The sequence below is a fragment of the Streptomyces sp. NPDC002577 genome (assembly GCF_053594815.1).
On the sequence record NZ_JBSFWK010000014.1, the window covers coordinates 1 to 114137 of the forward strand.

Genomic DNA, 114137 nt, shown 5'->3' on the forward strand with positions numbered 1-114137 from the left:
CCGGTGGAGCGCATGATGCGCGACGCGAAGATCACCCAGATCTACGAGGGCACCAACCAGGTCCAGCGCATCGTCATGGCACGCAACCTGCCGTAACGCAAGTGACCGTCCTGCCTGACCGGGTGGCCCGGTCAGGCAGGACGGCGTCGCAGCTCGCGCCTCAGCCCAGGCGCACAACCACCTCGCCCGCACCCTCCGCCGAGGCACCGCCCGGCACCTCCACGCGGAACGCCCGGTCCGTGCCCTGCGCGGTGACCCGCAGCACCTCGCCCTCGCGCACGACGCGGTACGTCGCCGCCGCGGCGCCGGAGTGGTCGGGGACCGTGACCTCGGCCTCGTACGAGGGGGAGTCGGCGGGGTGGACGTGCAGGGTCAGGCCGTCCAGCCAGTCGCCGTCCGGGCGCTGGTCGTCCGCGCCGAGCGCGAGTACAGCGCCCTCGCGTACGTAGAGCGGCAGGCTGTCGAAGCCGTGCTTCTCGGTGCGCCACACCGGGCCGGTGACGGTCTCGCCGGTCAGCAGATGCGTCCAGGTGCCCTCGGGCAGGTAGTACTCGACATCGCCCTCGGCCGTGAAGACGGGTGCCACGAGCAGGTCGGGGCCGAGCATGTACTGGCGGTCGAGGGTGCGGCAGGTGGGGTCCTGCGGGAAGTCCAGGAGCATCGGCCGCATCATCGGGATGCCGGTCTGGTGCGCCTCGACGGCGGCACCGTACAGATACGGCATCAGGCGGTGCTTGAGCAGCGTGAACTGCCGGGCCACGTCGACCGCTTCGGCACCGAACTCCCACGGCACCCGGTACGACGTCGAGCCGTGCAGCCGGCTGTGCGAGGAGAGCAGGCCGAAGGCCAGCCAGCGCTTGAACACCTCCGGGTCGGGTGTGCCCTCGAACCCGCCGATGTCGTGGCTCCAGAACCCGAAGCCGGACAGACCGAGCGACAGGCCGCCGCGCAGCGACTCGGCCATGGCCTCGAAGGAGGCCCAGCAGTCGCCGCCCCAGTGCACCGGGAACTGCTGTCCGCCGACCGTGGCGGAACGGGCGAAGAGGACGGCCTCGCCGTGGCCGCGCTCCTTCTCCAGGAATTCGAAGACGGTGCGGTTGTACAGCTGGGTGTAGTAGTTGTGCATGCGCTCCGGGTCGGAGCCGTCGTGCCACACCACGTCGGTGGGGATGCGCTCGCCGAAGTCCGTCTTGAAGCCGTCGACGCCCTGGTCGAGGAGGACCTTGAGCTTCGACTGGTACCAGGCGCAGGCCTCCGGGTTGGTGAAGTCCACCAGGCCCATGCCGGCCTGCCACAGGTCCCACTGCCAGACGTCGCCGTCGGCCGTGCGCACGAGGTAGCCCTTCTCGGCGGCCTCGTCGAAGAGCGCGGACTTCTGCGCGATGTACGGGTTGATCCACATGCAGATCCGCAGGCCGCGCTCCTTGAGGCGGGCGAGCATCCCGACCGGGTCGGGGAAGACCTCCGGGTCCCACTCGAAGTCGCACCACTGGTACTCGCGCATCCAGAAGCAGTCGAAGTGGAACACGGTCAGCGGAATGCCGCGGTCGGCCATGCCGTCCACGAAGGACGTGACCGTCTTCTCGTCGTACGACGTGGTGAACGACGTCGTCAGCCACAGGCCGAACGACCAGGCCGGCGGCAGCGCGGCACGCCCGGTCAGCGCCGTGTACCGGGTGAGCACGTCCTTCGGGGACGGCCCGGCGACGATGTAGTACTCCAGCGACTGGTCCTCGACGCTGAACTGCACCTGGCCGACGGACTCCGAGCCGACCTCGAAGGAGACCTTGCCGGGGTGGTTGACGAAGACGCCGTAGCCGCGCGAGGAGAGGTAGAAGGGGATGTTCTTGTACGCCTGCTCGCTGCTGGTGCCGCCGTCGGCCTGCCACATGTCGACGATCTGGCCGTTCTTCACGTACGGCGTGAAGCGTTCGCCGAGGCCGTACACGTTCTCGCCGACACCGAGGGCCAGCTGGGCCAGCATGTGGTGGGAGCCGTCTTTGGTGGTGACGAAGCCGGAGCCCCGGTGCCCGGAGGACGTCAGCTCGCGGCCGTCCTCGCCGAGGAAGGTGAGGCCCCAGGGCGCCGCCGTGTCCAGCCGCAGCGTGAGGGGGCCGCTGACGAGTTCGGTCACCGATCCGTCGCGGCGCACCTGACCCGCGCCCGCGTCCAGGTCCGCTCCCGGCAGCTCGAAGTCCGGTCCGCGGTGCCGTCTCCCGGCGTGGTGCGTGAGGCGCACGCCGATCACGCCTTCGGCCGGTGAGAAGCAGTCGACGCTGAGCAGGGCCGAATTGAGTGTGTCGCCCCGGCGCTGCACCCGCTTGATGGAGGCATACGCGGTGAAACGGTCGGCGCCGGCGCGCAGGTCGCGTACCTCGGTGGCGTACGAGGCGCGGACGCCGTCACGCATGAGCCAGAAGCCGTCGGTGAACTTCATGATCGTCCTCGGTTGGGCGTGGCAGGTGCAGACGAGGAGGCGTACGGCGCTCGCTTTTCGGGTGGCCTGACCCCGGCTTCCTGCCAAACAGGTTTGGTCGTACACAGAACAAATCGCAGGGCAGTTGGCAGCCTCTGGCCCTGGTCTCGTATCACAAGGCGGCGTGCCCTGGCTGGGGCGACGCTATCAGCGTCGGAGCCCTCTGTCGAAGCGCTTCGATTCTCGCTCTGCTCCTCTATCACAAGGCAGCGTGTCTGACTGTGACGACGGTATCAGCGCTGAGGTCTGGTGTCGAAGCGCTTCGATGATTTATTAGTAATCGATGTAAACAAACGAAGATGGGGCTGGATCGGTCGCCCACTCGATCTTCGTCGACCTCCGTCCGCCGACCCAGCGCCGTGCAGAACTGCCGGACCCGCACGTGCGCAGCCACCCACCCGCCGGGACACGGGCGTCCCCGCAGGCCGGCACTCCTCCCACGCAAGGGCACCACGTGACAGCACAATCCCACCCCGCCGCGCGCCCACCGCGGCGGCGCTCCAGGCGGGCACTCGTCCCGCTCGCAGTCGTCTCGGCGCTCGTCGCCACCGCCGGCCTCACCGGCTGCGGCCAGCAGCGGGAAGGCGACGTCTACACGCTTCTGAACTCGTCGACCGACGAGTCGTACCACCGCTGGGACGGCGACACGCTCGCCCGCTGCAGCAAGCAGCTCGGCGTGACCATCGAGCAGCAGAGCGTTCCGGCGGCTCAGCTCATGACGAAGGCGCTGCGCATGGCGTCCTCGAAGTCGCTGCCGGACATCGTCCAGTTCGACGGCTCCGAGATGCCCACGTTCGCCGAGACCGGCGGGCTGATGGACCTCGAGAAGCTCGGCGTGTCCACCGAGGACATCCCGAAGGGCATCGTCGACTACGGCTCCTACAAGGGCACGTACTACGGGGCCGCCCGCACGGTGAACACCCTTGCGTTGTTCTACAACAAGGACATCCTCGACAAGGCGGGCCTGAAAGTGCCCACCACCTGGGCCGAGATGCGCGAGACCGCCAAGAAGCTCACCGAGGGCAGCCGGTACGGCGTCGCTCTGAGCGCGGGCGGCGCGGAGGACGGCGTCTACCAGTTCACGCCGTTCATGTGGTCCAACGGCGGCGACGAGACCGACCTGGACAGCCCCGAGGTGGCCCAGGCACTGGACTACTGGAAGGCCCTGATCGGGGACGGCTCGCTGTCGAAGTCCACGGTCAACTGGACCCAGGCGGACGTCAACGACCAGTTCATGGCCGGCAACGCCGCCATGATGATCAACGGCCCGTGGCAGGTCGAGACCCTCAACACCAAGAAGAACCTCCACTGGGGCATCGCCCAGATCCCCGTCCCCGAGCAGGGCGACGACTCCGTGGGCCCGCTGGGCGGCGGCATGCTGACCGTCCCGAACATCGGGGACACGAAGCGGGAGAAGATGTCCGCCCGGATCATCACTTGCATGACCAGCGAGCAGGAGGAGATCACCTACGCGCTGAACAGCTGGATGATCCCGGCGAACCAGAAGGCCGCCGACACCTGGCGCGAGAAGGTCCCCGAGCTGAGCTCCCTGGCCGACCAGGTGGCCACCGCGCGGTCGCGCACCGCCAAGCTCGGCGCCGGCTGGTCCTCCGTCTCGCTGGCGCTGCAGAGCGCCTTCCAGGCAGCCCTCACCGGCCAGGACAGCGAAGCCGTCCTGAAGAAGGCCCAGCAGCGTGTCGAGAGCGGGAACTGAGGTACGTACAGATGTCGACCACCACTGCTGCTTCCCGCCCCGCCACGTCCGCACCCGAGACCACCCGGTCCGCCGGCAAGAAGGCCGGCCCCGCGAGCGTCAAGCGCCGCCGGTCGATCGCCCAGTGGGGGTTCGTCGCCCCCGCGGTGATCTTCATGCTGCTGTTCTTCGGGTACCCGCTCGTCCGCAACATCGTGATGAGCTTCCAGGACTACTCGCCGTCCACGTTCTTCACCGGCAAGGCCCCCCTCAACGGGCTCGACAACTGGAAGAAGGTCTTCCAGGACGACCTGTTCGGCAAGGCCCTGTGGCAGACCATCGTCTTCACGATCGGCTCGCTGCTCGGCCAGTTCTGCATCGGCCTCGGCCTCGCGGTCTTCTTCAACCGCCACTTCCCGCTGGGCGGCCTGCTCCGCTCGCTGATCCTGCTGCCGTGGCTGGTTCCCATGGTCGTCTCCGGCATCGTCTGGCGGCGCATCCTCGACCAGGACACCGGCGTGCTCAACTCGTTCCTCGGCCTGTTCGGCATCGGCCACACACCCTGGCTGACCAGCACGCACATGGCGCTGCTCGCCGTCGTCCTGGTCAACATCTGGATCGGCATCCCCTTCAACATGGTGATCCTCTACGGTGGTCTCCAGGAGGTCCCGAAGGAGATCTACGAGGCGGCCTCGCTGGACGGCGCATCCGCCTGGCGGACGTTCCGCTCCATCACCCTGCCGCTGCTCAAGCCCGTCATCACCGTGGTCCTCGTGCTCGGCTTCATGTCGACCGTCAAGATCCTCGACCTGATCCTCGCCCTCACCGACGGCGGCCCCGCCGACTCCACCCAGACCCTGGGCACCCTCACGTACCAGAACTCCTTCGTCCAGCTGGACTTCGGAGCCGGTGCCGTGGTCGGCAACGTCCTGATCCTGATCTCCGCCGTCTTCGCGGTGTTCTACCTGCGGGCCAACCGCAACGAGGGGAAGTGACCGGCATGGCGACCACCACCCGCACCGCCGCCGTCCCGCCCACGGCCGTGGGCAAGCCCAGGCGCCGCTGGGGCGCCACCGCGTTCGGCGTCGTCGTCCTGTGCGTGATGCTGTTCCCGCTGTACTGGATGGTCAACACCGCGCTGCAGCCCGAGTCCGGGCTGCTGGAGGTGGACCCGGTCCCGTCGAGCCTGGACTTGTCCGGCTTCAGCTCCGCCATCACCGAGCAGGGCACCAACCTGCTGACCTCGCTCGCCGTCGCACTCGGCGCCGTGGTCATCTGCCTGGCGATCTCCGCGCCCGCCGCCTACGGGCTCGCCCAGTTCCGGCTGCCCGGCACCAAGGCGATCGTCTTCGGCACGCTCATCACCCAGATGGTGCCGGGCATCGTCATCGCCAACGCCCTCTACAGCGCCTACGTCGACCTCGGTCTTGTCAACTCCTACTTCGGCCTGATGCTCGCCGACGCCTCGCTCGGCATCCCGTTCGCGATCGTGCTGATGCGCTCCTTCATGGTGGCCATCCCCAGGGAGGTCATCGAGGCCGCCGAGGTCGACGGCGCGGGCCGGGTACGCACCTTCGTCCAGGTGGTCCTGCCGATGAGCCGCAACTCCCTCATCACCGCGGGCCTGTTCTCCTTCCTGTACGCGTGGAGCGACTTCATGTTCGCCCTCACGCTGAACACCACAGACGACGTGAAGCCGATCACGCTGGGCATCTACCAGTACATCGGCGCCCACGTCGGCGACTGGGGCTCGGTCATGGCGGCATCCGTGCTGTCGGCGATCCCGGCCGCGATCCTGCTCGTCCTCGCCCAGAAGTACATCGCAGCCGGTATCACCGGCGGATCCGTCAAGTAAAGGCAGAAATGAGCGACTTCACCGGCTTCCCCGACTCTCCCGCCTTCCCTGGCTTCCCGCCCGGTTTCGTGTTCGGCGCCGCCACCGCCTCGTACCAGATCGAGGGCGCGGCGGACGAGGACGGCCGTGGGCCCTCCATCTGGGACACCTACAGCCACACCCCGGACCGCACCGACGGCGGCGACACGGGAGACGTGGCCTGCGACCACTACCACCGCTACCGGGAGGACGTGGCGCTGCTGCGCGAGCTGGGCGTGGACTCCTACCGGTTCTCCATCGCCTGGCCGCGCATCCAGCCCGACGGCTCGGGCCCGGCCAACCCCAAGGGCCTGGACTTCTACTCCCGGCTCGTGGACGAGCTCCTGGAGGCGGGCATCGAGCCCGCCGCAACGCTCTACCACTGGGACCTGCCCCAGGCCCTGGAAGACCGGGGCGGCTGGCGGGTGCGTGAGACGGCCGAGCGGTTCGCCGAGTACACCGCGATCGTCGCCGAGCACCTCGGCGACCGCGTACCGCGCTGGATCACCCTGAACGAGCCGTGGTGCAGCGCCTTCCTCGGCTACTCGGTCGGGCGCCACGCGCCCGGCGCCCAGGAGGGCACCGGCGCGCTGGCCGCCGCCCACCATCTGCTGGTCGGTCACGGCCTGGCGGTCAAGGCGCTGCGCGCCGCGGGCGTGCGCGAGGTGGGGATCACCCTCAACCCGGACTGGAACGTTCCCGCCACCGAATCGGCCGCTGACCTCGCCGCGGTCGTCCGCGCCGACACCCAGCACAACCTGGTGTGGACGGAGCCGTTGTTCGCCGGCCGTTACCCGGTCACCGAGGAGGAGACCTGGGGCGAGCTGATCACCGGCCAGGACTTCCGGCGCGAGGGCGACCTGGAGCTGATCGGCCAGCCGCTCGACTTCCTGGGCGTGAACTACTACCGGCCCATCGTCGTCGCGGCAGCGTCCCACCGGGAGGCCGATCCGGCCAAGCGCGTCGCCACCGACAACCGGTACACCGAGGCCGGCTACCCCGGCGTCCGGCACACCGCGATGAACTGGCCGGTCGTCCCCGAGACCTTCACCGACCTGCTGGTCGCGATGAAGCAGCGCTACGGCGACGCCCTGCCGCCCATCCACATCACCGAGAACGGCTCCGCCGAGCACGACACGGTCGACGCGGACGGCGCGGTGCACGACACGGACCGCGTCGAGTACCTCAGCAGCCACCTCAGCGCGCTGCGGGCGGCCATGGAGGCCGGGGTCGACGTGCGCGGCTACTACGTCTGGTCGCTGCTCGACAACTTCGAGTGGGCCCTCGGCTACGCCAAGCGGTTCGGGATCATCCGGGTCGACTACGACACCCTCGAGCGCACCCCGAAGGACAGCTACCGCTGGTACCAGCAGCTGATCGCCGCCCACCGGGGCTGATCACGCCAATGCGGTGCGTGGGGCGGCCGGCACGTCCGCCCCGCGCACCCCCCGGCTCGGTCACGCCATGGCCTTCCCACGCTTCGCATAGGCCGCCGGATCGGCCAGCACCTCACGTACCACGATCGCCGCAGCGCCCCGTGCGGCGTCCCCGGACGAGGAGGAGGACCGCAGCCGCCCTCCCCCAGCTACCGCTGGGAGGTGCCCCCAGCCCGGCTCCCACAGGCCCGACACGACGCGCGCGGTCAGCTCGCGGTCGACGGAAGGCGCCAGCCACGGCATCAGCTCGCGATAGATGCCACCGAGGACGACAGCGTCGGGATCGAACAGATTCACCGCGCCGGACAGCACGAGCCCCAGCTTCTGCCCGGCCTGCTCGAGCGCCGACACGGCCCGCTCATCGCCGCGCCGCGCCCGGCGCTCCAGCTCGGCCACCCCCGGCCCCCCGGCCACGTCGTCCAGGCCCGCCGCGTTCAGCAGCGCCGCCTGACCCGCGTACTGCTCCAGGCAGCCGTGCGCACCGCACCGGCACAAAGGGCCGCTCTCGTCCACCGCCACGTGCCCGATCTCACCGGCGAAACCATGCGCGCCGCGCAGCAGTTCACCGCCCAGCACCAGTGCCCCGCCGATACCGATCTCGCCGCTCACGTACACGAACGTGCGGGAGCCTTCCGGCGCGCCGCCGAACCACAGCTCGGCCAGGGCCGCCACGTTCGCCTCGTTGTCGGCGCTGACCGGCAGGGCACGCTCGGTGGGCCGCAGCGTGGACAGCGCCTGCGCGAACAGCCCCTCGACGGCGACACGCTTCCATCCCAGGTTCGGTGCCTGACGGACCGTGCCACCGGAGACCAGCCCCGGCAGTGCCAGTTCCACGCCCACCGGACGCAGGCCCTGCTCGGCGGCCGACTCCAGCGCACGCGAGGCGATCCGGGCCGCGTGGGCCAGCACCTCGGCGGCCGGTACGCCCCGGTTGTCCACCCGCTCGACGAGCCGTACACGGTCGGTTCCGGCGAGATCCACGACGCACACCGCGACATAGTCGATGTTGATCTCGACGCCCAGCCCGGCGGACCCGGTCCTGGCCACCTGCAACACGGTCCCGGGCCGCCCCGCCTGTCCGCTGAACGTCTTGCCCGACTCCGTGAGGAACCCGGACTCCAGCAGCTGCTCGACCAGCGAGGAGACGGCCGCCCTGGTCAGCCCGACGTGCGCGGCGACCCCGGCCCGGGTCGCCTCGCCCGCGTCGCGGACGGCCCGCAGCACGAGGCTCAGATTGTGCCGCCGCACTGTGGCCTTGTCGGCCTTGGGCTCCAGGGGAGTGAGGTGGTTGTTCATGGTGGGCCGAGCGTCTCTGATCAGCTGAGCGTTGTCCACCTGGGTGGGGAAGTGTGGGCGTGGAGATGGAATCCGGCGCCCAGTGCCGCGCTGAGCAGTGTGTTCAGGCCACCGTGCCGCCACCCTCCTCGGCCGCAGTCCACGCCGAGCGCAGTCGTGTGCCCGGCGCGCCGGGCGTTGGGAACGGCGTGCGTGTAGGCGAGGTCGGCGCGTACCCGGCCCCGGTGGATGCGCAGGGTGGGCAGGTGCAGCACCGCGCCGGGCGGGATGGTAGGCGGCAGCGTGATCGGGCAGGCCACCCACATCCAGTCCCGGTAGGAGCGCGGGTCGGGGCGGCTGGGCAGCTGCAGCCGCAGCAGCGCCCGGCGAGGATCATCGACGCGGGCGTGCAGCCCAGCCCACCCGCTCCGCCAGCACAGCGGCCGACAGCACCTCACCCGTCTTCTCCACCACACCCGCACGCAGCAGACCACGGGCACAGGCCGTACGGGCCGTCTCACCCTCACCGAGCGACAATCTCCCGCTCACCGGCCCCCCTTCTCACCTGTGGTGCTGTCATCCGATCAACGACACGCCTGCGGAAGGGTCACGCATTCGGTCTACGCACTCACATACGACACCGGCAGACGACACATCACTACAGATCCCAAAGGAAAAGCGTGAGCCTATTCAACGGCGTTCGCACCGCGGCCGGGTACGTCCCCGCTGATCATGAACCTTTCGGCTGCCCTGCACGTATCCCCTGTAGTCATGGCTGGACCGCCCCGGGACCAACCCGATCGTCCTCGATCATCGCGCCAGCCGGCACGGCCCTCACCACGGGACCACCCGGCCCTCACCACCGGCCCACCCGCAGGCGCAGGCGTGCGATCCATCTTGGTTCGCTGTCGCAGCCCTGGTCAGGAGGCCTGATGTCTTCCCGTTCCGCTGAGCTTTCGCTTCGAGGAGTTGCTGCACTGTGCGCGCTCCTCAGTGCTGTGACCCATCTCCTGATCGCTCCCGAACACCTCGAGGAGATGCCCTATATCGGAATCCTGTTTGTCGTCGGAAGCGTCGCGCTCCTCGCCGTCGCCGCAGGTCTCGGGCTCCGCAACCCGCTGCCCGCATGGCTCGTCGGCGCGGCGGTCAGCGGCGGCATGATCCTCGGCTTCACCCTGTCCCGCACCGTCGGGCTGCCGGATTACCACGAAGAAGACTGGGACACTCCCTACGGACAGCTCTCCATGATCGCTGAAGTCCTTTTCCTCGCGGCCTTCGCCGCCTGGTACGGCACCCAGAGAGCCCGCGGTCCGGTCACCCCCGCCCGAGTCAAGGTGCCCGCAGACAGGTGACAGGGCCGGGCGCGCCGGGCGCCGTTGGAGGGGGCGTCAGCGGTGCTGTCCCGCATGCCGCCATAGGACATGCACGACACGGATCGCACCAAGAACTCCAGCGACCGAAGCTCCCGTGACCAGCAAGAACTTGTCGACGGCGGGAGGTAGGTGCCAGACGGCAGCAGGGCCGGCAATCGTCGCGAACACCACGGCGCCGAGAAAGCAGGCGCTGACCAGCGCATAACCGATCTCAACTGTGATCTCGTCTCGCTCGGCCTGGCTCCGCCGCCGTGTCCTCATGACGTAAGAATCCCCAAGACCTCGCTTCACCGCTACCTCGCGGACGCAGTCTCCGTCGCCGCGCCGTCCGGAGACGCACAATCACCCTGGCTCCTGACCGGCAGCAGGTCGAGGTCATCGGACGGAGCGGAAGCTCTGCGCGAGCGGCAGTCGACGGCCCCGTTCCGCAACCGGGAACGCGCCGGAGATGGAAAGCTGATCCCGATCAGGGCGGCCGTCGTGGCGAACACCCCGCCGTTCAGCGGGTTTCTGGATAACGGGTGTGTCGCCCTCGCGGTCGCGTCATGATCCCCATCGCGCCGGTTCGTCGGCAGGAGGAACAGGAATGTTCGAAACGGGGGAGGCACAGCAGTGCGAGACCAGCTCCTCGGGGGCCGTTACCGGTTGGTGCGACAACTCGGCGAAGGCGGAATGGGGCAAGTATGGGAGGCGCAGGACGAGACGCTGGGCCGGTCCGTCGCAGTCAAGGTGATCTCCCTGCTCGCCGGTGGCGGAAGCCGCGGCGACGAGGCACGGGCCAGGTTCCTGCGCGAGGCGCGGATCACCGCCCGACTGCAGCACCCCAACATCGTGACCATCCACGACCTCGGCGAGACCGGTACCGGGAACGACAGGGTGCCGTTCCTGGTGATGGAGCTGGTCCGAGGCGAGGGCCTGGACGCGATGCTGCGCCGAGGTGTCGTCACCTTGCCGGACGCGGCCCGATGGGGCGCGCAGATAGGTGACGCCCTTGCAGACGCGCACAACGCCGGAATCATGCACCGGGACATCAAGCCCTCCAACATCCTCATCACGCCTTCCGGTATCGTGAAGGTCCTCGATTTCGGAGTCGCGAGGGCGGCCGACCCCTACGCGACCGCGGACCGACTCACCCAGACCGGCTTCATCGTGGGCACACCCCCGTACATGGCACCCGAACAGGCACGTGGTTTCCCGGAACCGCGCAGCGACCTGTACGCGCTCGGCTGCCTTCTCTTCGAGCTGATCACAGGCCGGCTGCCGTTCCAGGCCCCCGACACCGTGGGCTACCTCTCGGCGCACCTCACCCAGGAACCCCCCGTCCCCAGCTCGGTGTCCGCGGACATCCCACCCGCCTGGGACGACCTCGTGTTGACCCTGCTGCACAAGGACCCCGATCAGCGGTACGCGAACGCCGCCGACCTCTCCCAGGCGCTACGACAACTCGACCGCGCACCCGAGCCCGAATCCCCAGCAGGCCACGAAGCCCGCACCATCCTTCTGGCCAGGATGGCCCGCGCTATGAGTACGTCACTCGCGCGCCGGGCGGTCCTCTCTCAGGACGCACGCGGGAATGGCGCCGTCCAGAAGGCACAAGCGCAGGTGAAGACGACGGTTCAGATGCCGCCCACCGCGCCACTCGCTTCCTTTGATGTGTCCTGGACCGGACAGGAGCCGCTGTCCGTCTATGCGGCCAGACCACGTACGACAGCTCTCTGGTTCACAGCACTGCTTTCGTCCGCGATCGCGGTGGCCAGCTTTTACTTCCCGCTACATCTGGGGCTCGTCACGCCTGGAGCTACTGAGGGTCAGGATGGATGGGTAGCCCTCATGTCGGTCGGAGGTGCACTCGGCGGCTTGGTTGCGCTCGTGTCCACTGGCGGTGCGATCTCGGAGGCGTTCGTGATCAGCAGGCATGCGGGTGCGCGGAAAGCGAGGTCCCAATGGGCGCTTCAGGTCGATCCACGGGGGATTGCAACCGGTAGTGCCGCTGGACGGCGAGAGATCCCATGGGACCAGATCCAGCGCGTCAGTATTGAGGAAATTCAGGGTTCACCGCCATACCGGTACACCGGAATTCACATCGACTTAGCGCACGGCGCCAGCAGGCCGACCATGCTCCGACCGGCAGGGTGGCCCTATCCCCAGCCGGACACGGTCAAAACTCGCTCGCGCGTCCCGGTGTGCGTCCTTGGCCCCATGACGGAAAGACAGCGGACAGAACTCATAGAGGCCCTCGCTGGATACGGCGGCCAACGGTGGGTCCCATCAGTTCACTTCACGACACTCCCGGTTGACCTTTGAAGAGATGTCCCTTGGGGATGCAGACGACTTCGGCAATCTGCCCCGAGCATTACCCAGCACTACATGTCCGTTCGCCGTGGCTGTACGAGAACAGGGCCGAACACGATGTCGGTCTTGTAGTCCAGCTCCGTCGATGAGCCCCCGCCCCTGTGATCACAGTTGGGCAGTGGTGCTGGCGCCGTCCAGTGCTTCCCGGATGATGTCCGCGTGTCCGGCGTGCTGTGCCGTCTCCCTGATCAGGTGCAGCAGGATCCGACGCGCGGACCAGTAGACGGTCTCTGGTGGCGACCAGGGAGTCTTGGGCAGCGGGACGCTTCTGTCCAGGTCTGGAAGGGCCGCCACGGCTTCATCGGTCCTGTGCGCCGCAGTCGCATACTGCTCCATCAGACCGCCGAGCGTCTCGCCGTCTGCCATGCGGTACTGCCCCATGTCGAGCATGCCCTGTGGCATCTCGCCGTCCCCCTTGACCATGACCTGTGTCCACGCTCGCTCGCCACTGGCGATGTGTTTGACGATCCCGCCCAGGGTGAGCTCGCTCACTGTCGTGCGCTGCGCGGCTTGGGCATCGGTGATCCCGCGGACCGTGATCAGCAGCAGCTTCCGCTGCTCCGCCAGTGCATGCAGCAGTTCGCCGCGCTCGCCTGGAAGGGACGGGACTGAGATCTCCAGCGAAGTTGTCATGGGCTGACCGTAGGAGCCATTTAGGTCAGTTGCTGTCCTGGACGGCTGTTGCACGTACGTTCGCGCACGGACCTGACGCGGCTGCTGACGGCGGCGGATCTGGTGGACCGAGGGTCGCCGGTGAGCTGATGCTCTGGTGGATTGAGTACGGGTACTCATGTTGGAGGTGGTCAGCAACCTGCACGGTACGGACATGCGATTGATTTCCCTCCCGAAGTCCTTGCCGGCGGCCGCGCTCGGCGGCGTCGTCGTCCTGGCCGGCTTCGGCGCGCAGAACGCCACCGCCGATCAAGCCTCTACGGTCAGCGTCGCCGCGGCGAGCGACAGCGATGCAGAGATGAGGTTCCTTGAGTTGGCGAGCCTCATCTCGCAGAGCTGCGCTCCGGACGTCTCCAGCAGCATCGATGATGTGGCATCGGCTTCCACGGCTGACACCACGGCAGCGGAGCCGACCCCCGACTCCACCATGCCCGTCCTGATCGATGAGGTGCCGCTGACCGCGGAAGAGGAGTGCGCCGCCGCGAGGCACGCCCTGCGCATCAGCAGGGCGTTCTCGGGCACGGACACGGCCACGTACGAGGAGATGCAGGAGAAGCTGACGAGCCTGCGCTATCCGGCGGCGCGGATCTACCGCATGCCGGACTTCTCGGGCGAGCCCGTGGCAAGGCTCGACCTGCGCGTGGGGGCCGAGCATTTGGCTCTGGAGGTCACCGGTACCTACCTGGGCGTGATGGTCCAGGCGTTCGGCGCTCCGGAGGGTGTGAGCGTGACCGAGGTGCGGCTGGAGCCGCAGCTGGACGCGCCCACATCCTGAGGCCCCTGCCGACGCCCTTGGGTTCTGGTGGTCATCACGGCGGCCCCGGCTTCCACGGCGCTTGCCAGGGCCCCGCCGGGTGCCCTCACGAACCACCCTTGCCGGCGGACCAGCAGCGCATCGACGGGTATCTGGCGGACCGCCCGGCGAGGCGCTGCTCGTCAACGTGCACTGTCATGTGTGAGCACGTGCAGTGTCACGTGTGATCCTCCGTGACCCGGACGAGCAGGCAAGCCGGCTCCTGTGCCAGGTCCACGGTGAGTTCGGATCGGTCGGCCTGCCAGGTGGCGGTGGCCACGGGCGATGACGTGTGCAGGATCTCGATGCGCACCGCGCGGTCCGCCAGGTGCGGCACGGGAAGCGCCCGGCCTGTCGCACCCCCCCTGCGCCACACCGACACATACGTCGCCTCGTCCGCTCGCAGCCCCAGCGCCACCCACTCGTCGTCCCAGCCCGGCAGCCCGAGCGGCCAGAACGGAACAGCACGCGGCAGATCGTGGCGCAGCGACTTGTAGGTGTCCAACGCGCCTCGTACCAGCGCGAGTTGGGATGGCGACATACGGTTCAGATAGCCCGACAGATGGATCCGCCCCAGCAGCGCACTCCCGAGCGTGAAGGCGATCTCTTCGTCCGTGAACTCCGGCTGCGGATAGGCCCACACCGCACCCTGCTCGGGCGGCACCGCGGTGGGCGCGGCGGCCGCGATCGGCGGGTAACGGAGGGGATCCTGCTGGTCGCTGGTGGACTGGAGCTGGGTGACGGCGAGCGACGCGCCGTCCATGCGCATGCCGCCGGAGGCGCAGTTCTCGATCACGAGTCCGGGGTGGCGGTCGAGGACGGACGACAGCCAGTCCAGCCAGGCGCGGGAGTGGCCGAGGAGCGGGCCGCCGGGGGAGACGGTGATGTTGTAGTCGAGCTTCAGGTACCCCACGCCCCATTCACCGACGATCCGGTCGACCGTCGCGTCGAGGTGGGCGCGGGCGGCGGGGTGGCGCAGGTCCAGCTGGTGGCGGCCGTGCTCGGTGACGCGGATGCCGTCCTGGCGTACGAAGGCCGCGTCGGGCAGGGACCGGGCGATCGGGCTGCGCACGCCCACCACCTCCGGCTCCAGCCACAGTCCCGGCACCATGCCGCGGCTGCGGATGTGGTCCAGTACGGCCGTGATGCCGCCGTCAGGGAAGCGCCGCTCGGAGGGCAGCCACTCGCCGACGCTGTCCCACCAGCCCTGCGCGTCGTCGTACCAGCCCGAGTCGATGCAGAAGTACTCGGCGCCGACCGAGGCGGCCGCGTCGATCAGCGGGAGCAGCTTCTCCGTCGTCGGGTCGCCCATCAGCGTGTTCATGTAGTCGTTGAAGACGACGGGCAGGGTGGTGTGGTCGGGGTGCGGCCGGCGGGCGGAGCGGCGGTACGCCGTGAGCGCGGCCGAGGCGTCATCGAAGCCGGAGCCGAGAGCGAGCGCCACCGGTTCGGTCGTGAACTCGGCTCCGGGGGCGAGGTGTTCGCGCCACTGGTGCTCGGCGTCCGTGGGGCCGCCCAGCGCCAGATATGTACCGCCCGCACACTCGCCCGCGTCCCAGCGCCAGGCCACCGCCGACTCGATCTGCCACAGCCAGGTCCGGCCGTCCGTGCGGTCGGTGAGTGCCCCCATCGCCAGATGGCCGTCGGTGGGCCAGCTGCCCCGGCTGCTCACGGCAAGGCAGGCGCGGCTGTCGTGCTCGTGGAACTCCCGGCCGATGTCGGCCACATGGGCGCGCAGCGGCTCGGTGAACCAGCGGCACTCGGCCAGCCAGTCGTTGCGCGCGCGGTGCGCGTCCAGGACGTCCGGCGAGGGCAACCCGCCGAGCAGCAGGCTGGAGACGGACCGCAGTACGAGCGGTTCGGTTCCCTCGTTGCGCAGCCGGACCTCGGAACGTACGACCGGGATGCCGTCCGGGGACGAGAACACCACCTCGGCCGCCAATCCGCTCGTCTCGTCGAAGAGTTCGACGTGGAGCCGGTGCCAGATGCCGTCCCGCTCGGAGCGGTGGGCGCGGTGGCGCAGCCGTCCGCCGAGTGCCGAGTCGATGAAGCGCGGCCCCGACCAGCCGTTGCCGTGTCCCAGCGCGGTGATCTCCACCAGCGGCAGGGCCGACTCGGAGTCGACGGGCGAGCAGGCGGCCGCATCCGGCCTCGAGAGCCGGGTGATCCTCAGCGACCCGTCGGAGCCGGTGGCGAACTCGGCCTCGAGTCCCGCGTGACCCCAGGTGAACTTCTCCTGGGCGCTGTTGGCTGGGCTGGTGGGTGTCTCACCGGTCAACGTGGACCCTCCTGAATTCCTGTGTCCGCCGCTGCCGACGGCTTTCGTCGTCCTGGGTGTGAATCCGTCGTTACGGTCTCTTGACGGGGTCAGTGTGACCGGTCACAATCCTCGCATGAATGTGACCGGTCACACAACCAGGACGGCGAGCATCAGGGACGTCGCAGCCGCGGCGAACGTCTCGTACCAGACCGTCTCCCGCGTGATCAACGGCCACCCCAGCGTGAAGCCGTCGACCCGGGAGCGCGTGCTCGCCGCCATCGAGGAGCTGGGGTTCCGGCGCAGCGCCACCGCGCACGCGCTGGCCAGCGGTCGCTCCCAGTCGGTCACCGTCCTCACCGCGAACATCACCCACCACGGCTACGCCAGCATCCTGCAGGGCATCGAGGAGGCGGCCCGTGCGGCTTCGTACACCATGGCCATCGGTGTGCTGGAGTCGGCCGACGAGACCGCGGTGCGGGCCGAGGTGCAGCGCGCCGCCGACGCCGGCGGCGGCCTGATCGTCATCGCATACGATCCGGCCGGCGTGCGGGCCCTGGAGGAAGTGCCCGCAGGATTCCCCGTCGTGGGCGTGGTCGAGACCCCCGCGCGCACACCCGGCGGCGACCGCCCCTGGGTGTGGACCGACGACCGCGAGGCGGCCTACGAGGCCACCCGCCATCTGCTGTCGCTCGGCCACGAGACCGTGCACTATGTCGCCATCCCCTCCAGCACCCGGCGCACCGCGGCGCGTACGGCGGGCTGGCGCACCGCGCTGCGCGAGGCGGGAGCCGCCGAGCCCCGGCCCGTGCAGGGCACCTGGGGACCGGCGGGCGGCTACACCGCGGGCCGCAAGCTGGCCGCCGACCCGGCCGTCACCGCGATCCTGTGCGGCAACGACGACCTCGCGCTCGGGGTGATGCGGGCGCTGCATGAGGCGGGCCGGCCCATCCCCGGCGAGGTGAGCGTGGTCGGTTTCGACGACGCCCCGCACGCCGCGTACCTCACCCCGTCCCTCACCTCCGTACGACAGGACTTCACCGGTCTCGGGCGCGCGGCCTTCGCGCTGCTGCACGGGGTCGTCGAACAGTCTGCTCCCGTGGCCCCGCACCCCGTCTCCGTACCGGAACTGGTGGTCAGGGAGAGCTCAGGTCCGCCGCCGACCGCCACCTGATCACTCGTCAGAGGAACTCCCGGCGACCCCGATCCACCGCCGGAGACATATCGCCCCCGGCCCCATCTCGCCCCAAGCCCCCGTTCCCGCCCGTCCACGCAAAGGCAGAACCCCGATGAAGCGAGTTCTCCCAGCCCTCGTGCTGATATGTGCCACCGCCCTGACCGCCACCGCCTGCAGCGACCCGACAGCGGGCAACGGCAACGACGACGCCGACTCCACGCCCCAGACGAAGGTCGACCCCACGGCGAAGCTCGACGGCGTGAAGCTGACCATGTGGACGGCGCAGAACACCGTCAACGCCCCGAAGCAGGTCATCGACGCCTTCGAGAAGGCCACGGGCGCCAAGGTCGACACCCAGGCGATCCCCGACCTGTACGAGCAGAACGTGCCGACGAAGCTCGCGTCGGGCGACAAGCCGGACCTGATGTTCTGGCAGCCGTCCATCTCCACGCTGCCGTTCATCCAGCCCAAGCAGAACCTGCTCACCCTCGACAACGAGCCCTGGGTGAACAAGCTCGGCGACACCGAGAAGTCCCTCGGCGTCATCGACGGCAAGCGCTACGCCGCGATCGTCACCGTCCCCGCCATGCTCGGCGTCTACTACAACAAGGACGTCTTCAAGAAGGCAGGCATCACCGAGGACCAGTTCCCCAAGAGCTACGACGAGTTGCTCGCCCTCGGCCACAAGATCAAGGACAAGACGGACGCGGCCGCCTTCTACGAGTCCGGCGGTGACAAGTGGCCCCTGCAGTGGCAGATGCAGGTGCAGCTCACCGACCTCGACAAGCAGTGGTGGGCGGACCTCAACCAGAACAAGAAGAAGTGGACCGACCCGGTCGTCGTCAACGCCATCACCAAGTACAAGGACAAGCTGCTCGACGCCGGGCTCGCGCAGAAGAACTACAAGACCGGCACCTTCACCGGCTCCGCCGACGCGCTGTGGAACGGCGACGCGGGCATGGTCCTCAACGTCACCTCCTTCCAGTCGCAGATCCAGGCCAAGCACAGCACCGAGGAGATCAACAAGAAGCTGGGCTGGTTCCCGATCTCCAACTCCGACGCCACCGGCATGTACTCGCCGGACCAGACCAACGGCGTCGTCGCCTTCAAGACCGGTGACACGAAGCGGGAGAACGCCGCGCGCCAGTTCCTGGACTTCTGGCTCGACACGGACTACGCCTCGTACATCAAGGCGATGAAGATCCCCTCGGTGCAGCCCGGAGTGCCCAGCCCCGACGGGCTCCCGGACACCTCGACGGCCCAGATGAAGGCGCTGCCCACGGCGAACGGCGTCTTCCAGGCCAAGGCCATCGTCGCCCCGGACACGCACCTGTATCTCGCCGACATGCTCTACGGCAAGAAGACCCCGAAGCAGGTCGCCCAGGCGATCCAGGACCAGTTCGCGCAGGTGGCCAAGGCCCAGGGCGCGCCCGGCTTCTGACCGCCGGTCTCCATCTTTCGAGCCGTTCACTGCCCAGAACGAGGGAATCCAGCCGTGGCGGACACAGCCATACGTATGGACAAGGCGGCGCCGTCCGCCCGGAGGAAGCAGCAGAAGAACGTGGGACGGCTGCCGCGCGCGGCCGTCCACCACCCCTGGTGGTTCGCGCTGCCCGCGGTCGTGGTCTTCGTGGCCTTCTTCCTGGTGCCCAATCTGCTCAACTTCTACTACCCGTTCACCAACTGGTCCTCGTACCACACGGACGTCGCCTTCACCGGCCTCGACAACTTCAAGACGGCTCTGAACGACGGCTCGCTGCTGAGGGCCATCAGGACGACGCTGCTGTACGCGGCCATGGCCGCCCTCTTCCAGAACGGCTTCGGGCTCGGCCTGGCGCTGCTCCTGGAGGAGGACACCCGCTTCAACCGCTTCTTCCGCGCCGTCTTCTTCCTGCCCGTCCTCATCTCGGCGCTCGCCGTCGGATACGTGTTCCAAGCCCTCCTCGACCAGGACGGCGCGGTCAACTCGGTACTGGGCACGGACGTGCCCTGGCTGGGCTCGACCACCTGGACGCTCGTCCTGGTCTCCGTCATCCACGGCTGGAAGTGGATGGGCCTGTCGATGCTGATCTATCTCGCCGGCCTCAAGGGCATTCCGGGCGACATGCTCGAGGCCGCGAAGATGGACGGCGCGGGGCCGTGGCGGACCTTCCGGTCCGTGCGCTGGCCGATGCTCGCACCCGCGGTCACCTTCAACGTGACCACCGCACTGATCGGTTCGATGAACACCTTCGACATCGTGCAGGCCACGACGGGCGGCGGCCCGGCCGCATCCACCGAGGTCTTCAACATCTACATGTTCCGGGTCTTCGGACAGGGCCTGTACGCACAGGCGTCCACGATGAGCCTCGTCCTCTTCCTGATCGTGGTCGCGATCGCGATCCCGCTGGTCATCGGGTTGCGCCGAAGGGAGCAGATGCTGTGAGCGCGGTCTCGGCGTTGTCTGGAACCGGGTCTTCGGGAGCCCGCCTCTGGCGCTTCGGGCGCCCCGCTCTCGTCCTGCTGCTGGCCGGCCTGGCGGTCGGCGTGCCGCTGTGGCTGGTCCTGGTCACCTCGGCCAAGCCGCAGGGCGAGGCGGTCAAACCCAACCTCGACCTGCCGCACCACTGGCAGCCCGCCCAGAACTACGCGGACGCCGTGAGCCAGGGCGAGATGCTGCGGGGCCTGTTCAACTCCCTCGCCGTCGTGGTGCCTTCGGTGGTGCTCGTGCTGATCCTCGGCGCGGGCGCGGCCTGGGTCTTCGCCCGCCGCACGTCGAAGCTGGTCTCCGCGGCGTACGCCCTCACCATCAGCGGGCTGCTGCTGCCGCCCGCCGTGATCACCATCGTCATGGAGCTGCGCCAGTTCGGCCTGGCGAACACCAGGCCGGGCATGATCGCCGTCTACACCGGGATGTACCTGTCCACGTCGATCTTCTTCATGACGGGATTCATCCGCTCCATCCCGGCCGAACTGGAGGAGGCCGCCCGGATGGACGGGGCCGGGCCGCTGCGGATCTTCCTGCGTATCATCCTGCCGCTGCTGCGGCCGGTCATCGCCACCGCGACGATCATGGTCATGCTCTACGCCTGGAGCGACGTCTTCTACGCCTTCTTCGTCCTCGGCGGCGGAGATGCGGCGACCCTGCCGATCAACCTCTACCAGGTCGCCAGCGCCCAGCTCTACCTCAACAACTGGCACCTCATCTTCGCCTACGTCGTGGTGATGAGCCTGCCGATGGTCGCCGTGTTCCTGGTGGCCCAGCGAAAGATCGTTTCCGGAATCACCAGCGGAGCCGTCAAGTAAGCCGAACAACCAGGAGGTCCCTGTGAGCAGCACGAGCCGCACGCCACGCACACCTGGCAAGAGAAGACAACGGACATCGACCGCCTTACTGACCGCAGTGCTCGGCGCGGCAGCGATGGCCGCCACCTTGCCCGCCGCCCAGCCGGCCAGGGCGGCAGCCGCCCAGAGCATCACCGTCGATCTGGGCGCCCCCGAGGGCAAGGTCAAACACGGCGCCAACGGCGCTCTGTACGGACTGGGCGACGACGGCGTCCCGAGCGACGCCGCCCTCGCCCCGCTGAAGCTGACGTCCATCTCGCAGAAGCCGGACGGCGGACTGCAGCACCCGAACGGCGACGCGGTCGCCGTCTCGAAGTCCTTCTTCCGCAACGGCGGCGGCGACGTCAACGTGATGATGCAGGACATCTACCAGCACTGGCCGTACGAGGACCTGGGTATCGACGACTACCTCACCAAGGTCGACTCGATCGTCCAGAAGGTCAACGCGGCCGACCACAGCGATCGCTTCGTCTACGTCCCCTTCAACGAGCCCGACTGGATCTGGTACGGCCTCAACACGAAGGACACCGCGCAGTACGAGAAGAACCGCGACCGCTTCCTCGCCGACTGGAAGACCGTCTACCAGCGCATCCGCTCCCAGGACCCGGACGCCCGGATCGCAGGCCCCAACGAGGCGTACTACGACAAGCGGCTGCTGCCCGACTTCCTCGCCTACGCCAAGGCCAACGACGTCCTGCCCGACGTGATGACGTGGCACGAGCTGTCCCCGGACTCGCTCAAGTACTTCCAGTCCAACTACGACAACTACCGCGCCCTGGAGAAGTCCCTCGGCATCTCCCCACGCCCCGTCAGCATCGACGAGTACGCCAACCGCCGCGACCTGTCCGTGCCGGGCCAGCTGGTGCAGTGGGTCTCGATGTTCGAACGGAACAAGGTCCTCGCCAACCAGGCCTACTGGGACGCCGCGGGCAACCTCAGCGGCAACGTCGTACGCTCCAACGTCCCCAACGGCGGCTGGTGGTTCTTCCGCTGGTACGCGGGGATGACCGGCCAGACGGTGCAGGTCACCCCGCCGTCACCGAACACCATCGACACACTCCAGGGACTGGCCTCGCTCGACACCTCACGCAGGCAGGCGCAGGTGCTGGTCGGTGGCGCCTCGGGTGACGCCGACGTCGCCGTGCAGCACGTCGACCCGAAGGTCTTCGGCACGTCGGTGACGGCGACCGTCGCCGAGGCCGACTGGTCCGGGTACGAGGGTCAGCACGCCGCACCCCGCGTCCTGTCGCGCGTGAAGCTGAGCGTGGGTCAGGACGGCAGCGTCACCGTCCCGCTCAAGGGCATGAAGCAGATGTCCGCGTACCGCATCGTGCTCACCCCGGCCGGCTCCGGCACCCCGGCCGCCGCCACCGTCCCCTGGTCCGCCTCCTACGAGGCGGAGGACGCGACGATCACGGGCGGCCAGGTCTACACCCAGGGCACGGTGTCCAACGCCAACGGCTACGCCACCTCCGGCACCAAGGACGTCGGCTCGCTGAACACCGCCGACAGCAAGGTCGACTTCACCGTGTCCGTGCCCAGCACCGGCACCTACGACCTGTCGGTCCTCTACGGCAACCAGTCCGGCGCGCCGGCCACCCAGAAGCTGTCCGTCGACGGAGGAACGGCGACCACGGTCACCTATCCGTCCACCGAGAACTGGACCTACCGGGGGAAGACAGACTCGACCGTCGACCTCACGGCCGGGACGCACACGCTCACCCTGGCCCATGACAGCAACGAGGTCACCCTCGACCGCATCGACCTCACCGCCCACACGGTGCCGTCCGCCTCCTACGAGGCCACGCTCGCGGACGTCTCCGGCAACGTGTCGTACGACTATGGCGACTCCTCCGGCACCGGAACGGGCGCCCTGGTCCTCGGCTCCGGAGGCAACGCGGTGTTCGACGTCTACGCACCGCGCGACGGCTACTTCACCGTCACCTCGCGCGCGTCGGCGGCCGTGCAACTGTCACTGCACGGCGAGACGGTGGCGGCAGCCCCGAACAAGGCCCTGAGGCTGTACCTCGTCGCGGGCAACAACCGCATCACCGCCACCGGGCACGCGGCGCTGCGCTCCCTCGATGTGGCGGGCTCGGGCTCTTCGCGTGGGGCGCTCACGTATGAGGGTGCGCAGGCGACACTGGCGGGTGGCGCGAAGCTCGTCGACAGCGCGTACGCCTCGTCGGGTACGTACATCGGCTGGCTCGGCAACAGCGCTTCCAGCACCGCGACCTTCAACGTCGACGTGCCGCGCTCGGGCAGGTACGTCCTGGTGGTCCAGTACAGCCACAACGACCGGCGCGACAACGGCCATGCGTACAACACCGACATCCTGTCCCGCACGGCGGACGTCACGGTCGGCGGCCACACGCAGACGGTGACCTTCAAGAACACCTGGAGCTGGGACGACTACTGGACCCTGGGGGTCCCGGTCGAGCTGAAGGAGGGCTCGAACACCGTCACCTTCGGCAACGCGTCCGCGTGGGCGCCGAACATCGACCGGATACAGGTGGCAGCGGTGCGCGGCTGACGTATTCGCGTCACTCATCGGCGTCACTCATCGGCGTCACACATAGCAACGAGGCCCACGCCGGGCGACTGGGGAATTCTCCGGTCGCCCGGCGTGGGCCGTGCCCGTGGTGGGGGGGGGAAGGCCGGTCCGTCCGTCAGCTCGTCTCGACACCGACGGTAAGCGTTCCTGCGTAGCCCGCGGACGCGGAACTGCCCAGCGCTGTCAGCGTGAGCAGGCCGGAGGCGGCGCCGCCGTCGTCGTAGATCGAGTCCTGCGCGAGGGTGGTGCGGGCGACGGTGTTGGTCGAGTACGGCGAGACCTTGGCGACCTGAGTGGTCACCGCCTCGTCGAAGAAGAGCTGACCGGTGTGGAGCTCCTGGCCGCCCGTGAACGAGCCGTTGCTGGTGAGTGTGACGCCGGTGTGCACCTTGATGTGGATGTGGATGCACCGGCCGCGGTACCAGCCCGGGTAGATCGTGGTGATCTTGGCGACGCCGTCGGAGCCCGTGAGGACTCCGCCGCGCAGGAAGGTGCCGTCGTCGGCTTCCTGGTAGCCGTTGGAGCCGACGAACCCGGAGTACTCACCGAGAGCGTCGGCGTGCCAGATCTCGACGAGCGCGTTGCCGAGCGGGGCGCAGGTGTCGTCGTCGACGACGGTGAGCGTGAGTGCGAGGGGGATCCCCGCCTTGCCCTCGGTGATGTCGGCGCGGACTAGCTGTCCGTCGAGGTAGTAGGGGCCTTCGGTCATCTCCTTGGTGAGGGTGCAGACGGCCGCGGCGGCGACGGGTGCGGCGTCGGCCGCGGCGGCTGTGGGGGCTTCTGTACCGGGACCCGCTACGGCGGTTCCCGCGGCGCTCACGGCCAGCGTGGCGGCGGTGGCGCTTCCGGCGATCAGTACGGTGCGGCGCCCGATCGGGGCAGAAGAGTCTGTCATGGACACGGCACCGTAGGGACGGCTGCTGTGCGTGTGCTGTCAGTTCGGCAAAGTGATGGACCGTCAAGTCATTAGTGAGACAGGAGAGTTGTCGAATCACATTCGATGCTGGAGTGACTGGTGGGGCTGCGCAAACCGTTGACGCGAACGTGGTTCGACTCTACGGTCCCGTTCGAAGTGAGGACCAATGTGCGAAATATCGAACATTTAGAGGGTCGGTCACTTCCTGAGATTCCTTCTGCCCCCACCAAGGAGGGTCCGCGTGAGCCGCATCTCCCGTAAAACCGCCCTGCTCGCCGTTCCGGCGGCGATCCTGCTCGCCCTCGTACCGTCCACCGCGTCCGCGTATCCGAACCCGGGCACCGTCACGGGTTCGACCACCGTCCACGACCCGACGATGATTCGCTCCTCGTCCGGCCAGTACCTGCTGTACGCCACCGGCGGCGGGCTCGCCTTCAAGTCCTCCTCCGACCGGATCGCCTTCAGCGCGGGAGCCGACGCCTTCTCCTCGCGCCCGAGCTGGTGGTCGAACTACTCCTCCGTCCCGGAGGCATGGGCGCCCGACATCTCGTACCACGGCGGCAAGTACCTGATGTACTACGCCGTCTCGTCGTTCGGCTCGAACACCTCCGCCATCGGCCTCGCCGGCTCGACAACCGGCCAGCCCGGCAGCTGGAGCGACTACGGCATCGTCTACACGTCGAGCTCGTCCAGCGACTACAACGCCATCGACCCGAACCTCTTCGTCGACGACGACGGGAAGTGGTGGCTGTCCTTCGGCTCCTGGTGGACCGGGATCAAGATGATCCAGATCGACCCGTCGACCGGGAAGCAGCTCTCCTCCAACACCACCCGGTACTCGCTCGCGTCCCGCCCGACCGGCACCAAGGCCGTCGAGGCGCCGTACATCGTCAAGCGGAACGGCTACTACTACCTCTTCGCCTCGTACGACGTGTGCTGCTCGGGCACCAGCTCGACGTACAAGGTCAAGGTGGGCCGCGCCACCAGCGTCACCGGCCCGTACTACGACAAGAGCGGCGTCGCCATGATGAACAACGGCGGCACGCCCGTGCTGGAGTCGCACGGCAGCATCATCGGCCCCGGCGGCCAGTCGATCATGAACGACGTGGACGGCGACCTGATCGTCTACCACTACTACGACGGCAACGACAACGGCACCCCGAAGCTCGGGATCAACCTTCTGAACTGGAGCAGCGGATGGCCCGTCGCCTACTGACCTTGCTGGCCTCGCTGCTGCTCGCGCTGTCCCTCGGGCAGTCGTCGGCGAGCGCCGCCTCGTTCACGAACCCGGTCAAGACCCAGAAGGGCGCCGACCCCTGGATCTCGTACTACGACGGCAACTACTACCTGGTGACGACCAGTTGGACCGACGTCATCACCGTGCGCAAGTCGCCGACGCTGGCCGGGCTCGCGACCGCACCCAGCGTGCAGGTGTGGCAGGGCGACGCCGCGTCGCGCTGCTGCAACATCTGGGCGCCGGAACTGCACTACTCGGGGGGCCACTGGTACCTCTACTACGTCGCGGGACAGAACGTCTCCGACTACAACCCCACGCAGCGCACGCACGTCCTGGAGAGCGAGGGCAGCGACCCGCTCGGCCCCTACACGTACAAGAACCAGCTGAACAGCTCCTGGATGCTCGACCCGAGCGTGCTCACCGTGAACGGCAGCATGTACCTGCTGGGCAGCGCGAGCAACGGCACCCAGAACCTCGTCATCGCGCCGATGTCCAATCCGTACACGGTCAGCGGCTCGTTCTCGACGATCTCGGCGCCGACGTACGACTGGGAGAAGTCGGGTGGGTCGGTGAACGAGGGCCCGGAGGCGCTGCAGCGGGGCGGCAGAACGTTCGTGATCTACTCGGCGAGCGGCTGCTGGACTCCCGACTACAAGCTCGGCCAGCTGGAGCTGACCGGCTCCGACCCGCTCTCGGCGTCCTCCTGGACGAAGAAGTCCACGCCCGTCTTCCAGCGGAACGACGCGGCCGGCGTCTACGGTCCCGGGCACAACGGGTTCTTCACCTCTCCCGACGGCACCGAGAGCTGGATCGTCTACCACGCCAACGACAGCGCGAGCGACGGCTGCGACAACGGGCGGACGACCCGGGCCCAGAAGTTCACCTGGAACTCGGACGGCACCCCGAACCTCGGATCGCCTGTCGCGCTGGGCACGTCGCTCACCGGGCCGTCGGGAGAGCCGTCGACCGTGTCGACGACGTACACCATCGTCAACCGCAACAGCGGCAAGTGCCTTGATGTCGACGGAAGTTCGACCGCCGACGGAGCCAATGTCCAGCAGTGGACGTGCAACGGCGGCAACAACCAGAAGTGGCGCATCGAGGACCAGGGCGACGACACCAGCCGCCTCGTCAACGTCGCGTCCGGCAAGGTCCTCGACACCGCCGACTGCTCGAGCGCCGACGGCGCGGACCTGCGCCAGTGGTCCTGGCTGAACAACACCTGCCAGCGGTTCCGGTTCGTCACCACCGCATCGGGCGGCTGGGTGCGGATCGTCAACCAGGCCACCGGCAAGGTCGCGGACGTCGCGGACTGCTCGACAGCGGACGGCGCCGACGTACGGCAGTGGTCGTGGCTTAGCAACAACTGCCAGCAGTGGCAGCTCAAGCCGGCGTGAGCGGGGTGACGACTGTGTGAGGTTGTGCAGGGACCTGCAGGGACGGATCCACGCCACCGCGTTCTCCGGGTGGCGTGGATGTCTCCTTTCCGGCGTCGTCTCTTCCGTCGTCTCCTCGGCAGGCAGGTGGAGGAGACGACGGGGAGTGGGAAGCGCGGTGGGGCTGCCTACATCGTGGTGAGGAACCCCCGGACCGCGGCGGCGAACGCCTCGGGGGCGGTGGTGTAGATGAGATGGTCGGCGTCCAGCTCGGCCGACAAGGTGCCCGCGCGGCGCTCGACCATGGCGCGGATCTGCTCGGGTGGAATGATTCCCTTGGTGCCGTGGACCAGCAGGGCCGGACAGGTCGTGGCCGTCCAGTCGTCCCAGTGGTCACCGTGGACCTGGTCCTCGGACTCGTACATGTCCTGGGGATGGAAGGGCAGTCGCCAGGTGCCGTCCGCGTTTTCCCGCAGCCGGTCCGAGAAGTAGGGTGCGGCCGGGCCCAGGCCTGCGACAAGCGCCTCGCGGGTGGGCGCCTGGTAAGGCTGGTTCAGCAGGAAGCCGAAGGGGTTCGCCCCGTCCAGGCCAAGGGCGGCGGGACCTTCGGCGTTGACGAGCGCGCTGACGCGTTCGGGGTGGCGGGCGGCGAACTGGTAGGCGTTGATGGCGCCGAGGGAGTGGCCGAGCAGCACGACACGGTCCAACTCCAGTTGGTCCAGGAGGGCCTCGAGGTCGGCGAGATATCCCTCCCGCGAGTAGTCGGAGGCGCGGTCGGACTCCCCATGGCCGCGCTGGTCCGGGGCGATCAGCCGCCACTCGGGCTTCAGTGCCTGGGCGAGGTGGGCGAACGTGGCGCTCTCGGACAGGTGCCCGTGCAGTGCGACCAGCGGGCGGCCGGTCCCGCCGAAGTCGAGGTAGGACAGCCGGCGGCCGTCGATGACGAGTTCGGCGCGGGTGGCGGTGTCGTTCGCGGTTGTGTCGTTCATGGCGGATCCCCCATCTCGGTTGCGATGAAGGAACCGTAGCGAGGATTTGGGCGCTCGCACAAGACGCTTGTATAAGTCGCTTGCGCAAGACGACTGTCTTGCGCACGCGCTATCACCGTTGGATAGCCTCCGACCATGGGAAATCGCGAAGACCTGCTCGCCGGGGCCCGTCGCTGCCTGGAGGAGAAGGGGTGGGCGCGCACCACCGTCCGCGACATCGCGGCCGCGTCCGGTGGCGTGAGCATGGCCGCCATCGGCTACCACTTCGGCTCCCGCGAGGCGTTGCTCAACGCCGCACTCATCGACGCGATCGACGAATGGGGCACCCACACCGGCCGCACCCTGGCCGCCTTCGGAGCGGAGGGAGCCACACCCGCTGAGAGGTACGAGGCGATGTGGGATGGGATCATCGAGTCCTTCGCCACGCGCCGCACTCTGTGGCTGGCTTCGATCGAGGCACTCGCCCAGGCCGAGCACTCCGAGGACCTGCGCCGCTACCTCGCCGGAGGACAGGCTCAGGGGCGGCGGGGTCTGGCGGCCATCCTCGGCGGCGTCGAGGAGGACGCGGTCGACGACGAAGCGGCGCGCACGCTGGGCGCGGTCCAAATGGCCCTGCTCAGCGGTCTGATGACGCAGTGGCTCACCGACCCGGATCGAGCTCCCACCGGCGCCGACATCGTTACTGGTCTGCGCGCGTTGGCTCGTATCGTCGGCTCCGATCACCCCTGATGCGCCATCAGGCATACGTGAATTGAGCTCGGTAGAGTCGGGAAGCGATGGCGGGCTCAAGCGGCCGACGCATCGCGACGCCCAGCCCCCCGGCGATTCGGGGAGCTGGGCGTCGCGATGCGTCGGCGAGCCCTGAGGTCAGGCCGCCACCGTCTCCCGGCCGGGCGCCCCCTCCTGCTCCCGCAGGCCGAGCTGCTCCGTCGGCACCTTGTGCGTCTCGCGTGCGGTGAGCGCGGCCAGCACCGGCGGGACGCAGAGCGCGGCCGTGAACAGGGCGACGCCCGACCAGTCGTCGCCGTTCGGGCCGGCGATCTGCGCCGCGAACGTCACGGCGAACCCGGCGACGGCGAAACCGATCTGCGTACCGATGGCCATGCCCGACAGCCGTACGCGCGTGGAGAACATCTCGCCGTAGAAGGACGGCCAGATGCCGTTGGCGGCGCTGTAGACGATGCCGAAGGTGGCGACGCCGAGGATCAGCACCAGCGGGTACGACCCGGTGGAGATGGCCCAGAGGTAGGCGAACATCATGATGGCGCTGCCGGCCGCGCCGGCCAGGAACACGGGCCTGCGGCCGATGCGGTCGGAGAGCTTGGCCCACAGGGGGATGGCGGCGAGGGCGACCACGTTGGCGAGCGCGCCCACCCACAGCATGTTCGTGCGGTCCAGGCCGACCGAGTCGCTGGTCGCGTACGCGAGTGCCCAGACGGTGAAGATCGTGCTGACCGACGCGACCAGGGCACCCGCGATCACCCGCAGCACGTCAGCCCAGTGCTCGCGGAACAGGACCAGCAGCGGAAGCTTGGCCACGCCCTCGGTCGCGGCCTGCTGGGTGAAGGCCGGGGTCTCCTCGAGCGTGCGGCGGATGACGTACCCGACGACGGCGACGACGACGCTGAGCCAGAACGGGATGCGCCAGCCCCAGGACAGCAGCTGGTCCTCGGGCAGGGCGGCGACCGGGATGAAGGCGAGGGTGGCGAGGAGCTGGCCCGCCTGGGTGCCGTTGAGTGTGAAGCTCGTGAAGTAGCCGCGGCGGTGCGCAGGTGCGTGTTCGAGCGTCATGGAGTTGGCACTCGCCTGCTCCCCCGCGGCGGAGATGCCCTGCAGGACGCGGCACAGCACGAGGAGGACCGGGGCGAGCGATCCGACCTGCGCCCGCGTCGGCAGACAGCCGATGAGGAACGTGGACAGGCCCATCAGGATCAGCGTGAAGACCATGATCTTCTTGCGGCCCAGACGGTCTCCGACATGGCCCAGGAAGAGCGCACCGATCGGACGGGCCGCGTACGCGACGCCGAAGGTGGCCAGTGACAGCAGGGTCGCGTTGGCCGGGTCCGACTCGTCGAAGAAGACCTTCGGGAAGATCAGCGCGGCGGCGCTGCCGTAGATGAAGAAGTCGTAGTACTCCAGGGCGCTGCCTATCCAGGCGGCGAGCGCAGCCTTTCGCGGCTGGCCCTGGTGGGCGTCGGGGACGGTCACGGCGGCTCCTTGGGGGCTTACGGGGGAAGGGTAGAGCGGGTGAGCGGAGAGGTGCCGGGTCCTGCGGGTCCGGGATCGGCCGTTGCCGGCTCCGATCGGCCGGCTGTCACCCGCTCCGGTCGGGCGGCGGGCGGTGAACTCACTGGATAGTTAATAGCGAGTGGCTACGGATGTTGCGCCCGTGTGTCCCGCGTGTCAAGAGGCCCCGCAGAAGCCGGTCCGGCGGAGGCGCGGTGCTCAGTCCGCCGAGCGGTCCGCCGTGAGATAGGCGATGACCATGTCGCCGAGCATGTTCCGGTAGTGCTCCCGCTGGTCAGCGGCTATCAGATCGCGGCCGAAGAGGGCGCCGAACGTATGCCGGTTGGCGACCCGGAAGAAGCAGAACGAGCTGATCATCGCGTGCAGGTCCACCGCGTCGACATCGGCGGTGAACAGGCCCGACCTGCGGCCCTCGTCAAGGATCCGCCCGATCACCTCGATCGCGGGCGAGCTGAGTTTGCTGAGTACCTCGGATGCGGCGATGTGCTCGGCCTCGTGGGTGTTCTCGATGCTGACCAGCCGGATGAAGTCGGGGTGCGCCTCGTGGTGGTCGAAGGTGAGCTCGGCCAGCCGGCGGATGGCCGCGACCGGGTCGAGGTGCTCGACGTCGAGCCCCTGCTCGGCCTGCCGGATCACCAGGTAGGCGCGCTCCAGTACGGCCGTGAACAGCTGCTCCTTGCCGCCGAAGTAGTAGTAGATCATCCGCTTCGTGGTGCGGGTGCGGGCCGCGATCTCGTCGACGCGGGCACCCGTGTACCCGGCGCGGGCGAACTCCTGGGTCGCCACGTCGAGGATCTCGGCCTTGGTGCGGGCGGCGTCGCGGATGCGTCCGCCGCGTCGGGCCGGTTCTTCGACAGTGGTCATCCGCTGGGTTCCTTCGGGGTGCGGCGCCCGTGTGGGGGCGGGGGTTGTGACTGTCCGATGCTGGCGATTGTAGAAGCCGGTCGCGCTCCCGGGTCCGGGGAGATCTTCGGTCCGCGGAGCCTCCGGAGTTTGAGGAGAGGTCTTCCCGTCGGGACAGCCGCCTGATATGACTAACGAACCAGTTCGTACATTACGGCGGAACGCGAGAGGCAGCAGCGATGGCACCCAGGACCCAGGACTCCTTCCTCATCGGCCTGATCGGTGCCGGCATCGGGCCCTCGCTCAGCCCGGCGCTCCATGAACGCGAGGCCGACCGCCAGGGGCTGCGCTACCTGTACCGGCTGGTCGACATCGACGACCTCGGTGTCACACCCGACAAGGTCGGCGACCTGCTCCGGGCCGCCCGCGACCTCGGCTACGACGGGCTGAACATCACCCACCCCTGCAAGCAGCTCGTCATCGAGCACCTCGACGCGCTCTCCCCGGCCGCCGAGGCCCTCGGCGCGGTCAACACCGTCGTCTTCGAGGACGGCCGTGCCGTCGGACACAACACCGACGTCACCGGCTTCGCCGCCTCGTTCGCCCGCGGGCTGCCGGACGCCTCGCTCGACCAGGTCGTACAGCTGGGCGCGGGAGGTGCCGGGGCCGCGGTGGCGCACGCCCTGCTCACCCTCGGCGCCGGACAGCTCACCGTCGTCGACGCGCTTCCGGACCGCGCGGCCGATCTGGCGTCCTCCCTGAACCGCCACTTCGGCGACGGGCGCGCGACGGCCGCCGCCCCGGACCGGCTCCCGGCGCTCGTCGCAGGCAGCGACGGCCTTGTGCACGCCACCCCCACCGGCATGGCCGCGCACCCCGGACTGCCGTTCGCGTCCGCGCTGCTCCACCCCGGCCTGTGGATCGCCGAGGTGGTCTACCGGCCGCTGGAGACCGAGCTCCTGCGCACCGCCCGAGCCCTCGGCTGCGCCACGCTCGACGGCGGCGGCATGGCCGTCTTCCAGGCCGTCGACGCGTTCCGGCTGTTCACCGGCAGGGAGCCCGACAGCGCCGCGATGCTCGCCGACATCGCGGAGCTGGCGGGCGCCGCCGAAGCCCGCGCCTGACACGGCCTCCGCGGCAGACCGACACAGCACCGACCCCGAAGGAGCCCCGCCGTGCGCACGTCCATCGCCACCGTCTCGCTCAGCGGCCCCCTCACCGAGAAGCTCACGGCCGCGGCACGCGCCGGCTTCGACGGCGTGGAGATCTTCGAGAACGATCTCCTCGCCAGCCCCCTCACCCCGGAGGAGATCCGCGCCCGCACCGCCGACCTCGGCCTCACCATCGACCTCTACCAGCCGATGCGCGACATCGAGGCCGTCCCGGAGGAGGAGTTCGCCCGCAACCTGCGCCGGGCCGAGCACAAGTTCCGGCTGATGCGGCGGCTGGGCGCCGACACGGTGCTCGTGTGCTCCAGCGTCTCGCCCCTCGCCGTGGACGACGACGCGCTCGCCGCCGCACAACTGCGCCGACTCGCCGAGCTGGCAGACGAGTACGGCATCCGCGTCGCCTACGAGGCACTCGCATGGGGCCGCCACGTCAACACGTACGACCACGCGTGGCGCATCGTCGAGGCCGCCGACCACCCGGCGCTCGGCACCTGCCTGGACAGCTTCCACATCCTCGCCCGCGGCTCTGAACCCAAGGACCTCGAAGGTATTGCGGACATCCCCGGCGACAAGATCTTCTTCCTGCAGCTGGCCGACGCCCCGCTGATGGCCATGGACGTGCTGCAGTGGAGCCGCCACCACCGCTGCTTCCCGGGGCAGGGCGGCTTCGACGTCGCCGGGTTCCTCGGCCATGTGGTGGGCGCCGGCTATCAGGGGCCGCTCTCGCTCGAGGTGTTCAACGACGTCTTCCGGCAGGCGGACGCGCGCCCGACCGCCGTCGACGCCCAGCGCTCACTGATCGTCCTGCAGGAGGCCATCGGACTGGCCACCCCGCCGGCCCCGGTCGTGCCCACTTCGGTCGCCTTCGCCGAACTCGTCACGCCCGACGCCGAACCGGCCTCCGCGCTGCTCGGCGCGCTCGGCTTCGCCCGTACCGCCAGGCACCGCAGCAAGCCGGTGGAGCTGTGGCAGCAGGGCGACGCCCGCGTCCTGCTCAACACCGGTCCCGTCGGCAGCCGCGCCGCGCTCTCCCTCGCCGCCATCGGCCTGGAGTCCCCGGACCCGGCCGCAGCCGCCCGGCGTGCCGAGGCCCTCCTCGCCCCCGTGCTGCCGCGCCGCCGCGCCCCCGAGGACGCGCCGCTCGACGCGGTGGCCGCACCCGACGGCACACAGCTGTTCTTCTGCGCCTCCCCCAAGCTCTCGGCTTCGCTCGAGCAGGGAGGTACCCCCATCCGGCCCGAACTCCCCAGCTGGACCGGTGACTTCACGCCCGTCGACCACACCCCCGAGGCGGGCACCGGGATCCGCGCCATCGACCATCTGGCGCTCACCCAGCCCTGGCACCAGTTCGACGAGGCCGCCCTCTTCCACCGCAGCGTGCTCGGGCTCCAGGCGCAGGAGAGCGTCGACGTCGCCGACCCGTACGGACTGCTGCGCAGCCGCGCCGTCACCAACGCCGACGGCAGCGTGCGGATCGCCCTCGGCGTCGGAGCCGCCCCGACCGACGAGGGCGGCCGCGCCCAGCACATCGCCTTCGCCGTCGACGATCTCATCACGGCCGTGCGCCGGATCAGGGAGGCCGGCGGCCGTCTCCTGCCGGTGCCCGCCAACTACTACGACGACCTGGCGGCCCGCCACGAGTTCGCCCCCGGCGAGCTGGAGACCTACCGCGAACTCGGCATCCTCTACGACCGCGACGACCACGGCGAGTTCCGCCACTGCTACACCGAGACCGTCGGACGTGTCTTCTTCGAGCTCGTCCAGCGCGACGGCGGCTACCGCGGCTACGGCGCCCAGAACGCCCCCGTACGCCTGGCCGCGCAGCACGCCCTGCGGCCGGGGCGCTGAGGCGTCGACTCAGGCGATCGGCAGACCCGCGTCCGCCGGGGCGACGGCGGCAGCCTGTCCCACCGAGGCAGCCGGTGCGGTCTCGCCGACCGGTCCCGAGGGCGCCGGAACCAGCGGCAGCGAGTCCGTGCGCTGCTGGGGGATCGCCACGGGGCGTACCGGCCGGGGCCCGGCGACCACCGCGTAGTCCGGGCCGAGGAAGTCCGGCGTCAGATCGCCGGGGTCCTCGCCCAGCGCCAGGCGGACGGCGGACCAGGGCACGTTCAGCCCGCACTGGGACAGCTGGTGCAGGCCGCCCGCCGGGCGGGTGTTGACGTCCATGAGGACCGGTTCGCCGTCATAAAGGCGGTACTGGATGTTGGTGAGCCAGTGCAGGCCGAAGGTCTCGGCGAGGCGGCGGGACGGCTCGATCCAGGACGGGTGGAGCGTGAAGCCGCGGCGGCGGCCGTGCTTGGTGCGGCCCACCGCCATACGGACCCGGCCGTCAGGACCGGTGAGGCAGTCGACGGACACCTCGGGCTCGTCCAGGCGCGGCATCACCAGCCAGTCCACGGGCTCGTCCGCGTGCCGCAGGGCGTCGACGACCAGGTCCAGCGGGACGTACGGGCTGGGGAATCCGGTCAGGTGCATCATCGAGAACGGGGAGCGCGTGACGACGCGGAAGCCGACACCGCCCGCCCCGGCCGCGGGCTTGAAGCACGCCTTGTGGCCCGTGGCCTCGATCGCCTCGACGGCCGCCACCAGCTCGTCCCCGGTGCGCACCCGCCACCACGGCGGCACCGGAACCCCCGCGGCCGACGCCGCTTCGTAGGCCGCGGCCTTGTCCTGGAAGGTGGCGATCGCCTCGGCCGGCGGGGCCAGCAGTGCGGTGCCGACGGCGGCGAACTCCTCGCGGTGCGCCGCGATGACCCCCTGGTGGAGCACCGGCACGAAGACGTCGATCGCGTGCTGGGCGCACTGCGCCAGCGCGTACTCGACGTAGGCGGCGGGGGACAGGCCCTCGGGCTCCAGCGCCGCCGTGTCCGCGGCGGCCAGGACCGGTGAGTCGGGATCGGCGTGCGTGGCATGGATCTCGACGCGGGCGCCATGGGGATTGGACCGTAGCTGATCCATGAAGAAGACGTTCTCCGCGTACGTGCGGTTGAGCCAGACGCGTACGCGAGAGACCATTCAGGCCGCCTTCCAGGGGTCGGGCAGGGCACGGCAGAGCGAAGGCCGCGCCCGGGCAGGGGAGAAGAAGGACACGGAACCGCCGTCCGCTACGAGATGTCGCTGCGGCCCGTGTTGGGGCGATCATAGGGCTCAGAAGCCCGTCGTGCTGCTACGCGCATGTTAAGAAATCCCTGGCCACGGCCCTCGCTGCGGGGAGCAGGGCGGAGTCACCGGTTCCGGGCGTACAGGGCGTCGATCTCCCGCTTGAACGCGGTCACGATCGCGCTGCGCCGGAGCTTCAGAGACGGCGTCATGAAGCCGTTCGAGGCACTGAACTCCTGCGGCAGGATGCGGAACGCCCGGATGGACTCCGCCCGCGAAACCCCGGTGTTGACGCGTGTGACGGTCCGCTGTATCAGCGCCCGCAGCTCGTCGTCGTCCGTCATCGCCGCACCGCTCGCATGCGGTTTGCCTGCCATTTTGCGCCAGCTGGCCAAGGCATGCGGGTCGAGCGTGATGAGCGCCGCGACGTACGGCTGGTTGTCGCCGACCACCAGGCACTGCGAGACCATGGGGTCCTCCCGCAGCTGCTCCTCCAGGACCAGGGGGGCCACGCTCTTGCCGCCGCTGGTGATGATGATGTCCTTCTTGCGGCCGGTGATGACGAGATAGCCGTCCTCGTCGAGGTACCCCACATCACCGGTCGCGAGCCAGCCGTCTTGGAGCGCCTGCTCGGTGGCGTCGCGGTTGTTGAGGTAGCCGATGAAGACGACATCGCCGCGCACCCACACCTCGCCGTCCGGCGCGATGTGCACCGTGTTGCCCGGCATCGGTTTGCCGACGGTGCCGAATCTGACCCGGTGCACCGGCTGTGCGGTCACGGCTGCGGACGTCTCCGTGAGGCCGTAGCCTTCGTAGACCGTGATGCCGGCACCGGCGAAGAACAGGCCCAGGTGGCGGCGCAGCGTCGAACCGCCGGACACGGCATACCGCACGCGGCCGCCGAGCACGGCCCGTATCCGCGCGTAGACCGCGTGCTCGTACAGCGCGTGCTGCATTCTCAGCGCCGGGCCGGGACCGTGTCCCTTGCCGTGGGCCTGCCGCTCCAGCGCCTCCGCGTAGCGCGCGGCGACGTCCGCGGCCTTGTCGAACGCGGCGAGCCTGCCCGTCTCCTCGGCGGTGAGCCGGGCGCGCTGGAAGATCTTCTCGAAGATGTACGGCACGGCGAACAGGAACGTCGGGCGGAACGACTCCAGCGCGGACAGCAGCGCCTCTGGTGCCATGTCGGGCTGATGGCCGAGCCGGATACCGCCGCGCAGACAGCAGGCCACCACCATGAGCCCGTAGCAGTGCGCGACCGGCAGGAAGGTGAGGATGGACGGCTCCTCGCCCGGCTCGGCGACGAGCTCGCGCCAGCCCGCGATGAGCGTGTCGCATTCGGCGGCCAGGTTCGCGTGGGTGAGCAGACAGCCCCGGGGGCGTCCCGTGGTGCCGGAGGTGTAGAGGATCGCGGCGATCTGCTGCGGCTGGACCGACGCACGCTGCCGGGTGACCGCGTCGTCCGGCACGTCCCGGCCGGCCTCGACCAGCCGGCGCACGCCTTCTGCGTCCAGCTGCCACATGTGGGCCAGCCGGGGCACGGAGGCGCAGATCGCACCGACCGTCATCGCGTGGTCCTCGTGCTCGACCACGATCGCCGCCGCCTGCGTGTCGTTGAGGATCCAGCGCACCTGTTCCGACGACGAGGTCGGGTAGACGGGTACGACGCGGGCGCCGATGGTCCACAGGGCGTACGCCAGCAGCGTCCACTCGTAGCGTGTGCGGGACATCAGCGCGACCCGGTCGCCGGAGTGGATGCCGCTGGCCAGGAACCCCTTCGCGACGGCCAGCACCTCGTCGCGGAACTCGGCCGCCGTCACCGGGTACCAGTCGTGCGGGTGTTTCTCCGAGCGGCGCGAGAACTGCACGAACTCCGGTGTGTGGAAGGCGACCTGGAAGACGGAGTCCGCGAGCCCGCCCGAGCGCAGCGGCTCCACCAGACGCGGGAGGCTGACCTCCTGCACTCGCCTGCCTCCTTCCCGCGCACGGCGGCGCCATGTGTCGGACGACACGCAGCGCCGAACACCCGCTACGCGTATGGGGGATGCCTACACGAAGAATACGGTCCGCACCTGTGTGGTCACTCAACTCGCATCCGAATCGATAGGAAGGACACAAAGAACGCCCAGGACGTGCGAGTTGGACGTCAGAGCAGCTTGTCGAGGGTGATGGGCAGTGACCGGATACGGCGTCCCGTCGCGTGGTACACGGCGTTGGCCACGGCGGCTGCGACACCGACCAGGCCGACCTCGCCGACCCCCTTGGTGCCGATGGCGTTGCCGCGGTCGGGGTCGCCCACGAACACGACGTCCATGTCGGGGATGTCGGCGTTGACGGGGATGAGGTAGTCGCCGAACGTGCCGTTGGCGATCCGTCCGCTGGGCGTGTCGGTGACGGTGTCCTCGAAGAGCGCCATGCCGATACCGCCGACGGTCCCGCCGACGATCTGGCTCCTGGCGGTCTTCTCGTTGAGGATGCGACCGCCGTCGATCACGGACACGACGCGGGCGATGCGCACGAGCCCCAGGTCCGCGTCGACGCGTACCTCCACGAACTTGGCGCCGAAGGCACCCGCGAGGGCCATCCCCAGCTCGTCCTGGGACCGGGGTGCGCTGGAGCCGTTCGCCGTCAGCTCCGCCAGCCCGTTCCGGCCGAGGATGTCGGTGTACGCCTCGCCGCGTTCTGGCTGTCCGATCGGATGGATACGGCCTTCCGTGACCTCGACGGCATGCGGGTCGGCGCCGTACAGCGGGGATTCGCGGTCACCGACGGCCAGGTCCGTGAACTGCCTGACGAGTTGTCTGCAGGCGTCGAAGACCGCGTTGCCGAGCGCTGCCGTCAGTCCCGACCCGCCGGCCTGAGGGGCGACGGGCATGTCCGAGTCGCCGAGATCGAAGCGCACTCGCTCGAGCGGCAGGCCGAGGCACTCGGCGGAGAGCTGGGTCATCACGGTGTACGTGCCCGTGCCGATGTCGGTGGCGGCGCTGCGGACCAGTGCGCTTCCGTCCCTGTTGACGGTGGCCTGCGCACGGCAGCCCACCGCGTACCAGGGATAGGCGGCCCCCGCCATGCCGTAACCGACCAGCCAGTTCCCCTCGCGCATGGAGCGGGGGACGGGGGTGCGGGCGGACCATCCGAACCGCTCCGCACCGACCTCGTAGCACTCACGCAGAGCCTTGCTCGTCCAGGGCAGCCCGAGGATCGGGTGCACCTCGGCGTAGTTGCGCATGCGCAGTTCGAGCGGGTCCATCCCCAGTTCGTAGGACAGTTCGTCCAGGGCCGACTCCAGCGCGAAGCTGCCCTGCGCCTCGGCCGGGGCCCGCATGGAGGTGGGGTTCGGGATGTTCAGGCGGGCCTGCCGGTCCTGGGTGGAGACGTTGTTGCACTTGTACGCCCACCCGGTGCCCGCGGCGATCGGCTCGTAGTCGTCGTCCGCCATCCCCACCGGCGAGACACTGCGGTGGTCGATGCCCACCAGATCGCCGGTGCGGGTGGCGCCGACCCTGATCAACTGCACGCTGCTGGGCCGGTGCCCGAGTGAGGTGAACATCTGGGGGCGGGTGAGGACCAGCTTGACCGGCCGTCGTAGCAGACGGGCGGCGGCGACTGTGAGGATCACATGGGGCCACGCGCGCAGGCCGCTCCCGAAGCCTCCGCCCACATACGGCGCCAGCACACGCACCGAGCTCTCGGGGATTCCGAAGACCGCCGCCAAGGTGTTCCGCACCATGGACGGCCACTGGGTGGTGTCGTGGACCGTGAGCTGGTCGCCGTCCCAGACGGCCAAGGTCGCGAACAGACCGAGCGGGTTGTTGGTGTTGTCCGGCGTCGTGTACGTCGCCTCGACCGTGACCTCGGCCGTCGCCAGGGCCCCGGCGGCGTCGCCCCGGCTGTGGTCCAGGCCCCACGGGTTGCCGACCTGCGGGGCCCGGGGGTCCATCGGGTCCAGCAGGGGATCGGTGCGCTCGTACTCCGCCGACACGAGGTGCGCGGCCGCGGTCGCCTGCTCCTGTGTCTCGGCGACGACGCAGGCGATGTGCTGTCCGTGGTGCAGGACGCGGTCGTCCTGCAGGGGAGGGGGAGGGGACGCGCCGATGGCGGTCATCGGCCCGCGCTCCAGTTTCGGCGCGTTGGCGTGCGTGAGCACGGTGAGGACACCGGGTGCCGCCTCGGCCGCCTCGGTGTCGATCCGCGTGATTCGGCCGGCGGCGATCGTGCTCTGTACGAGCGCCGCGTAGGCCTGCCCGGGGACGTTGACATCCATCGGGTAGGGCGCGGCGCCGGTGACCTTGCGAGGGCCGTCGACCCGGTCGACCCCGGCGCCGATGACCGGCCTGCTCCTGACTGTGCTCATGCCGCTGCTCCTGCCACTGTCTGCAGCTCGCGCACCAGGGTGCGCTGTGCGAGCTCCACCTTGAAGGCCGTCCCGGGAACGGTCCACGCGCCCTGAACCGCCGCGGCCGCCGCCCGGCGGAAGTTCTCGGTGGAAGCGGAGGCGCCGGCCAGTTCCCTCTCCGCTTCCCACGCCCGCCAGGGTTTGGAGCCGACCCCGCCCAGGCCGATCCTGGCCTCCTCGATCGTGTCCCCGGACATCACCAGGCTCACCGCGGCGGAGGCCAGGGCGAACTCGTACGACATCCGGTCCCGCACCTTGAGGTAGCCCGACCTGGCGCGGTGCGGCAGCAGGGGAATGTCCACCGCGGTGATCAGCTCCCCGAGCATGAGGACGTTCTCGGCATCGGGGCTGTCGGAGGCCGCCAGGTAGAACTCCGTCAGGGGCACCTGCCGCTGTCCGGTGAGTCCCTGGATGTGCACGACGGCGTCCAGGGCCACGAGAGGGACCGCGAGGTCGGAGGCGTGGAGGGCGATGCACCGTTCGCTCGCCCCCAGGACGGCGTGCATGCGGGCGGCTCCGTGGACGGCCGCGCAGCCTGATCCGGGTGCCCGCTTGTTGCACTCGGCGACGGCAGGGTCCCGGAAGTACCGGCAGCGTGTGCGCTGCAGCAGATTTCCGCCGATCGTCGCCATGTTCCGCAGCTGCGTGGACGCGCCGGCCAGCAGCGCATCCCGTACGAAGGGGATCCGCTCCCCGACCGTGGGATCCGCGGCCAGTTCCTCCATGGTGACCAGGGCGCCCACGTGCAGGAGGTCGCCGCTTCTCTCGATGGTGTGCAGCGGCAGGCGGGTGATGTCGACCAGCAGCCTGGGGCTGAGCACGCCGTCCTTCATGAGGTCGAGCTGTGTGGTGCCACCTGCGAGGAACGCCGCCGCCGGATCGCCCGCGACCAGCTCCACGGCGTGAGCGGCGTCTGCGGCGCGGACGTACTCAAGCGTCTGCACGGTGACCACCCGTCGACGCCACCTCACGGATCGCCGCGACCATGTGCGGATAGGCACCGCAGCGGCACAGGTTCCCGCTCATGTACTCGCGGATCTCCTCGTCGGATCCGGCTCGCCCTTCTTCGAGCAGCGCCACGGCGGACATGATCTGACCGGGCGTACAGAAGCCGCACTGGAATCCGTCGTGCTCGAGGAACGCGGTCTGGACCGGGTGCGGGCCGTCGGGTCCCGCGATTCCCTCGATCGTCGTGATCGCGCGACCCTCGCACTGGGCGGCCAGGGTCAGGCAGGACAGCACTCGCCTGCCGTCCACGTGCACCGTGCAGGCACCGCAGGCGCCCTGGTCACAGCCTTTTTTGGTGCCCACCAGACCGAGGTGGTCGCGCAAGGCGTCCAGAAGGGTGACGCGCGGGTCGAGCGCCACCTTGTGAGTTCTCCCATTGACTTCCAGTGTCACGACGCGCATTAAATCTCCCGACATCAGACGAATGGTCGATAAGTACCCATTCGCCTGTTCCGTGAAGCCCGGCGAGACCCTATGCGGGCCGGTTTGCGTGTGTCGGGCCACATCCCCTATGCAGCACGCCGGTGGGTCACCTAAAGTAGACGTACGTCCACTGAAATGGTCGGATCTGCCGCACCGGAGGCCGCACATGCTTGACCACACCACCACCGCGCAGCTCGCCGAACGCCCCATGGAGGGCGAACCGGACCAGCAGACAGCCGTGGACAAGGCCCTCACCCTGCTGACATCGATGGCCGAGTACGACGACGGAATCGGCGTCAGCGAGCTGGCCCGGCGCACGCAGCTGACCAAGTCCACGGCGTTCCGGCTGCTCGGCATCCTCCAGCGCAATGACGTGGTCGAGCGCGTGGGCAGCAACTACCGGCTGGGCTCCCGGCTCTTCGACATCGGCACGCGCGTCTACGGCCCCACGACCCTCGAACTGCGCGAACGACTGCTGCCCTACCTCGCGGACCTGTACGAGCTGACGCACGAAACCGTGCATCTGGCGGTCCTCCACGACACCGACATCGTGTACGTCAACAAAATCCAGGGACACCGCCCGACACAGAGCCCCTCGAGGATCGGCGCGCGGATGCCGGCCTCCTGCACGGGCGTCGGCAAGGCGCTGCTCGCGTTCGACCACGACGCGGCGGAGCTGACCATCGCGCAGGGGCTGACGGCCCACACGGACCACACCATCACCGACCCCGAGCTGCTGCGCGCGGAGCTCGCCCGTGTCAGGCGGGACGGGATCGCCTACGACCGCGAGGAGGCGGTACGCGGTCTGGCCTGCGTCGCGGTGCCCGTCATGGGACCCGCCGGGCGTCCGGTGGCCGCGCTGTCGGTCGCGGGCGCCGCGAAGCGCTTCGATGCGCACCGCCTGGCACCGGCGCTCCGCCGGGTCGCCTACGAAGCGTCCCGGGCCCTGGCCGCTGCGCAGGGGCCGAGCAGGGCCCGGAACGCGCAGGCGGTGAACCAGGGCCGGCAGGACAAGGCCCGCTGGTCCGAGCGGCCGCTGGCCCACTGACCCTCGGCAGGGCGAACCGGGGGCGGTCCGTCCTCAGCGCCCCGCCCTCAGTGCTCCGCGCGCTCCTCGGCGTGCCGCTCACTGCCGTGGGTGCCCGGGACGCCGTTCCCTCCGGTGCCGGGCTGCACGCGCGGCACACTGACCACGATGTGCATGAGGCTCTCCCCGCCCAGGGACTCGTAGAGGTGCGGCCGGTCGCCGGGGTAGCGGACGAAGTCACCGGCGGAGAGTTCGACCGGGCTGTCCACCGGACCCACCCGTACGCGACCGCTGATCACGTAGAGATGCTCCAGCGTGCCCACGGGATGCGGCTCGGACCGGCCGCCCGCCTCGCCGCGGGGGCCGGAACCGATGCGCAGCAGGTAGTTCTCGATCACACCGGAGCCGTAGATGTGGTCCAGGGAGCGGCTCTCGTATCCGGCGTGCTCGTGCCAGGCCACGGTGTCGCCGCGCTGCACCGTCATGACCTGCTCGCGATCGGCGACCAGCCGCGTCACCGGAACGCCGAGGGCGCCGGCGATGGAGTACAGCGTGTCGACAGTGGGGTTTCCGGTGCCCAGCTCCAGCTTCGACAGCGTCTGCTTGGCCAGGCCGGCCTGACGGGCCAGCTCGGCCAGCGACAGGCCCCGCTGCTCTCTGAGGATGCGCACGTTGCGTGCGACCACGGCGTTTCCGGATGACACGGCACCACTCTAGGCCAGCGCACTGTGCGACGAAGATCGAGTTCCGCTCCGCGGCACGCGAGGGGCCACCGGAGCGGAAGCGCGGACCGCACCGGCTCAGTCACCCAACTCGCGCCCGAATCCCGAGGACAGAGCCAGAGCGCTCTCGGGCAGCGTCAGCTCGCCTGCCGCCCTGCGGTCCTTCAGGTAGCCGTATATCTGGAGGACTTGGGACCACAGGTGCTCCCCGGCCACCAGCCCCGTACGGGCCGGGCGGTCCGGCGTGACGAAGCGCGGCAGCGGCTCGACACGCGTGTGGTAGTCGACGTTGAAGAAGAGCGGGAAGGAGTAGCGCTCCTCGCTGACCCGCCGCACCCGGTGGGTGGTGGAGACGAACTCACCGTTGGTCCACAGCTCCAGCATGTCCCCGATGTTGACGATGAACGCGTCCCCGAGGGGTGGCACGTCGATCCAGTCGCCCGCACCGTTGAACACCTCGAGACCCGGTCCGGTCGGCCGCAGCAGCGTGAAGCACTCGTAGTCCGTGTGCGCGCCGATGCCCGGCCGGTCCACGGCCGTCTCGTCGTACGGATAGTGGATCAGCCGCAGCCCGCTCGGCGCCTTCGTCGCGTACCGGCTGAAGGTGTCCGGCTCCTCGCCCAGCGCCACCGCGAAGGCCCGGAACAGCAGCTGCCCGAAGGCCAGGGCCGCTTCGTAGTACGCCGTCGTGGCCTCGCGGAAGCCGTCGAGGTCCGGCCACACGTTGGGGCCGAGAAGCGGAGTGCCCGCCCGGACGTCCGGATCGTCGAGCGGCAGGTCCAAGGCAAGCCCGAAGACCTCCTTGCGGTCGGCGGTGCCCTGCGCGAACACCTCCTCGCCTTCCGGGACATAGCCGCGGTGGTTGCGGGAGCGGCCGATCCAGCTGCGCATCTTCTCCTCGTGGGGGAGGACGAAGAAGCGGCGGGCGGCGTCGAGGAGACCGTCGAAGAGTTCCGGTGCGACGCCGTGCCCCGTGAGGTACATGAACCCGACCTCGCGAGCGGCGCGGCCGAGCTGTTCGGCGACCTCGCGCTGTGCCTCGGGTCCGCCGTGCAGCAACCCGGACGCGTCGACGACGGGCAGTCCGGTGAAGTCCTTGAACGGTGTCATGGGTCAGTCAGTCCTTGTAGTCCGGCGCGACACGGTCGAGCAGGCGCAGCAGAGCTGCCCAGGCCAGGTCGTACGCGTCGTCGTCGGCGAAGTCGGCGACGTCGTCCCCGGCCAGCTGCCGCGCGGTGTACTCGCACACGTCCGGCGGCGGCATGACCAGCGGCCCGCCCGACTGCGCGGTCGTCTGGATCTCGCACGCCTTGTCCAGGTAATACATGCGCAGGAACGCCTGGGCGGCGGTGGTGCCGACGGTCAGCAGGCCGTGGTTGCGCAGGATCATCACCGGCCGGTCGCCCAGGTCGTCCGCCAGACGCTTCTGTTCGGCGAGGTTGAGAGCCACGCCCTCGTAGTCGTGGTAGGCGACCCGGTCGTAGAACTCCATCGCCGTCTGGCTGACCGGCAGCAGCCCGCCGGCCTGCGCGGCCACCGCGCATCCCGCCTTGGTGTGGGTGTGCAGGACGCACCGGGCGTCGGGGCGCGCGGCATGGATCGCGCTGTGGATGACGAACCCCGCCGGGTTCACCCGGTACGGGGTCTCCTCGACGGGCCGGCCGTCGAGGCCGATCTTCACCAGGGACGAGGCGGTGATCTCCTCGAAGAGCAGGCCGTACGGGTTGATCAGGAAGTGGTGCTCCGGACCCGGCAGCCGCAGCGAGATGTGCGTGAAGATCAGGTCGGTCATACGGAAGTGGGCCACCAGGCGGTAGACGGCGGCCAGTTGGCGGCGCAGCCCACGCTCCTCGGCTTCCCGCTCGGCGTCCATGTCAGTGCTCCTCTTTCGTCATGGCGTCCGCGATCAGATGCTGGAAGCGGGCGGTGATCTGGTCCCAGTGCGGGACGAGGTGGTTGCGGTCAGCTGCGGGGGAGTGGCGGCCGTGCTGGAGCGAGCGCAGCACGGGCATGTCCTGGTCGTTGACCTCGAAGAGCACGTCGCAGAGGTTCTTGCGCGCCGTGTCGTACGCCGCGTCGGCGGCAGCCGCGGCCACGAACACCGCCATGTGCTCCACGGTCCGGTCGGGTGCCACCGGCTCCAGGGCGATGACCTGGTAGAAGTCCGGCTCGATGAACAGCATGGCGTTCGGGAAGACGCAGAAGATGTCCTGCCGGTCCCGCAAGTCGTCCGGGATGTCGCCGAGCAGCGGCAGCGGCGACTCGCCCGAGCCACCCGCCGCGGTCTGCCCGGACGCCTTGGCGCTCGCGCCCCGCGGGTAGTAGCCGCCGATGACAGCCTTCGACAGCACCTGGTCCTCGATGTCGAGGAGCGTCGCCGCCGGTCCGACCTGGGGATGGACGAACGGCAGATGGTAGAAGTCGAGGAAGTTCTCCACGACCAGCTTCCAGTTGGCGTCGATGTCGTAGCGCCGCTCCTCGGCGAGGTGCAGCGCCGCGAGGTCGTACGGAGCCCAGCGCTCGACGAGCGGTGCCAGCAACTCCTCCGCCGTTTCGGCGGTTTCGCAGCCGAGGTGTACGAAGATCAGGCCGGCCCACTCGGTGTGCGGGACGGGCAGCAGCCCGAGCCGTTCGCGCACCTCGGGGTCGGGGCCCGACCCCTTCGTACGGTCCCAGTACGGCGTTCCGCACAGGGAACCGTCCAGGTTGAACGTCCAGAAGTGGTACGGGCAGCGCAGCCGCCCCCGGGTGCTCGGCTGTTCGGACAGCACGACGCCGCGGTGCCGGCAGATGTTGTGGAAGACCCTCAGGGTGCCTTCGCGGTCACGGACCAGCAGGAGGGGGCGGCCCGCCACGCTGACCGGGTGGGAGCTGCCCGGTTCGGCCACCCAGTGCGTGAAGCCCGCCCATACCCACCGGCTTTCGAAGATCAGCCGCCCTTCGGCGTCGAAGACGTCCCGGTCGGTGTAGGCAGAGGCGGGGAGGATGCTGCTGCCCACGGGCCGCCCGTCGAGGGGGCCCGACGCCTCGCGTGCTCGTGCGCTCACGGAGCCTCCCCGGCCGAAGCCGATGCCGCGAACAGCTCCTCCGCCCACGTCTTCAGCAGCAGCGCCTCGTGCCAGCGGTCGGACAGCTCCTCGCCGTCCGCGCCGGTGATCGCGTACGGGGTGGTGCCGAGCTCGCAGAGGAAGATCAGGTCGGCGGCGTCTCCCGCGCGAGTGCGCCAGGAGCGCATGGCCTGCAGCCACCAGCCGCGGAACCGCTGCACCTGCACGGCGTGCTGCGCGAACTCAAGCGGGATCTGCACCTGTTCGCGGTTGGCGACCCGGCCCTGCAGCGACGCGCCCTGGTGCAGAAGGCGGTCGATCATGCCGTCCACGCGCGGGTCGGACGTGTCGGGCAGTTCGTTGCCGACGACGTAGTGCGACAGGTCGAGGGAGAGACCCACGTCCGGGAGTTCCTCTACGAGGCGGTGGGTGAAGGCGAGATCGTTCGTGAGCGTGTAGCGGTGCGTCTCCAGGTGGAAGGCGAAACCCGCCGTCTCCGTCTCCTTGCGCCAGCCGCGTACGAGCTCGGCGGCCTCGGCCGGGTCGTCGGGGAACACCTGACCGCAGACCACCACGAGTTCGGCGCCCACCTCGGCCGCGTACTCCAGGCTCGCGGTCAGCGGGGTGCGGTCGTTGACGAACGCGGTGACGAGGGATCGCAGTCCCGCCGCGCGCAGCAGGGGCGCCACCTCCGCCGTGCCCGGTGCCTCGCGTGCGTACAGGTCGAGGCCGACACCCGCGAAACCGGCCTGTTCGATCCGCTCGATGCGCTCGGCGAGTGTCCAGGGCCGCGCGCCGCGCCAGGGCAGGCCCTCCATGGCCCACAGCGACTGGAAGACGGACAGCGTCTGGGTCACAGGGACGCTCCGGGAGCTGCTGAGACCGGCTCGTTCGGCGAATTCGACGGGCTGGTGGGCGCTGGCGGCTCGATGAGGGTGCGCGCACCGCCCCCGCAGTACCGCACGCCGACCACGTCCCCCGCACCGGGCACTTCCGCACCGGCCGGAACCGTCACCACCAGCGGCTGCGCACACCCGGCCACCGTCACCGTGACTCGGCTGCGCGGACCCTGGAAGACCACGCCGTCCACGGTCGCCGGCACCGCGCCCGTCACGTCGGGATCAGCGGTGAGCGCCAGGTCCTCCGGCCGGACCACCGTGGAGCCGTCGGACGCGCCCTCCACGGGCAGCGCGAGCGCCTCGACGCGACCGCCGCAGACGGGCAGCAGATTGGCCTCGCCCAGGAACTGCGCGACGAACGGCGTCGCGGGACGGTGGTAGACCTCCTCCGGCGTGCCGATCTGCTCGATGCGGCCGCCGTTCATGATGGCGACCAGGTCGGACATGGACAGCGCCTCCGTCTGGTCGTGCGTGACCGCCACGGTCGTGGTGCCGGTCTCGCGCTGGATGCGCCCGAGTTCGTACTGCATGGCCTCCCGCAGCTGCTTGTCGAGCGCGGCCAGCGGCTCGTCGAGGAGCAGCAGCGCCGGCTCGTACACCAGTGCGCGGGCGAGCGCGATGCGCTGCTGCTGGCCGCCGCTGAGCGACTGCACCCGGCGCCCGCCCACCTCGGGCAGGCGCACCAGCTCCAGTGCCCGCGCCACCCGCTCGCGCCGCTGCTCCTTGGGCATCTTGCGGGCGAGCAGCGGGAATTCGACGTTCTGCGCCACGGTCCGGTGCGGGAACAGCGCGTAGTTCTGGAACATCACACCGATGTCTCGCTTCTCGGGCGGTACGCCGGTCAGCGGGCGGCCGCCGAGCAGCACGCTGCCCGAGGTGGGCTCGGTGAACCCGGCCAGTACGTTCAGTGTGGTGGTCTTGCCGCTGCCGCTGGGGCCGAGCAGCGTGACGAACGAACCGGCGGGCACGGTGAGGGTGACGTCGCGCAGGATCGGGGCGCCCCCCAGGTGCACGTTCAGGGCGTCGATCTCGACGGACACGCTCATGACATCCTCCTCGAACTCCTCGTCAGCCGTGCACTCTTCGTATTCCTCGTGCTCCGCGTACCGGTCAGCAGCACCATGAGGCCGAGCAGTGCCACGGCCATGCCCATCACCAGCGTGCTGACGGCGGCGATGGCGGGCGAGGCCTGCTGGCCCGCCTCCAGCCACAGGAGCGTGGGCAGGGTCTCCTCGCCCGGCGGGCTCAGGTAGTACGACAGGACGGACTCGTCGAAGCAGAGCCCGAAGGAGAGCACCGCGGAGCCGGCGATGCTCCGTGCCACCAGGGGCAGTTCGACCCGCAGCAACACCGAGGGCCAGCCGTGGCCCAGGCTCCGGGCGGCGCGTGAGAGCGCCGGATCGACCTTGGCGAGCCCCGCCGACACGGACAGGCAGACCAGCGGCGCCGCGAGCGTGGCCTGGCCCAGAATCAGGGTGCGGATGCCCGCACTGCCGCCCAGGTCGTCGATCGCCAGATACAGACCGAGGGCCAGCACCAGCGGGGGTACGACCATGGGGGCCAGCATGGCGGTCCGCAGCAGTCGCGCACCGCGGCGCATACGGGGCAGTGCGAGCGCGGCGCTTGTGCCCGCCACCACGGCGGTCGCGGTCGCAGTCCCTGCCGTGGAGAGCGACTGCGTGAACGCCGCCTGCCAGTCGGAGCTGGTGAACACCTCCGTCAGCCAGCGCGTCGAGAGTCCGGAGGGCGGAAAGGTCAGATAGCGGTCCGCACTGAACGCGATCGGGAGGATCGCCAGCAGCGGGGCGATCAGGAAGAGCGCGATGAGTGCTCCGGCCGCGTTCACCCATGGCGACAGGCGGCGGAACGCGGTGCGCAGTTCGTCGTCCGTCACACCCGCTCCCACTGCTCGCTGATCTTGAGGAACCGGTCGGCCACGACATACAGCCCCAACGTCGTCACCAGCAGCACCACACCCATCGCGGCCGCCCCGCCGAGGCTCTGCATCCGGCCGAACTCCGTGCCGATGACGGTCGCCGTCACCTGGCTGCCGGGCCCGCCGAGGAAGGCGGGCGTCACATAGAAGCCCAGCGACATCACGAAGACGATGACCGCCCCGGCCGCCGCCCCCGGACGCAGCGCGGGCAGCACCACCGTGCGCAGGACCAGCCACTCGCCCGCGCCCAGACTGCGCGCGGCCCGCAACTGTGCGGGATCCAGGGAGCGCAGACCCGCGTACACGGGCAGCACCATGTACGGCAGCATGATGTGCACCATCGCCGGGATCAGGCCTGGCAGGGTCTGGTAAAGCCCCAGCCCGTCCTCCGACAGCCCGAGCATCTTCGCCAGTTCGTCCAGTACGCCCTGCGGCTGCAGCATCAGCACCCAGCCGTACGTCCTGACGAGCAGCGAGATCCAGAACGTCAGGAAGAGCGCAGCGAACAGGACATGGCTCAGCGTCCTGCGCGCCAGGCCCAGCGCGAGCGCGTACAGCACACCGAGAACGCCCGTGCACAGTGTCACGAGCGCGGCCATCCAGAGTGTTCGCCAGGCCGCGCGCAGGAACAGGGCGCTGCGGAAGGGCTCCGTGAACATCCCGGCGGGGCCGTGGTCCGCGCTGCCCGCGACGACCACGGCGACCAGCGGGCCGGCGAGCCCGAGCAGGAGCAGGGCGAGCGGCGGCACGAAGAGCCATCGGGCACCGCTGCTCCCTGCACCGCGCGCGCGTGGGCGTGCGGTGCCCGCGGACGCGGACGGCCGGGGCGGTTTGTCGAGTACGGCTGTCATGCGCCCACCCAGTTCGTGAACTTCTCCACATACTCGGCGTCCGTCTTGCCGAGGTAGTCGACATCGACGCTGAGCTGCTTCGCCACGTTGTCCGGGGCGCTCGGGGTGAGCGCGAGCTCGGTGTCGGTGAGCAGATCGAGGGCCTTGGAGACGACCGGGCCGAGATAGATCTTCTTCGACATCAGGGCCTGCTGCTCGGGTGTCGACATGTAGTCGAGCAGGGCGTTCGCGGCGTCCGCGTGCTGCGGCTTCTGCGGCATCGTGAACGAACTCCAGGGGTAGAGCATCGCATCCTGGAACGTGAAGTCCACCGGCTTGCCGTCGTTCTTCAGCTGGATCATGCGGGCGCTGGAGGTGGCGATCATCGACGTGCTGCCCTGGGCCATGTACTGCTGGCCCTGTGCGTAGGTGTCGTAGAAGACCATGTGCGGCTTGAGCTCGTTCAGCTTCGCGATCGCGCGGCCGAAGTCGAGGGGATAGATCTTGTCCTTGGGGACGCCGTCCCCGAGCAGCGCCAGTTCGAAGACGCCCATGTAGAGGGACTTGGGGAAGGCGCGCTTGCCCGGGAACTTCTTGGTGTCGAAGAAGTCGGCCCAGCTCGTCGGTGTGGCGTCGAGCTTGGTCGACCAGCCCATGACCTGGCTCCAGGCGTAGCCGCCCGCGCAGTAGTCCTGGTAGGCCTTCGGCACCAGATCGCAGCGGCGCACCCAGTCGGCCAGCTTGCCCGGCGCCTTCCCGGAGGCGACCAGACCGGCGACGGAGTACCCGTCGAAGTCGATCAGGTCCCACTCGGGGCTCGAACTCTTCAGCATGGACAGGAACTTGCCGTAGTCCCAGGCCGCCTGGACCACGCGCGCCCCCGAGACCTCGGAGTACGGGTCGAAGCACTCCTTCTGCCGTATCTCGTATGTCTCGCCGCCGAAGCCGGAGACGACGACCTGGCGCGATCTGATCCGGGGCCACTCGGCGTCGACGTCCGCGGGGGCGTACTTCGAGCCGGACTTGCTGCTGCCGGCATCGCTCTCCGAGCCGCCGCAGGCGGTGAGGAGCGTGGGCGCCGCCAGCGCACCGCCCGCTGCCCAGAAGGCCCGGGAGATGATCTGGCGCCGTGAGAAGGGGACGGGCGGGCGTGACATGAGGCCTCCGACGGACGTTCGCTCCAGGGGCCGACTGCCTCGCCTCGTGATCCGGATTGGCTCTCAGGGGCGAGTTCTGCAGCCGATGCGTAAGCACAGTAGGAGATGAACTTCCGAAGTTGCGGTGGTGAAATAATTCAGCCGCAGATCCTTACGTGTGCGAAACATGAGTGCCGGAAAGATGTAGACCCGTCCCCGACCGGCAGGCGCCCGGAGTACGGAGGCGACAGGGGCGCGGGTCCCTACGAGGTGAGGACGGACCGAATGGCGCAGATCGAGCTCGACCACACCGACCAGGCGCTGCTGGCAGAGGTCCGCCGGGACGGCCGGGCCACGTATGAGGCGCTCTCGCTGGCGCTCGGGCTCTCCCGCCCGGCCGCCCGTGCCCGGCTGCAGCGGCTGCTCGACGCCCAGGTCCTCAGCATCGCCGGCGTTGTGCACCCTTCCGTCTTCGGCCTCGCCGCGTACGCCCATGTCGCGGTAGCCGTCGACGGCCCGGTGCTCCCCGTCGCCGGGCAGGTCTGCGCCATGCGCGACGCCGTCTACGTCTCGGCGGTCGCCGGCCGCTTCCCGCTCGTCGCCGAACTGCGCAGCGCCGATCATGACGCACTCGCCGACGCGGTACGCCGGATCGCCGCGCTGCCCGGCGTCCGCGAGGCCCATACCGCCGTCTACACCGAGATCCTCCAGCACGCCCACTTCCCGCCGGGGCCGTACCAGCCGACCGCCATCGACGACACCGACCGGGCCCTGCTGGAGCGCCTGCAGCGTGACGGGCGTACGCCGTTCGCCGAACTCGGCGCCGCCGTCGGCCTGTCCACGAGCGCCACGCGCACCCGGGTCCTGCGGCTCCTCGAATCCGGTGCCGTGCACATCGGTGCGCTGGTCCAGCCGGACGCGCTCGGTGCCACCCGCATGAGCGGCTTTCAGCTCACGCTCGACGGACGGCTGGCGGACAAGGCGCTCGCTGCTGTGAGGGATCTGCGTGAGGTCGAGTACCTCGCCAGCAGCATCGGGCGCTGCGACGCCATCGGTACCGCCGCGAGTCCGTCGGCCGACGGCGAACTGAGCTTCCTGGAGACCCTGCGGGCCGTTCCGGGCGTGCGGTCCGTGGAGTCGTGGACCCACTTGAGGCTGTTGAAGGAGGACTACGCCTCAGCGGATCCGGCGGAAGCCGCGTCGGCTTGAACCGCAAGGTGGCGTGTACACGTGGCGGGTGCGCTCGGGTGACGCCGCGTCAGCCGTCTCCGGAGCCCTCGGAGCACCAGCCGCGGACCAGCGCGAAGAACGCCTCCTCGTTGCCCGCGAGTCCGGCCAGTGACAGGGCCCGGTCGGCCTCGGCGAGAGCGGATTCCGGGACGATCACCGGCCGTGGTGTGCTCGCAGAGGTGTCGAGCGTGGCCCGGACGGTGTGCAGCAGGCGGAGATACGCCTGGACCGCGGTGCGTTCATGACCGGTCAGGACAGCGGTGGACATCTGCATGGTCGGCTCTCCCCGGATGGCGTCGCTTTCGGCCCTGCGCCGCCGAGGCGACGTACCGCAGCCCGTGGCGGTGACGAAACGAAGCGGCGCACAGCTCTCTGTCACGGCCCAGCTTGCCTTGCACCACTGACAATCCTGGGGAAGAGCCCCGCGGACGGCAGCGCCTCATCCGCGGTGAAAGTGCCGTATCCACGGTGAAACCTCACGGAAATCCCGTGTGCGGTAAGGGATCTACGCTCTAGGCAGGCGGGCGGCCCGACCACCGTCCGCCGAACGGAACCACCTTTTCGGGGACTTGCAAGGAACGGAGGCGAGCCCGTGTTCGGCGAACCAGGCCGGGGCCCGCAGCGGCGCACGGGGCGGCTGCGCTCCGTGGACGTCGAGGAGACACGACTGCACCATCGCGTCGTGCACGGCTACCGCCGCGCGTACCGGATCGCCGGCGAAGGCCCCGCGATCCTGCTCATCCACGGCATAGGGGACTCCTCCGCCACCTGGGCGGACATCATCCCCGGCCTGGCGCGGAGCCACACCGTCATCGCCCCCGATCTCCTCGGCCACGGCGCGTCGGACAAGCCGCGCGCGGACTATTCGGTGGCGGCCTACGCCAACGGCATGCGCGACCTGCTCGGTGTACTGGGGATCGAACGGGCCACGCTCATCGGTCACTCGCTCGGCGGCGGCGTGGCGATGCAGTTCGCCTACCAGTTCCCCGAGCGCACCGACCGGCTCATCCTGGTCAGCGCGGGCGGTGTCGGGCGCGAGGTCAACCCCGTTCTGCGAGCGGTGTCCCTGCCGGGCGCGGATCTGCTGCTGTCGACGCTGCGGCTGCCCGGTATGCGGCTGCAAGCGGGGCTTTTCGCCCGTGCCATGCGGCTGCTCGACACCGATCTCGGGCAGGACGCCCCGGAGTTGTTCACACTCGTCGACGCGCTGCCCGACGCCACGTCGCGCAGCGCGTTCATCCGTACGCTGCGAGCCGTCGTCGACTGGCGCGGTCAGGTCGTGACCATGCTCGACCGCTGCTATCTGACGGAGGGGATGCCCACGATGCTCATGTGGGGGTCACGGGACGGCGTGGTGCCGGTGCGGCATGCGTACGGGGCGCATGCCGCGATGCCGGGCAGCCGACTGGAGATCTTCGAGGGAGCGGGGCACTTTCCGTTCCACGCCGATCCCGTGCGGTTCCTCTCGCTCGTCGAGGACTTCATGGCCACGACGCGGCCGGCGGACTGGAGCCGGGAGCGGTGGCGTGAGCTGCTGAAGGACGGGCTGCCGCCCGGCGGGGGACCGGTCGCATCCGGCCTTCCGCAGGCCGGGGAGCGGGAATTGCGGGAGGCCAGCGAGCGTAGCGCGACGTGACGTCGCGGTCGGCTCACTCCGCCGGCACCGCCCTCCTTTCGCGCTCCGTCAGCGGCGGGCCCGTCAAAGGGGTGCGGACCGGCCCGCGCACGGTGGCTGTGATCACCTCTGGCTTCACCAGTTCGGTGAGCGGCGCCGAGAGAGTGATCACGTCGAGGAAGGCCTTCGTGAGACGGGGGCGGCCCGTTGCCCCGAAGAGCAGGCGGTCCACGTAGCCGCGCAGGAGCCGTGCCGCGGAGCCGGGCTGCTTGCCGGTTGCTCCGGGGTAGAGGATGTCCTGACCGGTGGCCAGATCCCAGGCGACGGAGACCGGGCGGGACACGGCGTGCTGGACGCGGCGGGCGAGGCCCGGCGCGGTGAGGCCGTGGGCGGCGACGTTGTCGCGCAACGCCACGGCGCTCTGCGCGGAGACCGACATCCCGTGGCCGTAAACGGGGTTGTACGTGGCGACCGCGTCGCCGAGCACGACGAAACCCTCCGGCCAGGCGGTGACCTTCTCGAAGAAGTTCCTCCGGTTGACGGTGCTGCGTGTGACCGCCACGTCCGACAACGGCTCAGCGTGGGCGATCAGTTCCCCCACGACGGGATGCCGGACCCCGCGCGCGAACGTCTCGAACCGGTCGGGGTCGGCCGTGGGCTGGCCGCCCCTGGTGCCGGACAGGGTCACCAGCCACCGTCCGCCCTCGATGGGGACGATGGTCGTGGTCTGCCCCGGCCGGGGTTCCCGCGCGTCCGCCTGCACATTGACCACCGGGAAGTCCTCGGTTCCGGCCGGCGCGCGGAACAGCCTGCTCGCGTAGGCCAGGCCCGAGTCGACCTCATCGCGGGGAGCTTCCGGGACGCCGAGCGCGTGGAGCCAGGCGGGGGCGCGAGAGCCGCGACCCGAGGCGTCCACGACAAGGTCCGCGTGCAGGAGGCGCTCGCCGGTGGCCTCGCCCTCGGTGGTACGGACGTTCTCGCCCTCGGTGGTACGGACCCGTACGCCCGTGACACGGGCCGCGCTGCCCACCAGGGATACCAGCTCGGTGCGCGGGAGCACGGTGACCCGGGGGTGCGCGGTGACCCTCTCGCGTACCACCCAGTCCAGCAGATCGCGGCTGCAGGCGATCATGAACTGCATCTCGGGCCAGCGGCGGATCCAGCCCTGAGCCTGCATGGAGACCAGGCCCGTCGGCAGCGGGACGCGGCGCGCGCCGGCCGCGAGCCAGCGCCGGGTGATGCCGGGCAGCAGGTCCTCCATCGCCCGGGCCCCGCCGGACCACAGCACATGGACGTGGCGCGCCTGCGGAAGTCCTCTGCGCGGTTCCGGGCCGTCCGGAAGCGCGTCGCGCTCCACGACGGTGACGTCGGCGTACCGGCACAGGGCGGCGGCGGCCTGCATGCCCGCCATGCCACCGCCGATGACCACGGCATGGCGGGTCGCCGCACCCGGGCCCGCCGCCACACCCCGGCGGACCGCTGTCACGCCCCGGGCCGCCTTGCCCTTGCGGGCTGCTGCCGCCCCGCCGACCGCCGCACTCCAGCGGCTGCTGCGGGGCTCCCGGGAACCGTGAACCGATGCCGGGGATCCGGGATTCGGCTCCGGGACATGCCCATCGGGTTCCTGCGCACCGCCATCGTGCCCCCGGAAACCGCCGTCCAGACCGCCGCAACCGCCATCCGAGTCATCGCCCCCCGGGCGCCCCGTCCCATCGGGATCCGGCCGGCTGTCGTCGGTGCCGTCGGATTCGGTCATCGGAGCTCGCTCTCTGGCCTGGCGGCGTGCCCTCGGGCTGCCGCGACGACGGGTGACTGACGCAACGCGATGGACATCCGCACCAGATCACGCGGCCCCTCGGCCCTGCCCGAGACCCGGACGGAGGCGGAGGCGGATGCGGTCGCCTTCGCCGAACTGATGACCCTGCCGTCCGGATCGGCGGCGCGGGCCCGGAGTGCCGCGGTCACCATCGCCGCGTCGGCCACGGCGTGCGCCTGCTCCGGTTCGGACCCCCTCGCCACGGCCGCGGCGTAGGCGCTCGCGCGCATGTCGGCGTCGAAGTACGGATACAGGCTCAGCATGCCGTCGTGGATGTCCGACTCCCGCTGGGTGACCAGCAGTTCGACCGAGGGCCACCAGGTCAGGCGCAGGGCCCGGGCGTCGTGCTGCGGCATGGCGGGGCGCAGTTCCCGCCAGAGCGGTCCCAGGCGCCGGTACGTGTCCCAGGTGCTCCAGCTGTTCGCGAGCCGCTGGCAGACCAGCGGCAGGCAGAACCCGATCGCGCTGATCTCGGCGCCGACCGAGGCCAGCAGCGGAGCCGCATAGGTGCTGAGATCGTCCCAGTCGTGGCCGGCCCACCGGGCGAACACGGCGGCGAACTTGGCCACCAGATAGGCCAGGTTGAACAGATAGCCGAACACGATGACCAACAGTCCGGCCCTCAGCCAGCCGTGCACCTTCAGCGACCAGCGCCAGCACAGCACGGACATCGTGACACCCGCGACGGTGAGTGCCGCGAGGTAGAGCACGATCATTTCGCGCATGTACGGCGTGTTCGCGTAGTAGGTGTCCAGGTCGCGCAGCCGCTCGACGGGGGCGTCGCCCAGCACGAACAGCACCGCGAGCACCACGATCACCACGCCGTACCCGGCGATCCACCGACGGGAGACACGCCGCGTGACCTCGGGCGGCCCGCCCCGCCAGTTGACCATCAGGACGAGACAGGAGGCGCTGAAGGCGCTCAGCAGGCAGTAGACGAGCGGTCCTGAGACGTTCGTGATCCCGGTGATGCGGTTCACCGTGGCGATCGTCGGCGGGGCCGCGAAGAAGAAAACCGCCGCACCGAGGGCGAGCAGCGCACAGACGGACCGCAGCAGCGGGTCGCGCCAGGCGCGCACCAGTGCGGGCGCCTTGGAGGCGAGCGCGACGCCCAGGGCCACGGCCGGTATGTAGTAGTCGGAACCGTCCACGTCCTCAGCCCTGCGGCCCGCGGAAGCCGAGCGACGTCTCGATCCGGCCGGCCAGTCCCTCGTGCCGTACCGGTCCGCGCAGCGTCGAACCGGCCAGCCACGAACGGCACTTGCTGGCGAGCAGCAGCCCGAAGCCCTCGGCCGCCTTCTCGTCGGCCAGGTCGAACCGCGTACGGGCCGCCACCTTCAGTACGGTCGCCTGCAGATCGGCGTCGTCCGACAGCAGCCGCGCGGCGACGGCGGCGCCCTCGACATGGTGGCCGCAGTGTCCGGCGTTCATGTGCCACAGCTCGTGGCCCAGGATCACCAACTGGTGGTCGGGGGCGGTGCGTTCCTCGATGACGACGAGATCCTGGTCCGCCATGTCGAGCCACAGCCCGCTGGCCGTCCCGGGCGGGAAGGCGGCCGTGCGGTGCCGGACCGGGCGGCCTCGGCGTCTGCTCATGCCGTTGCACAGCGCGACGTACAGCTCGGCGGGCTCCACCGGCGCGGGCAGACTGATCCCCGCGACCAGTTCGGCGCACAGCCTGCGCATTTCTTTTCCCATGCCCACCGATGTCCCCCGGATCACGACTCGGGCCGCCTGACGTTCTCCAGGAGCATGTCGAGCCACTCGGCCACCTTGTCCCGGTGCTCGTCGGTCGGCAGCTGCGCGGCGCGCCAGGCGATACCGCGCACCCCGTGGTCCTGCAGCAACTGCTCCAGCGGGTCGTCCTCCACGGCGGCGGACGCGGCGGCCGATGCCCGGTCACGGTCGGCGAGCTGCTGGAGCAGCTCCTGCTCGGTGCGCTGCAGGGCGCCGGCGAGCGCCTCGGGGTCCTCGGCCGTGAGGAAACCCGCGTGGACCTTGAAGAACCGCTGGATGGCGTCGCAGTGCTCCATCGTGGGGCGCCGGCCGCCGTTGATGAGGGCCCCCGCCTGCTGGCGCGACATGCCCGCGCCGTCGGCGATCTCCTGCTGGGTGTACCGGCGTCCGTTGACTTTCAGCCGAGTACGGCGCAACAGGTCGAGGCGCTGCAGAAAGCGCGCCTGAAGATCCGGCTCGCCGGCCGGCTGACCGCTCAGCAGCAGCTTCACCACGTCGTCCGGGACACCCGACGCCGCGGAGAGCCGCTGGACGTCGAAGACCTCGCAGTGCGGCACGCCGAGCCGGTCGGCCAGGGCTGAGACGCGGCCGGCGACGGCCCGCAACGGAGCGGTGTCCGCGCCGTCCGCAACGGGGAGGTCTTCCGTCACCGATCGGTCTCCTGCATCTCTTCCAGCACAGGTCGCGCACAGAATCGCGACACTCATGAGCTGCCCGGAGGCTAGCGGTTCGGACGTTCCGCAGCCAGGCATCGCCACAACTGTGGCGGGAATCAGTCGTCAACAGGCGCCAAATGCCACGATAGTTGACACGGTTGTGCCTGCGTAGCAGGATCGCCACGCGGCGTGAAGGCCCTGAAGGCCGCATTCGCAAGAGGGGTGCCTCCCGATGCCACATCACGCCGGAGGGCTGCGGCCACCCGAGCCCGAACCAGCGAGCCTCGAAGCACGGGCGTATCTGCAGGACTACGCGGTGCTGCTCGAAGCCGTCCCCTTCCCCTCCGTCGTCTTCGACCACCGGTGGGACGTCGTCCTCGCCAACTCCGCCTTCGACGCGCTGTTCGGCGGCGTCCGCCCGCATCCCACGGCCATGCCGCGCGACAACTTCCTCCGGTTCGTGCTGTTCCACCCGGACGCCGCCGCGGTGCTCGCCGAACACGAGTCGCGCTGGTGCCTGCCGATGCTGGCCGACTTCGCCGCCGCCGTCGAACGCCACGGCCAGGACGGCGGCCTGCAGTCCATCCGCCAGGACATCGCACAGGACCCCATCATGGACGCCGCGTTCCGGCAGGGACTGCCGCGCTGGATCCGCCAGGCCGGCGAGGAGGCCGTGCACCACGACGGCGCGGTACGACCGCTGTGGCACCCCGACCCGCGCTGGGGCCGCACCGACTGCCGCATCGTCCGCGAGACGCCCAGGACCCTTGAGAACCTGGGCTATTCGCGTATGACGCTGGTGCTGCGGGAGCCACGCCGCGTCCCCCGCGCGCGGACGCACGGGGGGCGGCGGGCCGGGGGGAGCGGTGGGCATCTGCGGGCGGTGCCGGTGGCCGAGGCGTAGTCGCACGCCTGGCGTCAACGGGGCGCCGCGCCCGGTCCGCGCCCCGTCGCGTGAGCCATGCCCGCCGGTCCGGTCCGGTCAGCCCTCCACATCCACGAAGACCGGATTCGTGTAGAACCACGTGTCCAGCCACGGATTGCCGTTGCCCGGCTCGTGCACCACCGGCCCGTGCGGGTCGATCGCGGCGCCCAGGTAGCCGGTGCCGTTGCGGTTGCCGTCGCTGCCGCGCAGCCGCAGGTAGAAGGACCCGTCGGCGGTGCCGACCGGCAGCGTGAGGGTGTACGTGCCGGTGCGCCCCGACACGTCCCAGGTGTGGGTCACCCTGGTGTCGGGAGCCCGCCACTCGTCGCGGTCGGCGACAGGGCCGGTCACCGCTCCCCGCACCACGTCGACCTGCGCGAGCTCGGGCAGGATGCCGTACGGATTGCGGCGGGACGCCGTCGTCACGGTGACCGAGAGGGTGAGGTTCTCACCGCGCCGTACGTGCAGCCGACCGCCCAGCGTGGCTCCCCGGCCCCGGCCGTCCGCACCCTGCACGCGTACGTCGATGCCGTCGAGGAGATGGCCGTGGTCGACCCAGACCCGGCCGGCCCGCAGCCCGGCCATCACGCTGCGGTAGCCGTAGCGGGTCACGCCCACGTGCGTCCGGCTGAACTGGCCCGGCCAGAAGTCGGAACCGGGCTGCGGCTCGGTGGTGTTCACCGGGTCCGGGAGGCGGCCGGTGTTGTCGAAGTTCTGTCCGGGTGCCCAGTCGCCGTTCTTCCAGGTGTCGAACACGACCCGGTGCACGTCCGAGTTGGAGGTGATCGTGAACAGCCTGCCCTCGGCGAGCATCGCGTCCCACAGGCCGCCGACCGTCGCCGTCGCCCAGTCGAAGCCGCCGTAGGTGAGGTAGGCGTCCCGCGGGTAGCCGGCCCAGGAGTTGGCCGAGGGAGCGTTCTCGTACTCGCCGCGGATGCTGTTCGCGCCCCGCCAGCCGGGCAGCGCCGCGCCCTGGGCGCCGGGCGCGCCCTCCATGCCGATCATGATGCCGGGCGCGGCGTCGCGCCAATTGCGCATCTCGTGCGGGGAGTCGATGCCCAGCCGCAGCGGGTGGTTGGCGAGGACGAGGACGTCGTCGACGTAGCCGGTGCGGCGCTGTTCGTCGAGCCACTTGAGGGCCGCCACCGCATGCGCCTCGTTGCGAGCCGTGTTCGGATCGTCCGGCGCGCCCGCGGTGTAGCCGAGCAGCTTGCCGTCGTACGCCGTCTCGAACCGGGTCAGTACGTCGACCTCGTTCGGGCCGGGCGGGGTGAAGACGGTGCAGTGCTCGGCGCCGGGGATGTACCACTCAAGGCCCTGGAAGATCAGCTGCCGGGGGTTGTCGGCGCGGGCCTGGAGGATCTGCTCGTGCTCCAGCTGTGCGCCGTACTTCGCGTGCCCGAAGTTGCTGTGCTCGGTGAACACCATCCAGTCCAGGCCGTACTCGGCAGCGGCGGCGGCGATCTGCGAGAACGTGTACTTCGCGTCGTGGCTGTAGACCGAGTGGTTGTGGTGGTCGCCCACCAGGTACGCCAGTTCCGGGTCGTTGCCGCCGGTGGCGGCGTACGCCTGCCCCGCGGGCAGCGCCCCGCCGACCGCGAACGCGGCGCCGAACAGCCCTGCCCGGCGCAGCAGCCCGCGCCGGCTGAGGCCCTGGGCGTCGAGCGAGTCCGCGGACACCCGCGGGTCGGCCCATACGGGCAGGGGTCTGGACATGGCGGAATCTCCTTCGACGAGGCGGGATGCCGCGCACGGTAACGGGTGACCCGGAGCGGCCCGGCGAAGCGGAGGTGAACATTCAGGGCGCGGTGGCGGGGCCAGGGGCGGCCGCGGTGCGGCGGCGGACCGCCGCGGCGGCGCCGGTTCCGCTTCGGACTTCCGACACCTTCTTGTTCCCGCCCGTAAGCCTGTGCGACAACGGCCCCGCGTACCTCTCTGCTTGACACAGCGCGGGCGGACGCCGTGTCGCGGGCCCCGGCCGGGACCCGTACGCGCACTCCGCCACCCCCGAACGGCAGATCGGAGTCGGCCATGTGCCGAGAGCACCAGGGACCGGGTCCGCGCCCGGGGTTCAACCGTCGTACGTTCCTCTCCGCCACGGCGCTCGCGGGTGCCGCCACCGCGGTGGCCGCCGCACCCGCCCAGGCGGCCGCGGAGAGATGGGCTCCCGACGCGGACAGCACCAGATTCACGTTCGCCGTCATGCCCGACACGCAGTACCTCTTCGACGGTCCGAGCATCCAGGCCGCTCCCGTCGAGGCCTCGCTGCGCTACCTGCTCCAGCGCGGCCGTGAAGAGAACATCGTGTTCCTCTCCCACCTGGGCGACCTCACACAGAACGGGCGCCCGGAGGAATTCGCCGCGATCGGCAAGGCGTTCGAGCTACTGGACGACCGGCGCGTCGGCTACAGCGTGCTGGCCGGCAACCACGACATCGACTCCGGCACCGACGACCAGCGCGGCGACACCCCGTACCTCGACACGTTCGGTCCGCGCCGCTTCGGTTCGTCGCCCACGTTCCGCGGTGCGACGCCCGACGGCTACAACACGTACCACGTGTTCCGGGCCGCCGGACGCGAGTGGCTGGTCCTCGCGCTGGACTGGCGGCCGTCGGCCGGGGCGTACGACTGGGCGAAGAAGGTCCTCGCCGACCACCCCAGGACGCCCGTCATCCTCACCACCCACCAGCTCGTGGACGGTGACGGCGACATCACCGCACACGGCCAGGAACTGTGGGACAGGCTCATCGAGTCCCACGACCAGATCTTCCTGACGCTCAACGGCCACGACTGGCCCGCGGCCCGTACGGTCCGCAAGAACGCCGCCGGACGCGAGGTCCACCTGCACCTCACCAACTACCAGAACCGCTACTACGGCGGCTCCGCGATGATCCGCCTGTACCACTTCGACCTCGCCCGCGGCACGATCGACGTCGAGACCCTCTCGCCCTGGCTGCTGAGCAAGGCCGCCGACGACCTGAACGAGCTCGAGCGCGAGGAGATCGAACTCACCGGCCCCGACGACCGGTTCTCCCTCGCGATCGACTTCGAGCAGCGCTTCTCGGGCTTCGCCCCGGTGCCCGCGCGCGCCGCCCGTCCCGCCTCCGCCCTGCTGGTGCCGGGCACGGTCGCGTACTGGCGCTTCGACACGGGCGAGGACGGGGCGGCTCTCTCCGACGGCACCCAGGTCCGCGATCTGTCCGGGAACGGCAACGACCTCACCGCCGTACGCGTCCCCGGTACCCCCTCGGGAGCCCTCACCTGGTCGGGCGCGCACCACCCCGACCAGCCCGCCCACGGCAGCCTCCGCCTGGACGGCGGCAAGCCGCCGCTGCGGGGCGGTTACCTGCGTACGGCCGACGACGCTCCGCTGAACGGGGCCACCTTCCCGCGCGGCTACACGATCGAGACGTTCTTCCGGCTCCCGGCCGACTGGGACGCCTCACGCGACGCCTGGTCCGGGATCCTCGGCAGGGCAGGCGCGGCCGAGGGCTCCGACGAACCCCCGGCCACGCTCTCGCTCTCCAACAACCGTGAGGCGCAGTGGGCGGTCTACCCGCCCGCCGGCGGCGACGCCCTCACCAACTGGGGCCACGAGACACCGCTCGGGCAGTGGCAGCACGTGGCGCTCGTCAACGACGGGCGGCACACCACGATGTACATCGAGGGCTGCCCGGTGGTGCGCAACCCCACGGCGGTGTCCACGGGTCTCGCCACGCGGGGTCTGCCCTGGCTGCTGGGCGGTTACCAGTACGCGGGCGTCCTCGACCAGCTGCTCAACGCCTGGGTCGGGGACGTCCGGGTCGTCGATCATGCGCTGTCCGTAGGGGAGTTCATGAACGCGTAGGGCGGCACCAGGCCCCGGAGGTGCGGCGCTCAGTCGTGCGGCGGTGCGCCCGTCACCAGGTGGTCGGCGTGGTTGAGCGCCTCGGTGACGAACCGCCGCAGATGCCCGTCGTGCAGCGCGTAGACCGAGCGCCGCCCCTCCTTGCGTACGAGCACGAGACCGGCGAGCCGCAGCTTCGCCAGGTGCTGGCTGACGGCGGGGCGGGCGGCTCCGCTGGCCGCCGTGAGCGTGTTGACGTCCGCCTCACCCTGGGCGAGCGTCCACACGAGGTGCAGCCGGGTCGGGTCGGAGAGCAGGCCGAAGACGTTCGCAGCGGCGGCGAACTGGGCCGCGCCGCTGGGGTGCGCCTGCATGCGCACCTGCGCGTGATGTGCAGGTGCGGGACGGTCCTCGGTGGCTGTCATGGAGCCATCGTAGGGCGCGGTCAGCAGGTGCCAAGGTTCAATAGGTGCATTAGTATGCACATGTGAACGGTCAGCATGCGTGCAGCCACGAGCACGGGCACAACCACGGCCATGAGCACGGTCATGGCCGATGGTCCCGGCTCCGCCACCGCCTGGCCCACGTCGTCACCCCGCATTCCCACGAGGCGGCCGACAAGGTCGACAGCGCGATGGAGAGCTCGGCGGCCGGCATGCGGACGCTCTGGATCTCGCTCCTCGTGCTGGGCGCCACCGCCTGCCTTCAAGGAGCGGTCGTCGCGCTCTCCGGATCCGTGGCGCTGCTCGGCGACACCCTGCACAACGCGGGGGACGCCCTGACCGCCGTACCGCTCGCGATCGCCTTCGCGGTGGGCCGACGCGCCGCCAACCGCCGCTTCACCTACGGATACGGCCGCGCCGAGGACCTGGCAGGCCTCGTCATCGTGCTGACCATCGGGCTTTCGGCCGCCTTCGCGGCCTGGACCGCCGTGGACCGGCTGCTGCACCCGCGGGCCGTCGAGCATCTGCCCGCCGTCACCGCGGCCGCGCTGATCGGCTTCCTCGGCAACGAATGGGTGGCCCGCTACCGCATCCGCACGGGCCGCCGCATCGGTTCCGCGGCCCTGGTCGCCGACGGTCTGCACGCGCGGACGGACGGATTCACCTCGCTCGCCGTGCTGGTGGGCGCGGGCGGCGTGGCCGCCGGGCTGCCGGTCGCCGACCCCGTGGTCGGTCTGCTGATCACCGTCGCCATTCTGTTCGCCCTGCGTGACGCCGCCCGCGAGGTGTTCCGCCGCATGATGGACGCCGTCGATCCGGCGCTGGTCGACGCGGCCGAGCGCGCGCTGCGCGAGGTGCCGGGCGTACGCGACGTGGGGGAGTTGCGGCTGCGCTGGATCGGCCACCGGCTGCGCGCCGAGGTGGCCGTCGTGGTCGACGGCGAGGTCACCGCGCGGGCCGCCCACGGGGTGGCGGTGGCCGCCGAACACGCCCTGCTGCATGCCGTACCGCGGCTGTCGGCCGCCCTCGTCCACGCCGATCCGGCGCCCGCCGGACCAGCGGGGACGGACGAGGATCCGCACGCCGTGCTGGCGCATCACCGGGCGTCGTCCTGAGGGCTCCGTTCGTCCCCTGAGGCCCTGCGGCCGCGGGCGGCTCCGCTGTCGTCTCTGCACCTTGCTGCGTCGCCCAGCGGCTGTCGTCGGACACGGCGTCCGTCAGCCGGATCTGAGGCGGCAGGGGCACGCCGAAGCCGGGCTGTCGAGAGTGCTCTCGGGGAAGTGGGGGAGCCAGGACGGCCCGAAAGCGCTCTCAGCGGAGTGTCAGAGATCCAGGACCAGCCGTGGCCCCCGGCAGCGCGACACGCAGATCATCATCGTCTCGCCCGCCTCCCGCTCCTCGTCGGTGAGCACCGAGTCCCGGTGGTCCGGTGTCCCCTCGAGCACGTCGGTCTCACACGTGCCGCAGGTGCCTTCCGTGCAGGAGTACAGCACCTCGACGCCCGCCGACCGCACGGCGTCCAGCACCGAGACGCCCTCGGGCACCGCGACCGTCTTCGCCGAGCGGGACAGCTCCACCTCGAAGGAGGTGTCCGGGCCGGTCTCCTGCTCCTTCGGCTGGAACCGCTCGATGTGCAGCAGCCCGCCCGGGCACCGCTCCTCGACCGCGTCCAGCAGCGCCCCGGGACCGCAGCAGTAGACGAGCGCGCCCTCGGGAACGTCATCGAGCACGGAGGCGAGATCCAGCAGCCCCGCCTCGTCCTGCGGAGCGATCGTGACCCTGTCCCCGTACGCGCCCAACTCGTCGGTGAACGCCATGGAAGCGCGCGTCCGGCCGCCGTACAGCAGCGTCCACTCCGCGCCCGCCGCCTCGGCCGCGGCCAGCATCGGCAGAATCGGGGTGATGCCGATGCCGCCCGCGATGAAGCGGTAGCGCGGGGCGGGTTCGAGTGCGAAGTGGTTGCGGGGGCCGCGCACGCGGACCTTGTCGCCCTGCCTCAACTCGCCGTGGACGTACGCGGAACCACCGCGCCCGTCGGGTTCGCGCAGGACGGCGATCCGCCAGACGCTCCGGTCCGCCGGGTCCCCGCACAGTGAGTACTGCCGCTCCAGGCCGGGGCCGAGCAGTACGTCGATGTGCGCGCCAGGCTCCCACACCGGGAGCTGTTCGCCCAGGGGGTGGCGGAGGCTGAGGGCGATCACGCCGTCAGCCGTGGAATCCCTGCGGTCGACGACGAGTTCGGCTTCGTACGAGGTCATGAGCTGGTTCCTTGCGACTCGTGTCCCTGCGGGTGGGCGAGCATCCACTCCCACATCTCGATCGGGTCCTGCGCGGTGTGCTCGCGGCCGCAGTGACAGGTGCCGTGCAGGACGTCCGTGCCCGGCAGCCAGTCGATGCGGTAGATCTCGCCGGTCGGTGAGGTCACTGGACCTTCTCCATCGGCTTCGCGCCCTCCTCGACCAGCCGGGCGAGGATGCGGCGGGCGGCGAGACCGCCGGTGTCGATGTTGATGCTGAGCTCCTGGTAGCCGGCGGGCTCGGTGTCCAGGGTCTTCTGCAGCAGGTTCAGCGCGTCCACGTCCTGCATGACGACCGTGTGGTTGTTGCCCCGCAGGAACTCGGTGACCGCTTCATCATCCGTCGCCCAGTCGCGCGAGACCATCCAGAAGTCGTACACCTTGCCGTCGGCGGACGGCGTGATGGCGTACGTGATCTCGGTGTGGAAGCCGTTCGGGTCGCTGCCGTCCGGCTCGGGCAGCACGCCGACCGGGGCGATGCGGCTGTGCAGCAGATACAGGCACGGCGCGTGGTACTCGATGTCCTGCCAGCGGGTGATGCGGCCCTCGATGCCGGTGGAGCGGGCGTAGAACGGCGGGCACTCGGCGTCGTCCATGTGCCGGCTCACGCGCACGATGCCCGCGCCCTCGTCGACCTCGGTGGTGATCGGCGTCTCGGCGACCTCGGGGGTGCCGATGTAACCGCCGTGCAGATACGTCTCGTGGGAGAGGTCGAGGAGGTTGTCGACCAGGAGCCCGTAGTCGCAGTCGATGGGCTCCATGCCGCGGACGGTGACCCAGCCGGGGGAGTCGAGGTGCTTGGCCCGCGGGATGGCCTGAGGGTCGGCCAGCGCCGGGTCGCCGATCCACACCCAGATCAGCGCGTCCTGCTCGACCACCGGATACGAGGCGACGCGCGCCGTGCGCGGGATGCGCTTCTGGCCGGGCACGTACACACAGGTGCCCGTCGTGTCGTACGTGAAGCCGTGGTAGCCGCACACGATCCGGTCACCGTCGAGGCGGGTCGGGCTCTCCGACAGCGGGAAGCGGCGGTGCACGCACCGGTCGTGCAGGGCGACGGGCGTCCCGTCCTCCTCGGTGCGGTAGAAGACGAGGGGCTCGCCGAGGATCGTACGGCCGAGCAACTCGCGGCCCACCTCGTGCGCGTAGGCGGCGACGTACCACTGGTTCCTGGCGAACGCGGTCATGTGCGGCATGGCAGTTCCCATCCCTGTCGGCGGGGCTCCGGCGCCCCGCGTGCCGTGGTTGCGATCAGGGTCGTGAGGCTTGCATCGGCTCGGCAAGGCGGCTTCTGCCAGGCGGAAGGACTTCTGTAAAGAGTCTGGTCAGAGCCCTGTTCTGTCAGCCCCTAGTCGCCAGAGTAGGTGGCCCGGGTGGTGCTGCTGTTCGGTTCGCGCTGGGGTTAGCCGGAGAGGGCGACGGCGAGTGCGACTACTCACTGCGTAGCGTTAATCGCCCAAACATGTCCACTTAATTGCAAATGTGATACCCGTCTGTTGATGGATGCTCGGTACAGCGGCAAGAATCAGCATCACTGCAGGTCAACTACTGATCGTTTTGGAGTCTGGGGCCCTCGGGTCGAATCCGGGTCGAATCCGCACCCTTTTAGGGTGTTAGGCGTGTCGCCGCTGGTCAGGGTGGTGTGAGGTCACGTGCTGGTTCGCCTCGTGTACGGGGACGGCGCGACGAGCAGTCGGACCGATGAGCCGCTGAAGAGGCGCTGAGTGGCTGTGGTCGGCTGCCAGGCGCAGGGGGCTCACCAGCGGATTCTTCGCTGGTGGTGGTGCACGCCTTTCGTGATCATGTCCTGCGGAAATGTCTTCAGGCGGGACGGCTGACGTGCGACGGCCCGGGAATGGCGGTTCCTGGCCAAGACCGACCTGCCGGGCGGCAGGGGCCATCCAGGAGACGGGTGGTAGGCGGGTGGCGTGGCCGGCTGCCCCGCCGCCTCGCGAGGCAGCCGGCGCTCTCGCAACATCCGGTACGCCCCGGAACTGCCATTCCTCGGCGCCGACATCAGCACAGCCTCGGTCGGCTCGCCGTCACCGACGCCGAACTGGAAATCTCGGTACCTCAACGAGTTCATGGACCTCCGCGAGGGCCCTTGAGTGGTGCTCAAGTAAGTCCTGCCCATGGCTGGGCAGTTGAGGGAGTTCACATCTTCTGTGTCCAGGTCGACACTGGTGTCGTCGGTGGCGGTGAGGTCCCCCGCGCGGGGTGACGGACGCCCGTGCGCCCATGGCGAACGGGGCAGCCTGGAAGCCCGCTTCAGCGGGGCGACCCTCGCTTGGGACACCGTGGAGGCGGCTGAGCAGGGTCGGTCGACGGAACTCACCTCGCGGTACGAGGCGAACGGCATCCTGACCGCCGCGAGTGACGCCATCGTGCTGGACCTGATCCGCGAGGGCGGCAACCGCACCGGCGAGGCCATCGTCGGCCTGGTCTTTCGTCGTACGCGGAAAGACCGCCTCGAGCGTCAACAACGCAACCTTTCGGGCGACTTGGGCACCCGGTGGTCGACCCGGCTCGGCTCGTGCGCGAGTTGTCGACGGCCCAGCAGTAGATCGTGTCCACAGCGCGGGACTCTCCCACGCTGTACGGCTCATCGTGGTGGCCGAACAGCCCGCCGTGCTCGACCCTGACGGGCGAAGCCGTCACCCTGATGACCGGGGGTATCGCCGAATACGTCTCCCGGACCGCACCACTCCGCGGCGCACTGGGGCTCGAAGTTCAAGGACTACGCCACACAGACGAAACCGGACGCCTGGATCTCACTCTCCATTCCGGTGAGATCGCGGTTTCTCCGGGCTCGTCGGCTCCGCGTCGGACTGAGATCCTGGAAGCGATCTACGGGGCGCGCAGGCCCAGCGGCGGCGCGTTCTGGTCGAGGGGCGTGCGCTACGCCCCAGCGGCGTCCGCTCGGGCCGGCCTACCCGAGCGCGACGCGCGTGACGCGAGGCGGACTGGTTGTGGCCGACTCGCCCGGCATGTCGCGCCCGGATGGTTGACGGATACCGGATGCGGGTCGGCTCCATCTCGAACAGAACCCGGCGTACAGCCCGACTCGTCTGCCCGCTGAGTTTTGGCCTGGGCTTATAGCCGGGTCGGGGCCCTTTGCCGTATCTCGCGCATCCCCCTTCTCTTTGGCGTTCCTGTGCGTGCCCTTGGGCGTATGCACGGAGAACGCATTGGACCGCGCTGGGTGGTGGGTTCTGCGGTGTGGTCAGGCTTGGTCGGTGGGCATGACCCAGAGTTCGGCGATGGAGGCGTGCCGGGGCCGGGTGACCATGTAGGCGATGCCGTCGGCGATGTCCTCGGGGGTGAGGACCTCGGTCTGCTCGTAGAAGGCGCCGATCGCTTCGCGGACTTCGGGCTTGTGGTCGTTGTGCGAGCCCAGTTCGGTGTCCACGCCGCCGGGCTCCAGGACTCCGACGCGCACGTGGCGCTGGGTGACCTCCTGGCGCAGGGACTCGGTGAAGCCGTTGACGCCGAACTTGGTGAGGTTGTAGACGCCGTAGCCGTTCCAGGCGACGCGACCGGCGATGGAGCTGATGTTGACGACGTCGGCGACGCGGCGTGGTCCGTCCTCGGCGGCTGTGAGCAAATGAGGGAGGGCGGCGCGGGTGGTGTAGAGCAGTCCCTGGACGTTGATGGCGAGCATTCGCTCCCATTCGTCGACATCGGCGCCGACGACCGGGCCCAGGAGCATGAGGCCGGCGTTGTTGACCAGGATGTCGAGGCGTCCGAAGTGTTCGACGGTCTGCTGTACGGCGGCCTCGGCCTGGGCGCGGTCGGTGATGTCCGCCTCTACGGCCAGGGCCGTGCCGCCGACCTTGGCGATCTCGGCGGCGAGGTCGTCGAGACGGCCCTTGCGGCGGGCCACGAGGGCGACGGACGCACCGCGTTCGGCGAGTTGGCGGGCGGTGGCGGCGCCGATACCGCTGCTGGCGCCGGTGACGAGAGCGATGGTGCCGGTCAGATTCGTTGCCATGGGGTAGTTCTCTTTCTGGATGTACGACATGGGGGGCAATCGGCGGGGTATCACGGCAGTCGCCGCGGCCGACGAATTACGTAGAGTCCCAGGTCAGGAAGCGATGAGTGCCGGGACCCGGCGGCGGTGTGTCCTCGCACCTGGGCCGGTCGCATATGGCGGACCGGCCGCTATGGGTGAGGTGGGGAACGCGCGGCTATGCGGCCGGTATGGCGCCGATCTGCTGGAGGACGGTCAGCATGTCGAGCTGGGCGCGCTCCTCGACGATCTTGCCGTGGGACAGCCGGTAGAACGCCATGCTCTCCGCGTGGACCTTCTTGCCGGTGCCCTCGTGCCCGGCGAAGGGTCCCTCTTGGGTGCCGGTCATGGTGTAGCGGATCGCCACGGTGTCACCCTCGGCGCGCATGTCCTCCACCGTCCACTTGAGGTCGGGGAAGGCCTTCTGGTTCGCGGCGACGACGCCGAGGTAGGTGTCCAGGCCCTGCTGCTTCTGCCCGGCGAAGTACATGACGATGTCCGGGCTGAGGAACTTCTTCGCAAGCGCGGGGTCGCCGGTGGGCAGGAACTCGCTGGTGAAGCGCTCCATGATGCGCTTGTTCGCTTGGGCGGTCCCGTGGTTCCACGAGACGGATTCCGCAGTGCCGGCGGAACCCGTGTGGCCGTGGGGCGTGCTGGCCGTGTCCGCAGCACTCGCTCCGTAGGCCGAGAGGCTGAGAGCCCCAAGAGCCGTGACTACGACGCCAGCCTTGGTGAGTCGACGCATTGTTCGTCCTTCTTCTTCGGGGGATTGCAGCGCTGGTGGCGCCGCGGGGAGGGGCTGGAGACGGGCGTCAGATGCGCTGCCGTCTCCGGGCCATCCGCACCGCCATCGGCGGTGCACACCCCCTACAGAACCGGCTGCCCGCGGGAGCGCGGGAGTCCCTGACGAGGGGGTCACTGACAGGGACCCCCAGCCAGCGGGCAGCGCTCCTAGAGTGGAGGACATGACAGGCAGAAAAGACCCTTACGGCACCCCCCGTGACATCCGCGGTGATTTCCGCGCGGAGATCCGGGAATTCCTGGGCACGCGACGGGCCAGGGTCACCCCGGAACAGGCCGGACTGCCCATGTACGGCGGAGACCGCCGACGGGTCACCGGTCTGCGCCGCGAGGAGGTGGCCCTTCTCGCGGGTATCTCCAGCGAGTACTACACCCGGCTGGAGCGCGGCAACGCCACCGGCGTCTCCGAGAGCGTCATCGACGGCATTGCGCAAGCGCTGCAGCTGGACGAGGCAGAGCGAAACCACCTTCTCGACCTGCTGCGCGGCGCCGGCACGACCCGTCCGCCCCGCCGCCGGCCGGCCCAGCAGCGTGTCCGGCCGGCGGTGCAGCGCGTGCTCGACTCGATGGTCGCAACGCCCGCGTTCGTACTCAGCGGTCGCCTGGACATCCTGGCCGCCAACGACCTCGGGCGCGCCTTGTTCTCGCCGCTCTACGCCGACCCTGTGAGGCCGCCCAGCAACGCCCGGTTCGTCTTCCTCGACGCGCATGCGGCCGAGTTCTTCCGGGACTGGGACGAGGTCGCCAACGACACGGTCGCCATGCTGCGGGCCGAGGCCGGCCGCGACGCCTACGACCGGCGGCTGACGGACCTGATCGGGGAGCTGTCCACCCGCAGCGAGGACTTCCGTCAGCGCTGGGCCGCGCACAACGTCCGGATCCACACCACGGGCATGAAGCGCCTGCACCACCCGGTCGTCGGCGACCTCGACCTGCCGTTCGAGACATTCCCGCTGGGCGCCGATCCCAGCCAGTTCCTCCTCACATACACAGCCGAGCCCGCGTCACGTTCGCAGGACGCCCTGAAACTGCTGGCCAGCTGGGCAGCGACCACCGATGCAGTCGAGCGATCCGCGTCGGCTGACGACTCCGAGCAGGCCGCCGAGACGTCCGACTGATCGACGAGCTGCAACGTGACAACGGGTCGATTCGCGGGCCCTGGTGTCGCAGCCCGGTTCATCGCCTCGGAACGAGTCGCTGGCGTGCCACAGAGGGGAGCGCCTCAGGCGTTTCCCGTTCGAGATCATGAAGATCGTCTACGCGCCGACCAGGGTCGGGAGTCTCGACTCCCGCTTCCGGTAAGGCCAGTCGCGGGCGTGGGCACGTCCCGAACGGTGAGGCAGCACTCAGGGTGCTCTGCTGTGTGATCCGCGACCGACAGTCCAACCTCACCGGCCGGACCCGGGGAAGGAAGCGATCAACGTCTTCGTCGGCTACGCAGCGGCCTTCAGGGCGAAGGCGAGGATCTCTTCGGCCAGTGCCTCGGGCGCGGTCAGATAGGCCTCGTGCGCATGACCGGGAATCTGGACGAGGCGGCTGTTAGGCAGCGCATCATCAAGGCGCCGGGAGATGTCGAGCAGGACGGGCGGGCTGAGCTCCCCGGTGACGAGGAGCGTCGGGGTCGTGAGGCCGGTGAATCGGTCGAGGTCGTCGCCGAAGGCATCGATGGCCCGGACCTCCCGCGCCCAGGTCGGCGTCATCGACGCGCGCCAGGACCACACGGGGCTGCGGCGGAACTCATCGATCGCCTCCTCCGGCATCTGAAGGAAGTTGCGCGTGCCCAGCGTGAGCGCATGGTCCAGGTCGCCCTTGGTCACGGCCTCTTCGAAGGGTGCGATGGCATCCCCTCCGATGGGACCGTGCAGCGGTACCGGCGGCTCGTAGAGGACGAAGGCCGCAGGGAGCCGGCGCAGGGCGAGGCCCAGGGTCACGAGTCCGCCGTAGGAGTGGCCCAGCAGGATCGCGTCCGGGCCGGCCAGGTCGAGGACGGCGGCGATGTCCTCCTGTTCGCGCTCGATGCTGTGGTCGGGGGTGTCACCGCTGGAGCCGTGGCCGCGGCGGTCGACCGCGTAGGTCGTCAGGTGCGGTGCGAGGACATCGGCCAGCGGCTGCCAGTCCTGGGCCGCGTTCAGGGCTCCCGGGGAGACCACGAGGGGGCGTCCCCGGCCGGTAACGGTGACAGCGATCTTCGTGCCGTCGGCAGAGGTGACGAAGGTTTGCCGGTGCTGTGTGTCGGTCATGTCTCTCATCTTTCAAGGGGGTGCGGTGGCGGCGATGCCGACTCGCCTGTGAGGGCAGGCCAGGGGTGGTTCCTCCGACGGGCGGCCGGTGGGGAGGCGTGCCCTTTGCGGAAGGCGCGACAGGGTCGGCAGGGCGGCGAGGCAATGGCGGCGGCCATGGCGCCGGCGAGGTGACCCCAGCCTGCAGTGACGCCGGCGAGCTTCTTCTACGACGGCGAGCGGCCGCTGCGGGCGGAGGGGGTCGCCGATCCCTACCGGCGAGGCATGCTGCTCACCGCCCGTGCCATCAGCAAGGCCGAACGTGCCTGGCTGCGTGAGGTCCTCAGCGAGGAGCCGCCCGCGCCCTTCACGGCGCGCACCGACAACGATCCCCCTAGGCTCGAAGAACCCGCGAGCTGACCGGCCCCGGAGGTACTGCCCATGCTTGCGTCCTGGTACGACGAACAGGGCCCCGCCGCCGACGTCCTGCGCATCGGCGAACTGCCCGATCCCCAGCCCGGCCCCGGCGAGGTCCGCGTCCGTGTCACCCTCTCGGGCGTCAACCCCGGCGACACCAAGAAGCGGCGCGGCTGGCTCGGCTCGTCCATGCCCTACCCGCGGGTGATCCCGCACAGCGACGCCGCCGGCGTCATCGACGCGGTCGGCAACGGGGTCGACGCCCGCCGACTCGGGCAGCGGGTCTGGGTGTACGGCGCCCAGTCCTACCGTCCCTTCGGCACCGCCGCCCAGTACACCGTCGTACCCGACAGCCAGACCGTGCCCCTGCCCGACCACCTGGGTGACGAACTCGGCGCGAGCCTGGGCATCCCCGGGATCACCGCCCACCGCACCGTCTTCGCCGACGGACCGGTCGAGGGAAAGCTCGTGCTCGTGCACGGCGTGCTCGGAGGAGTGGGTTCCCTTGCAGCCCAGCTCGCCCGCTGGGCAGGCGCCACCGTGCTTGCCACCGTCCGCCGTGGTGCGGACCTCGACCGCGTCGACCCGGCCGTTGTAGCCCACGCCGTCGCCCTGGACCAGGAGGACCCGGCGGCGGCGATCCGCGCGTACGCACCCCAGGGCGTCGACCGGATCATCGAGGTGGCCCTGTCGGACAACGCAGACCTCGACAACGCCGTCGCTGCGAACAACGCCGTGATCGCGGCCTACGCCACCCGCGCCGACCGCACCGAGATCCCGTTCTGGCCCTTGCTGTTCAACAACGTCACCGTGCGGCTGCTCGGCAGCGACGACTTCCCGGCCGAGGCCAGAAGCCAGGCCACCCGCGACCTGACCTCCGCAGCCGCTGTCGGCGCCCTCAGCGTCGATGTCGGCGACCGCTACCCGCTGGAGGACATCGCCAAGGCCCACGACCGCGTCGACGCGGGAGGCCGTGGCCGCGTCCTGCTCACCATCCCCTAATGACGCAGAGTCGGAACACTGCCTTCGGGGCGATGACCGGTGCTACCGAGGTAAAGGCGGCAGCAGCCGACGGTTGATGGTGCACGAGACCAAGCGTGCACAGTCGGAGGCAGTGGTCCTGAGATGTCGCGGATCACGGGTGGCGTCGCAGCGGTGCGGACCCGGCGCGAGGGTCGGTCGGGGTGTCGGGGGCACGCCGGGGGCTGTCGTACGACCTTCTGAACGTGCCGTGGTCGGGACCACCGTGTCGCTCACCCCTGTCGACTCGATGGGCGATGCGGTGGATTCGCAGATCCGGCAGTATGTCGGGGAATAGCCGCAGTGGTCGGAGGCGGCGCCGTGCCAGTGCGCCTCGCCCGGTGGCGTGTAGATGACGTCGCCGGGGCGGGCTTCGAGGATCTCGCCACCACGGGACTGGATCAGGGCGATGCCCTCGACGATGTACAGAGTCTGGCCCAGGCCGTGGCTGTGCCAGGCGGTACGGGCAACGGGCGCAAATCTGACATGTTCGCCCGCGCTCGCGAGGGCTCCTGACCCTGGTAGATGACGTCGAACCAGACATCACCAGCGAACATGTCCGCCGGGCCTTTGGCGGACGGCGGTTGGTTGAGAATCTCCATCGTGCCTTCTTCGAAGAGTGCCGCTGCCGCGGTTCAGGCGGCAGCGTGACAGCCGGCCTTCCGGGGCTCTCAGGCGGTGGTGTCGTCGTGGGCGAGGTTGCCGCCGAGTTCGCGGGAGGCTTCGGCCTGGGCGAGGAGTTCGTTGGCCTTGGCCTTGACGCCTTCGATGGCGTCGGCGCCGGCGACGAAGCGCTGCAGGGGCTTGTCCTGGTCGGCGATGGCGAGCAGGGCGCGGGCGAGCTTGGCGGGGTCGCCGGTCTGCTGGCCGTTCATGCTCTTCCAGGCGGCGACGGTGGCGGTGGTGCGCTGGGCGTAGTCGTCGATGGTCGGCTCGGGCCAGATGGTGGAGCCGTCGACGAGCAACTCGGTGCGGAAGAAGCCGGGTTCCACGACCGTGGTGTGGATGTTGTACGGCTCGACGTCGTAGCGCAGCGACTCCATCCAGCCCTCGACGCCGAACTTCGATGCGGCGTAGGCGGCGCAGAACTCCTGGCCAATGATTCCGGCGGAGGAGGAGAGGGTGATGACGTGGCCGGCGCGCTGCTTGCGCAGGACGGGCAGGACGGCGCGGGTGACGTTCATCGGGCCGAAGAGGTTGGTCTCGATCTGCTGGCGCATCTGGTCGGGCGTGATCTCTTCGAAGTAGCCGGCGTAGAAGTTTCCGGCGTTGTTGATGAGGACGTCGATGTGGCCGAAGCGGTCGACGGCTGCCTGGACGGCGGTCTGCGCGTCGTCGAGGCTGGTGACGTCGAGCTTGGTGACCAGCAGGTTGTCCTGCCGTCCGCCGAGGGTCTTCTCGACCTCTTCGGGGCGCCGTCCGGTGGCGACGACCTGGTGGCCCGCCTTGAGGGCCTCGCGGGCGATGTCGGTGCCCAGGCCGCGTCCGGCGCCGGTGACGAGAATGACCTTGCTCATGAGGGATTCCTTTCAGATGCCGAATCCGGCACCCGGAGTTGTGCGGTGATGAGATGCGCGGCGTCGCCGACGAGGCCAGGCCTCCCGGGCATCGGGACAGATCAGGTTGCGCAGAGGGGGCTGCCGATGCCCTGGCCGGTTTCTGCCGGCTACCTCACCGACTTTCGCACCTTCACACGCATCCACAAGGGGAGAATTCCTTACCCGTATAAAAGGTTCCAGGTATAAATCCTTACCCCCCAATGTCGGTCCATTCGGTGCCACACTGGCCGGTATGACTCGCAACGCGCATCTCAACGAGCTGGGCGAGTTCCTCAAGACCCGCCGGGCCGAACTGAGCCCCCGCGCCGTGGGCCTGCCCGAGACGGGCGGCCTGAGGCGGGTCAAGGGACTGCGCCGTGAGGAAGTCGCTCAGCTCGCCGCCATCAGCTCCGAGTACTACACGCGCCTTGAGCAGGGCCGCATCCAGGCATCGGGGCCGGTGCTGTCCGCTCTGGCGCAGGTACTGCGTCTGGACGACGACCAACGGGACTACCTCTTCGAACTCGCCGGCAAGGACCAGGCCCGGCCTCGCCGCCGTGCCGTGCAGAAAGTGCAGCCGACGCTGCAGCGCCTCCTGGACAACCTGATCGACACCCCTGCTATTGTTCTGGGCCGCCGTACGGACATCCTCGCCTGGAATTCCCTGGCCGCCGCCCTGATGAGCGATTACGCGGAAATTCCGGAGAAGAAAAGAAACCACACGCGGATTCTTTTCACCGATCCCGCGATGAGGACGCTGTACGCGGACTGGGAGGAGGTCGCTCACACCACCGTGGCGCAGCTGCGGATGCAGGCTGCCAAGTATCCCGACGATCCCCGGCTGGCCGCCCTCGTGGGAGAGCTGTCCGTGCAGGATCCGCACTTCCGCCGTTGGTGGGGCGACCACCACGTCGCCGCCCGCACGATGGGCACCAAGACCTTCCGCCACCCCGTGGCCGGCGAGCTGACTCTCGACTGGGACACCCTCACCGCCAGCATCGACGCCGAGAAGCAACTCGTCGTGCTGACCGCCGAACCCGGTACCCCATCCCACGACGCGCTGCGCATCCTTGCCTCCTGGGCCACGGGCCACCAGCAGCCCGCACCTGACGCCGCCACCTGACCGCGCCAGTACGGGGCGACCCTGCGACTGCCGACGCAACGCGGCGCAGCCGTCATCACCGCCGGCGAGGCGCACCCGCCTGGGCTGTCCTGCGGCAAGGCCGTGTCCTGGCGCACCGTTGCGCCACTGACGTCTCGTGCGGTTCGTGCGCCCGACGGCCGACCGTGGGTCCAGGCCGTTGCTCGCCGCTGCGCCATACACCCCCCAACCGATGAGGAACCACTCGTGAGTGCCCTGTTCACTGCCCTGACCCTGCGGTCGCTTGAGATACCCAACCGCGTCTGGACGTCCCCGATGTGCATGTACTCGGCCGCTTCGGACGGGCCGGAGATCGGGGTGCCGACCGACTTCCACCTGACCCACCTGTCCAGCCGGGCCGTCGGCGGAGCCGGGCTGGTGATGGCCGAGGCGACCGGGATACGGCCTGACGGGCGCATCACCCCCTGGGACCTGGGGCTGTGGAACGACCGCCAGCAGCAGGCGTTCACGCGCATCACTGCAGCCATCCGCTCTCACGGGGCGGTCCCGGCCATTCAGCTGTGCCATGCAGGCCGCAAGGCGTCCGTCGACAAGCCCTGGCTCACCGGTCGGTACATACCCGAGGCCGAGGGCGGCTGGCAGGCGGTCGCGCCCAGCCCGGAGCCGTTCGCCGGGCGGTCCGTGCCGCGCGAACTGACGGTGGATGAGATCCAGCAGTTGGTGCGCGACTTCGCCGAGGCGGCGAAGCGTGCCCTGGCCGCGCGCTTCCAGGTGGTCGAGTTGCACGGCGCCCACGGCTTCCTGATCAACTCCTTCCTCTCTCCGGCCTCCAACCGCCGCACCGACTCCTACGGCGGCAGCTTCGAGAACCGTCTGCGTTTTCCCCTCCAGGTGGTCGACGCCGTACGCGAGGTGTGGCCCGACGACCTGCCGGTCTTCTTCCGCACGTCGGCCACGGACTGGCTGACCGAGAATCCGCAGGACGAGCGCGAGGGCTGGACCGGTGACGACACCGTCCGCCTCGCCAAGGAACTGGCCGCCCACGGCGTCGACCTCCTCGACGTGTCCACCGGCGGTATGGTCCCCGACGCCACGATCCCCATCGCGCCCGGCTACCAGGTGCCCTTCGCCGCCCAGGCCCGCACCGAGACCGGAATCCCCACCAGCGCCGTCGGCCTGATCCTGGAGCCCGCCCAGGCCGAGGACATCGTCGCCACCGGACAGGCCGACGCCGTCCTCCTCGGCCGCGAACTGCTGCGCAACCCCTACTGGCCCCAGCACGCCGCACTCGAACTCGGCGCCGAGCCCCGCTGGCCCGAGCAGTACGACTACGCCGTCCAACGGCGCAGCAGGCGTTGAGGGGGAAGGCCCCCACGCACAGGCGGTGGCTGCACCAACACCGCGCGACGGTCTCACGCTGCCCGTGCCCCGGAGGGGCGCCGGGCGAGCCGGCCGTCCGCACCCACGGAAGGAACACCACTTCATGAGCGCAAGGCAGCCCTCATCCATGAAAATGTCGCCGCCCACGCGCACGCCGTCGGTGCTGGGCCTCTACGCCGACACCGTCCGCGATGTTCTGAACGTTCCCGACGACCTCAAGCTCTTCTTCGGCATCTCGTTCGGGCACGAAGACCGCACGTCGTCGGACAACAGCGACCGCCTCGGCAAGGTCCCGGCCCAGGAGAACGTCATCGCCCACGACACCCCGGGCCTGTTCGACGGCAACCAAGCCCCGAACCCCGCTTGACCACCCCAGGCGAGCTCCGCCGGCCCCGCCGGACGGGCGGGCCCCGCTCCAGATTCCGGACGACGCGAAGGGAAGTGCCCTATGAAGGGTTACGTCATCCAAGAGAAAGGCCGCGCCGACTGGCAAGAGGTCCCGGTGCCGGAGATCGGACCGTACGACGCTCTGGTCCGCCCGACCGCGGTAGCGACCTGCACCACAGACGTGCACCTCATCGACTCGCTCTCGCTCCCGAACGCGCTGGGCAAGGTCATCGGCCACGAGGCCGTCGGAGTCGTCGAACACGTCGGCGACCTGGTCGCTGACTTCGCACCCGGGGACCGTGTCGTCCTTCCCGCCGGGCTGGCCGACTGGCGCCACCCCCGGGCGCAGCGCGGAGAGGGCAAGTTCCACCAGAGCAAGAGCCCCTACTTCTCCGACGACCCGACCAACGGCGGGTGGTTCTCGGAACTGGTCAAGTGCTTCGACGCCGACTCCAACCTGGCGCGCATTCCCGACGGAGTCACCGATGTCCAGGCCGTGTCCGTCGACGACATGGCCGCCACCGGCTTCACCGGCGTCGAACGGATGGAGATCCAGTTCGGTGAGGTCGTCGTCGTACTGGGCGTCGGAGAACACCGACCCACGCAGACGATGCCGCCGAGGTCGGCACGGCGTCGGTGAGGGCGGCAGCACGCAGTCCGGCTGTCCTGGAAGCAGCCCTGGGGGTGGCCAACCGGCGCGATCGGGTAGCGGGCGCGGGTTCGGCCTGCGTGTTCCAAGCCGGACGGGCCGTCGAGCAGTTCGACGGCCCGTACCCATCCGGCGGTCAGGAGCCCAAGTCGTGTGCGTAGTGCCGGAATCCATTCCGCTCGCCATGCATCTCCCACAGCGTGCGGGCCAGGACGGCGGGATCCGTGTTCGGGTCGCCGGGCACGATCGCGCCGGGAATGATGAGCTGCCCGACGTGGACGTTGTCGTCGGCGAGCGCGTCGTGGAGCATCCGGGCGTAGGCGCTTTCGGCGGCGAACACCGACGTGCCGGCACGCTCGGGATGGGGGCGTACGGCGGTGCCTCCGTTGACGAAGAGGAGGGTGCCGCGGCCGAGGGCCCGCATGCCGGGCAGTACTTGGCGCACCGCGGTGACCGGTCCGTAGAGCGAGAACTCGATCGGGGCCGCCAGATCATCGGGGGTGGTTTCCAGTACCGGCCGCATGAACTCCTTCTGCGAGACCGGACTGTACTGCAGCACCTCGATCGGGCCCAGAGTGGCGGTCGCCGCGTCGAGGGCTGCTTCCCGGGCAGCCGGATCGCGCACGTCGGCGGCGAAACCCCGTGCTGTCACGCCCTCCGCGGTCAGGTCGCCCGCCAGCGCGTCGACCCGGGCCCGGTCGCGGGAGACCAGCGCGACGTCGAAGCCGCTGTGGCCGAACTGTCGGGCGACGGCCGCTCCCAGGCCGCTTCCTGCTCCGATGATGACGGCCGTGGTCATGCTTCATCTCCTCAAGGTGGGCGCCGCTCGCCCGTGGATTTGGTACAGGTCGATGTACTCGGTGCCGAGGCGGGTGAGCGACGCGTCGACCTGCACCATGATCGCCTTGCGGGACAGCCCCGAGCCTCCGGGACCGTCATGCATGTGCTGGTGGACCTTGGTCGCCAGCACGATGTCGTCGCGCCGCGTGAACTGCTTGATGGCCCGGCCGACGATCTCTTCCGAGGCGCCGAAACTGTAGATGTTGGCGGTGTCCCAGAAGGTGATCCCGAGGTCGAGTGCTTGCCGGAAGAACGGTGCGGCAGAGTCGTAGCCGAGGGCCCACTTCTCCCGGGATCCGTCGCCGAAACCCATGGTGCCCAGGGCGATACGGCTGATGCTGAGGCCCGAAGACCCCAGACGTGTGTATTGCATGGCCTCGTCTTTCCCGAGTGTGCGGCGCCGGCGGTCAGCGGTCGATGCTGGCCATGTTCGCCTCGTCGTGGCGTTCGCCCGAGGCCGGCGTGAGGTTGTTCAGGCGGTCGAGCTGAGCGGCGCTGAGTTCGATGCCGTCGGCGGCGGTGTTCTCTTCGACGCGCGAGACCCGCCGGGTGCCGGGGATGGGGGCGATGCCGTTGCCGCGGGTCAGCAGCCATGCCAGCGCGGTCTGGGCCGGGGTGGCTCCGATCTCGGCTCCGATGGCCTGCACTTCGTCGACGATGCGCAGGTTGCGCTGGAAGTTCTCACCGGTGAAACGAGGGTTGGTCTTGCGCCAGTCGTCGTCGGCGAAGTCATCGACGGTGCGGATCTGGCCGGTCAGCAGGCCGTGCCCGAGCGGCGAGTAGGGAACGAACCCGATACCCAGCTCACGCAGCAGCGGGAGGATCTCGTCCTCGACGTCGCGGGTCCACAGGGAGTATTCGGTCTGCAGCGCGGCCACCGGATGCACGGCATGCGCCCGGCGGATCGTCTCGGGTCCGGCTTCGGAGAGTCCGATGTGGAGCACCTTGCCCTCGGCGACCAGCTCGGCCAGCGCACCGATGGTCTCCTCGATGGGAGTGCTGCGGTCGACGCGGTGCTGGTAGTAGAGGTCGATGTGGTCGGTGCCGAGCCGCTTGAGCGAGCCTTCGACCGCGGCCTTCACGTTCCCGGGGCTGCTGTCGACGACGCCGGGGCCGCCGCCGGCGTGGGAGACGAGACCGAACTTCGTCGCCACGACGACGTCGTCGCGCCGGCCCTTGATGGCCTCGCCCACGATTTCCTCACTGTGGAAGGGGCCGTAGATCTCGGCGGTGTCGATGTGGGTGACTCCGAGGTCCAGCGCCCGGTGGATGGTGCGGATCGACTCGGTGTCATCGAGTCCCCCGCCCGTCGTGTAGGTGCCGGCCATGGTCATGGCTCCCAGGCCGATCCGGGAGACATCAAGTCCGCCCAGAGAGATGTGCTTCATCACAGAACTCCGCTTCTCAGTTTCGTTGCGGGAAAACTCGGGCGGTTATTTCTGAGACGCTGCTGCCTCGTTTTTGCCCGGTCGCGAGTTCAGCGTCACATGCCCAGAGACCTCTGCAAAGGGGAGGGTCTCTTACCGGGAATGAATGTTCCAGGTAGAGATCTCTACCCCCCAGCCGCGCTGTGCCGGAGCGGTTTCCGCAGTACCGTGGCGCGCATGAGCAGGGACGCGCACCTCAACGAGCTGGGGGATTTCCTCAAGGCCCGCCGTGCCGAGCTGAGCCCCCAGTCCATGGGGTTGCCCGACAACGGGAGCCTGCGCCGGGTCCCGGGCCTGCGCCGGGAGGAAGTGGCGCTGCTGGCGGCGATCAGTACCGAGTACTACACCCGCCTGGAACAAGGCCGTATAGAGGCCTCCGCCCCGGTCCTGATGACCCTGGCCGGGGTGCTGCGCCTGGCCGACGACCAGCGCGACTACCTGCTCGGACTGGCCGGGAAGGAAAACGCACGGCCACGCCGGCGTCCGGCGCAGAACGTCCGTCCACAGATGCGACGGCTCCTCGACAATCTCGTCGACACCCCCGCTCTCGTCCTCGGCCGACGCATGGATATTCTTGCCTGGAATCCCCTCGCCGCGGCCCTGATGACGGACTTCTCGCAGATCCCGGAAAAGCAGCGTAATTCCGTGCGGCTGGTATTCACCGACCCCGCGATGAGAAAGCTGTATACGGACTGGGAAGAAGTCGCCCGTACCACCGTCGCTTTTCTGCGTATGGAAGCCGCTGACAACCCGGATGACCCCCGGCTCAATGAACTCGTCGAGGAGCTCTCCGCTCAGGATCCTCAGTTCCGCGAGTGGTGGGCCGCTCACGACGTGGCCCACCACGCCATGGGCACCAAGGCCTTCCACCACCCGGTGGCCGGTGACCTCACCCTCGACTGGGAAACCCTCGCCTGCCCCACCGATCCCGACCAGCAGCTCACCGTCCTGACCGCGGAACCCGGTACTCCCTCGCACGAGGCTCTGCGCTTCCTCGCGTCCTGGGCCACCACCCACCAGTCCAGCGCCGGCACCGTCGGCTGACTCCGGGCCATCCGGTCGAGGCGGTCAGGTCGGTTGTCACGCGGCTGTTCGTGCGGCCGATGAAAGAGCACCCGGCGCTGGGCGGTGAATGGGCCCGGTACCGCGGGACAGGGGCAGGCCGGTGCCCTGGTGTGCGTGGGCGATGATCTCGGCCGTGATGGACACGGCTGTTTCTTCTGGGGTGTGGGCGCCGAGATCGAGTCCGATCGGGGAACGCAGGCGAGTCAACTCGTCCTCGGATACGCCGAGTTCACGTAGCGCGCCCAGCCGGTGGTCGTGGGTGCGCCGCGATCCCATCGCGCCGACGTAGCCGACGGGGAGGCTGAGTGCGAGCCGGAGCAGGGGGATGTCGAATCTGGCGTCGTGGGTGAGGACGCAGATGGCGGTGCGGGCGTCGACCTCGGTGTCTGCCAGATACCGGTGCGGCCAGTCGACGATCACCTCGTCGGCGTGCGGGAAGCGGGCGGGGGTGGCGAACATGGGGCGGGCGTCGCAGACGGTGACCCGGTAGCCGAGGAAGTGCCCGGCCCGGCTGAGGGCAGCGGCGAAGTCGACGGCGCCGAAGACGAGCATGCGGGGGCGGCGCGCGTGGGTGTGGACGAGGACGGAGAGCCGGTCGGGGCAGGTGTCCGCGTCGCCGCCGACCTCGATACGGCCGGTGCGTCCGGCGCGCAGCAGCGCGCGGGTCTGTGCCGCCACCGCCCGGTCCTCGCGTTCGCTGCCGAGGGTTCCGTCGTATGTGCTGCTGTCGCCGAGGAGGGAAAGGGTGCGGCCGAGGAGCTCTTCGGGGCCGTCGACGACCTGGGCCACGACGGCGGGACGACTGTGTACGACCGCGTCGAGGGCCTTGGCGAGATGGGATCGGTCCGCCCGGTCCACGCACTGCACGAGGACGTCGATCTCGCCGCCGCAGGTCAGTCCGACGGCGAAGGCGTCGTCGTCGGAGTAGCCGAACCGGGCCCGTGCGGGAGTGCCGCCGTCGGCCAGCACCCGTTGGCACAGTTCGTAAACGGCCCGACCTCCAATCGGTGCCAGGCGAAGCCTCCAGGATTGCCGTCCTGGAGGCTTCGTGATGCCTGGCCCGGATCAGAGGCAGGCGTCCCCATCACAACTCGACCGGAGACGCGTCGGAGCCGGGCCAGAGTCGTCACCGTGATCCACCCCGTTCAACTAGGGTCCCTCAGAGGCCAGTTGGAGAGGCCGCTGCCTCTGACTGCCTCCGAGCGACCCGGGTCGAACCGGGGTCGAATCAGAGCGATTTCCTCTGACTGCCTCCGATCGCCTCTGCAACCCGTCCTAGCAGGTCACAGCCTCATCGCCCCCACACAAGCGCAGGTCAGAAAGATGCGCTAGCTGTACCACTGGTTCCTCGGATAAGCGGTCATGGCTGTCATGGCATCCCGTCCCTGAGAAGCGGGGCGTCCTTGCCCCCTTGGTGCCGTGGTGTGTGCCATCAGATTCGTGACGCGTGCTCGCGGCGGCAACAACGCTTCCGTCAGACGGAAGAGGAGGGAGGAGGAAAGGAAAAGGAGCGCGACGACAGGGCTCGCCATGCCCAACCGGCTTGCGGTGAAGCGCACTCGAAGATTTACCGTCGTGGTTGTCCACGACGACGACGTGGACGGACGGCGCGGACGGCGCGGACGGCGCGGACGGCGCGGACGGCGCGGTCGGACGGCGCCGACGGACGGCGCGGACGGGAGACCACGGTGCGACTGGGCGTACACATCACCAAGTTCGACCACCCCCGGGGGCCCGCCGCTCTCGGCCCCGAGCTGGCCGCGGCCGGTGCGGCCGCCGAGGCGGCGGGCGTGAGCTGGGTGTCGGTCATGGACCACTACTTCCAGATGGAGAACAACGGCGGCGCCGAGGCCGCCATGCTGGAGTGCTACACCACGCTGGGCCACCTCGCGGCCCACACCTCGACGGTGCGGCTCGGGGCGCTCGTCACCGGGACGACCTACCGCCACCCCGGCCTGCTGGCGAAGATCGCCACCACGCTCGACATCCTCTCCGGCGGCCGCGCGACCCTCGGTATCGGCGCCGCGTGGTACGAGCGCGAGCACCAGGGCCTGGGCGTGCCGTTCCCGCCGCTCGCCGAGCGCTTCGAGCGGCTCGAGGAGACCCTGCGCATCTGCCTGCAGATGTGGGACCAGGACGACAACGGCCCGTTCGACGGGACGTACTACAAGCTCGCCGAGACCAGGTGCACGCCGCCGCCCGTGAGCGCTCCCCACCCCGAGATCATGATCGGCGGAGGGGGCGAGAAGAAGACGCTCCGGCTGGTCGCCCGGTACGCAGACGCGTGCAACCTCTTCGGCTCGTCCCACGCCGAGGTCGCGCACAAGCTCGACGTGTTGCGCGGGCACTGCGACGAGGCCGGACGCGACTACTCCCGCATCCGCAAGACCATGGTCTACCTCGGGGAAGCATTCCGGGACGGTGACGTCGACGCGTTCGCCGACGACATGGCCGGGTACGCCAAGCTCGGCATCGAGACGGTCATCGTGATGCCGCCGGTCGCCGAGCCGGCCGACTGGATCGAGAGGCACTGCGCACCGGCGGTACGCCGCCTGGCCGAGCTCGGCTGACCACAGCGGTACGGCGGGGTCCGGCAGGCGTACGCGATGGGCGACCGGTCTACGGGCGGTCCGGCTGGGCGGGTGCCTCCGGGCGTTCCGGGTGCCAGCCCAGCGCCCGTGAGATGCCGCGCGCCGCGAGCCGCACGGGCGGGATCAGCGCGGGGACCTGGGCGTCCCGCACGGGCACGACGACCGAGACGGCCGCGACGACCGTGCCGTCCGGGCCCCGCACGGGTGCGGCCACGGACACGGCGTCGTCGGTGACCTGACGGCTGCTCACGGCGCAGCCGGTACGTCGGACCTCGGCGAGGACGCGGCGCAGCCGGGCCGGGTCCGTGATGGTGTGGGGAGTGAACGAGGCGAGCGGCTCGACGCAGTACTCCGTCTGGAACTCCGGGGCGGTGCTGGCGAGCAGTGCGAGTCCGACGCCGGTGGCGTGCAGGGGCCAGCGGGCGCCCACCTTGATGCGCACTCCGACCGCCGAGCGGCCCGATATCCACTCGATGTAGACGACCTCGCTGCCGTCGCGCACCGCCATCTGCACGTTCTCGTGGGTCGCTTCGTACAGGTCTTCCAGGAAGGGCAGAGCCACCTGGCGCAGTGCCAGCCCACGGGGCGCCAGCGCCGCGATCTCCCACAGCCGCAGCCCGACGTGGTAGACGCCGGACGGGTCGCGCTCCAGGGCGCCCCACTCGGTGAGCGCGCCGACGAGCCGGTGCGCGGTGGTCAGCGACAGTCCGGCGCGGCGGCTGATGTCCGTCAGGGACAGCGCCGGGTGCGCGTGGTCGAAGGCGCCGAGGACCGCAAGGAGCCGGTCGGGCGCGGAGCGCGGGCTCATCTCGGCGTCCGCTGCCATGCTCAGGCGAGGCCCGGTTCCGCTATGCGCAGCAGAAGGGCATGCAGCGTCTCCCGCTCGGCCGGGTCGAGCGGCTGGACGAGGTCGTTCGTGACGCGCAGGCCGGCCTCGTCGGTGTCCCGCAAAAACGCCCGGCCGTCGTCGGTGAGGACGACGATGCGGCTGCGGCGGTCGTCGGGGGAGGGGCGGCGCTCCGCGAACCCGGCGCGCTCGAGGTCGTCGACGAGGCCGACGATCGCGCTCGGGTCGTAGCCGAGCCGGGCGCTGAGTTCCCGCTGGAGTGCACCGTCAGTGGTGGCCAGGAGACGCAGCAGCGCGTAGTGGCGCAGGCGCAGGCCCGACTCCTGGAGGAAGCCGTTGAAGAGCTGCCCGGAGCGCAGGCCCAGCCGGTAGAGGAGATAGCCGGTGTCCGCGTGCAGACCGCGCATCCATGGCTCCTGGGCGTCTATGGGCCCCTTACCGCGGGCCGTGGTGGTGGACGCTTCCGCGACCGAGGAGGAACGGGCGGCCCTGGTCGTGGCGGGCGAGGAGCTGGCGGCGAGGCGCTTCCCGGAGATGGCGGACTCCCTGGTCAAGGGCCCCGGGCGGGGCGGTGTGCGGTCGGTGCGGACCCAGCATCTCGCACATCCGCAACGGCAACAACTATTGACGTCGACAATTATTGTCCTTAGCTTCGATCTCGGCGGCGGAGCTTCTCGTCCGCCGCCGCTCTTTCCTCCGCGCAATCGAGCACTCCCGCCCCTGATGAAGGGACTGACCTTCGTGTCCTCCATCGATCTCACCGGCAAAGTCGCCGTGGTCACCGGCAGCGGCCGCGGTCTCGGCCTCGCCTACGCACAAGCCCTCGCCGCCGCCGGCGCCTCCGTCGTCGTCAACGACGTCGACGAGGCCGTCGCCGAGCAGGCCGTCAAGTCCATCGAGGAGGCCGGCGGCCGGGCCGTGGCCGAGACCGTCGCGGTGGGCACGACCGAGGCCGCCGACCGGCTGGTCGCCCGCGCCGTCGCCGAGTTCGGCCGGCTGGACATCCTGGTCACCAACGCCGGCGTGCTGCGCGACAAGGTGCTGTGGAAGATGACCGACGACGACTTCGACACGGTCATCGGCGTCCATCTGAAGGGCACCTTCACCTGCGCCCGCGCCGCCGCCGTGCGTATGCGCGAGCAGGGCGAGGGCGGCAGACTGATCCTGGTCGGCTCGCCCGCCGGACAGCGCGGCAACTTCGGGCAGACCAACTACGCGGCCGCCAAGGCAGGGATCGCCGCCATGACCCGCACCTGGTCCATGGAGCTCGCCCGCGCCGGCATCACGGTCAACGCGATCGTCCCGGTGGCGGCCACCGCGATGACCGAGACCATCCCGGTCTTCGCCCCCTACGTCGAGGCCATGCGGGGCGGCGAGGCGCTCCCGGACTTCCTGCGCAAGGGCGAGGGCTTCGGCACGGCCGAGGACTGCGCCGCCCTCATCCCGTTCCTCGCCTCGGCGGCCGCCGCGGACGTGACCGGCCAGTGCATCGGCATCGGCGGCGACAAGCTCGCCCTGTGGTCGCACCCGCAGGAGACCTCCGTCGCCTACGCCGACGGCGGCTGGACCCCCGAGACGATCGCCGACGTCTGGCACACCTCGGTCGGCAGCGAGCCGCAGACCGTCGGCATCCCGGCGCCGAAGATCCCGGAGGCGTAAGGGACATGAGAGCCGCCACCGCCCCCAACGCCAGGACCACCCCGAACGCCAGGACCGCCGCACATCCTCACCGCCGCGAGGGACGCGCATGAGTGCCGTGACCGCCATGAACGTCGACGAGCTCGTCGCGATCGACGTCCACACCCACGCCGAGGTCTCCTCCAAGGGCAAGGCCTCGCTGGACGACGAGCTGCACGACGCCTCGAGCGCATACTTCAAGGTCGAGGGCAAGCGGAAGCCGACCCTGGAGGAGACCGCCGCGTACTACCGCGAGCGGAAGATGGCCGCCGTCATCTTCACCGTCGACGCCGAGCACGCCACCGGCACCGAGCCGGTGCCCAACGAGGAGGTCGCTCAGGCCGCGGCCGCCAACCCCGACGTGCTGATCCCCTTCGCCTCGATCGACCCGTTCCGCGGCAAGGCCGGCATCAGGCAGGCCCGCAGGCTCGTCGAGGAGTACGGGGTGAAGGGCTTCAAGTTCCACCCCAGCATCCAGGGCTTCTTCCCCAACGACCGGGAGATCGCCTACGGCCTGTACGAGGTCATCGAGGAGACCGGGACCATCGCGCTGTTCCACACCGGCCAGACCGGTATCGGCGCAGGCGTCCCCGGCGGCGGCGGTATCCGCCTGAAGTACTCCAACCCCCTGCACGTCGACGACGTCGCCGCCGACTTCCCCCATCTGAAGATCATCCTCGCTCATCCCTCCTTCCCCTGGCAGGACGAGGCCCTCGCCGTGGCCACGCACAAGCCGGGCGTCCACATCGATCTGTCCGGCTGGTCGCCGAAGTACTTCCCGCCGCAGCTCGTCCAGTACGCCAACACCCTGCTGAAGGACAAGGTCCTCTTCGGCTCCGACTACCCCGTCCTGACCCCCGACCGCTGGCTCGCCGACTTCGACAAGCTGCCGATCAAGGACGAAGTGCGCCCGAAGATCCTCAAGGACAACGCCGCCCGCCTCCTCGGGCTCACCGCGACGGACACGTCCGGGCCATCAGGTACGTCAGGCATCACAGGTACGTGAAAGGGGGCACCACCCCATGCGCAACGAGGGAATCGGGTCGTGGCCCGGGCGCCGCGCCCGCAAGACCCCCCATCGCACCGCCCTGATCCACCAGCAGCAGACCTTCAGCTACGCCGACCTGCACCAGCGCACCAACCGGCTCGCCCACGCCCTGCGCGCGGCCGGCGTCCGGCGCGGCGACCGCGTCGCCTATCTCGGCCCCAACCACCCCTCCTTCCTGGAGACCCTCTTCGCCACCGGTCTCCTCGGCGCCGTGTTCGTCCCGCTCAACACCCGCCTCGCCGCACCCGAGATCGGCTACCAACTGGCCGACTCGGGAGCACGCACCCTCATCCACGACCCAAGTCTGTACGACCCCACTGACAACGGCGCCGGGGGCGGAGAGGAGGGGGCGGCTCCGGCCGTCAAGCACCGCATCGAGCTCGGCGACCCCTACGAGCAGGTGCTGGCCGCGGCTCCAGGCGACCCGATCGACGAGCCCGTCGGCCACGACGACATCTGCATGATCATGTACACCTCGGGGACCACGGGCCGCGCCAAGGGAGCGATGCTCACCCACGGCAACCTCACCTGGAACGCGATCAACGTCCTCATCGACCAGGACATCGCCGCCGACGAGGTCGCGCTCGTCTCCGCGCCCCTGTTCCACACGGCCGGCCTGAACATGATCACGCTGCCCGTGCTGCTCAAGGGCGGCACCTGCGTCCTGGTCGGCGCGTTCGACCCGGCCGGCACCCTCGATCTGATCGAACAACACCGCGTGACCTTCATGTTCGGGGTGCCCGCGATGTTCGACCAGATCGCCCGCCAGCCCCGCTGGGCCGGCGCCGACCTGTCCTCGGTGCGGCAGCTCACCTGCGGCGGCGCCCCCGTCCCCACCCCGCTCATCGCGACGTACCAGAGCCGCGGCCTGAACTTCCAGCAGGGCTACGGCATGACGGAGGCCGCGCCCGGCACGCTCTTCCTCGCCGCCGAGCACGCGGTCAGCAAGGCGGGCTCGGCCGGTGTCCCGCCCTTCTTCACCGACGTGCGGGTCACCGGGCCCGACCTGTCACCTGTCGCAGTCGGCGAGCCCGGCGAGATCCTGGTGCGCGGACCCAATGTGATGCCCGGCTACTGGGGCCTGCCGGAGGAGACGGCGGCGGCCTTCGTCGACGGCTGGTTCCGCAGCGGCGACATCGCCCGGGTCGACGAGGACGGCTTCGTCACCATCGTCGACCGCCTCAAAGACATGATCATCTCCGGCGGCGAGAACGTCTACCCGGCCGAGGTCGAGGACGTGCTGCTCACCCACCCCGCCATCGTGGAGTGCGCCGTCATCGGCGTACCCGACGAGAAGTGGGGCGAGGTGCCCAGGGCCGTGGTCGTGGCCGAGGAGGGCGCCCGGCTCGACCCCGACGAGGTGATCGCGTTCCTCGGCGGCCGCCTCGCCAAGTACAAGATCCCCAAGTCCGTCGTGGTGGCCGAGACCCTGCCGCGCACCGCCTCGGGGAAGCTCCTCAAAGCCCGCGTCCGCGCCCGCTTCGGGGCGGACCCGCAGTCCGGCACCCCGCAGTCCGGCACCACCGAAAGGAACCCTTCATGAGCATCACCGTCAGCGGCCTGGACGAACTGAAGAAGCTCGCGGGCGGCGACCTCGGCACCAGCGAGTGGATCACGGTCTCGCAGGAGCGCATCAACGGCTTCGCCGACGCGACCGGCGACCACCAGTGGATCCACACCGACCCCGAGCGTGCCAAGGAAGGCCCCTTCGGCGCCCCGATCGCCCACGGCTATCTGACGCTGTCGCTCTTCATCCCGCTCTTCACCGAGCTGCTCGAGGTCGAAGGCGTCACCACCAAGGTCAACTATGGACTGAACAAGGTCCGCTTCCCCTCGCCCGTGCCCGCCGGCTCGCGCATCCGCCTGGTTGCGCGGCTCGCCGAGGTCGACGAGATCCCGGGCGGTGTGCAGATCACCGTCGACGGCACCATCGAGATCGAGGGCGGTACGAAGCCCGCGTGCGTGCTGCAGAGCGTGTCCAGGTTCTACGCCTGAGTCACGGGCCCGGCGCCGGAGTCGTCGGCTCCGCCCCTGAGCCGTGGATGACCGATCGACGCCCGTCCCGCCGGTGCACCGCCGACGGGGCGGGCGTTTACCATGAAAACGGGCATTTGCCTGGATGAAGTATCCACTGTGCTCCCAGCGGATGGATGGTTCGGCCACTAGTGGCGGCCATCGGAGCAGCCGTAACGTGCGCGAACCCCGTGCATCGTGCACGGAAGCGCACCCCGGATCGCACCCCTGATTCGGCCGCCCCGATTCGCACCGCCAAGCCCCTTGCAGGAGTCCCGATGGCCGAGCAGCCGCACTCCGTGGCGCCGTCACAGTCCCCCTTCGCGCCGCCGCCCCCGGCAGCGGCACCCTCCGTCACGGAGGTCGAGACCCACGGCGTGGAGCGCATTCCCGACGAGGACCGCACCGCCTCACCCCTCGATCTCTTCCGGCTGGCGTTCGGTGGCGCCAACACCTTCGCCACCTGCGTCCTCGGCGCCTTCCCGGTCCTCTTCGGGCTCTCCTTCAAGCAAGGCCTCATGGCCGTCCTCGTCGGCGTCGCCGTCGGCGCGCTGATCCTCTGCCCGATGGCCGTCTTCGGGCCGGTCAACGGCACCAACAACGCTGTCTCCTCCTCCGCCCATCTCGGCGTCCACGGCCGGGTCGTCGGCTCGTTCCTCTCCCTCCTCACCGCCGTCGCGTTCTTCTCCATCTCGGTGTGGAGTTCCGGTGACGCGCTGGTGGGCGGCGCTCACCGGGTGTTCGGGCTGGAGCGCTCGAACCTGTCGTACGCGATCGCCTACGCGCTGTTCGCCGTGCTCGTGCTCATCGTGTGCATCTTCGGCTTCCGCTTCATGCTGCTGGTCAACAAGGTCGCCGTCCTGGCCGCGACCGTGCTGTTCCTGGTCGGCATCTTCGCCTTCGCCGGTGACTTCGACCCGTCGTACGCCGGCATCTTCGGCGCGGGCGCCGACGCGGAGACGAAGGCCCTGTTCTGGCCGTCCTTCATCGGCGCCACGCTGATCGTGCTGTCCAACCCGGTCTCCTTCGGCGCGTTCCTCGGCGACTGGTCCCGGTACATCCCCGCCGCCACGCCGCGCCGCCGCGTCATGGGAGCCGCGTTCCTCTCGCAGATCGCCACGCTGCTGCCGTTCTGCTTCGGTCTCGCCACCGCCAGCATCATCGCCGCCAAGGCCCCCGACTACGTCGACCCGGACGCACCCGATTTCGTCGGCGGACTGCTCGCCATCTCGCCCGGCTGGTACTTCCTGCCCATCTGCCTGCTCGCCCTGATCGGCGGCATGTCCACGGGCACCACCGCGCTCTACGGCACCGGCCTCGACTTCTCCAGCGTCTTCACCCGGCTGTCCCGGGTGCAGGCGACGGTCCTGGTCGGCACCCTCGCCATCGCCTTCATCTTCGTCGGCCGTTTCGCGCTCGACATCGTCCAGTCGATCTCGACCTTCGCCACGATGATCATCACCTGCACCACGCCGTGGATGGTCGTGATGATGCTCGGCTTCTTCGTCCGCCGCGGCTGGTACGACCCCGACGCGCTCCAGGTCTTCAACCGCCGTCAGCGCGGTGGCCGCTACTGGTTCGCCCACGGCTGGAACTGGCGCGGCATGACCGCGTGGTGGGTCGCCGCGCTGACCGGCATCCTGTTCACCGACATCCCCGGCCAGTTCGTCGGCCCGTTCGGCGACCTCGCGGGCGGTGTCGACATCAGCCTGCCGCTGTCGCTGGCCGTCGCGGCCGTGCTGTACCTCGGGCTGCTGGCGGCGTTCCCGGAGCCGCGCGGTGCGTACGGGCCGGACGGCGCGCGGCTTGTCCGGACCGTCGACAAGCCTGTGCCGCCGATCACTGACGCCGGCCCGGCAGTCGGCGCCGGCGTCCGGAACTGAGGCTCCGCCCCGGACCTCGCTGGACCTGGGGGCTCCGCCCCCAGACCCCCGGATCGCCCTTCGGGCTCGTCCTCAAACGCCGGACGGGCTGGAAATCGGCTCGTCCTCAAACGCCGGACGGGCTGAAGATATCCACTACAAATGGCCCGGTGAACCAAGCGCCGCCGGGCCGTTCGCGTCCCGTACGTCCGTCCGTCACACTGGCGCCACGAGGTTGTCCCCGACGTTCGCTGCTCTTGGATCGCTTCCTTCCCTTGCGTTCCCTCACGCGCACGTCCCGGACAAGGGGTCACCAGCCATGTCTCACCTCGATCGGCGCCGCTTCATCCAACTGGCCGGCGGGACCGCGGCCTTCACCGCTCTGTCGAACAGCATCGCCAAGGCCGCGGAGATCCCCGCGCAGCGGCGTTCCGGCACGATCGACGATGTCGAGCACATCGTCGTGCTGATGCAGGAGAACCGGTCCTTCGACCACTACTTCGGTTCCATGAGAGGCGTACGCGGCTTCGGCGACCCGCGCCCGGTGACGCTGCCCAGCGGCAAGTCGGTGTGGTACCAGTCGGACGGCAAGAAGGACGTGCTGCCGTTCCGGCCGGACGTCGACGACGCCGGCATGGCGTTCATCGAGGACCTCAACCACGACTGGGCGGGCGGCCACAAGGCCTGGAACGACGGCAAGTACGACCAGTGGGTCCCCGCCAAGACGGCCACCACGATGGCGTACCTGACGCGTGAGGACATCCCGTTCCACTATGCGCTCGCCGACGCCTTCACCGTCTGCGACGCCTACCACTGCTCGTTCATCGGCAACACCGACCCGAACCGCTACTACATGTGGACGGGTTACACCGGCAACGACGGCGTCGGCGGCGGTCCCGTCCTCGCCAACGACGAGCTCGGCTACGGCTGGACGACGTACCCCGAGCGGCTGGAGAAGGCCGGGATCTCCTGGAAGGTCTACCAGGACGTCGGCGACGGCCTCGACGCCGCGAACTACTGGGGCTGGATCCCGGACGCCTACCGGGGCAACTACGGCGACAACTCGCTGCTGTACTTCGACAACTACCGCAACGCCGCCCCCGGCGACCCGCTCTACGAGAAGGCCCGCACCGGCACCGACGCGCGCAAGGGCGAGGGCTTCTTCGACCAGCTCAGGGCCGACGTCAAGGCGGGCAAGCTGCCGCAGATCTCCTGGATCGCCGCTCCGGAGGCCTTCTCGGAGCACCCCAACTGGCCCGCAAACTACGGCGCCTGGTACATCTCCCAGGTCCTGGACGCGCTCACCTCCAACCCCGAGGTGTGGAGCAAGACGGCGCTGTTCATCACCTACGACGAGAACGACGGGTTCTTCGACCACCTCGTGCCGCCCTGCCCGCCGCCGTCGGACGATCAGGGCAAGTCCACCGTGGACGTCGGCCTCGAGCTCTACAAGGGCGGCAACGGCTATGTGGCCGGCCCCTACGGCCTCGGCCAGCGCGTCCCGATGCTCGTCGTCTCCCCCTGGAGCAAGGGCGGCTTCGTCTGCTCCGAGACCCTCGACCACACCTCGATCATCCGCTTCATGGAGCGCCGCTTCGGCGTGCACGAGCCCAACATCTCGCCCTGGCGCCGGACCGTCTGCGGAGACCTCACCTCGGCCTTCGACTTCGACCGCAAGGACACCCGGACCGTCGCGCTCCCGGACACCGACGGCTACCAGCCGCAGGACCACGACCGGCACCCCGACTACGTACCGCAGCCGCCCGCGAACCCCGTACTGCCCAAGCAGGAGCGCGGCCTGCGCCCTGCCCGCCCGCTGCGGTACGCACCGTTCACCGACGGCAAGGCGGCCTCCGACGCAGGCACGTTCACGCTCACGTTCAGCGGCGGACGCCGCGCCGGTGCGGCCTTCCACGTCACGTCCGGGACGAGCACCTACGGCCCGTGGATGTACACGGCCGAGGCGGGCAAGACCGTCACGGACACCTTCGACACCGCCTCGTCGAAGGGCGCCTACGACCTGTCCGTGTCCGGCCCGAACGGCTTCCTGCGCACCTTCAAGGGCTCCGTGAAGACGGCGGGGCCCGAGGTGACAGCGCGCCACGACGCCGAGTCCGGCAACGTGAAGCTCACCTTCGAGAACGCCGGCACGACCGCCGTCACCCTGACGCTCACCAACGCCTACGGCGGTCGTCCCGAGACGTTCAAGGTGCGGGCCGGCGCCACCGTGACGTACACGGTCGATCTGCGGGCGAGCCGGCGCTGGTACGACCTGACCGTCGTGTCCGACGCGGACCCGGCCTTCGTCCGCCGCTTCGCCGGGCACGTCGAGACGGGTGAGCCGGGCGTGAGCGACCCGGCGATCATCACCCACTGACCCGCCCACGCTCGGTCGTCCGCCCGCGCGAAAAATGAGTGATCGCGCGGGCAGGCGCGTGGCTAGCATGTCGGGGTATGACCTTCACCCATCGCCGTCAAGGCGCCCCCGAAAGGCCCGTCCTCGACGGGCTGGAAGAGAAATGGTCCGGGCGATGGGACGAGCTGGGCGTATTCGTATTCGACCGCTCGAAGACGCGTGACGAGGTCTTCTCCATCGACACCCCGCCGCTCACCGCAAGCGGTTCGCTGCACATCGGGCACGTCTTCTCCTACACGCACACCGACACGGTCGCCCGCTTCCAGCGCATGCGCGGCAGGGAAGTCTTCTATCCGATGGGCTGGGACGACAACGGCCTGCCCAGCGAGCGCCGAGTCCAGAACCACTACGGCGTCCGCTGCGACCCGTCGCTGCCGTACGAGCGGGACTTCACTCCGCCGGAGAAGCCGGGGAAGCAGCAGATCCCCGTCTCCCGTCGCACCTTCGTCGAGCTGTGCGACCGGCTCACCGCCGAGGACGAGAAGGCGTACGAGCAGATGTGGCGGAGGCTCGGTCTTTCGGTCGACTGGTCGCGGCCGTACCGGACGATCGACGCCGAGGCACGCGCGACCTCGCAGCTCGCGTTCCTGCGCAACCTCGAGCGCGGCGAGGCGTATCTGGCCGAGGCGCCCACACTGTGGGACGTCACGTTCCGTACCGCGGTCGCCCAGGCCGAACTCGAGGACCGGGAGCGGCCGGCCGCGTACCACCGCCTCGCCTTCCGCGCGGCGGACGGCGAACGGATCATGATCGAGACGACGCGGCCCGAACTGCTGCCCGCGTGCGTCGCACTGGTCGCCCACCCCGACGACGAGCGGTACAAGGGCCTGTTCGGCACGACGGTCCGTACGCCTCTCTTCGGTGTCGAGGTGCCGGTCCACGCGCACCGTCTGGCGGCGCCGGACAAGGGTTCCGGGATCGCCATGGTCTGCACGTTCGGCGACACCACCGATGTGACGTGGTGGCGCGAACTGCGGCTCGCCACGCGGCCGGTGATCGGCTGGGACGGCCGGTTCGCCGCCGAGCCGCCCGCCGGTGTCGAATCGCCCACGGCACGCGAGGCGTATGCGCGGCTGGCCGGGGCCACCGCGCACACCGCACGTGAGCGCATCGTCGCCATGCTGCGGGACAGCGGGGAGATGGAGGGCGAACCGCGGCCGGTCACCCACGCCGTCAAGTTCTTCGAGAAGGGCGACAAACCGCTGGAGATCGTCACGACCCGTCAGTGGTACGTGCGCAACGGCGGACGCGACGACGGGCTGCGCGAGCAGCTGCTGCGGCGGGGCGCCGAGCTGGAGTGGCACCCGCCGCACATGCGCACCCGCTACGAGAACTGGGTCAGCGGCCTCAACGGCGACTGGCTGATCAGCCGCCAGCGGTTCTTCGGCGTGCCGATTCCCGTCTGGTACCCGCTCGACGCGGACGGACAGCCCGATCACGACCGGCCGATCGTCCCGGACGCGGCGGACCTCCCGGTCGACCCGAGCGCCGAGGCGCCCGCGGGGTACGGCGAGGAGCAGCGCGGCGCGCCGGGCGGGTTCATCGGCGACCCGGACGTCATGGACACCTGGGCGACCTCGTCGCTCACCCCGCAGATCGCCGGCAGATGGATGGCCGACCCGGACCTGTTCGGCCGGGTCTTCCCGATGGACGTCCGGCCGCAGGCCCACGAGATCATCCGGACCTGGCTGTTCTCCACGATCGTGCGCGCCCACGCCGAACACGGGACGCTGCCGTGGCGGCACGCCACGATCTCCGGCTGGATCCTGGACCCCGACCGCAAGAAGATGTCGAAATCCAGGGGCCACGTGGTCACCCCGGTCGACCTGCTCGCCCAGTACGGCTCCGACGCGGTCCGCTACTGGGCCGCGAGCGCCCGGCCCGGCACGGACACGGCCTTCGACACCGGCCAGATGAAGATCGGCCGGCGGCTCGCGACGAAGATCCTGAACGTGGGCCGGTTCGTGCTGGGCTTCGGCGACGCGGAGCGGGATGCCACGGTCGCTGAACCGGACACCGCGGTCACCGAGCCGCTCGACCGCGCCATGCTCGCCGGCCTCGCAGGGGCGGTCGAGGACGCCACCGCGGCCTTCGAGGAGTTCGACTACGCGCGCGCCCTGGAGCGCACGGAGCAGTACTTCTGGCGGTTCTGCGACGACTACGTCGAGCTTGTCAAGGCCCGCGCCTACGGCGACCAGGGCGCCGCCGCCGGTACGGGGTCGGCACGCGCAGCGCTGCGTACGGCCCTGGACACCTTCCTGCGCCTGTTCGCTCCCGTCCTCCCCTTCGTGACGGAGGAGGTGTGGTCGTGGTGGGCCGACGGTTCTCTGCACCGCGCCGCCTGGCCGGACGCGGACCGGCTGCGTGCACTCGCCGGGGACGAGGACGAGGCGCTGCTCGGCACGGCCTCGGACGTCATCGCCTCGATCCGCAAGGCCAAGTCGGAGGCGCAGGTGTCGATGCGTACGGAGGTGACCAAGGCGGTGGTGACGGGGTCCCGCTCCGACCTCGACCGCTTCGCGAGCGTCGCCGGGGACGTGCGCGCGGCCGGGCGCGTCGGGGCCGTGGAGCTACGGGAGGGGAGCGGACCGCTTGCGGTCCGGGTGATCCTTTAGCCCGCGACGGCCGCGTCCTGCGGGAGCTCCGGTCACGCGGCGGCCCAGGGGTGTGGTGACCGGGGCGGTGGCCCAGGGGCGATGACCTGGTCGCCGGCGGACGCGGGGCCCACACGATGGGCCCCGCGCGGCCTGGGTTCAGGGCGTGGGCTCTGGTCGAGGTGCGCTCACCGGCCGAGGCGTGCCTGCCCGGAGCGTGGTGCTGGTCGGCGGCGTCTCTGTCCAGGGCGCGAGCTCCGGCTGAGACGCGGCCATCGGCCGAGGCGGAGGTGCCTGTCCGGGTGCTCGGCGGCGGGGTCGCTGCCCAGGGCGTGGGCCCTGGCTGAGGCGGGGTCCGTGTCCAGGACTTGGCCGCCGGCTACGGTGCGGTCGCCGGCCGAGGCGAGGTGCCCGCCCCGTACGTGGTCCTGGTCGCCGGCCGAGGCGTAGGCCGCAGCCGAGGCGCGGCCGCCGGCTGAAGCGCAGGCCCCGACCGTGGCGCGGCCGCCCGCCGACGCATGGTCCTCGTCCGAGCCGTAGCCCCCCGCCGCGCCGGCGGCCGTGTCAGCGTCACCGCCGACCGCCGCACCGGCGGCCGTGTCGGCATGGCCACCGGCCGTCGGCTCCGCGGCCGATGCCACCGGCGGCAGCGCCCCGGCGTGCCGGGCAAGGATCACCACGCCCCATGCGGCCGTCGCCCCTCCCGCAAGGGCGAGGAGCACGCCGTCGAGGCCGCCCTGGAAGCGCTCTCCGAGGAGGGAGAGGCCGATGACGGCGGCGGCGATCGGATTGGCCAGGGTGACGACGGCGAGGGGCGCGCCGAGGCCGCCGCGGTAGGCGGTCTGCGACAGGAGGAGTCCGCCCACCGCGAAGGCCGCGACCAGCAGCGCCACGACGATCACCCGGACGTCGAGCAGGGGACCCGAGTGGTCCGTGACCGCCACGGTCACGGTCTGCGTGAGAGCCGACGCGACGCCCGACGCGACACCGGACGCGGACGCGTGCCGCAGCCCGGGACGGGTGCCGGGCCGCGAGAGCACGGCGATCAGCAGCATGGTCACGGCCGCGACGCTCACCGCCTCGCCCGACGAGAGCGTGTCGTCGGGGGCCGGTCCCGACGTGGTGAGCAGAAGGGCACCCAAGCCGAGGAGGGTGAGCCCCGTGCCGCGCCACTCGACACGGCTGACGCGCCGCCCGGCGAGCCGTGCGCCCAGCGGCACGGCGGCGACCAAGGTGAGCGCTCCCAACGGCTGTACGAGCGTCAGCGACCCGTACTTCAGGGCCACGACGTGCAGCAGCGCAGCGGAAGCGTTGAGCGCCACCGACCCCCACCACGCACCGCTGCCGAGCAGCCGCAGCGTGCCGGTGTCCGATTCCCGGGTCCGAGCGGCAAGGCGTTCCTGTGCCACGGCGGCGACGGCGTAGGCGACCGCGGAGAGCAGCGACAGCACCAGGGCGACGAGTGTTGCGCTCATCGGCCGGCCCCCTCATGGAGGACGGAGGCGGCGCCGGCAGGGGCGGCCCCGCCATGCGCCACCACCAGCGAGCCGCGCGGCCTGAGCAGGTCCCTCGCATGAGGCACGGGTACGACGGCCAGAGCCGCGCCCAGCAGAACCGTGGCCGCGATCGCGTCGAGCCAGTAGTGGTTGGCCGTACCGACGACCACGAGCAGGGTGAGCAGCGGATGGAGCAGCCACAGCCACCGCCACCGCGACCGGGTCGCGGCGATCAGACCGACGGCGACCATCAGGGCCCAGCCGACGTGCAGGGACGGCATCGCGGCGAACTGGTTCGCCATGGTGTCGGTCTCCGGCGTCGCGCCGTAGACCGAGGGCCCGTACACCTGCGCGGTGTCCACGAGGTGCGCGGTGTCGAGCATGCGCGGCGGGGCGAGCGGGAACGTCAGATGCAGGACGAGCGCGGCGGCCGTGATCGTGGCCAGTACCCGGCGGCTCCACACGTAGTGCCGCGGCCGCCTCAGATACATCCAGACCAGGAAGAGCGCGGTCGCCGGGAAGTGCACGGTCGCGTAGTAGGTGTTGGCGAGGTGGACGAGTGTCTCGCTGTTCAGGAGCGGCTGCTGTATGGAGCCCTCGCCCGGCAGATGCAGAGTCCGTTCGAGGCTCCATATTCGGTGGGCGTTGTCGTAGGCCTCACCGGTGTGGCCGTTCGCCAGCTGCCTGCCGAACTTGTAGACGAGGAAGAGACCGGCGACGAGCAGCAGTTCGCGGACCAGCGGGGGCCGGTCCGTGCTCGCCTGCGGCTTTCGGTCCGGCTCTGGTTCTGCTTCCGCAGGCTCGGTCTGGGATGGCATGCCGGCCCCTTTGCTTACTGGCGACTGGTCCCTCTGTTACGCCGTGAGCAGGGCGCTGCCCTCTTTCGGAGGGACGGCTCGGTGCTCATCGATACGGGAGTGTACCGATACGGTCGCGTATCGGTACACTGGCGTATCGGTAAGGTGAGGAAGACCACCCCCGAGGAGAAGAGCCAGGAGCGGGACATGACGTCGCAGCCGGCAGATGCAGTGAGTTCTTCGCGTCGCTCCAAGATCACCCCGGAGCGCGAGCAGGAGTTCTACGACGCCGTGTGCGAACAGCTCCGGGAGCTCGGCTACGACTCACTGACCATGGAGGGCGTCGCTGCCCGGATCCGCTGCAGCAAGTCGACGCTCTACCGGCAGTGGAAGACCAAGCCGCAGCTGGTCGCCGCCGCCCTGCGCGCCCACAGCCGTACGACTCTCGCGGACATCGACACCGGCAGCCTGGCCGGAGACCTGCGTGAGGTGGTGCGGTTCGCGGGTGCGCGCTCCGGCAGGGACACCCAGCTCATGCAGGCGCTCGGCCATGCCGTCCTGCAGGACGCGGAGCTGCGGTGTGCACTGCGCGAGGCCTTCGTCGAGCCGGAGGTCCGGCTGATCGAGGGGATGGTGCGGCGCGCCGTGGCGCGCGGCGAGATTCCGGAGGGCCATCCGGCCGCGCAGTTCGTTCCCGCACAACTGCTGGGAGTGTTGCGCGCCCGCCCGATGCTGGAGGGGCGAGAGGTGGACGCGCCGTATCTCATCCGGTTCCTGGAGGCCTGCGTGCTCCCCGCGCTCGGGCTCGCCCCGAACACCTGATTGTCAGGTCGCCGCCCGCTGGATGGCAGGGCGGCGGCCTGCCCGCGCCGCACCGTGGGGACGGGGGCGGCGCGCACCCCCGGCCGGGCGGGACCCTCCAGAGCGGAGAGGGCCCGCCCGGCCTCTCATGTGCCGCGGGGCTGCCCGTGCGCCGGCGTCCCTATGGGCGGGCTCAGACCTTCTGCCCGTTGCCGCCGCCCCCGGAGGCGGCCTTGATCCCCTTCGTGATCTCGTCGATCACGGACACCTTCGGCGCCTTGGCGCTGTCATCGATTCCGAAGCGGACGACGACGAGCGTGTTCTCGTCGGACGGCGACGGGAAGACCAGGGATTCGACATAGCCGTCGTCGCCCTTGGCCGTGACGACCTTCCAGCGGACCTCGTAACCCTTCTGGCCCGCCACCGTCACCGCCTGCGACAGCAGCTCGTCGTGCGACGTGATCTTGCCGTAGAGCTTTCCGCCGTAGGACTTCGCGGCGTTCTTCTCGATGTCGGCCTTGGCCGCGGCCTCCGCGGTGGTCGCCTTGATGTCCAGTGCGTCGGCAGGCACCGAGGACGCCCCGCCGCGTACGCACTCCTCGGAGGTGTCGCCCGGGCATTTGTACGTCCCCGTCGACACCCCGGCGCCGAGCCCCGACGTGCCGGTCCAGCCGTCCGGCACGGGAAGGCTGATGCCGCTCGCCAGGTCGGTCGCATAGCCGTCCTCGAGCTGAGGGGCGCCCGACGGCGCGCCGGACTCGGGCGCCTGCGGCGCGCCGCTCTCTCCGCCCTGTCCGCCACCCGGCCCGCCGTTCTCTCCACCCGGTCCGCCCGGCATCGACGGCCAGCCCGACGGCGCCGAGCCGGCCCGGTCGGGGCTGCCACCTCCGTCGTCGGCCGTGAGGGCGTAGACGCCGCCGACGATGCCCGCCAGCACCGCGAGAGCCGCAGCGGCGCCGATGGCCGTACGCAGGGCACGCCGCGGGGGCTTGGCGGGATACGCCGGATATGCCGGGTACGGCGGCGCACCCGACAGCAGCGTCGGGGGACCCCAGTCACCGGCGGACCCCACAGGACGGGTCTGGTCCGTCCACACACTTCCGTCCCACCACCGCTCGGTACGGGGACCGTCACTTGTCTGTCCCGGGTCGGGATACCAGCCGGGAGGAGTCACCTGCGTCATGAACGCCACAGTATGAGCTCTGCCTGAAATCCCCATGAGAGGGACGGCCATCGCCCGAACAACAGAGTCGGACCTTTGCTCCGAAGCGCCGGAAGCCGTCCCGACCCCTCACCTCGGCGGTGCCATTGCGGCTAGGCTCGAGATCCGAACGTCAACTCAAGCATTCGCAGCGGTTCTCAGCGGGTTCAGGGGGTAGCGGAATGACGCAGGGCAGGTCTGGACGATTCGTCTCAGCCCCGCTCTGGGAGCGCGACTCCGAACTCGCGGAGGCCGCGGCGACTGTCGACGCGCTGCGCTCCGGCGCCAAATCCGGCAGCCTCCTCGTGTACAGCGGCGAAGCCGGCATCGGCAAGACCGCGCTGCTCACCGAGATCGGCCGGATGGCGGAAGGCCGCTGCACCGTGTGGTCCGCGCGCGGCGGCGAGACCGTCACCTCCGTCCCCTTCAACGTCCTGCGCCAGCTGCTGCAGCCCGCTCTCGTCGTACTCACCGAGGAGGAGGCGCGCGAGTACCTGGGCGACTGGTACGACATCGCCGGTCCCGCCCTCGGCATCGCCCAGCCGGCGGGCCGGCAGGCCGACCCGCAGGGCGTGTTGAACGGCCTGGTCGCCGCGGCTCGCCGCCTCGCCCGGCTCCACTGGCCGCTCGTGCTGCTGATAGACGACGCACACTGGGCCGACCAGGAGACGCTCCAGTGGCTCGCGGCGTTCGCCGAGCGTCTCGACGATCTGCCCGTACTCGTCGCCGTCGCCCACCGGCAGCGCGACACCGACGACGAGCACGCCCGCCAGCTGGAGCGGATCGGCGCGGCTGCCCGCCCGCGCACCGTCCTGCAGGCCCTCACACCCGACGCGACGGCGGGCCTCACCCGCGCGACGCTCGGCGTGCACGCCGACGCGCCGTTCTGCCGTGAGGTCTGGGCGGTCACGGGCGGCAATCCGTACGAGACGGTGGAACTGCTCGCGAAGGTTCAGGACAGCGAGCTGGAACCGGTCGAGGCCTCGGCCGCCGAGCTGCGCGAGCTCAACCGCTCGGCCCGCGGCCGCGGTCTCGTCGACCGGCTCGAAGCGCTGGGCACCGACGTCACCCTGTTCGCCCGTGCCGCAGCGATCCTCGGCACCGGCATCTCCCTCGAACTCGCGGCCTCGATCGCCGTGATGGGGCACGACGACGCCGAGCGCTGCGCGGAGGTGCTGCGGAGCGCCCGCATCCTGATCGGCGGCGGCAGCGACGGCAAGGGCGGCAGCGGACTGCTGGAGTTCGTCCACCCCGTGATCGCGTCCACGGTCTACCGGTCCATCCTGCCCGCGACCCGAACCGCGATGCACGGCCGCGCCGCATGGGCCGTCACCCGCTCGGGCCGGGGCGCCGCCGCCGCGTCCCGGCACCTCCTCGAAGTACACCCGGACGACGACCCCGAACTCGTCGAGCAGATGCGCGAAGCCGCCCGCGAACACCTGGCCGTCGGCGCCCCGGACGCCGCCCGCCGCTGTCTCGAGAGGGCCCTGCAGGAGCCGCCGCTGCCGGACGTCCACGCGCGCGTGCTCTACGAACTGGGCTGCGCCACCTTCCTCACCTCGCCCGCCACCACCATCGGCCACCTGCGCGAGGCACTGGCCATGCCCGGCCTGGAAAGCCATCTGCGGGTGGACGCCGTGTGCCGCCTCTCACAGGCACTCGTCCACAACGACCAGATGGCGGAGGCGGTCCGCATCGTCGACGACGAGGCCGCACGCCTGGAACCGGGGCCCGCGCGGATGCGGCTGCTCGCCACCCACTACCTGTGGGAGGGCATCCATGCAGGCGAGCAGGACTCGCCCGGCCGCTCCCGCCGCCTCGCCGAGCTGGCCGGACCCCTCACCGGCCGCGACAACTCCGAACGCGCCCTGCTGATCCTGCGCGCCTTCGACGCGATGGCCCGCGGCGAGAACGCCGAGGTGGTCGTCGAGCTCTGCGACCGGTCCCTGGTCGACGGACGCCTCGCCCCCGGTCTCGGCTGGACCGACACCGAATGGGGCTTCGAGCTCCTCCTCATGCTCGGCGTCTCCTACCTCTTCGCGGACCGCATCGACCGCGCCGAGAGCCTGTTCACCGAGGGTCTGCGCGCCTACGAGACCGCCGGATGGAGCGGCGGCCACCTCGCCCTGGCCCACGCCTGCGTCGGCTATGTGCACCGCCGACGCGGAAAGCTCACGGACGCCGAGGCGTATCTGCGCGAGGGCCTGCGCCTCGCCGACCGGGTCGGGCACGGCCTGCCCATGCACTGGGACGCGGCCTGCATGCTCATCGACACCCTGCTGGCCCGTGGCCATGTCGACCAGGCCCAGGAGATCGCGGACCGCTACGGCTTCGCACCGCCCTACCCGTCCGCGATCGTCGTGCCGGAGGCCCATTCCGTACGCGGCCGTCTTCTGATGCTCTCGGGACGCACGAAGGAGGGCGTGGCCGAGCTGGAGGCGGCCGAGGCCGCTGCGGCCGCCCGCGGTGCGCACAACCCCGTGATGGCGCCGTGGGCTTGCTGCCTCGCCCGGGCCCTCGCCGTGGACGACCCCGCACGCGCGGCGGGCCTCGCCGCCCGGACGCGACGCCAGGCCGAGCGGTTCGGCACGAACACCGCGATCGGCGAGGCACTGCGCTGCGCCGCGGAACTGGAGACAGGACAGCGGGCCGTCACCCTGTACGCCAAGGCAGCCGCCCACCTCGAAGCGTCACCCAGCGCCTACGAACACGCCGTGGCCCGCGTCGAGTACGGCATAGCGGCACGTTCGGTCGCCGAGCTGACGCGCGGCCTCAACCTCGCCCGCTCCTGCGGCGCCGACGGCCTTGCGGACCGCGCCCAGGAAGTGCTGGACACGGGGCGTGGCCTGCACTGAACGGCACGGGCTCCGCGGACGGGCCCGGCCTCAGTCCGTCCCGAGCAGCTGGTTCGTCGCCGCCTCCAGGCGCTTCCACACGTCCCGGTCGTACGCCTCCGCGTGCGCCCGCGACGGCTTCGTACCGTCGAAGTACCGGCCGGAACCGACGAGCCCCAGGTCCGTCGTGGCCAGGGCCAGCACGCCCGCGGCGCCGTCCGCGACCGTCGACACCGGGCTGATGCCGCCCGCCCGCACCATGGCCGTGTCCATGAACGTGGCGGGATGCAACACGTTCACCGACACGCCGCTGCCCGCCAACTCCTCGGCGAGCGCGAACGTATGGGCGGCCAGCGCGAGCTTGCTGCGGCGGTACGCGTCGACACCGTTGTAGCCCGTGGTGAACTCGAAGTCGTCGAAGTCCAGGGGGACTTGGCCTGCCGAGCCGACGTTGACGATCCGCGACGGGGCGTTCGCACGCAGCACCGGAAGCAGTGCGCGGGTCAGCGCGACGGGCGCCAGATAGTTCACGGCCAGCCGCAGTTCGTGTCCGTCGGCGCTCTCCTCCCGTCCCGAGCCGGGCGCGCCGAAGCCGACCCCTGCATTGTTGATCAGTACATCGAGGCCGGGGTGCTCGGCCGCGACCCGCGCACCCAGCTCGCGGACCTGCGCCAGCGAGGCCAGATCGGCGACGAGGGTGTGCGCGTCGCCGTCCTCCGCCGTGAGCTCCCTGACGAGCGCCTCCGTGCGGCCGCGGTCACGGCCGTGGGCCAGGACGACATGCCCGGAGCGGACCAGTTCGAAGGCGACGTAGCGGCCGAGGCCGGAGGTGGCACCGGTGATCAGGACAGTGGACAACTCGGCTCCGTTCGCAGAAGACCGGATGGGGGACGTCCACCAGACTAGGCACACGGACGAGGTCCGGCGCGCCTCACGATGACCCTGCTGTGCCTATGTCTCGCAGGTACACCGTCGCCGGCGCTCCGGCCTCGTCCGTCCCGCTCGTCGCGGATGCCTCTGCCGTCAGGACCCCGCCGCGTTCTCCTCCTCGGCCAGCACCCGCTGAGCCACCGCGAACGCCGAGTTGGCCGCCGGGACACCGCAGTACACGCCGGTCTGCAGCAGCACCGCGCCGATCTCCTCCGGCGTCAGACCGTTGCGCCGGGCCGCTCGCACATGCATCGCCAGCTCTTCGTAGTGGCCGTGTGCGATCAGCGCCGTCATGGTGATCATGCTGCGCTCGCGGCGCGCAAGGGTGGGGTCGGTCCAGATCTCGCCCCACGCGTAGCGCGAGATGAAGTCCTGGAAGCGGGCCGTGAAACCGGTCGTCCGCGCCTGGGCGCGGTCCACGTGCACGTCGCCGAGCACCTCGCGTCGCACGCGTACGCCCCGCTCGGCATCGCCGGTGAAGTGGGCGCGCAGCGCCGTGAGTACGGCCTCGGGGCGCTCCGCGGGAGCAAGGTGCGAGGCGCCGGGGAGCTCGATGAGCGTCGAGCCGGTCACCGCGTCGGCGATCTCGCGCAGGTGGGCGGGGGGAGTCGCAGGGTCCTCGCGGCCCGCGATCAGCAGGGTCGGCGCACTGATCGAGGACAGCTCGTCGCGGATGTCGAACGCGGCGAGCGCGTCGCAGCATGCCGCGTACGCCTCGGGGGCCGCGTTGCGGTGGTCCTCCACCAGGGCCGGCACGGTGAAGCCGGGTGTGAACCAGCGGGTCGGCGCGTTGTCCGCGAGGGCGGTCAGCCCCTCGCGGCGAACGAGCGCTGCACGCTCCTCCCAGGGCGCCCGCCCGTTGAAGTGCGCGGAGGAGCAGATCACGGCCAGGCTCGCCACGCGCTCAGGGTGGTGCACGGCCAGGTGCAGACCGACGGCCCCGCCGAGCGAGACCCCGGCGTACGCGAAGCGGTCGATGCCGAGCGAGTCGGCGAGCACGAGCACGAGCTCGGCCAGGTCGGCGACCGTGGCGCCGGGGCCGATCAGGTCGGCGGGGGAGCCACCGTGGCCGGGCAGGTCCCAGCGTACGACCCGGTGGGTGACGGCCAGTTCGGGCGCGACGTCGTCCCACAGGGCGGTCGAGGTGCCGAGCGAGGGGCCGAGGATCAGCGGGGGAGCGGTGGCCGGACCCTCGGTACGGTGGTGCAGCAGCTTGCCGGTGGGCTTGGTGGTCAACGTCGCTCCAGGGCACGGTCGGTGAGGACTCCGGCGGAGCCGGTGTAACGGGTGGGGTCGGTGAGTTCGGCGAGGTCCAGGCCGGCGAGGTCCGGTGCCTCGGCGAGGATGTCCGAGAGCGCTCTGCCCTCCGTACGGGTGCGCTTGGCGGCATCCGTGAGCAGCGCCTTCGCGCGGGCCCGGCCCAGATGCGGGGTGAGCTCGGCGGCCAGCCGCTCGGAGACGATCAACCCGTGGGTCAGGTCCAGGTGCTCGCGCATCGTGTCCGGGTGCACCTGGAGCCCCTCGGCGAGCTCGGCGGCGTCGCGCGCGGCACCGCCGGCCAGCCGGAGCAGGTCGCGCAGCGGCTCCCACTCGGCGTGCCAGGCGCCCGCGGGGCGCTCGTCCTCGGCGGCGAGCGAGCCGAACAGCGTGGCGGCGAGGTGCGGGGCGCGGCGGGCGGCCGCCGCGATCAGTGTGGCGCGCACCGGGTTCGCCTTGTGGGGCATCGCGGAGGAGCCGCCACCGGTCCCTTCCGAGAGCTCGCCGATCTCCGTACGGGAGAGGGTGAGGACGTCGGCAGCCGGCTTGCCGAGGGCGCTCACCGTGAAGGCGAGCGCGGATGCGAGGTCGGCGACCGGCGCCCGGAGGGTGTGCCAGGGAAGCTGCGGCTCGGCGAGGCCGAGTTCGCGGGCGTAGGCGCTGACCAGGGCCTCCGTGCCGGTGCGGTTGCCGTTACCGGCGTCGAAGGCCGAGAACGCCGCCAACGTGCCGGCCGCCCCGCCGAGTTGGGCGGGCAGCCCGTCCCGTACGGCCCGTCCCCGGTCCCGTGCGTCCAGTACGAGCGAGCGCCAGCCCGCCGCCTTCAGGCCGAACGTCGTCGGCACCGCGTGCTGGGTGAGTGTGCGGCCGGGCATCACCGTGTCGCGGTGGGCCGCGGCCAGCCGGGCCAGGGCCTGCTCCGTGCGGGCCAGGTCCGCGAGGACGAGGTCCAGCGTCCGGGATGCGACCAGCATCATGGCGGTGTCCATGATGTCCTGGCTCGTCGCGCCGCGGTGCACATACGGCGCATACTCCGCGGGCACGGCGGCGGTGAGGTCGCCGACCAGCGGGATCACCGGGTTGCCGCCGCCCCGCGCCCGCAGCGCGATGTCGCGGGCGTCGAAGCGGGCGGCGTCGGCCGCCGCGGTCACCGCCTCGGCGGCCTCGGCCGGGGCCAGCCCCGTGGCCGCCTGCGCGCGGGTGAGCGCGGACTCCGCGTCGAGCAGCGCCTGGAGGAACGCGGTGTCGCTGGTGGCGCTCTCAGCGGGGGAGCCTGCCCGCCCGGGGGCGAGCAGGCCGGCGTCGTGATCGACGGATTTCACTGGAACTCCAGGAAGACCGTTTCGCCTTCGCCCTGAAGGCGGATGTCGAAACGGTACGTCCGGTTCGGCTCCTCGGCGGCGACCAGCGTGGCCCGGCGATCCGCCGGGAGCGTGTCAAGGAGCGGGTCGGCGCCGTCCACGAGGTAAGCCCGCGTGTACAGGTGGTGCAGCAGACCGCGCGCGAACACGCACACGCTGATGTACGGCAGGCCCGCGTTGCCCGGCGGCAGCGTGTACAGCGCGTAGTGGCCGTCGGCGTCGGTGGCGACCCGGCCGAAGCCGGTGAAGTCGATGCCGTTGCGGCCCAGGTACCCGCCGGTCACGGGGTCGCGCCGCAGCGAGCCGGGCGCGCCTTTCAGCGAACCGTCCGGGCCCGCCTGCCAGAACTCGAGCAGGGCGTCAGGGACGGGGGTGCCCTCGCCGTCCAGCACGTACCCGTGCAGGGCGATCGTGTCGGGGTGGCCCTTCGGCGCGACCTGCTCACCCTCGGGGAAGGGCAGCGCGTAGCCGTAGAAGGGGCCGACGGTGTGGGAGGGGGTGGGGAGAAGCGTCTCGCTCATGGGGATTAGCGGCCTTCCTCGATCCAGGTGGCGGAGGGACCGTCGAGAACGATGTCCCACTCGTAACCGAGCGAGAACTCGGGCTGCGACAGGTCGTGGTTGTACGTCGCGACCAGGCGGCCCCGGGCCGACTCGTCCGTCACCGACCGCAGGATCGGGTCGTAGCGGAACAGCGGGTCGTTCGGGAAGTACATCTGCGTCACGAGCCGCTGCGTGAACGCCGTGCCGAACAGCGAGAAGTGGATGTGGGCGGGGCGCCACGCGTTGGTGTGGTTGCGCCACGGGTAGGCGCCCGGCTTGATGGTGGTGAACGAGTACCGGCCCTCGTCGTCGGTGAGGGTGCGGCCGACGCCGGAGAAGTTCGGGTCGAGCGGCGCCGGGTGCTGGTCGCGCAGGTGCGCATACCGGCCGGAGGCGTTGGCCTGCCAGATCTCGACGAGCTGGCCGCGCACCGGGCGTCCGTTGCGGTCGAGCAGCCGGCCCGAGACGGTGATCCGCTCACCGAGCGGCTCGCCCTGGTGCTGGATGGTCAGGTTGTTGTCGATGTCGGTGGTGTCGGTCGCCCCGAACACCGGTCCCGACAGCTCGACCGTCTCCGGGTCTCCGCCGTTCACGGCGACCAGCGGCTGCTTGGGATGGCGCAGCACGGAGCTGCGGTACGGGGCGTAGTCGCGCGGCGGGTGGTTCTGCGCCGGAGCACCGGCGGCCACCGCCTTGTCGTACGTGTTCTGGAGGTCGTTGACCTCGATGTCGATGTCCGACTGAGTGAGAGCCATGGGGATTCCTGGGGCTTCCTGCCGTACGGGGGAGGGGGTCAGCGTTCGAGGACGAGGGCGAGGCCCTGGCCGACGCCGATGCAGAGGGTGGCCACGCCGGTGCCGCTGCCCGCGGCGGCGAGCTGGTGCGCGACGGTCCCGGCGAGACGGGCGCCGGAGGCGCCCAGCGGGTGGCCGATGGCGATGGCGCCGCCGCGGGGGTTGAGGATCGCGGGGTCGAACTCGGGCCACTCGGCGACACAGCCCAGCACCTGGGCGGCGAACGCCTCGTTCAGCTCGAGCGTGGTCAGGTCGCCGAAGGTCTTGCCGGCCTTGGCGAGAGCGCGGTTGACGGCCTCGACGGGGGCCAGACCGAAGTAGTGCGGGTCGATCGCGGAGACGCCGCTGGCGCTCACGCGGGCCAGCGGCTCGCGGCCGGTGGCCTTCAGTCCCTCTTCGTCGACGAGGAGCAGGGCGGCAGCGCCGTCGTTGAGGGGGGAGGCGTTGCCCGGCGTGACCGTGCCGTTCTCCTTGCGGAAGGACGGCTTCAGCTTGGCCATGGCGGCGAGGGAGGCGTCGGCGCGTACGGACTCGTCCGCGGCGAAGACGACCGGCTCGCCCTTGCGCTGCGGGATCGACACCGGGGCGATCTCGGCGTCGAAGAGGCCCGCTGCCTGCGCGGCGGCGGCCTTCCGGTGGCTGGCGAGGGCGAACTCGTCCTGCTGCTCGCGGGTGATCTTGTGTTTGTCGGCGATGAGCTCGGCGGACTCGCCCAGCGGGATGGTCCACTGCGGGTCCATCGTGGGGTTGACCATGCGCCAGCCCAGGGTGGTCGAGTACAGCTCGGTGTGCCCGGCGGGGAAGGGCTTGTCGTTCTTGGGCAGGACGTAGGGGGCACGGGTCATCGACTCGACGCCGCCGGCCAGGGCAATGGAGGCGTCGCCGAGCGCGATGGCCCGTGCGGCTTGGATGACGGCCTCGAGGCCGGAGGCGCACAGCCGGTTGACGGTCACGCCCGGCACCGAGGTCGGCAGGCCGGCGAGCAGACCGGCCATACGGGCCACATTGCGGTTCTCCTCGCCGGCACCGTTGGCGTTGCCGAAGTACACATCCCCGATCCGGGACGGGTCCAGCTCCGGGGTGCGGGCGAGGAGTTCACGGATGGCGTGGGCGGCCAGGTCGTCCGGACGCACCGGGGCCAGGCTGCCGTTGTACTTGCCGACCGGCGTACGGACGGCGTCGACGATGTAGACGTCCCGCAGGCTCATGACTCGATCCCTTCGGCAACCCGAACCTTCGCGGCGGTCTTCGCCACGATCTCTCCGACGGTGACCCCCGGCGCGGTCTCCACCAGCACGAGCCCGTCGGTGGTGACGTCCAGGACGCCGAGGTCGGTGATGATGCGGCCGACGCACGCCTTGCCGGTGAGCGGCAGGTCGCACTCCTCGACGATCTTCGCCGAGCCGTCCTTGGCGGTGTGGGTCATGACGACGATGACCGTGCGGGCGCCGTGGACCAGGTCCATCGCCCCGCCGATCCCCGTGATCATCTTGCCGGGGATGGCCCAGTTCGCGAGGTCACCCCGCGCTGAGACCTGCATGGCTCCCAGCACCGCGACGTCGATGTGCCCGCCGCGGATCATGCCGAACGACAGCGAGGAGTCGAAGTACGAAGCCCCGGGCAGGACCGTGACGGTCTCCTTCCCGGCGTTGATCAGGTCCGGGTCGACCTCGTCCTCACTCGGGTACGGGCCGACGCCGAGGATGCCGTTCTCCGACTCCAGGACCACCTCCACACCGTCCGGGAGGTAGTTCGGGATCAAGGTGGGCAGTCCGATGCCGAGGTTGACGTACTGGCCGTCCTCGAGCTCACGCGCCGCACGCGCGGCCATCTCTTCACGGGTCCAGGCCATGATTCAGCGCACCGTCCTCTTCTCAATGCCCTTGTCGGCGGCCTGCTCCGGGGTCAGCGCGATCACGCGCTGCACGAAGATGCCCGGCAGATGCACCGCGTCCGGGTCGATCTCGCCCGGCTCCACCAGCTCCTCCACCTCAGCGATGGTGACCTTGCCGGCCATCGCCGCAAGCGGGTTGAAGTTACGGGTGGACTTGTTGAAGACCAGGTTCCCGTGCCGGTCGCCCTTGGCCGCCCGCACCAGGGCGAAGTCGGTGCGGATACCGCGCTCCAGGACGTACTCCACGCCGTCGAACTCGCGGACCTCCTTCGGCGGCGACGCCAGCGCGACCCCGCCGGAGCCGTCGTAGCGCCACGGCAGACCGCCATCCGCGACCTGCGTGCCGACCCCGGCCGGCGTGAAGAACGCCGGGATCCCGGCCCCACCCGCCCGCAGCCGCTCCGCGAGCGTGCCCTGCGGGATCATCTCGACCTCGAGCTCGCCGCCCAGGTACTGGCGGGCGAACTCCTTGTTGGCGCCGATGTAGGAGCCGGTCACCCGGGAGATACGGCCCGCGGACAGCAGGACCGCAAGACCCGAGTCCATCGCTCCGCAGTTGTTGGACACCACACCCAGACCCGAAACCCCCAGGTCGTACAGCGCCTTGATCAGTACGTTGGGCACACCGCTCAGGCCGAACCCGCCGACGGCGAGCGTCGCACCGTCCGGCACGTCGGCCACGGCCGCAGCGGCTGTGGCGACCACCTTGTCCATCCCTGAAGCCTCATCTCTTCCCAGCATCCGTGCTCCGACTCATCCTAATTAGTCAGGGCACTGATTATTTCTCCGAGGTTTCCCACACGCTGCCATCGGATCGTCGACCCGTCAAGGTCCCCGCAAAATGGCGCTCGACACCTCGACAGCGGCAGGGTCTAGGCTTGAGAGTTGTTCAGTACACGAACGGAATCGAGCCGTCGGATCTGGTGGAGGAACACATATGGCTGGCGCGGTGGACCTGACCACCCATCCCGGGCATCTGGCCCGGCGGCTGCAGCAGGCGCACTACCTGCTGTGGAACTCGATGGTCTCGGAGGAGATCACCTCACCCCAGTTCGCCGTCATGAACGCGCTCGTCGCCGAGCCGGGGCTCGACCAGCGCACCGTCGGCAGCCGCGTGGGCCTCGACCGCTCGACGATCGCTGAGGTCATCAGCCGGCTCAGCCGCCGGGGCCTGCTGGACAAGGTGCGCGACCCGCAGGACGGCCGCCGCTATCTGCTGCGGCTGACCGAGGACGGTGTGCGGACACACCGCAAGCTGACGGTGCGCACGGCCCGGATGAACCAGGTGTTCCTCGCGCCTCTGTCCGCCGAGGAGCAGAGCGTGTTCTTCGAACTGATCCAGCGCGTCGCCGATGCCGCGGAGGTGCTGCGGAATCCGGGGGAGCCGCTGATGGCGCAGCCCTGACCCTCGCGAACACCACCCACACCTCGGTCACGCCTTCACGAACACCACCCACACCTGACCGGGAGCGAACGTCATCGGCTTGCCCTCCGCCGTGGTGAAGTCCGTTCCGTCCGCGGCCGTGGAGCGCTCCCAGTGTGCGTCGTAGGCGCGCCCGTCTCGCAGGACGTCCGCCGTTCCACTGCCGACCGTCTCCGAGAACGGCGACACGCTGCCCCAGCGGTCGTGGAACCGGGAGTCCCGCACGGTGACGTGCTGGATGACGACGGTGGAGGCGGCGAGCCGCTTCCCCCCGGTCGCACGGGCCGCGGTGCCGTCCATGGCCACCAGCCACTTCTTCAGCTCCGCGGACCAGGTGAAGGTGAAGCGGGCGGCCGGGAAGCGGACCGTCCGCTCGGGGGTCGCCGTGCCGCCCTCCGGCGCCGCACCGAACCGGAACCCGGTGCTCGACACCCCGCCCGCCTGCTGCTCCGACTTCAGCGCCTCGGGTCGCAGATAGAGATTGTGCGGCGCGGCCCTGTCCCTACTGCGGAAATAGGCTCCCGAAGGGGCCTTGCCGGGAGGCAGGGCGACAAGCGGTGCCGCGTCGATCAGCGGCTGCAGTTTCGACTGCGCCCCCGAGTAGGCGAGCGTCGGGTCGTCGAACTGCCGCAGCAGCTCCAGATCCGTCTCGCGCGCACTGCGCACCGGCCCCACGACGGACGGAAGCCGCGTCGCGTACACGGCCATCAGCCTGCTGAGGCCGCCCTCCACCTGCTCGACGTACACGACGTCCGCCGCGTCCAGGCCGGTCTGCGGGCGTGCCGGGCCTACATTGTCGATCTTCACGGCGAGTACGGGGCCACTGTCGCCGCCGGTCCCGGAGCTCTCGGACGCGGATGGCCGCTCACCGGGCCGCGAGCCGTCGTCCGAACCGCCACCTGTCGTGCAGCCCACGGCCAGCGCGGTCAGGACCGCCACGGCGGTCGCTCCGTGACGTATGCGCGCCCCACCGTTCACGTCGCCCCCCGTGTTTGCGTCCTCGAATCTTCTGCCTATGGACATACCCGCCCTTGCTGGGCATAGCCCGAAGCCGGCCGGCCGGGCGTGACGCCCGCATGGCGGCCCTCAGCTCCGGGGCCCCAGGATCTCCGACAGCTCGTACCGGACCGGCTCCTCCAGCTGCGCATACGTGCAGCTCTCGGGGGTCCGGTCCGGTCGCCAGCGGCGGAACCGCGCCGTGTGCCGGAACCGGGCCCCGGCCTCCATGTGGTCGTACGCCACCTCGCACACCCGCTCAGGTCGCACCGGCACCCAGGACAGGTCCTTCTTGCCCGACCAGCGGCTCGGCGCGCCCGGCAGGCGGGCCGTCTCGTGCGCGGCCTCGTCGGCCCAGGCCGCCCAGGGGTGGTCCTCCGGGGACTCCATGCGCAGCGGCGCCAGCTCCTCGACGAGCTGCGCGCGCTGCTTCATGGGGAAGGCGGCGCTGACCCCGACGTGCTGGAGGGCGCCCTTGTCGTCGTACAGCCCGAGGAGCAGCGAGCCCACCACAGGACCGCTCTTGTGGAAGCGGTATCCCGCGACCACGCAATCGGCGGTCCGCTCGTGCTTGATCTTGAACATGAGGCGTTGGTCGGGGCGGTAGCGGAGGTCCAGGGGCTTGGCGATGACGCCGTCGAGGCCCGCGCCCTCATACTCCTCGAACCACCGCTGCGCGACCTCGATGTCCGTGGTCGCCGGGGCCAGGTGGACGGGCGCCGTGACGCCGGAGAGCGCCGTCACCAGACGGTCCCGGCGCTCGACCAGCCCGGTGTCCAGCAGCGACTCGTCGCCGATCGCCAGCAGGTCG

97 protein-coding genes and 4 pseudogenes (1 of these 101 running past the window's edge) are annotated in these 114137 nt (G+C 70.2%); 43 read left to right on the forward strand and 58 right to left on the reverse strand.

All coding sequences use genetic code 11. The features are described 5' to 3' along the window. On the forward strand, positions 1-96 hold a 96-nt coding region (locus tag ACWD4J_RS19840), incomplete at its 5' end, for an acyl-CoA dehydrogenase family protein (protein ID WP_157849844.1). A 64-nt stretch (positions 97-160) separates the two neighbouring features. On the opposite strand, the gene yicI is transcribed toward ACWD4J_RS19840, so the two are convergent. Next, positions 161-2437 carry an alpha-xylosidase gene (gene yicI, locus ACWD4J_RS19845; protein ID WP_451396689.1) on the reverse strand — a complete coding sequence of 759 codons (2277 nt, stop codon included), beginning with the start codon at positions 2435-2437 and terminating at the stop codon, positions 161-163. Positions 2438-2930: 493 nt separating this feature from the next. Between yicI and ACWD4J_RS19850 the strand changes: the two genes are divergently transcribed. Genes ACWD4J_RS19850 through ACWD4J_RS19865 form a run of 4 tightly spaced genes read left to right on the forward strand, consistent with a single transcriptional unit; the run spans position 2931 to position 7439 of the window. After that, positions 2931-4190 carry an ABC transporter substrate-binding protein gene (locus ACWD4J_RS19850; RefSeq protein WP_451396690.1) on the forward strand — a complete coding sequence of 420 codons (1260 nt, stop codon included), beginning with the start codon at positions 2931-2933 and terminating at the stop codon, positions 4188-4190. Between the two features lie 11 nt (positions 4191-4201). Then, positions 4202-5164, forward strand: coding sequence for a carbohydrate ABC transporter permease (locus tag ACWD4J_RS19855; protein WP_451396691.1), 963 nt, complete (start codon positions 4202-4204; stop codon positions 5162-5164). Positions 5165-5169: 5 nt separating this feature from the next. Then, positions 5170-6024, forward strand: a complete 855-nt coding sequence (locus ACWD4J_RS19860; RefSeq protein WP_451396692.1) for a carbohydrate ABC transporter permease — start codon at positions 5170-5172, stop codon at positions 6022-6024. Positions 6025-6032: 8 nt separating this feature from the next. Continuing rightward, positions 6033-7439: a GH1 family beta-glucosidase gene (locus ACWD4J_RS19865; protein WP_451396693.1), complete on the forward strand. Its 1407-nt coding sequence runs from the start codon at positions 6033-6035 to the stop codon at positions 7437-7439. A 60-nt stretch (positions 7440-7499) separates the two neighbouring features. Here ACWD4J_RS19865 and ACWD4J_RS19870 read toward each other — a convergent pair whose 3' ends face one another. Then, entirely contained in the window at positions 7500-8774 is a 1275-nt protein-coding gene (locus tag ACWD4J_RS19870; RefSeq protein WP_451396694.1) for an ROK family protein, read from the reverse strand. A gap of 20 nt (positions 8775-8794) precedes the next feature. Further along, complete coding sequence (locus ACWD4J_RS19875; RefSeq protein WP_451396695.1) at positions 8795-9211, reverse strand: hypothetical protein; 417 nt, start codon at positions 9209-9211, stop codon at positions 8795-8797. A gap of 540 nt (positions 9212-9751) precedes the next feature. On the opposite strand from ACWD4J_RS19875, the gene ACWD4J_RS19880 reads away from it, so the two are divergent. Then, entirely contained in the window at positions 9752-10105 is a 354-nt protein-coding gene (locus tag ACWD4J_RS19880; protein ID WP_451396696.1) for a hypothetical protein, read from the forward strand. A 36-nt stretch (positions 10106-10141) separates the two neighbouring features. On the opposite strand, the gene ACWD4J_RS19885 is transcribed toward ACWD4J_RS19880, so the two are convergent. Continuing rightward, a complete protein-coding gene (locus ACWD4J_RS19885; protein ID WP_451396697.1) occupies positions 10142-10387 on the reverse strand; it encodes a DUF6332 family protein in 246 nt (81 codons plus the stop codon). A 387-nt stretch (positions 10388-10774) separates the two neighbouring features. Here ACWD4J_RS19885 and ACWD4J_RS19890 point away from each other — a divergent pair, with 387 nt between their 5' ends. Beyond that, a complete protein-coding gene (locus ACWD4J_RS19890) occupies positions 10775-12430 on the forward strand; it encodes a serine/threonine-protein kinase (RefSeq protein WP_451396825.1) in 1656 nt (551 codons plus the stop codon). Positions 12431-12583: 153 nt separating this feature from the next. On the opposite strand, the gene ACWD4J_RS19895 is transcribed toward ACWD4J_RS19890, so the two are convergent. Continuing rightward, positions 12584-13111: a DinB family protein gene (locus ACWD4J_RS19895; protein ID WP_451396698.1), complete on the reverse strand. Its 528-nt coding sequence runs from the start codon at positions 13109-13111 to the stop codon at positions 12584-12586. Between the two features lie 193 nt (positions 13112-13304). On the opposite strand from ACWD4J_RS19895, the gene ACWD4J_RS19900 reads away from it, so the two are divergent. Then, the gene (locus ACWD4J_RS19900) at positions 13305-13925 is read left to right on the forward strand and encodes a hypothetical protein (protein ID WP_451396699.1); all 621 of its coding nucleotides are present in this window, start codon (positions 13305-13307) and stop codon (positions 13923-13925) included. A 196-nt stretch (positions 13926-14121) separates the two neighbouring features. Here the strand turns inward: ACWD4J_RS19900 and ACWD4J_RS19905 are convergent, their stop codons facing one another. Beyond that, positions 14122-16221, reverse strand: coding sequence for a glycoside hydrolase family 36 protein (locus ACWD4J_RS19905; protein ID WP_451396700.1), 2100 nt, complete (start codon positions 16219-16221; stop codon positions 14122-14124). A 115-nt stretch (positions 16222-16336) separates the two neighbouring features. Between ACWD4J_RS19905 and ACWD4J_RS19910 the strand changes: the two genes are divergently transcribed. The 5 genes from ACWD4J_RS19910 to ACWD4J_RS19930 all read left to right on the forward strand — a co-directional run bounded on the left by ACWD4J_RS19910 (position 16337) and on the right by ACWD4J_RS19930 (position 23234). Next, positions 16337-17374 (forward strand): LacI family DNA-binding transcriptional regulator, encoded by a 1038-nt coding sequence (locus ACWD4J_RS19910; protein ID WP_451396701.1) that lies wholly within the window; start codon positions 16337-16339, stop codon positions 17372-17374. Between the two features lie 115 nt (positions 17375-17489). Continuing rightward, positions 17490-18818 carry an ABC transporter substrate-binding protein gene (locus ACWD4J_RS19915; protein ID WP_451396702.1) on the forward strand — a complete coding sequence of 443 codons (1329 nt, stop codon included), beginning with the start codon at positions 17490-17492 and terminating at the stop codon, positions 18816-18818. 54 nt (positions 18819-18872) lie between these two features. Then, entirely contained in the window at positions 18873-19802 is a 930-nt protein-coding gene (locus ACWD4J_RS19920; RefSeq protein ID WP_451396703.1) for a carbohydrate ABC transporter permease, read from the forward strand. Between the two features lie 14 nt (positions 19803-19816). Beyond that, positions 19817-20662, forward strand: a complete 846-nt coding sequence (locus ACWD4J_RS19925) for a carbohydrate ABC transporter permease (protein WP_451396826.1) — start codon at positions 19817-19819, stop codon at positions 20660-20662. A 115-nt stretch (positions 20663-20777) separates the two neighbouring features. After that, a complete protein-coding gene (locus ACWD4J_RS19930; RefSeq protein WP_451396827.1) occupies positions 20778-23234 on the forward strand; it encodes a CBM35 domain-containing protein in 2457 nt (818 codons plus the stop codon). A gap of 136 nt (positions 23235-23370) precedes the next feature. On the opposite strand, the gene ACWD4J_RS19935 is transcribed toward ACWD4J_RS19930, so the two are convergent. After that, entirely contained in the window at positions 23371-24150 is a 780-nt protein-coding gene (locus ACWD4J_RS19935) for an intradiol ring-cleavage dioxygenase (protein WP_451396704.1), read from the reverse strand. A 262-nt stretch (positions 24151-24412) separates the two neighbouring features. Between ACWD4J_RS19935 and ACWD4J_RS19940 the strand changes: the two genes are divergently transcribed. Both ACWD4J_RS19940 and ACWD4J_RS19945 read left to right on the forward strand, forming a co-directional pair. Then, positions 24413-25387: an arabinan endo-1,5-alpha-L-arabinosidase gene (locus ACWD4J_RS19940; RefSeq protein ID WP_451396705.1), complete on the forward strand. Its 975-nt coding sequence runs from the start codon at positions 24413-24415 to the stop codon at positions 25385-25387. Beyond that, positions 25369-26805, forward strand: coding sequence for a family 43 glycosylhydrolase (locus tag ACWD4J_RS19945; RefSeq protein WP_451396706.1), 1437 nt, complete (start codon positions 25369-25371; stop codon positions 26803-26805). Before ACWD4J_RS19940 ends, ACWD4J_RS19945 begins: the two co-directional genes overlap by 19 nt. A gap of 167 nt (positions 26806-26972) precedes the next feature. Here ACWD4J_RS19945 and ACWD4J_RS19950 read toward each other — a convergent pair whose 3' ends face one another. After that, positions 26973-27773: an alpha/beta fold hydrolase gene (locus ACWD4J_RS19950; RefSeq protein ID WP_451396707.1), complete on the reverse strand. Its 801-nt coding sequence runs from the start codon at positions 27771-27773 to the stop codon at positions 26973-26975. Positions 27774-27908: 135 nt separating this feature from the next. Here ACWD4J_RS19950 and ACWD4J_RS19955 point away from each other — a divergent pair, with 135 nt between their 5' ends. Then, positions 27909-28502, forward strand: coding sequence for a TetR/AcrR family transcriptional regulator (locus ACWD4J_RS19955; protein WP_451396708.1), 594 nt, complete (start codon positions 27909-27911; stop codon positions 28500-28502). Positions 28503-28640: 138 nt separating this feature from the next. Here the strand turns inward: ACWD4J_RS19955 and ACWD4J_RS19960 are convergent, their stop codons facing one another. Both ACWD4J_RS19960 and ACWD4J_RS19965 read right to left on the reverse strand, forming a co-directional pair. Continuing rightward, positions 28641-29981, reverse strand: coding sequence for an MFS transporter (locus ACWD4J_RS19960; RefSeq protein WP_451396709.1), 1341 nt, complete (start codon positions 29979-29981; stop codon positions 28641-28643). A 237-nt stretch (positions 29982-30218) separates the two neighbouring features. Continuing rightward, positions 30219-30884 (reverse strand): TetR/AcrR family transcriptional regulator, encoded by a 666-nt coding sequence (locus ACWD4J_RS19965; protein WP_451396710.1) that lies wholly within the window; start codon positions 30882-30884, stop codon positions 30219-30221. 218 nt (positions 30885-31102) lie between these two features. Here ACWD4J_RS19965 and ACWD4J_RS19970 point away from each other — a divergent pair, with 218 nt between their 5' ends. Continuing rightward, on the forward strand, positions 31103-31987 hold the full coding sequence (locus ACWD4J_RS19970) for a shikimate dehydrogenase (protein ID WP_451396711.1): 885 nt from the start codon (positions 31103-31105) through the stop codon (positions 31985-31987). Between the two features lie 51 nt (positions 31988-32038). After that, positions 32039-33880 (forward strand): bifunctional sugar phosphate isomerase/epimerase/4-hydroxyphenylpyruvate dioxygenase family protein, encoded by a 1842-nt coding sequence (locus ACWD4J_RS19975; RefSeq protein ID WP_451396712.1) that lies wholly within the window; start codon positions 32039-32041, stop codon positions 33878-33880. A gap of 9 nt (positions 33881-33889) precedes the next feature. On the opposite strand, the gene ACWD4J_RS19980 is transcribed toward ACWD4J_RS19975, so the two are convergent. The 5 genes from ACWD4J_RS19980 to ACWD4J_RS20000 form a co-directional block, all read right to left on the reverse strand. Continuing rightward, positions 33890-35050, reverse strand: a complete 1161-nt coding sequence (locus tag ACWD4J_RS19980; protein ID WP_451396713.1) for an ATP-grasp domain-containing protein — start codon at positions 35048-35050, stop codon at positions 33890-33892. A 209-nt stretch (positions 35051-35259) separates the two neighbouring features. Continuing rightward, on the reverse strand, positions 35260-37095 hold the full coding sequence (locus ACWD4J_RS19985) for an AMP-dependent synthetase/ligase (RefSeq protein ID WP_451396714.1): 1836 nt from the start codon (positions 37093-37095) through the stop codon (positions 35260-35262). A 182-nt stretch (positions 37096-37277) separates the two neighbouring features. Next, a complete protein-coding gene (locus ACWD4J_RS19990) occupies positions 37278-39485 on the reverse strand; it encodes a xanthine dehydrogenase family protein molybdopterin-binding subunit (RefSeq protein ID WP_451396715.1) in 2208 nt (735 codons plus the stop codon). Then, on the reverse strand, positions 39482-40471 hold the full coding sequence (locus tag ACWD4J_RS19995) for an FAD binding domain-containing protein (protein ID WP_451396716.1): 990 nt from the start codon (positions 40469-40471) through the stop codon (positions 39482-39484). The genes ACWD4J_RS19990 and ACWD4J_RS19995 overlap by 4 nt, the downstream gene beginning before the upstream one ends. Then, a complete protein-coding gene (locus ACWD4J_RS20000) occupies positions 40458-40952 on the reverse strand; it encodes a (2Fe-2S)-binding protein (RefSeq protein WP_451396717.1) in 495 nt (164 codons plus the stop codon). The genes ACWD4J_RS19995 and ACWD4J_RS20000 overlap by 14 nt, the downstream gene beginning before the upstream one ends. A 172-nt stretch (positions 40953-41124) precedes the next feature. Between ACWD4J_RS20000 and ACWD4J_RS20005 the strand changes: the two genes are divergently transcribed. Next, positions 41125-42006, forward strand: coding sequence for an IclR family transcriptional regulator (locus ACWD4J_RS20005; RefSeq protein WP_451396718.1), 882 nt, complete (start codon positions 41125-41127; stop codon positions 42004-42006). A gap of 47 nt (positions 42007-42053) precedes the next feature. Here ACWD4J_RS20005 and ACWD4J_RS20010 read toward each other — a convergent pair whose 3' ends face one another. The 9 genes from ACWD4J_RS20010 to ACWD4J_RS20050 all read right to left on the reverse strand — a co-directional run bounded on the left by ACWD4J_RS20010 (position 42054) and on the right by ACWD4J_RS20050 (position 50576). After that, positions 42054-42689, reverse strand: coding sequence for a helix-turn-helix domain-containing protein (locus tag ACWD4J_RS20010; protein ID WP_451396719.1), 636 nt, complete (start codon positions 42687-42689; stop codon positions 42054-42056). Positions 42690-42785: 96 nt separating this feature from the next. Beyond that, positions 42786-43817, reverse strand: coding sequence for an isopenicillin N synthase family dioxygenase (locus ACWD4J_RS20015; RefSeq protein WP_451396720.1), 1032 nt, complete (start codon positions 43815-43817; stop codon positions 42786-42788). 7 nt (positions 43818-43824) lie between these two features. After that, positions 43825-44580, reverse strand: coding sequence for a class II aldolase/adducin family protein (locus ACWD4J_RS20020; protein WP_451396721.1), 756 nt, complete (start codon positions 44578-44580; stop codon positions 43825-43827). 1 nt (position 44581) lies between these two features. Further along, complete coding sequence (locus ACWD4J_RS20025) at positions 44582-45754, reverse strand: aromatic ring-hydroxylating oxygenase subunit alpha (RefSeq protein WP_451396722.1); 1173 nt, start codon at positions 45752-45754, stop codon at positions 44582-44584. Next, positions 45751-46611 carry a sugar phosphate isomerase/epimerase family protein gene (locus ACWD4J_RS20030; RefSeq protein WP_451396723.1) on the reverse strand — a complete coding sequence of 287 codons (861 nt, stop codon included), beginning with the start codon at positions 46609-46611 and terminating at the stop codon, positions 45751-45753. The genes ACWD4J_RS20025 and ACWD4J_RS20030 overlap by 4 nt, the downstream gene beginning before the upstream one ends. Further along, entirely contained in the window at positions 46608-47699 is a 1092-nt protein-coding gene (locus ACWD4J_RS20035) for an ABC transporter ATP-binding protein (protein WP_451396724.1), read from the reverse strand. Before ACWD4J_RS20035 ends, ACWD4J_RS20030 begins: the two co-directional genes overlap by 4 nt. After that, positions 47696-48547, reverse strand: a complete 852-nt coding sequence (locus ACWD4J_RS20040; RefSeq protein ID WP_451396725.1) for an ABC transporter permease — start codon at positions 48545-48547, stop codon at positions 47696-47698. Before ACWD4J_RS20040 ends, ACWD4J_RS20035 begins: the two co-directional genes overlap by 4 nt. Then, positions 48544-49440, reverse strand: coding sequence for an ABC transporter permease (locus tag ACWD4J_RS20045; protein ID WP_451396726.1), 897 nt, complete (start codon positions 49438-49440; stop codon positions 48544-48546). The genes ACWD4J_RS20040 and ACWD4J_RS20045 overlap by 4 nt, the downstream gene beginning before the upstream one ends. Further along, entirely contained in the window at positions 49437-50576 is a 1140-nt protein-coding gene (locus tag ACWD4J_RS20050) for an extracellular solute-binding protein (protein WP_451396727.1), read from the reverse strand. Before ACWD4J_RS20050 ends, ACWD4J_RS20045 begins: the two co-directional genes overlap by 4 nt. Before the next feature lie 264 nt (positions 50577-50840). On the opposite strand from ACWD4J_RS20050, the gene ACWD4J_RS20055 reads away from it, so the two are divergent. Further along, positions 50841-51764: an Lrp/AsnC family transcriptional regulator gene (locus ACWD4J_RS20055; RefSeq protein WP_451396728.1), complete on the forward strand. Its 924-nt coding sequence runs from the start codon at positions 50841-50843 to the stop codon at positions 51762-51764. 49 nt (positions 51765-51813) lie between these two features. Here ACWD4J_RS20055 and ACWD4J_RS20060 read toward each other — a convergent pair whose 3' ends face one another. Continuing rightward, complete coding sequence (locus tag ACWD4J_RS20060) at positions 51814-52053, reverse strand: hypothetical protein (RefSeq protein ID WP_451396828.1); 240 nt, start codon at positions 52051-52053, stop codon at positions 51814-51816. Between the two features lie 369 nt (positions 52054-52422). On the opposite strand from ACWD4J_RS20060, the gene ACWD4J_RS20065 reads away from it, so the two are divergent. Further along, positions 52423-53421 (forward strand): alpha/beta fold hydrolase, encoded by a 999-nt coding sequence (locus ACWD4J_RS20065; RefSeq protein WP_451396829.1) that lies wholly within the window; start codon positions 52423-52425, stop codon positions 53419-53421. A gap of 13 nt (positions 53422-53434) precedes the next feature. On the opposite strand, the gene ACWD4J_RS20070 is transcribed toward ACWD4J_RS20065, so the two are convergent. From ACWD4J_RS20070 to ACWD4J_RS20085, 4 genes are all read right to left on the reverse strand, one after another. After that, positions 53435-54886 (reverse strand): NAD(P)/FAD-dependent oxidoreductase, encoded by a 1452-nt coding sequence (locus ACWD4J_RS20070; RefSeq protein ID WP_451396729.1) that lies wholly within the window; start codon positions 54884-54886, stop codon positions 53435-53437. A 266-nt stretch (positions 54887-55152) separates the two neighbouring features. After that, positions 55153-56367 carry an MAB_1171c family putative transporter gene (locus ACWD4J_RS20075; protein ID WP_451396730.1) on the reverse strand — a complete coding sequence of 405 codons (1215 nt, stop codon included), beginning with the start codon at positions 56365-56367 and terminating at the stop codon, positions 55153-55155. Between the two features lie 4 nt (positions 56368-56371). Next, a complete protein-coding gene (locus tag ACWD4J_RS20080; protein ID WP_451396830.1) occupies positions 56372-56902 on the reverse strand; it encodes a toxin-antitoxin system, toxin component in 531 nt (176 codons plus the stop codon). 32 nt (positions 56903-56934) lie between these two features. Next, entirely contained in the window at positions 56935-57603 is a 669-nt protein-coding gene (locus tag ACWD4J_RS20085; RefSeq protein WP_451396731.1) for a helix-turn-helix domain-containing protein, read from the reverse strand. Between the two features lie 238 nt (positions 57604-57841). On the opposite strand from ACWD4J_RS20085, the gene ACWD4J_RS20090 reads away from it, so the two are divergent. Continuing rightward, positions 57842-58513, forward strand: a complete 672-nt coding sequence (locus ACWD4J_RS20090; RefSeq protein ID WP_451396732.1) for an MmyB family transcriptional regulator — start codon at positions 57842-57844, stop codon at positions 58511-58513. A 78-nt stretch (positions 58514-58591) separates the two neighbouring features. Here ACWD4J_RS20090 and ACWD4J_RS20095 read toward each other — a convergent pair whose 3' ends face one another. Beyond that, a complete protein-coding gene (locus ACWD4J_RS20095; protein ID WP_451396733.1) occupies positions 58592-60250 on the reverse strand; it encodes a PHP domain-containing protein in 1659 nt (552 codons plus the stop codon). A gap of 315 nt (positions 60251-60565) precedes the next feature. Between ACWD4J_RS20095 and ACWD4J_RS20100 the strand changes: the two genes are divergently transcribed. Further along, positions 60566-62380, forward strand: a complete 1815-nt coding sequence (locus ACWD4J_RS20100; protein ID WP_451396734.1) for a LamG-like jellyroll fold domain-containing protein — start codon at positions 60566-60568, stop codon at positions 62378-62380. A gap of 29 nt (positions 62381-62409) precedes the next feature. On the opposite strand, the gene ACWD4J_RS20105 is transcribed toward ACWD4J_RS20100, so the two are convergent. After that, positions 62410-62784, reverse strand: a complete 375-nt coding sequence (locus ACWD4J_RS20105) for an ArsR/SmtB family transcription factor (protein ID WP_451396735.1) — start codon at positions 62782-62784, stop codon at positions 62410-62412. A 62-nt stretch (positions 62785-62846) separates the two neighbouring features. On the opposite strand from ACWD4J_RS20105, the gene ACWD4J_RS20110 reads away from it, so the two are divergent. Continuing rightward, positions 62847-63917 (forward strand): cation diffusion facilitator family transporter, encoded by a 1071-nt coding sequence (locus ACWD4J_RS20110; RefSeq protein WP_451396736.1) that lies wholly within the window; start codon positions 62847-62849, stop codon positions 63915-63917. A gap of 207 nt (positions 63918-64124) precedes the next feature. On the opposite strand, the gene ACWD4J_RS20115 is transcribed toward ACWD4J_RS20110, so the two are convergent. The 5 genes from ACWD4J_RS20115 to ACWD4J_RS20135 all read right to left on the reverse strand — a co-directional run bounded on the left by ACWD4J_RS20115 (position 64125) and on the right by ACWD4J_RS20135 (position 69675). Further along, entirely contained in the window at positions 64125-65060 is a 936-nt protein-coding gene (locus tag ACWD4J_RS20115; protein ID WP_451396737.1) for a PDR/VanB family oxidoreductase, read from the reverse strand. After that, positions 65057-65227 carry a hypothetical protein gene (locus tag ACWD4J_RS20120; protein ID WP_451396738.1) on the reverse strand — a complete coding sequence of 57 codons (171 nt, stop codon included), beginning with the start codon at positions 65225-65227 and terminating at the stop codon, positions 65057-65059. Before ACWD4J_RS20120 ends, ACWD4J_RS20115 begins: the two co-directional genes overlap by 4 nt. Beyond that, on the reverse strand, positions 65224-66294 hold the full coding sequence (locus ACWD4J_RS20125) for an aromatic ring-hydroxylating dioxygenase subunit alpha (RefSeq protein WP_451396739.1): 1071 nt from the start codon (positions 66292-66294) through the stop codon (positions 65224-65226). The genes ACWD4J_RS20120 and ACWD4J_RS20125 overlap by 4 nt, the downstream gene beginning before the upstream one ends. Before the next feature lie 2027 nt (positions 66295-68321). Next, entirely contained in the window at positions 68322-69089 is a 768-nt protein-coding gene (locus ACWD4J_RS20130) for an SDR family NAD(P)-dependent oxidoreductase (RefSeq protein ID WP_451396740.1), read from the reverse strand. Between the two features lie 196 nt (positions 69090-69285). After that, positions 69286-69675, reverse strand: a complete 390-nt coding sequence (locus ACWD4J_RS20135) for an ester cyclase (RefSeq protein ID WP_451396741.1) — start codon at positions 69673-69675, stop codon at positions 69286-69288. A gap of 397 nt (positions 69676-70072) precedes the next feature. On the opposite strand from ACWD4J_RS20135, the gene ACWD4J_RS20140 reads away from it, so the two are divergent. Beyond that, positions 70073-71026, forward strand: coding sequence for a helix-turn-helix domain-containing protein (locus ACWD4J_RS20140; protein ID WP_451396742.1), 954 nt, complete (start codon positions 70073-70075; stop codon positions 71024-71026). 315 nt (positions 71027-71341) lie between these two features. On the opposite strand, the gene ACWD4J_RS20145 is transcribed toward ACWD4J_RS20140, so the two are convergent. Beyond that, a complete protein-coding gene (locus ACWD4J_RS20145; protein ID WP_451396743.1) occupies positions 71342-72148 on the reverse strand; it encodes an alpha/beta fold hydrolase in 807 nt (268 codons plus the stop codon). Between the two features lie 192 nt (positions 72149-72340). Between ACWD4J_RS20145 and ACWD4J_RS20150 the strand changes: the two are divergent. Together ACWD4J_RS20150 and ACWD4J_RS20155 are read left to right on the forward strand one after the other, a co-directional pair. After that, positions 72341-72547, forward strand: a pseudogene (locus ACWD4J_RS20150) (PadR family transcriptional regulator); the annotation flags it as partial. A gap of 21 nt (positions 72548-72568) precedes the next feature. Beyond that, the gene (locus tag ACWD4J_RS20155; protein ID WP_451396744.1) at positions 72569-73546 is read left to right on the forward strand and encodes an NADPH:quinone reductase; all 978 of its coding nucleotides are present in this window, start codon (positions 72569-72571) and stop codon (positions 73544-73546) included. Positions 73547-73588: 42 nt separating this feature from the next. Here ACWD4J_RS20155 and ACWD4J_RS20160 read toward each other — a convergent pair whose 3' ends face one another. Together ACWD4J_RS20160 and ACWD4J_RS20165 are read right to left on the reverse strand one after the other, a co-directional pair. Beyond that, positions 73589-74104 carry a cupin domain-containing protein gene (locus ACWD4J_RS20160; RefSeq protein ID WP_451396831.1) on the reverse strand — a complete coding sequence of 172 codons (516 nt, stop codon included), beginning with the start codon at positions 74102-74104 and terminating at the stop codon, positions 73589-73591. A gap of 131 nt (positions 74105-74235) precedes the next feature. Then, complete coding sequence (locus ACWD4J_RS20165) at positions 74236-75081, reverse strand: SDR family oxidoreductase (RefSeq protein ID WP_451396745.1); 846 nt, start codon at positions 75079-75081, stop codon at positions 74236-74238. A gap of 274 nt (positions 75082-75355) precedes the next feature. Between ACWD4J_RS20165 and ACWD4J_RS20170 the strand changes: the two genes are divergently transcribed. The 4 genes from ACWD4J_RS20170 to ACWD4J_RS20185 all read left to right on the forward strand — a co-directional run bounded on the left by ACWD4J_RS20170 (position 75356) and on the right by ACWD4J_RS20185 (position 78611). Beyond that, positions 75356-76225 carry a helix-turn-helix domain-containing protein gene (locus tag ACWD4J_RS20170; RefSeq protein WP_451396746.1) on the forward strand — a complete coding sequence of 290 codons (870 nt, stop codon included), beginning with the start codon at positions 75356-75358 and terminating at the stop codon, positions 76223-76225. Between the two features lie 225 nt (positions 76226-76450). Further along, positions 76451-77563 (forward strand): NADH:flavin oxidoreductase/NADH oxidase, encoded by a 1113-nt coding sequence (locus tag ACWD4J_RS20175; RefSeq protein WP_451396747.1) that lies wholly within the window; start codon positions 76451-76453, stop codon positions 77561-77563. A gap of 124 nt (positions 77564-77687) precedes the next feature. Next, entirely contained in the window at positions 77688-77951 is a 264-nt protein-coding gene (locus ACWD4J_RS20180; protein ID WP_451396748.1) for a hypothetical protein, read from the forward strand. 81 nt (positions 77952-78032) lie between these two features. Then, on the forward strand, positions 78033-78611 hold the full coding sequence (locus ACWD4J_RS20185) for an alcohol dehydrogenase catalytic domain-containing protein (protein ID WP_451396749.1): 579 nt from the start codon (positions 78033-78035) through the stop codon (positions 78609-78611). A gap of 145 nt (positions 78612-78756) precedes the next feature. Here ACWD4J_RS20185 and ACWD4J_RS20190 read toward each other — a convergent pair whose 3' ends face one another. The 3 genes and pseudogenes from ACWD4J_RS20190 to ACWD4J_RS20200 all read right to left on the reverse strand — a co-directional run bounded on the left by ACWD4J_RS20190 (position 78757) and on the right by ACWD4J_RS20200 (position 80848). Continuing rightward, the gene (locus ACWD4J_RS20190) at positions 78757-79419 is read right to left on the reverse strand and encodes an SDR family NAD(P)-dependent oxidoreductase (RefSeq protein WP_451396750.1); all 663 of its coding nucleotides are present in this window, start codon (positions 79417-79419) and stop codon (positions 78757-78759) included. Positions 79420-79452: 33 nt separating this feature from the next. After that, a pseudogene (locus tag ACWD4J_RS20195) lies at positions 79453-79833 on the reverse strand (aldo/keto reductase); the annotation flags it as partial. A gap of 34 nt (positions 79834-79867) precedes the next feature. Beyond that, positions 79868-80848 (reverse strand): aldo/keto reductase, encoded by a 981-nt coding sequence (locus tag ACWD4J_RS20200; protein ID WP_451396751.1) that lies wholly within the window; start codon positions 80846-80848, stop codon positions 79868-79870. 216 nt (positions 80849-81064) lie between these two features. Here ACWD4J_RS20200 and ACWD4J_RS20205 point away from each other — a divergent pair, with 216 nt between their 5' ends. Further along, on the forward strand, positions 81065-81931 hold the full coding sequence (locus ACWD4J_RS20205; RefSeq protein WP_451396752.1) for a helix-turn-helix domain-containing protein: 867 nt from the start codon (positions 81065-81067) through the stop codon (positions 81929-81931). 36 nt (positions 81932-81967) lie between these two features. Here ACWD4J_RS20205 and ACWD4J_RS20210 read toward each other — a convergent pair. Further along, a pseudogene (locus tag ACWD4J_RS20210) lies at positions 81968-82945 on the reverse strand (XdhC family protein); the annotation flags it as partial. A 695-nt stretch (positions 82946-83640) separates the two neighbouring features. Between ACWD4J_RS20210 and ACWD4J_RS20215 the strand changes: the two are divergent. After that, positions 83641-84522 (forward strand): LLM class F420-dependent oxidoreductase, encoded by an 882-nt coding sequence (locus ACWD4J_RS20215; RefSeq protein WP_451396753.1) that lies wholly within the window; start codon positions 83641-83643, stop codon positions 84520-84522. Positions 84523-84571: 49 nt separating this feature from the next. Here ACWD4J_RS20215 and ACWD4J_RS20220 read toward each other — a convergent pair whose 3' ends face one another. Both ACWD4J_RS20220 and ACWD4J_RS20225 read right to left on the reverse strand, forming a co-directional pair. Beyond that, entirely contained in the window at positions 84572-85351 is a 780-nt protein-coding gene (locus tag ACWD4J_RS20220) for an IclR family transcriptional regulator (protein WP_451396832.1), read from the reverse strand. 20 nt (positions 85352-85371) lie between these two features. Then, complete coding sequence (locus ACWD4J_RS20225) at positions 85372-85797, reverse strand: MarR family winged helix-turn-helix transcriptional regulator (protein WP_451396833.1); 426 nt, start codon at positions 85795-85797, stop codon at positions 85372-85374. Between the two features lie 334 nt (positions 85798-86131). Between ACWD4J_RS20225 and ACWD4J_RS20230 the strand changes: the two genes are divergently transcribed. The 7 genes from ACWD4J_RS20230 to valS all read left to right on the forward strand — a co-directional run bounded on the left by ACWD4J_RS20230 (position 86132) and on the right by valS (position 97021). Continuing rightward, complete coding sequence (locus ACWD4J_RS20230; protein WP_451396754.1) at positions 86132-87049, forward strand: SDR family NAD(P)-dependent oxidoreductase; 918 nt, start codon at positions 86132-86134, stop codon at positions 87047-87049. A 106-nt stretch (positions 87050-87155) separates the two neighbouring features. After that, positions 87156-88073 carry an amidohydrolase family protein gene (locus ACWD4J_RS20235; protein ID WP_451396834.1) on the forward strand — a complete coding sequence of 306 codons (918 nt, stop codon included), beginning with the start codon at positions 87156-87158 and terminating at the stop codon, positions 88071-88073. Positions 88074-88089: 16 nt separating this feature from the next. Next, a complete protein-coding gene (menE, locus tag ACWD4J_RS20240) occupies positions 88090-89658 on the forward strand; it encodes an o-succinylbenzoate--CoA ligase (RefSeq protein WP_451396755.1) in 1569 nt (522 codons plus the stop codon). Next, positions 89655-90110, forward strand: a complete 456-nt coding sequence (locus ACWD4J_RS20245; protein ID WP_451396756.1) for a MaoC family dehydratase — start codon at positions 89655-89657, stop codon at positions 90108-90110. The genes menE and ACWD4J_RS20245 overlap by 4 nt, the downstream gene beginning before the upstream one ends. A gap of 296 nt (positions 90111-90406) precedes the next feature. Continuing rightward, a complete protein-coding gene (locus ACWD4J_RS20250) occupies positions 90407-92011 on the forward strand; it encodes a purine-cytosine permease family protein (RefSeq protein WP_451396757.1) in 1605 nt (534 codons plus the stop codon). 298 nt (positions 92012-92309) lie between these two features. Beyond that, positions 92310-94367 (forward strand): phosphocholine-specific phospholipase C, encoded by a 2058-nt coding sequence (locus tag ACWD4J_RS20255; protein WP_451396758.1) that lies wholly within the window; start codon positions 92310-92312, stop codon positions 94365-94367. 77 nt (positions 94368-94444) lie between these two features. Next, on the forward strand, positions 94445-97021 hold the full coding sequence (gene valS / locus ACWD4J_RS20260; RefSeq protein ID WP_451396759.1) for a valine--tRNA ligase: 2577 nt from the start codon (positions 94445-94447) through the stop codon (positions 97019-97021). 623 nt (positions 97022-97644) lie between these two features. Here valS and ACWD4J_RS20265 read toward each other — a convergent pair. Both ACWD4J_RS20265 and ACWD4J_RS20270 read right to left on the reverse strand, forming a co-directional pair. Beyond that, positions 97645-98475 (reverse strand): annotated as a pseudogene (locus ACWD4J_RS20265) (DMT family transporter); the annotation flags it as partial. Then, positions 98472-99314, reverse strand: a complete 843-nt coding sequence (locus ACWD4J_RS20270) for a phosphatase PAP2 family protein (RefSeq protein WP_451396760.1) — start codon at positions 99312-99314, stop codon at positions 98472-98474. The gene ACWD4J_RS20270 and the pseudogene ACWD4J_RS20265, both read right to left, overlap by 4 nt. Positions 99315-99500: 186 nt before the next feature. Between ACWD4J_RS20270 and ACWD4J_RS20275 the strand changes: the two genes are divergently transcribed. Beyond that, positions 99501-100115: a TetR/AcrR family transcriptional regulator gene (locus ACWD4J_RS20275; protein ID WP_451396835.1), complete on the forward strand. Its 615-nt coding sequence runs from the start codon at positions 99501-99503 to the stop codon at positions 100113-100115. Between the two features lie 172 nt (positions 100116-100287). Here ACWD4J_RS20275 and ACWD4J_RS20280 read toward each other — a convergent pair whose 3' ends face one another. Next, entirely contained in the window at positions 100288-101277 is a 990-nt protein-coding gene (locus ACWD4J_RS20280) for a DUF2510 domain-containing protein (RefSeq protein WP_451396761.1), read from the reverse strand. 200 nt (positions 101278-101477) lie between these two features. Here ACWD4J_RS20280 and ACWD4J_RS20285 point away from each other — a divergent pair, with 200 nt between their 5' ends. Further along, positions 101478-104150: an ATP-binding protein gene (locus ACWD4J_RS20285; RefSeq protein ID WP_451396762.1), complete on the forward strand. Its 2673-nt coding sequence runs from the start codon at positions 101478-101480 to the stop codon at positions 104148-104150. 30 nt (positions 104151-104180) lie between these two features. On the opposite strand, the gene ACWD4J_RS20290 is transcribed toward ACWD4J_RS20285, so the two are convergent. The 8 genes from ACWD4J_RS20290 to ACWD4J_RS20325 form a co-directional block, all read right to left on the reverse strand. Next, a complete protein-coding gene (locus tag ACWD4J_RS20290) occupies positions 104181-104987 on the reverse strand; it encodes an SDR family NAD(P)-dependent oxidoreductase (RefSeq protein ID WP_451396763.1) in 807 nt (268 codons plus the stop codon). Positions 104988-105152: 165 nt separating this feature from the next. Continuing rightward, positions 105153-106295: a bifunctional 3-oxoadipate enol-lactonase/4-carboxymuconolactone decarboxylase PcaDC gene (gene pcaDC / locus ACWD4J_RS20295; protein ID WP_451396764.1), complete on the reverse strand. Its 1143-nt coding sequence runs from the start codon at positions 106293-106295 to the stop codon at positions 105153-105155. Beyond that, complete coding sequence (gene pcaB / locus ACWD4J_RS20300) at positions 106292-107638, reverse strand: 3-carboxy-cis,cis-muconate cycloisomerase (protein WP_451396765.1); 1347 nt, start codon at positions 107636-107638, stop codon at positions 106292-106294. The genes pcaDC and pcaB overlap by 4 nt, the downstream gene beginning before the upstream one ends. After that, complete coding sequence (pcaG, locus tag ACWD4J_RS20305) at positions 107635-108198, reverse strand: protocatechuate 3,4-dioxygenase subunit alpha (RefSeq protein ID WP_451396766.1); 564 nt, start codon at positions 108196-108198, stop codon at positions 107635-107637. The genes pcaB and pcaG overlap by 4 nt, the downstream gene beginning before the upstream one ends. A gap of 5 nt (positions 108199-108203) precedes the next feature. After that, a complete protein-coding gene (pcaH, locus tag ACWD4J_RS20310; protein WP_451396767.1) occupies positions 108204-108974 on the reverse strand; it encodes a protocatechuate 3,4-dioxygenase subunit beta in 771 nt (256 codons plus the stop codon). Between the two features lie 38 nt (positions 108975-109012). Next, complete coding sequence (locus tag ACWD4J_RS20315) at positions 109013-110215, reverse strand: thiolase family protein (RefSeq protein ID WP_451396836.1); 1203 nt, start codon at positions 110213-110215, stop codon at positions 109013-109015. A gap of 2 nt (positions 110216-110217) precedes the next feature. Continuing rightward, a complete protein-coding gene (locus tag ACWD4J_RS20320) occupies positions 110218-110865 on the reverse strand; it encodes a CoA transferase subunit B (protein ID WP_451396768.1) in 648 nt (215 codons plus the stop codon). Between the two features lie 3 nt (positions 110866-110868). Next, on the reverse strand, positions 110869-111621 hold the full coding sequence (locus ACWD4J_RS20325; RefSeq protein ID WP_451396769.1) for a CoA transferase subunit A: 753 nt from the start codon (positions 111619-111621) through the stop codon (positions 110869-110871). Between the two features lie 223 nt (positions 111622-111844). Between ACWD4J_RS20325 and ACWD4J_RS20330 the strand changes: the two genes are divergently transcribed. Beyond that, the gene (locus ACWD4J_RS20330; RefSeq protein WP_451396770.1) at positions 111845-112312 is read left to right on the forward strand and encodes a MarR family winged helix-turn-helix transcriptional regulator; all 468 of its coding nucleotides are present in this window, start codon (positions 111845-111847) and stop codon (positions 112310-112312) included. A 27-nt stretch (positions 112313-112339) separates the two neighbouring features. Here ACWD4J_RS20330 and ACWD4J_RS20335 read toward each other — a convergent pair whose 3' ends face one another. Beyond that, a complete protein-coding gene (locus ACWD4J_RS20335) occupies positions 112340-113353 on the reverse strand; it encodes a DUF3048 domain-containing protein (RefSeq protein ID WP_451396771.1) in 1014 nt (337 codons plus the stop codon). 63 nt (positions 113354-113416) lie between these two features. Next, on the reverse strand, positions 113417-114137 hold the 3' portion of the coding sequence (locus ACWD4J_RS20340; RefSeq protein WP_451396772.1) for an ATP-dependent DNA ligase. 350 nt of this gene lie beyond the right edge of the window; the window shows 721 of its 1071 coding nt (coding positions 351-1071); the start codon falls outside the window, past its right edge; it ends in the stop codon at positions 113417-113419.

Coding starts and splice junctions, on each gene's coding strand:
- yicI (WP_451396689.1), bottom strand. CDS start 2,437: ATGAAGTTCACCGACGGCTTCTGGCTCATGCGTGACGGCGTCCGCGCC.
- ACWD4J_RS19855 (WP_451396691.1), top strand. CDS start 4,202: ATGTCGACCACCACTGCTGCTTCCCGCCCCGCCACGTCCGCACCCGAG.
- ACWD4J_RS19860 (WP_451396692.1), top strand. CDS start 5,170: ATGGCGACCACCACCCGCACCGCCGCCGTCCCGCCCACGGCCGTGGGC.
- ACWD4J_RS19865 (WP_451396693.1), top strand. CDS start 6,033: ATGAGCGACTTCACCGGCTTCCCCGACTCTCCCGCCTTCCCTGGCTTC.
- ACWD4J_RS19870 (WP_451396694.1), bottom strand. CDS start 8,774: ATGAACAACCACCTCACTCCCCTGGAGCCCAAGGCCGACAAGGCCACA.
- ACWD4J_RS19885 (WP_451396697.1), bottom strand. CDS start 10,387: ATGAGGACACGGCGGCGGAGCCAGGCCGAGCGAGACGAGATCACAGTT.
- ACWD4J_RS19895 (WP_451396698.1), bottom strand. CDS start 13,111: ATGACAACTTCGCTGGAGATCTCAGTCCCGTCCCTTCCAGGCGAGCGC.
- ACWD4J_RS19900 (WP_451396699.1), top strand. CDS start 13,305: ATGCGATTGATTTCCCTCCCGAAGTCCTTGCCGGCGGCCGCGCTCGGC.
- ACWD4J_RS19910 (WP_451396701.1), top strand. CDS start 16,337: ATGAATGTGACCGGTCACACAACCAGGACGGCGAGCATCAGGGACGTC.
- ACWD4J_RS19915 (WP_451396702.1), top strand. CDS start 17,490: ATGAAGCGAGTTCTCCCAGCCCTCGTGCTGATATGTGCCACCGCCCTG.
- ACWD4J_RS19930 (WP_451396827.1), top strand. CDS start 20,778: ATGGCCGCCACCTTGCCCGCCGCCCAGCCGGCCAGGGCGGCAGCCGCC.
- ACWD4J_RS19935 (WP_451396704.1), bottom strand. CDS start 24,150: ATGACAGACTCTTCTGCCCCGATCGGGCGCCGCACCGTACTGATCGCC.
- ACWD4J_RS19945 (WP_451396706.1), top strand. CDS start 25,369: ATGGCCCGTCGCCTACTGACCTTGCTGGCCTCGCTGCTGCTCGCGCTG.
- ACWD4J_RS19950 (WP_451396707.1), bottom strand. CDS start 27,773: ATGAACGACACAACCGCGAACGACACCGCCACCCGCGCCGAACTCGTC.
- ACWD4J_RS19955 (WP_451396708.1), top strand. CDS start 27,909: ATGGGAAATCGCGAAGACCTGCTCGCCGGGGCCCGTCGCTGCCTGGAG.
- ACWD4J_RS19965 (WP_451396710.1), bottom strand. CDS start 30,884: ATGACCACTGTCGAAGAACCGGCCCGACGCGGCGGACGCATCCGCGAC.
- ACWD4J_RS19970 (WP_451396711.1), top strand. CDS start 31,103: ATGGCACCCAGGACCCAGGACTCCTTCCTCATCGGCCTGATCGGTGCC.
- ACWD4J_RS19980 (WP_451396713.1), bottom strand. CDS start 35,050: ATGGTCTCTCGCGTACGCGTCTGGCTCAACCGCACGTACGCGGAGAAC.
- ACWD4J_RS19990 (WP_451396715.1), bottom strand. CDS start 39,485: ATGAGCACAGTCAGGAGCAGGCCGGTCATCGGCGCCGGGGTCGACCGG.
- ACWD4J_RS20000 (WP_451396717.1), bottom strand. CDS start 40,952: ATGTCGGGAGATTTAATGCGCGTCGTGACACTGGAAGTCAATGGGAGA.
- ACWD4J_RS20005 (WP_451396718.1), top strand. CDS start 41,125: ATGCTTGACCACACCACCACCGCGCAGCTCGCCGAACGCCCCATGGAG.
- ACWD4J_RS20015 (WP_451396720.1), bottom strand. CDS start 43,817: ATGACACCGTTCAAGGACTTCACCGGACTGCCCGTCGTCGACGCGTCC.
- ACWD4J_RS20020 (WP_451396721.1), bottom strand. CDS start 44,580: ATGGACGCCGAGCGGGAAGCCGAGGAGCGTGGGCTGCGCCGCCAACTG.
- ACWD4J_RS20035 (WP_451396724.1), bottom strand. CDS start 47,699: ATGAGCGTGTCCGTCGAGATCGACGCCCTGAACGTGCACCTGGGGGGC.
- ACWD4J_RS20045 (WP_451396726.1), bottom strand. CDS start 49,440: ATGACAGCCGTACTCGACAAACCGCCCCGGCCGTCCGCGTCCGCGGGC.
- ACWD4J_RS20050 (WP_451396727.1), bottom strand. CDS start 50,576: ATGTCACGCCCGCCCGTCCCCTTCTCACGGCGCCAGATCATCTCCCGG.
- ACWD4J_RS20055 (WP_451396728.1), top strand. CDS start 50,841: ATGGCGCAGATCGAGCTCGACCACACCGACCAGGCGCTGCTGGCAGAG.
- ACWD4J_RS20060 (WP_451396828.1), bottom strand. CDS start 52,053: ATGTCCACCGCTGTCCTGACCGGTCATGAACGCACCGCGGTCCAGGCG.
- ACWD4J_RS20080 (WP_451396830.1), bottom strand. CDS start 56,902: ATGCGCAGGCTGTGCGCCGAACTGGTCGCGGGGATCAGTCTGCCCGCG.
- ACWD4J_RS20090 (WP_451396732.1), top strand. CDS start 57,842: ATGCCACATCACGCCGGAGGGCTGCGGCCACCCGAGCCCGAACCAGCG.
- ACWD4J_RS20095 (WP_451396733.1), bottom strand. CDS start 60,250: ATGTCCAGACCCCTGCCCGTATGGGCCGACCCGCGGGTGTCCGCGGAC.
- ACWD4J_RS20100 (WP_451396734.1), top strand. CDS start 60,566: ATGTGCCGAGAGCACCAGGGACCGGGTCCGCGCCCGGGGTTCAACCGT.
- ACWD4J_RS20105 (WP_451396735.1), bottom strand. CDS start 62,784: ATGACAGCCACCGAGGACCGTCCCGCACCTGCACATCACGCGCAGGTG.
- ACWD4J_RS20115 (WP_451396737.1), bottom strand. CDS start 65,060: ATGACCTCGTACGAAGCCGAACTCGTCGTCGACCGCAGGGATTCCACG.
- ACWD4J_RS20125 (WP_451396739.1), bottom strand. CDS start 66,294: ATGCCGCACATGACCGCGTTCGCCAGGAACCAGTGGTACGTCGCCGCC.
- ACWD4J_RS20130 (WP_451396740.1), bottom strand. CDS start 69,089: ATGGCAACGAATCTGACCGGCACCATCGCTCTCGTCACCGGCGCCAGC.
- ACWD4J_RS20135 (WP_451396741.1), bottom strand. CDS start 69,675: ATGGAGCGCTTCACCAGCGAGTTCCTGCCCACCGGCGACCCCGCGCTT.
- ACWD4J_RS20140 (WP_451396742.1), top strand. CDS start 70,073: ATGACAGGCAGAAAAGACCCTTACGGCACCCCCCGTGACATCCGCGGT.
- ACWD4J_RS20145 (WP_451396743.1), bottom strand. CDS start 72,148: ATGACCGACACACAGCACCGGCAAACCTTCGTCACCTCTGCCGACGGC.
- ACWD4J_RS20155 (WP_451396744.1), top strand. CDS start 72,569: ATGCTTGCGTCCTGGTACGACGAACAGGGCCCCGCCGCCGACGTCCTG.
- ACWD4J_RS20165 (WP_451396745.1), bottom strand. CDS start 75,081: ATGAGCAAGGTCATTCTCGTCACCGGCGCCGGACGCGGCCTGGGCACC.
- ACWD4J_RS20170 (WP_451396746.1), top strand. CDS start 75,356: ATGACTCGCAACGCGCATCTCAACGAGCTGGGCGAGTTCCTCAAGACC.
- ACWD4J_RS20180 (WP_451396748.1), top strand. CDS start 77,688: ATGAGCGCAAGGCAGCCCTCATCCATGAAAATGTCGCCGCCCACGCGC.
- ACWD4J_RS20185 (WP_451396749.1), top strand. CDS start 78,033: ATGAAGGGTTACGTCATCCAAGAGAAAGGCCGCGCCGACTGGCAAGAG.
- ACWD4J_RS20190 (WP_451396750.1), bottom strand. CDS start 79,419: ATGACCACGGCCGTCATCATCGGAGCAGGAAGCGGCCTGGGAGCGGCC.
- ACWD4J_RS20200 (WP_451396751.1), bottom strand. CDS start 80,848: ATGAAGCACATCTCTCTGGGCGGACTTGATGTCTCCCGGATCGGCCTG.
- ACWD4J_RS20205 (WP_451396752.1), top strand. CDS start 81,065: ATGAGCAGGGACGCGCACCTCAACGAGCTGGGGGATTTCCTCAAGGCC.
- ACWD4J_RS20220 (WP_451396832.1), bottom strand. CDS start 85,351: ATGAGCCCGCGCTCCGCGCCCGACCGGCTCCTTGCGGTCCTCGGCGCC.
- ACWD4J_RS20225 (WP_451396833.1), bottom strand. CDS start 85,797: ATGCGCGGTCTGCACGCGGACACCGGCTATCTCCTCTACCGGCTGGGC.
- ACWD4J_RS20235 (WP_451396834.1), top strand. CDS start 87,156: ATGAACGTCGACGAGCTCGTCGCGATCGACGTCCACACCCACGCCGAG.
- menE (WP_451396755.1), top strand. CDS start 88,090: ATGCGCAACGAGGGAATCGGGTCGTGGCCCGGGCGCCGCGCCCGCAAG.
- ACWD4J_RS20245 (WP_451396756.1), top strand. CDS start 89,655: ATGAGCATCACCGTCAGCGGCCTGGACGAACTGAAGAAGCTCGCGGGC.
- ACWD4J_RS20250 (WP_451396757.1), top strand. CDS start 90,407: ATGGCCGAGCAGCCGCACTCCGTGGCGCCGTCACAGTCCCCCTTCGCG.
- ACWD4J_RS20255 (WP_451396758.1), top strand. CDS start 92,310: ATGTCTCACCTCGATCGGCGCCGCTTCATCCAACTGGCCGGCGGGACC.
- valS (WP_451396759.1), top strand. CDS start 94,445: ATGACCTTCACCCATCGCCGTCAAGGCGCCCCCGAAAGGCCCGTCCTC.
- ACWD4J_RS20270 (WP_451396760.1), bottom strand. CDS start 99,314: ATGCCATCCCAGACCGAGCCTGCGGAAGCAGAACCAGAGCCGGACCGA.
- ACWD4J_RS20275 (WP_451396835.1), top strand. CDS start 99,501: ATGACGTCGCAGCCGGCAGATGCAGTGAGTTCTTCGCGTCGCTCCAAG.
- ACWD4J_RS20280 (WP_451396761.1), bottom strand. CDS start 101,277: ATGACGCAGGTGACTCCTCCCGGCTGGTATCCCGACCCGGGACAGACA.
- ACWD4J_RS20285 (WP_451396762.1), top strand. CDS start 101,478: ATGACGCAGGGCAGGTCTGGACGATTCGTCTCAGCCCCGCTCTGGGAG.
- pcaG (WP_451396766.1), bottom strand. CDS start 108,198: ATGAGCGAGACGCTTCTCCCCACCCCCTCCCACACCGTCGGCCCCTTC.
- pcaH (WP_451396767.1), bottom strand. CDS start 108,974: ATGGCTCTCACTCAGTCGGACATCGACATCGAGGTCAACGACCTCCAG.
- ACWD4J_RS20320 (WP_451396768.1), bottom strand. CDS start 110,865: ATGGCCTGGACCCGTGAAGAGATGGCCGCGCGTGCGGCGCGTGAGCTC.
- ACWD4J_RS20325 (WP_451396769.1), bottom strand. CDS start 111,621: ATGGACAAGGTGGTCGCCACAGCCGCTGCGGCCGTGGCCGACGTGCCG.
- ACWD4J_RS20330 (WP_451396770.1), top strand. CDS start 111,845: ATGGCTGGCGCGGTGGACCTGACCACCCATCCCGGGCATCTGGCCCGG.
- ACWD4J_RS20335 (WP_451396771.1), bottom strand. CDS start 113,353: ATGTCCATAGGCAGAAGATTCGAGGACGCAAACACGGGGGGCGACGTG.